The organism is Streptomyces sp. NPDC001222, from assembly GCF_042896945.1.
Lineage (GTDB): Bacteria > Actinomycetota > Actinomycetes > Streptomycetales > Streptomycetaceae > Streptomyces > Streptomyces gibsoniae.
Window position 1 is genome coordinate 55090 of the sequence record NZ_JBIAXT010000023.1, and the last position, 96317, is coordinate 151406.

The 96317-nt window shown below is 69.8% G+C and carries 98 protein-coding genes and 9 pseudogenes (1 of these 107 running past the window's edge); 50 read left to right on the forward strand and 57 right to left on the reverse strand.

What is annotated here, in order from left to right:
- From ACFY2Z_RS27205 to ACFY2Z_RS27220, 4 genes are all read left to right on the forward strand, one after another.
- Window positions 1–517: the 3' portion of an inositol monophosphatase family protein gene (locus ACFY2Z_RS27205; RefSeq protein ID WP_390746721.1), read on the forward strand. The gene continues 341 nt to the left of window position 1, outside the view; only the last 517 of its 858 coding nucleotides appear in the window; its start codon lies beyond the left edge, outside the window; the stop codon is at window positions 515–517.
- A 230-nt stretch (window positions 518–747) separates the two neighbouring features.
- The gene (locus ACFY2Z_RS27210) at window positions 748–1203 is read left to right on the forward strand and encodes a cytidine deaminase family protein (protein ID WP_390746722.1); all 456 of its coding nucleotides are present in this window, start codon (window positions 748–750) and stop codon (window positions 1201–1203) included.
- Window positions 1204–1289: 86 nt separating this feature from the next.
- On the forward strand, window positions 1290–1760 hold the full coding sequence (locus tag ACFY2Z_RS27215; protein ID WP_390746723.1) for a nuclear transport factor 2 family protein: 471 nt from the start codon (window positions 1290–1292) through the stop codon (window positions 1758–1760).
- A gap of 174 nt (window positions 1761–1934) precedes the next feature.
- Window positions 1935–2207: a hypothetical protein gene (locus ACFY2Z_RS27220; RefSeq protein ID WP_390746724.1), complete on the forward strand. Its 273-nt coding sequence runs from the start codon at window positions 1935–1937 to the stop codon at window positions 2205–2207.
- Between the two features lie 19 nt (window positions 2208–2226).
- Here the strand turns inward: ACFY2Z_RS27220 and ACFY2Z_RS27225 are convergent, their stop codons facing one another.
- From ACFY2Z_RS27225 to ACFY2Z_RS27235, 3 genes are all read right to left on the reverse strand, one after another.
- Entirely contained in the window at window positions 2227–2640 is a 414-nt protein-coding gene (locus tag ACFY2Z_RS27225; RefSeq protein ID WP_390746725.1) for a cytidine deaminase, read from the reverse strand.
- Window positions 2641–2807: 167 nt separating this feature from the next.
- On the reverse strand, window positions 2808–3242 hold the full coding sequence (locus ACFY2Z_RS27230) for a nuclear transport factor 2 family protein (protein WP_390746726.1): 435 nt from the start codon (window positions 3240–3242) through the stop codon (window positions 2808–2810).
- Window positions 3243–3381: 139 nt separating this feature from the next.
- Window positions 3382–4230, reverse strand: a complete 849-nt coding sequence (locus ACFY2Z_RS27235) for an MBL fold metallo-hydrolase (protein ID WP_390746727.1) — start codon at window positions 4228–4230, stop codon at window positions 3382–3384.
- Window positions 4231–4562: 332 nt separating this feature from the next.
- On the opposite strand from ACFY2Z_RS27235, the gene ACFY2Z_RS27240 reads away from it, so the two are divergent.
- A complete protein-coding gene (locus ACFY2Z_RS27240; protein ID WP_390746728.1) occupies window positions 4563–5423 on the forward strand; it encodes an MBL fold metallo-hydrolase in 861 nt (286 codons plus the stop codon).
- A gap of 80 nt (window positions 5424–5503) precedes the next feature.
- On the opposite strand, the gene ACFY2Z_RS27245 is transcribed toward ACFY2Z_RS27240, so the two are convergent.
- The 5 genes from ACFY2Z_RS27245 to ACFY2Z_RS27265 all read right to left on the reverse strand — a co-directional run bounded on the left by ACFY2Z_RS27245 (window position 5504) and on the right by ACFY2Z_RS27265 (window position 10325).
- Window positions 5504–6427, reverse strand: coding sequence for an RNA polymerase sigma-70 factor (locus tag ACFY2Z_RS27245; RefSeq protein WP_390746729.1), 924 nt, complete (start codon window positions 6425–6427; stop codon window positions 5504–5506).
- Between the two features lie 10 nt (window positions 6428–6437).
- Window positions 6438–6692 carry a DoxX family protein gene (locus ACFY2Z_RS27250; protein ID WP_390746730.1) on the reverse strand — a complete coding sequence of 85 codons (255 nt, stop codon included), beginning with the start codon at window positions 6690–6692 and terminating at the stop codon, window positions 6438–6440.
- A 146-nt stretch (window positions 6693–6838) separates the two neighbouring features.
- Complete coding sequence (locus ACFY2Z_RS27255; protein WP_390746731.1) at window positions 6839–7312, reverse strand: carboxymuconolactone decarboxylase family protein; 474 nt, start codon at window positions 7310–7312, stop codon at window positions 6839–6841.
- Between the two features lie 247 nt (window positions 7313–7559).
- Window positions 7560–8789 carry a glycoside hydrolase family 88 protein gene (locus ACFY2Z_RS27260; protein ID WP_390746732.1) on the reverse strand — a complete coding sequence of 410 codons (1230 nt, stop codon included), beginning with the start codon at window positions 8787–8789 and terminating at the stop codon, window positions 7560–7562.
- A 1032-nt stretch (window positions 8790–9821) separates the two neighbouring features.
- Complete coding sequence (locus ACFY2Z_RS27265) at window positions 9822–10325, reverse strand: hypothetical protein (RefSeq protein ID WP_390746733.1); 504 nt, start codon at window positions 10323–10325, stop codon at window positions 9822–9824.
- A gap of 518 nt (window positions 10326–10843) precedes the next feature.
- On the opposite strand from ACFY2Z_RS27265, the gene ACFY2Z_RS27270 reads away from it, so the two are divergent.
- On the forward strand, window positions 10844–11977 hold the full coding sequence (locus tag ACFY2Z_RS27270) for a class I SAM-dependent methyltransferase (protein ID WP_390746734.1): 1134 nt from the start codon (window positions 10844–10846) through the stop codon (window positions 11975–11977).
- 96 nt (window positions 11978–12073) lie between these two features.
- Here ACFY2Z_RS27270 and ACFY2Z_RS27275 read toward each other — a convergent pair whose 3' ends face one another.
- A complete protein-coding gene (locus ACFY2Z_RS27275) occupies window positions 12074–12766 on the reverse strand; it encodes a TetR/AcrR family transcriptional regulator (protein WP_390746735.1) in 693 nt (230 codons plus the stop codon).
- A 54-nt stretch (window positions 12767–12820) separates the two neighbouring features.
- Between ACFY2Z_RS27275 and ACFY2Z_RS27280 the strand changes: the two genes are divergently transcribed.
- Window positions 12821–13939 (forward strand): FAD-dependent oxidoreductase, encoded by a 1119-nt coding sequence (locus ACFY2Z_RS27280; protein WP_390746736.1) that lies wholly within the window; start codon window positions 12821–12823, stop codon window positions 13937–13939.
- 357 nt (window positions 13940–14296) lie between these two features.
- Here ACFY2Z_RS27280 and ACFY2Z_RS27285 read toward each other — a convergent pair whose 3' ends face one another.
- The 5 genes and pseudogenes from ACFY2Z_RS27285 to ACFY2Z_RS27305 form a co-directional block, all read right to left on the reverse strand.
- The gene (locus ACFY2Z_RS27285) at window positions 14297–14944 is read right to left on the reverse strand and encodes a tetratricopeptide repeat protein (protein WP_390746737.1); all 648 of its coding nucleotides are present in this window, start codon (window positions 14942–14944) and stop codon (window positions 14297–14299) included.
- 233 nt (window positions 14945–15177) lie between these two features.
- On the reverse strand, window positions 15178–15951 hold the full coding sequence (locus ACFY2Z_RS27290) for a class I SAM-dependent methyltransferase (protein WP_390746738.1): 774 nt from the start codon (window positions 15949–15951) through the stop codon (window positions 15178–15180).
- 91 nt (window positions 15952–16042) lie between these two features.
- Window positions 16043–16480, reverse strand: a complete 438-nt coding sequence (locus ACFY2Z_RS27295; protein ID WP_390746739.1) for a glutaredoxin domain-containing protein — start codon at window positions 16478–16480, stop codon at window positions 16043–16045.
- 449 nt (window positions 16481–16929) lie between these two features.
- Window positions 16930–17114 (reverse strand): annotated as a pseudogene (locus tag ACFY2Z_RS27300) (cytochrome ubiquinol oxidase subunit I); the annotation flags it as partial.
- A gap of 3 nt (window positions 17115–17117) precedes the next feature.
- Entirely contained in the window at window positions 17118–18131 is a 1014-nt protein-coding gene (locus ACFY2Z_RS27305) for a 2-hydroxyacid dehydrogenase (protein WP_390746740.1), read from the reverse strand.
- Between the two features lie 549 nt (window positions 18132–18680).
- Between ACFY2Z_RS27305 and ACFY2Z_RS27310 the strand changes: the two genes are divergently transcribed.
- Window positions 18681–19136: a hypothetical protein gene (locus ACFY2Z_RS27310; RefSeq protein WP_390746741.1), complete on the forward strand. Its 456-nt coding sequence runs from the start codon at window positions 18681–18683 to the stop codon at window positions 19134–19136.
- 13 nt (window positions 19137–19149) lie between these two features.
- On the opposite strand, the gene ACFY2Z_RS27315 is transcribed toward ACFY2Z_RS27310, so the two are convergent.
- Window positions 19150–19971 (reverse strand): MBL fold metallo-hydrolase, encoded by an 822-nt coding sequence (locus ACFY2Z_RS27315; RefSeq protein ID WP_390746742.1) that lies wholly within the window; start codon window positions 19969–19971, stop codon window positions 19150–19152.
- A gap of 47 nt (window positions 19972–20018) precedes the next feature.
- On the opposite strand from ACFY2Z_RS27315, the gene ACFY2Z_RS27320 reads away from it, so the two are divergent.
- Both ACFY2Z_RS27320 and ACFY2Z_RS27325 read left to right on the forward strand, forming a co-directional pair.
- Window positions 20019–20438 carry a MerR family transcriptional regulator gene (locus tag ACFY2Z_RS27320; RefSeq protein ID WP_390746743.1) on the forward strand — a complete coding sequence of 140 codons (420 nt, stop codon included), beginning with the start codon at window positions 20019–20021 and terminating at the stop codon, window positions 20436–20438.
- 147 nt (window positions 20439–20585) lie between these two features.
- Window positions 20586–20786, forward strand: coding sequence for a hypothetical protein (locus tag ACFY2Z_RS27325; RefSeq protein ID WP_390746744.1), 201 nt, complete (start codon window positions 20586–20588; stop codon window positions 20784–20786).
- 138 nt (window positions 20787–20924) lie between these two features.
- On the opposite strand, the gene ACFY2Z_RS27330 is transcribed toward ACFY2Z_RS27325, so the two are convergent.
- Window positions 20925–22394: an MFS transporter gene (locus ACFY2Z_RS27330; RefSeq protein ID WP_390746745.1), complete on the reverse strand. Its 1470-nt coding sequence runs from the start codon at window positions 22392–22394 to the stop codon at window positions 20925–20927.
- 396 nt (window positions 22395–22790) lie between these two features.
- Here ACFY2Z_RS27330 and ACFY2Z_RS27335 point away from each other — a divergent pair, with 396 nt between their 5' ends.
- Window positions 22791–23339, forward strand: a complete 549-nt coding sequence (locus ACFY2Z_RS27335) for a YciI family protein (RefSeq protein ID WP_390746746.1) — start codon at window positions 22791–22793, stop codon at window positions 23337–23339.
- 132 nt (window positions 23340–23471) lie between these two features.
- On the opposite strand, the gene ACFY2Z_RS27340 is transcribed toward ACFY2Z_RS27335, so the two are convergent.
- Entirely contained in the window at window positions 23472–23951 is a 480-nt protein-coding gene (locus ACFY2Z_RS27340) for a hypothetical protein (protein ID WP_390746747.1), read from the reverse strand.
- A 92-nt stretch (window positions 23952–24043) separates the two neighbouring features.
- Here ACFY2Z_RS27340 and ACFY2Z_RS27345 point away from each other — a divergent pair, with 92 nt between their 5' ends.
- Window positions 24044–24463, forward strand: coding sequence for a MerR family transcriptional regulator (locus ACFY2Z_RS27345; RefSeq protein WP_390746748.1), 420 nt, complete (start codon window positions 24044–24046; stop codon window positions 24461–24463).
- A 573-nt stretch (window positions 24464–25036) separates the two neighbouring features.
- Here the strand turns inward: ACFY2Z_RS27345 and msrA are convergent.
- Both msrA and ACFY2Z_RS27355 read right to left on the reverse strand, forming a co-directional pair.
- Window positions 25037–25549, reverse strand: coding sequence for a peptide-methionine (S)-S-oxide reductase MsrA (msrA, locus tag ACFY2Z_RS27350; protein ID WP_311700287.1), 513 nt, complete (start codon window positions 25547–25549; stop codon window positions 25037–25039).
- A gap of 84 nt (window positions 25550–25633) precedes the next feature.
- A complete protein-coding gene (locus tag ACFY2Z_RS27355) occupies window positions 25634–25798 on the reverse strand; it encodes a hypothetical protein (protein ID WP_390746749.1) in 165 nt (54 codons plus the stop codon).
- 222 nt (window positions 25799–26020) lie between these two features.
- Here ACFY2Z_RS27355 and ACFY2Z_RS27360 point away from each other — a divergent pair, with 222 nt between their 5' ends.
- On the forward strand, window positions 26021–26518 hold the full coding sequence (locus tag ACFY2Z_RS27360; RefSeq protein ID WP_390746750.1) for a GNAT family N-acetyltransferase: 498 nt from the start codon (window positions 26021–26023) through the stop codon (window positions 26516–26518).
- Window positions 26519–26728: 210 nt separating this feature from the next.
- Here ACFY2Z_RS27360 and ACFY2Z_RS27365 read toward each other — a convergent pair.
- The 4 genes and pseudogenes from ACFY2Z_RS27365 to ACFY2Z_RS27380 all read right to left on the reverse strand — a co-directional run.
- Window positions 26729–27070, reverse strand: a pseudogene (locus tag ACFY2Z_RS27365) (ArsR/SmtB family transcription factor); the annotation flags it as partial.
- A 197-nt stretch (window positions 27071–27267) separates the two neighbouring features.
- Entirely contained in the window at window positions 27268–27642 is a 375-nt protein-coding gene (locus ACFY2Z_RS27370; protein ID WP_311700283.1) for a hypothetical protein, read from the reverse strand.
- 582 nt (window positions 27643–28224) lie between these two features.
- Window positions 28225–29124: an LLM class flavin-dependent oxidoreductase gene (locus tag ACFY2Z_RS27375; protein ID WP_390746751.1), complete on the reverse strand. Its 900-nt coding sequence runs from the start codon at window positions 29122–29124 to the stop codon at window positions 28225–28227.
- A gap of 74 nt (window positions 29125–29198) precedes the next feature.
- On the reverse strand, window positions 29199–30152 hold the full coding sequence (locus tag ACFY2Z_RS27380) for an alpha/beta hydrolase family protein (RefSeq protein ID WP_390746752.1): 954 nt from the start codon (window positions 30150–30152) through the stop codon (window positions 29199–29201).
- 641 nt (window positions 30153–30793) lie between these two features.
- Here ACFY2Z_RS27380 and ACFY2Z_RS27385 point away from each other — a divergent pair.
- The 4 genes from ACFY2Z_RS27385 (at window position 30794) to ACFY2Z_RS27400 (ending at window position 33327) form a co-directional block, all read left to right on the forward strand.
- A complete protein-coding gene (locus ACFY2Z_RS27385; RefSeq protein ID WP_390746753.1) occupies window positions 30794–31381 on the forward strand; it encodes a TetR/AcrR family transcriptional regulator in 588 nt (195 codons plus the stop codon).
- A gap of 71 nt (window positions 31382–31452) precedes the next feature.
- Entirely contained in the window at window positions 31453–31686 is a 234-nt protein-coding gene (locus ACFY2Z_RS27390; protein WP_390746754.1) for a CGNR zinc finger domain-containing protein, read from the forward strand.
- A gap of 282 nt (window positions 31687–31968) precedes the next feature.
- The gene (locus ACFY2Z_RS27395) at window positions 31969–32514 is read left to right on the forward strand and encodes a hypothetical protein (RefSeq protein ID WP_390746755.1); all 546 of its coding nucleotides are present in this window, start codon (window positions 31969–31971) and stop codon (window positions 32512–32514) included.
- Window positions 32515–32730: 216 nt separating this feature from the next.
- Window positions 32731–33327, forward strand: coding sequence for an alpha/beta hydrolase (locus tag ACFY2Z_RS27400; RefSeq protein WP_390746756.1), 597 nt, complete (start codon window positions 32731–32733; stop codon window positions 33325–33327).
- Window positions 33328–33382: 55 nt separating this feature from the next.
- Here ACFY2Z_RS27400 and ACFY2Z_RS27405 read toward each other — a convergent pair whose 3' ends face one another.
- The 5 genes from ACFY2Z_RS27405 to ACFY2Z_RS27425 all read right to left on the reverse strand — a co-directional run bounded on the left by ACFY2Z_RS27405 (window position 33383) and on the right by ACFY2Z_RS27425 (window position 38336).
- The gene (locus tag ACFY2Z_RS27405) at window positions 33383–34591 is read right to left on the reverse strand and encodes a cytochrome P450 (RefSeq protein ID WP_390746757.1); all 1209 of its coding nucleotides are present in this window, start codon (window positions 34589–34591) and stop codon (window positions 33383–33385) included.
- A gap of 30 nt (window positions 34592–34621) precedes the next feature.
- Window positions 34622–35995, reverse strand: a complete 1374-nt coding sequence (locus ACFY2Z_RS27410) for an NAD(P)/FAD-dependent oxidoreductase (protein ID WP_390746758.1) — start codon at window positions 35993–35995, stop codon at window positions 34622–34624.
- Entirely contained in the window at window positions 35985–36194 is a 210-nt protein-coding gene (locus ACFY2Z_RS27415; protein WP_390746759.1) for a ferredoxin, read from the reverse strand. Before ACFY2Z_RS27415 ends, ACFY2Z_RS27410 begins: the two co-directional genes overlap by 11 nt.
- A gap of 246 nt (window positions 36195–36440) precedes the next feature.
- Window positions 36441–37337 (reverse strand): N-acetylmuramic acid 6-phosphate etherase, encoded by an 897-nt coding sequence (murQ, locus tag ACFY2Z_RS27420; protein WP_390746760.1) that lies wholly within the window; start codon window positions 37335–37337, stop codon window positions 36441–36443.
- Between the two features lie 51 nt (window positions 37338–37388).
- Complete coding sequence (locus tag ACFY2Z_RS27425; RefSeq protein ID WP_390746761.1) at window positions 37389–38336, reverse strand: MurR/RpiR family transcriptional regulator; 948 nt, start codon at window positions 38334–38336, stop codon at window positions 37389–37391.
- Between the two features lie 215 nt (window positions 38337–38551).
- Between ACFY2Z_RS27425 and ACFY2Z_RS27430 the strand changes: the two genes are divergently transcribed.
- From ACFY2Z_RS27430 to ACFY2Z_RS27445, 4 genes are all read left to right on the forward strand, one after another.
- Window positions 38552–39553, forward strand: a complete 1002-nt coding sequence (locus ACFY2Z_RS27430) for an N-acetylglucosamine kinase (protein ID WP_390746762.1) — start codon at window positions 38552–38554, stop codon at window positions 39551–39553.
- 8 nt (window positions 39554–39561) lie between these two features.
- Window positions 39562–41148, forward strand: coding sequence for a sodium:solute symporter (locus tag ACFY2Z_RS27435; protein WP_390746763.1), 1587 nt, complete (start codon window positions 39562–39564; stop codon window positions 41146–41148).
- Between the two features lie 87 nt (window positions 41149–41235).
- The gene (locus ACFY2Z_RS27440; RefSeq protein WP_390746764.1) at window positions 41236–42411 is read left to right on the forward strand and encodes an anhydro-N-acetylmuramic acid kinase; all 1176 of its coding nucleotides are present in this window, start codon (window positions 41236–41238) and stop codon (window positions 42409–42411) included.
- A gap of 25 nt (window positions 42412–42436) precedes the next feature.
- Window positions 42437–45304 carry an FAD-binding and (Fe-S)-binding domain-containing protein gene (locus ACFY2Z_RS27445; protein WP_390746765.1) on the forward strand — a complete coding sequence of 956 codons (2868 nt, stop codon included), beginning with the start codon at window positions 42437–42439 and terminating at the stop codon, window positions 45302–45304.
- A gap of 54 nt (window positions 45305–45358) precedes the next feature.
- On the opposite strand, the gene ACFY2Z_RS27450 is transcribed toward ACFY2Z_RS27445, so the two are convergent.
- Window positions 45359–46249, reverse strand: a complete 891-nt coding sequence (locus ACFY2Z_RS27450) for an RNA polymerase sigma-70 factor (RefSeq protein WP_390746812.1) — start codon at window positions 46247–46249, stop codon at window positions 45359–45361.
- 211 nt (window positions 46250–46460) lie between these two features.
- Here ACFY2Z_RS27450 and ACFY2Z_RS27455 point away from each other — a divergent pair, with 211 nt between their 5' ends.
- The 6 genes and pseudogenes from ACFY2Z_RS27455 (at window position 46461) to ACFY2Z_RS27480 (ending at window position 51942) form a co-directional block, all read left to right on the forward strand.
- Window positions 46461–46946 (forward strand): carboxymuconolactone decarboxylase family protein, encoded by a 486-nt coding sequence (locus ACFY2Z_RS27455; protein ID WP_390746766.1) that lies wholly within the window; start codon window positions 46461–46463, stop codon window positions 46944–46946.
- Window positions 46947–47147: 201 nt separating this feature from the next.
- A pseudogene (locus ACFY2Z_RS27460) lies at window positions 47148–47487 on the forward strand (glycoside hydrolase domain-containing protein); the annotation flags it as partial.
- Window positions 47488–47632: 145 nt separating this feature from the next.
- On the forward strand, window positions 47633–48493 hold the full coding sequence (locus ACFY2Z_RS27465; RefSeq protein ID WP_390746767.1) for an AAA family ATPase: 861 nt from the start codon (window positions 47633–47635) through the stop codon (window positions 48491–48493).
- 71 nt (window positions 48494–48564) lie between these two features.
- Window positions 48565–49860 carry a VWA domain-containing protein gene (locus ACFY2Z_RS27470; RefSeq protein ID WP_390746813.1) on the forward strand — a complete coding sequence of 432 codons (1296 nt, stop codon included), beginning with the start codon at window positions 48565–48567 and terminating at the stop codon, window positions 49858–49860.
- A gap of 253 nt (window positions 49861–50113) precedes the next feature.
- A complete protein-coding gene (locus tag ACFY2Z_RS27475) occupies window positions 50114–50929 on the forward strand; it encodes an alpha/beta hydrolase (RefSeq protein ID WP_390746768.1) in 816 nt (271 codons plus the stop codon).
- A gap of 164 nt (window positions 50930–51093) precedes the next feature.
- Window positions 51094–51942 carry an alpha/beta fold hydrolase gene (locus ACFY2Z_RS27480; protein ID WP_390746769.1) on the forward strand — a complete coding sequence of 283 codons (849 nt, stop codon included), beginning with the start codon at window positions 51094–51096 and terminating at the stop codon, window positions 51940–51942.
- Window positions 51943–52055: 113 nt separating this feature from the next.
- On the opposite strand, the gene ACFY2Z_RS27485 is transcribed toward ACFY2Z_RS27480, so the two are convergent.
- Window positions 52056–52643 (reverse strand): TetR/AcrR family transcriptional regulator, encoded by a 588-nt coding sequence (locus ACFY2Z_RS27485; protein WP_390746770.1) that lies wholly within the window; start codon window positions 52641–52643, stop codon window positions 52056–52058.
- 124 nt (window positions 52644–52767) lie between these two features.
- On the opposite strand from ACFY2Z_RS27485, the pseudogene ACFY2Z_RS27490 reads away from it, so the two are divergent.
- A pseudogene (locus ACFY2Z_RS27490) lies at window positions 52768–52899 on the forward strand (MerR family DNA-binding transcriptional regulator); the annotation flags it as partial.
- A gap of 81 nt (window positions 52900–52980) precedes the next feature.
- Here the strand turns inward: ACFY2Z_RS27490 and ACFY2Z_RS27495 are convergent.
- Window positions 52981–53178 (reverse strand): annotated as a pseudogene (locus ACFY2Z_RS27495) (MerR family transcriptional regulator); the annotation flags it as partial.
- Window positions 53179–53295: 117 nt separating this feature from the next.
- Window positions 53296–53802, reverse strand: a complete 507-nt coding sequence (locus tag ACFY2Z_RS27500; RefSeq protein WP_390746771.1) for a DUF6584 family protein — start codon at window positions 53800–53802, stop codon at window positions 53296–53298.
- A 207-nt stretch (window positions 53803–54009) separates the two neighbouring features.
- On the opposite strand from ACFY2Z_RS27500, the gene ACFY2Z_RS27505 reads away from it, so the two are divergent.
- The 5 genes from ACFY2Z_RS27505 to ACFY2Z_RS27525 all read left to right on the forward strand — a co-directional run bounded on the left by ACFY2Z_RS27505 (window position 54010) and on the right by ACFY2Z_RS27525 (window position 58394).
- The gene (locus ACFY2Z_RS27505) at window positions 54010–54324 is read left to right on the forward strand and encodes a DUF6400 family protein (protein WP_390746772.1); all 315 of its coding nucleotides are present in this window, start codon (window positions 54010–54012) and stop codon (window positions 54322–54324) included.
- A complete protein-coding gene (locus ACFY2Z_RS27510) occupies window positions 54311–54559 on the forward strand; it encodes a hypothetical protein (RefSeq protein WP_311699565.1) in 249 nt (82 codons plus the stop codon). Before ACFY2Z_RS27505 ends, ACFY2Z_RS27510 begins: the two co-directional genes overlap by 14 nt.
- Window positions 54560–54809: 250 nt before the next feature.
- A complete protein-coding gene (locus tag ACFY2Z_RS27515) occupies window positions 54810–55817 on the forward strand; it encodes an NUDIX domain-containing protein (protein WP_390746773.1) in 1008 nt (335 codons plus the stop codon).
- Between the two features lie 192 nt (window positions 55818–56009).
- A complete protein-coding gene (locus tag ACFY2Z_RS27520; protein ID WP_390746774.1) occupies window positions 56010–56807 on the forward strand; it encodes a PIG-L deacetylase family protein in 798 nt (265 codons plus the stop codon).
- Window positions 56808–56915: 108 nt separating this feature from the next.
- On the forward strand, window positions 56916–58394 hold the full coding sequence (locus ACFY2Z_RS27525) for a protein kinase (protein ID WP_390746775.1): 1479 nt from the start codon (window positions 56916–56918) through the stop codon (window positions 58392–58394).
- Window positions 58395–58463: 69 nt separating this feature from the next.
- Here the strand turns inward: ACFY2Z_RS27525 and ACFY2Z_RS27530 are convergent, their stop codons facing one another.
- A complete protein-coding gene (locus ACFY2Z_RS27530) occupies window positions 58464–58853 on the reverse strand; it encodes a VOC family protein (RefSeq protein WP_390746776.1) in 390 nt (129 codons plus the stop codon).
- Window positions 58854–58977: 124 nt separating this feature from the next.
- Here ACFY2Z_RS27530 and ACFY2Z_RS27535 point away from each other — a divergent pair, with 124 nt between their 5' ends.
- Together ACFY2Z_RS27535 and ACFY2Z_RS27540 are read left to right on the forward strand one after the other, a co-directional pair.
- Complete coding sequence (locus ACFY2Z_RS27535) at window positions 58978–59796, forward strand: TetR/AcrR family transcriptional regulator (protein WP_390746777.1); 819 nt, start codon at window positions 58978–58980, stop codon at window positions 59794–59796.
- A gap of 248 nt (window positions 59797–60044) precedes the next feature.
- Window positions 60045–60428: a hypothetical protein gene (locus ACFY2Z_RS27540; RefSeq protein ID WP_390746778.1), complete on the forward strand. Its 384-nt coding sequence runs from the start codon at window positions 60045–60047 to the stop codon at window positions 60426–60428.
- A gap of 59 nt (window positions 60429–60487) precedes the next feature.
- Here the strand turns inward: ACFY2Z_RS27540 and ACFY2Z_RS27545 are convergent, their stop codons facing one another.
- The 3 genes from ACFY2Z_RS27545 to ACFY2Z_RS27555 form a co-directional block, all read right to left on the reverse strand.
- Entirely contained in the window at window positions 60488–60877 is a 390-nt protein-coding gene (locus ACFY2Z_RS27545) for an SgcJ/EcaC family oxidoreductase (RefSeq protein WP_390746779.1), read from the reverse strand.
- A gap of 91 nt (window positions 60878–60968) precedes the next feature.
- A complete protein-coding gene (locus ACFY2Z_RS27550; RefSeq protein WP_390746814.1) occupies window positions 60969–61682 on the reverse strand; it encodes an SDR family NAD(P)-dependent oxidoreductase in 714 nt (237 codons plus the stop codon).
- A gap of 269 nt (window positions 61683–61951) precedes the next feature.
- Entirely contained in the window at window positions 61952–62875 is a 924-nt protein-coding gene (locus tag ACFY2Z_RS27555) for a LysR family transcriptional regulator (RefSeq protein ID WP_390746780.1), read from the reverse strand.
- A 165-nt stretch (window positions 62876–63040) separates the two neighbouring features.
- Here ACFY2Z_RS27555 and ACFY2Z_RS27560 point away from each other — a divergent pair, with 165 nt between their 5' ends.
- Both ACFY2Z_RS27560 and ACFY2Z_RS27565 read left to right on the forward strand, forming a co-directional pair.
- Entirely contained in the window at window positions 63041–63343 is a 303-nt protein-coding gene (locus ACFY2Z_RS27560; protein WP_390746781.1) for a muconolactone Delta-isomerase family protein, read from the forward strand.
- A 195-nt stretch (window positions 63344–63538) separates the two neighbouring features.
- Entirely contained in the window at window positions 63539–64720 is a 1182-nt protein-coding gene (locus ACFY2Z_RS27565) for a YbfB/YjiJ family MFS transporter (protein WP_390746815.1), read from the forward strand.
- Window positions 64721–64784: 64 nt separating this feature from the next.
- Here ACFY2Z_RS27565 and ACFY2Z_RS27570 read toward each other — a convergent pair whose 3' ends face one another.
- The gene (locus ACFY2Z_RS27570) at window positions 64785–65405 is read right to left on the reverse strand and encodes a TetR/AcrR family transcriptional regulator (RefSeq protein ID WP_390746782.1); all 621 of its coding nucleotides are present in this window, start codon (window positions 65403–65405) and stop codon (window positions 64785–64787) included.
- Window positions 65406–65491: 86 nt separating this feature from the next.
- The gene (locus ACFY2Z_RS27575) at window positions 65492–66583 is read right to left on the reverse strand and encodes a hypothetical protein (RefSeq protein ID WP_390746783.1); all 1092 of its coding nucleotides are present in this window, start codon (window positions 66581–66583) and stop codon (window positions 65492–65494) included.
- A 246-nt stretch (window positions 66584–66829) separates the two neighbouring features.
- Here ACFY2Z_RS27575 and wrbA point away from each other — a divergent pair, with 246 nt between their 5' ends.
- Complete coding sequence (gene wrbA, locus ACFY2Z_RS27580) at window positions 66830–67447, forward strand: NAD(P)H:quinone oxidoreductase (RefSeq protein WP_390746784.1); 618 nt, start codon at window positions 66830–66832, stop codon at window positions 67445–67447.
- Between the two features lie 7 nt (window positions 67448–67454).
- Here the strand turns inward: wrbA and ACFY2Z_RS27585 are convergent, their stop codons facing one another.
- Both ACFY2Z_RS27585 and ACFY2Z_RS27590 read right to left on the reverse strand, forming a co-directional pair.
- Entirely contained in the window at window positions 67455–67715 is a 261-nt protein-coding gene (locus ACFY2Z_RS27585; RefSeq protein ID WP_390746785.1) for an MFS transporter, read from the reverse strand.
- Window positions 67716–67899: 184 nt separating this feature from the next.
- A pseudogene (locus tag ACFY2Z_RS27590) lies at window positions 67900–68001 on the reverse strand (alpha/beta fold hydrolase); the annotation flags it as partial.
- Between the two features lie 126 nt (window positions 68002–68127).
- Here ACFY2Z_RS27590 and ACFY2Z_RS27595 point away from each other — a divergent pair.
- Entirely contained in the window at window positions 68128–68886 is a 759-nt protein-coding gene (locus ACFY2Z_RS27595) for a DUF4142 domain-containing protein (RefSeq protein WP_390746786.1), read from the forward strand.
- Window positions 68887–68986: 100 nt separating this feature from the next.
- Here ACFY2Z_RS27595 and ACFY2Z_RS27600 read toward each other — a convergent pair whose 3' ends face one another.
- Window positions 68987–69385, reverse strand: a complete 399-nt coding sequence (locus tag ACFY2Z_RS27600; protein WP_390746787.1) for a helix-turn-helix transcriptional regulator — start codon at window positions 69383–69385, stop codon at window positions 68987–68989.
- Window positions 69386–69684: 299 nt separating this feature from the next.
- Between ACFY2Z_RS27600 and ACFY2Z_RS27605 the strand changes: the two genes are divergently transcribed.
- From ACFY2Z_RS27605 to ACFY2Z_RS27620, 4 genes and pseudogenes are all read left to right on the forward strand, one after another.
- On the forward strand, window positions 69685–69960 hold the full coding sequence (locus ACFY2Z_RS27605; RefSeq protein ID WP_390746788.1) for a response regulator transcription factor: 276 nt from the start codon (window positions 69685–69687) through the stop codon (window positions 69958–69960).
- A gap of 114 nt (window positions 69961–70074) precedes the next feature.
- Window positions 70075–70986 (forward strand): GNAT family N-acetyltransferase, encoded by a 912-nt coding sequence (locus ACFY2Z_RS27610; RefSeq protein ID WP_390746789.1) that lies wholly within the window; start codon window positions 70075–70077, stop codon window positions 70984–70986.
- Window positions 70983–71325, forward strand: a pseudogene (locus tag ACFY2Z_RS27615) (class I SAM-dependent methyltransferase); the annotation flags it as partial. The gene ACFY2Z_RS27610 and the pseudogene ACFY2Z_RS27615, both read left to right, overlap by 4 nt.
- Before the next feature lie 295 nt (window positions 71326–71620).
- Window positions 71621–71863 (forward strand): hypothetical protein, encoded by a 243-nt coding sequence (locus tag ACFY2Z_RS27620; RefSeq protein ID WP_390746818.1) that lies wholly within the window; start codon window positions 71621–71623, stop codon window positions 71861–71863.
- 23 nt (window positions 71864–71886) lie between these two features.
- On the opposite strand, the gene ACFY2Z_RS27625 is transcribed toward ACFY2Z_RS27620, so the two are convergent.
- Together ACFY2Z_RS27625 and ACFY2Z_RS27630 are read right to left on the reverse strand one after the other, a co-directional pair.
- Entirely contained in the window at window positions 71887–72945 is a 1059-nt protein-coding gene (locus ACFY2Z_RS27625; protein ID WP_390746790.1) for an ABC transporter permease, read from the reverse strand.
- A gap of 255 nt (window positions 72946–73200) precedes the next feature.
- Complete coding sequence (locus ACFY2Z_RS27630) at window positions 73201–73725, reverse strand: nucleoside-triphosphatase (RefSeq protein ID WP_390746791.1); 525 nt, start codon at window positions 73723–73725, stop codon at window positions 73201–73203.
- A 109-nt stretch (window positions 73726–73834) separates the two neighbouring features.
- On the opposite strand from ACFY2Z_RS27630, the gene ACFY2Z_RS27635 reads away from it, so the two are divergent.
- Window positions 73835–74287 carry a YbhB/YbcL family Raf kinase inhibitor-like protein gene (locus ACFY2Z_RS27635; protein ID WP_390746792.1) on the forward strand — a complete coding sequence of 151 codons (453 nt, stop codon included), beginning with the start codon at window positions 73835–73837 and terminating at the stop codon, window positions 74285–74287.
- Between the two features lie 175 nt (window positions 74288–74462).
- Here ACFY2Z_RS27635 and ACFY2Z_RS27640 read toward each other — a convergent pair.
- The 4 genes and pseudogenes from ACFY2Z_RS27640 to ACFY2Z_RS27655 all read right to left on the reverse strand — a co-directional run.
- Window positions 74463–74528: pseudogene (locus tag ACFY2Z_RS27640) on the reverse strand (protein-L-isoaspartate(D-aspartate) O-methyltransferase); the annotation flags it as partial.
- A gap of 193 nt (window positions 74529–74721) precedes the next feature.
- Window positions 74722–75426: a hypothetical protein gene (locus ACFY2Z_RS27645; protein WP_390746793.1), complete on the reverse strand. Its 705-nt coding sequence runs from the start codon at window positions 75424–75426 to the stop codon at window positions 74722–74724.
- 352 nt (window positions 75427–75778) lie between these two features.
- Window positions 75779–76105 carry a nitrilase-related carbon-nitrogen hydrolase gene (locus ACFY2Z_RS27650; protein ID WP_390746794.1) on the reverse strand — a complete coding sequence of 109 codons (327 nt, stop codon included), beginning with the start codon at window positions 76103–76105 and terminating at the stop codon, window positions 75779–75781.
- Window positions 76102–76287, reverse strand: coding sequence for a hypothetical protein (locus ACFY2Z_RS27655; RefSeq protein ID WP_390746795.1), 186 nt, complete (start codon window positions 76285–76287; stop codon window positions 76102–76104). The genes ACFY2Z_RS27650 and ACFY2Z_RS27655 overlap by 4 nt, the downstream gene beginning before the upstream one ends.
- A 607-nt stretch (window positions 76288–76894) precedes the next feature.
- Between ACFY2Z_RS27655 and ACFY2Z_RS27660 the strand changes: the two genes are divergently transcribed.
- Together ACFY2Z_RS27660 and ACFY2Z_RS27665 are read left to right on the forward strand one after the other, a co-directional pair.
- On the forward strand, window positions 76895–77248 hold the full coding sequence (locus tag ACFY2Z_RS27660) for a hypothetical protein (protein ID WP_390746796.1): 354 nt from the start codon (window positions 76895–76897) through the stop codon (window positions 77246–77248).
- A 67-nt stretch (window positions 77249–77315) separates the two neighbouring features.
- A complete protein-coding gene (locus tag ACFY2Z_RS27665) occupies window positions 77316–78221 on the forward strand; it encodes an NmrA family NAD(P)-binding protein (protein ID WP_390746797.1) in 906 nt (301 codons plus the stop codon).
- A 433-nt stretch (window positions 78222–78654) separates the two neighbouring features.
- Here the strand turns inward: ACFY2Z_RS27665 and ACFY2Z_RS27670 are convergent, their stop codons facing one another.
- Window positions 78655–79095 (reverse strand): MarR family winged helix-turn-helix transcriptional regulator, encoded by a 441-nt coding sequence (locus ACFY2Z_RS27670; RefSeq protein WP_390746798.1) that lies wholly within the window; start codon window positions 79093–79095, stop codon window positions 78655–78657.
- Between the two features lie 488 nt (window positions 79096–79583).
- Between ACFY2Z_RS27670 and ACFY2Z_RS27675 the strand changes: the two genes are divergently transcribed.
- Complete coding sequence (locus ACFY2Z_RS27675; RefSeq protein WP_390746799.1) at window positions 79584–81446, forward strand: protein kinase; 1863 nt, start codon at window positions 79584–79586, stop codon at window positions 81444–81446.
- 114 nt (window positions 81447–81560) lie between these two features.
- Here ACFY2Z_RS27675 and ACFY2Z_RS27680 read toward each other — a convergent pair whose 3' ends face one another.
- Both ACFY2Z_RS27680 and ACFY2Z_RS27685 read right to left on the reverse strand, forming a co-directional pair.
- Window positions 81561–83447, reverse strand: coding sequence for a M1 family aminopeptidase (locus ACFY2Z_RS27680; RefSeq protein ID WP_390746800.1), 1887 nt, complete (start codon window positions 83445–83447; stop codon window positions 81561–81563).
- A 346-nt stretch (window positions 83448–83793) separates the two neighbouring features.
- Complete coding sequence (locus ACFY2Z_RS27685) at window positions 83794–84423, reverse strand: isochorismatase family cysteine hydrolase (protein WP_390746801.1); 630 nt, start codon at window positions 84421–84423, stop codon at window positions 83794–83796.
- Between the two features lie 171 nt (window positions 84424–84594).
- Here ACFY2Z_RS27685 and ACFY2Z_RS27690 point away from each other — a divergent pair, with 171 nt between their 5' ends.
- Window positions 84595–85185 carry a TetR/AcrR family transcriptional regulator gene (locus tag ACFY2Z_RS27690; protein ID WP_390746802.1) on the forward strand — a complete coding sequence of 197 codons (591 nt, stop codon included), beginning with the start codon at window positions 84595–84597 and terminating at the stop codon, window positions 85183–85185.
- 59 nt (window positions 85186–85244) lie between these two features.
- Here the strand turns inward: ACFY2Z_RS27690 and ACFY2Z_RS27695 are convergent.
- From ACFY2Z_RS27695 to ACFY2Z_RS27710, 4 genes and pseudogenes are all read right to left on the reverse strand, one after another.
- A pseudogene (locus ACFY2Z_RS27695) lies at window positions 85245–85414 on the reverse strand (alcohol dehydrogenase); the annotation flags it as partial.
- Between the two features lie 96 nt (window positions 85415–85510).
- Window positions 85511–86287, reverse strand: coding sequence for a polysaccharide lyase family 7 protein (locus tag ACFY2Z_RS27700; protein WP_390746803.1), 777 nt, complete (start codon window positions 86285–86287; stop codon window positions 85511–85513).
- A gap of 36 nt (window positions 86288–86323) precedes the next feature.
- Window positions 86324–86575 (reverse strand): RICIN domain-containing protein, encoded by a 252-nt coding sequence (locus ACFY2Z_RS27705; protein ID WP_390746804.1) that lies wholly within the window; start codon window positions 86573–86575, stop codon window positions 86324–86326.
- 248 nt (window positions 86576–86823) lie between these two features.
- On the reverse strand, window positions 86824–87723 hold the full coding sequence (locus ACFY2Z_RS27710) for a LysR substrate-binding domain-containing protein (protein ID WP_390746805.1): 900 nt from the start codon (window positions 87721–87723) through the stop codon (window positions 86824–86826).
- 152 nt (window positions 87724–87875) lie between these two features.
- On the opposite strand from ACFY2Z_RS27710, the gene ACFY2Z_RS27715 reads away from it, so the two are divergent.
- Together ACFY2Z_RS27715 and ACFY2Z_RS27720 are read left to right on the forward strand one after the other, a co-directional pair.
- Window positions 87876–88886, forward strand: coding sequence for an aldo/keto reductase (locus ACFY2Z_RS27715; RefSeq protein WP_390746806.1), 1011 nt, complete (start codon window positions 87876–87878; stop codon window positions 88884–88886).
- 71 nt (window positions 88887–88957) lie between these two features.
- Window positions 88958–89374: an SRPBCC family protein gene (locus ACFY2Z_RS27720; protein ID WP_390746807.1), complete on the forward strand. Its 417-nt coding sequence runs from the start codon at window positions 88958–88960 to the stop codon at window positions 89372–89374.
- 49 nt (window positions 89375–89423) lie between these two features.
- Here the strand turns inward: ACFY2Z_RS27720 and ACFY2Z_RS27725 are convergent, their stop codons facing one another.
- The 3 genes from ACFY2Z_RS27725 to ACFY2Z_RS27735 form a co-directional block, all read right to left on the reverse strand.
- Window positions 89424–91253, reverse strand: coding sequence for an AMP-binding protein (locus ACFY2Z_RS27725; protein WP_390746808.1), 1830 nt, complete (start codon window positions 91251–91253; stop codon window positions 89424–89426).
- Window positions 91250–92884, reverse strand: coding sequence for a histidine ammonia-lyase (hutH, locus tag ACFY2Z_RS27730; protein ID WP_390746809.1), 1635 nt, complete (start codon window positions 92882–92884; stop codon window positions 91250–91252). The genes ACFY2Z_RS27725 and hutH overlap by 4 nt, the downstream gene beginning before the upstream one ends.
- Before the next feature lie 11 nt (window positions 92885–92895).
- Window positions 92896–96317, reverse strand: a 3422-nt coding sequence (locus tag ACFY2Z_RS27735) for a thioester reductase domain-containing protein (RefSeq protein WP_390746810.1), incomplete at its 5' end; no start/stop codon positions are given.

The following is a 96317-nucleotide window of genomic DNA, read 5'->3' on the forward strand; positions in this document are numbered from 1 at the left end:
GGTCTCCGCTCCCGCGCTGGGCCGCCGCTGGTGGGCACTGCCGGGCCACGGTGCGTGGACCAGACCACTTCCAGCCCACCCGTCCGACTCGACCCACCTGCTGAGAATCAGCGCGGGTGGCAACGCTGCCGAGTCCGCCCTCGGGATCTGGCCGCCCCCGACCAGGCTGAACAAGGCCCACCGCGCTGTTGCCGCGGCACTGGCCGCCCGCACCGCGCGCACCACCCCGACACTGGACTGGTCCAAGGCGGATTCCACTGCACGTCTCCCCAAGAAGCCGTCCACAGGATCCGGCACCTGCCACGGCGCCCTCCTCGTGGCAAGAGGTCAGCTCGACGCCTTCCTGCTGCTAGGAGCCGGTCCGTGGGACATCGCGGCCCTGATTCCGATCGTCCAGGAGGCCGGGGGTGTCTTCAGCGACCTCTCAGGCCAGCAACGCACCGACACCGGAGCCGCACTGTTCGCCCGCCCTGGACTTCACGAACAACTGCTCGACATCGCCGCATCAGCGGGGTGACCTGAGAACTCATCGATGTTGATCGATACACGAGCAGGAGAACTCACCCCTCTCGAATAGCCGTCCTTACCACCAAGACCTCGGACCAGTCCAGCCGCCGACACCCCGCCAGCCACCACCAGGGCCGACGAGGGCTTAGCGCACGATCTGACATGGATGTTCCTCAACCCCCAGGACCCGGACGCTGAACACTCAGGGCTGGTTGTCTCCGCCTGCCGTAGCATGCGGCCGTGCAGATTCCCAGCCGAGAACTGACAGATGATGACCATGAACTGATCGAGTTCGCCCGCCAAATCGTCGACGCCAACACCGACGGCGACGATGGCGTGCACACCATGGGTGCTGCCGTCAGCGGGGCCGACGGCAAGATGTACGGCGGAATCAACGTCTACCACTTCCTCGGTGGACCCTGTGCAGAGCTCGTAGCCCTGGGCCACGCACGAGCCTCTGGTGCCCGAGAGCTCTCTACGATCGTCGCTGTGGGGAACCTCGGCCGAGGGCCGGTTGGCCCATGCGGCCGGGACCGCCAGGTGCTCTTCGACTACCACCCAAGCATCCGGGTCATCCTGCCCACTCCAGAGGGCATCAAGAGCGTCCGGATCAAGGACCTCATGCCGCTTGCTGCCGTATGGACCCCTGAGAGCGGAACACAACCGTTCGATCAGTCGATCTTCGATCAGCCCTGAGAGGCCCATCCTGGACGCGTACGAGGTACGTCGGCGGCCAGGAGCTCGGTGAGATGCGCGTCGGGCTGGCTGCACATGACCGAGAAGTGAGCAAGACCGTTGACGACAACGCTCCCCTGGTCGGGGCGAACAGCCCGTTCTTCTGCATCATCAAGGAGGGGCTGGACGGCCTGGTCGACGGAGAGGACTACTACGAACTCCTGGCCGAAGACGTGGTCTTCGAGTACGTGATCATCGTGCCGGGGTACCCCCGGCGGGTCGAGGGACGCCAGGGAATCATCAACCTGTACAGCAACTACGGCGACTACGGCGACTACGGCGACTACGTGAAGCTACACAGCGCGGACAACCTCCACGTCCACCGGGACCCCGCGACCTCGGTGGTCGTCTTGGAATACGAAGTGCACGGCTCGTCGGTCCAGACGGGAGGGCCCTACGACAACCGCTTCGTCTCCGTCGTGACCATCAAGGGCCGCAAGGTGACGCACTGGCGCGACTACCTGGACCCCATCGCCGTATTCGACGCACAAGGATGGCCGCAAGACCGCCGCTCGTAACAGCCAGCGCATCCGCCGAGGCCGCCATCACCAAGACGACCAGCTTCCTCGCCAAGGCGCTCAACGCCCGAGCCCCGTCGCACGCCCGCGTCGGCTAGCAGCAGACGCGGGCGTGCCGTGGGTGCAGGGAGCAGAAGTACGCGTGGGTCCGCTCCGCCCGGGGGCTGGGCGCACATGAGCGCTGTTATCTGCGACGCCAGCTTCCAGGCGCGAAGTAGGTACGAGTCGACGATCCGGCCGCGGATTCTCCAGCTCCAGGTGGCGTGGCCCGATGCCGCCATAGTTCGCGGTTTCCAGGCGCGTCTCGCCACGGAGGACCTCGCCGTGGCTATGGACTTCAAAAGTGCCCGCAAGGTCGCAACGGCTCATGACATCACTCATTTGCTGGCTGCCAGTGGCGTCGAAACCCGGGAGGACTTCCCCAGGTGGCTGGATCACGGTCAATGACGCCGGGCATAGAGGCAGTTCACTCGGCCTCGAGCTGGTGGTCGGCCCAGACATAGCTTGCGGACAGCAAGTCGGTGATCTGCACGGTTCGGATGCGGTCGTCTTTGCCGACGATGACCTTGAGGGCGGGGAAGTAGTCAAGAAGGACCTGCCGGCACCGGCCGCACGGGGGAACAACCCCTCGGTCGCGGTCGCCCACGGCGACGATCGTGTCCAGCTCATAGGCGCCCTGGGCGGCTGCGGCACCGATGACCACCAGCTCGGCGCAAGGCCCTCCCGTGAAGTGGTAGGCGTTCACCGCGGTGACGATCCGACCGTCCCGGGCACGGGCCGCTGCTGCCATGGTGTGGTTGTCGCCCCGGCAGCGAGTGCGCGCCATGTGCGCTGCGGCCTCGATGAGTTCGTGGTCGACGGGGTCGGTCTGCGCGGTCATGTTCCCTGCCTTCGTCCGGTATCAGGCAACATTGGCCCGCGTGACATGAGTGTGCAAGCGGATATCGGCGGTCTTTCTGTACCGCCGGATGATGCAGCGGGGGCGAAACCACGCCGCCTGGACCAGCATCCGAAAGGTGTGTCAGTCACCAGGACGACCGGCGGGGGCTACGTGCGCAGGTGGCGGCTCACATCGCCCACCAGGTGGATACGAACCCGACGTTCGACGAACCGCCAGTCCCCCTCGTGGCGTTCGAATCGATCGCTGTACCGGCCCGCGGCGATGGCCTGCAACGGGAAGTCGGGCAGGGCTTGAAAGACGGTGACGTAGGAACGCGCGGTGGCCGTGCCCGCCTTCTCGTCGACCGTGACGGCGATGTTCGTCGTGGCGTGGTGGGTGCGCGGGGTGCCGTCCTCGTAGAGGATCACGGTGTCCCGGAGCATCCGCTCCACGGCCTCGCGCCCCTCGGCGGGTGCCCCGCTTCCCACGAACACCGCGTCGGCGAACAACCCGCCCACGCCGGCGAAGTCGCCGGTGTCGACCAGCTCCGCGTAACTGGCGATCAGGCTCGTCACGGCCAGCGTATCCGTGGCTCCGTTCATGGCACGTGAGGATATGAGACCGAGCCAGGCGACGCACTGACGCCTATCGCCTTGCCTTCGGCCTGGCGGCCGGTCTGCACCGACTTGCGCGCCTTGGCGACGGTCGGCGCCTTGGCGACGGTCAGCGCCTTGGCGACGGTCAGCCCTTCGCGGACCTGGCCGAGCCCCACAGTGCGCCCTGGTTGACCCGGTCAGGATGCAGTTCCAGCATGGCGCGGTAGAGGTCGAGAGTCGTCGTGGTGCGCTCTTCGATCGCCTGGAAGTCGTGGATGTAGCGCCGCGTCTCGTCGATCGTCTTCGGGTCGTCGGGACGGTCGGGGTTCTTGTGTCCCGCGACCACCGCTTCAGGGTCCAGTGCGGCGATGGTGTCGAGCGCGTGCAGCCAGGCTCGACGCCCCTCGGCGGGCGATTCGGCGAGGTAGAGGTGCACATCGTTGTAGACGGCGTCCCCGGCTACGACCAAGCCGATCGACGGCACGTGCAGGCAGGTGGTGTCGTCGGTGTCCGTGTGTCCCAGTCCCACGACGACGAGGTCGTGCCCCTCCAGTTGCAGCCGATCTCCGGCCAGCGGCTCTGCGGCCACGAGGGTGTCCGGGATCTGGCCGGGGAAGCGCGTGTTCCAGAACGACGCGACGAACTCCGGCGCCATCTGCTTCTTCATCTGCGCCACCACAGCCGGAGTCGCGACCGCGCGCGCCCCCGGGAAGCGCTCGAGGAGCGTGCCCAGCCCGAACCAGTGGTCGCCGTGCCCGTGGGTCACGTAGATAGTGGTGAGGTTCTTGCCGCTGGCCGCGACCCAGTCGGCCAGCCGGCCGGCCTGCTCGACGGTCATGAGCGCGTCGACCAGAACCGCATCGCGCTCGCCTGTGATCAGCGTGGCCGTGATGGGCGACCACATGCGCTTGGGGAGATCCGGCGGCAGGTCCGCGATCTCGGTGGCGATCGACGGCGCCACATGGACACTCCAGCTCAGCTGCGCTCCAGGCATGAGTGCTCCTTCGGGACTGTGAGGCAGCCTCGAGATCTGTGACCGATCAACCACGCGCGTGCGCATGACCGCTGCCTGGCTTGTCTGCTTCTCCTGCCGAAGGTACGCCCGTCGGGCAACATAGTCAAATCCGAAACGCTTATGTCGCACATAAGGGAATGCCCTTAAGTTCCAGCAGCTTGGAGATGCCAGCTGGCACGATGCCTGTAGGCCGACAAAATAATCAAAAATAGAACGTGTACTTCATCAGGCACGCGCCTGGGCAACGGTCCACCGCCAGAACGTGGACAGACGAACGTGTGGACCATGTCGCCCTTCCAGGAGGCTCCACCATGACCGCAGCAGCCGCGCCCGGCTCTCTGGCGTACGAGACCTTCGTCTCGGACGGAACACCCCGAGCAGGCGACCAGCGGGTGCCGAACGGCGACCGGCTCGTCTCCTCGCCGCTGACCTCGACACTGATCTTCGGAGAGGAAGAGGCCCTACTGGTCGATCCGCCTTTCACGCGTGAGCACACCGAGAAGGTCGGCGACTGGGTGGCAGGGTCCGGCAAGCGCCTGACCCACATCTACTCCACCCACGGGCACGGCGATCACTGGTTCGGTACCGCAGAGCTCGTCGAGCGATTCCCCGGCGTCACGGTCTACGCCACCCGCGGCACCATCGAGGTCATGCACCAGCAGGCCACCGAGGGGCGCCGGACGATGTGGGATCCGAGCTTCCCCGGCCAGATCCCTGACAGCCCGGTTCTGGCCCAGCCCATTCCCGCCGAGGGCTTCCCGCTGGAAGGCGACGTCATTCGTGCCGTCGAGGTCGGACACTCGGACACCGACGAGACGTCCGTCCTGTACGTACCGTCCCTCGGCCTGGTAGTGGCCGGCGATGTCGCCTACAACGGGGTGCACCAGTACATCCTCGAAGGCGGCGACGGCGGCCTGCGGGAGTGGCTCGCGGCCGTCGATCGCGTCGCCGCGCTCGAGCCGCGCTTCGTCGTGGCAGGCCACAAGAACAAGGACCTCCCCGACGATCCCGCCGTCCTCGACCAGACCCGGCAGTACCTGCTGGAGGTCATCCGGCTGCTCAACGGAAAGCCGACCGCCCGCGAGTTCTTCGACCGGATGACAGGGCTCTACCCGGATCTGCTCAACCCGGGTCCCGTGTGGTACGGAGCGGGCGGGCTGCTGGGAGGCTGACCAGTAGGCGCAGCAGGGAAAGCCGACTTGACTGGACGAGCCACCGTTGCGCGGGGTCGTTCGGCAGCGGCGACGGCCCGTCAGTTCATCCGTCGACGGGCCTGCCTCACCTCGCGGTCGACGGCCCACACGTCGGCGACGGGCCCGAGGTGGCCGAGCTTGTCGGGATTGATCACCGCGCGGATGGTCTGGATCTGCCCGTCGAGCACCTCGAGGGCCAGGATGTGGAGCACCTTGCCGTCCCGGTCGCGGAAGATCGCGCCAGGCTGGCCGTTGACGTCGTGCGGCTCGAACGTCACGTCGATCCGGGCCATCAGGGGGCAGACGGAGGCCAGCAGGCGGGCCACGTTCTCGGCGCCGACGACGGCCTTGGCCAGTTGCGGGGTCTTGCCGCCGCCGTCCCCGGCCATCGACACGTCGGCGGCGAGCAGATCCCGCAGGCCGACGACATCGCCTTCGCGGAGGGCGTCGAGGAACCGCGTCGCCAGTTCCTGCCGCTCCTGCCGGTCCGCCTCGAACCGTGGTCGCCCGGCCTGCATGTGCCGCCGTGCCCGCACCAGCAGTTGCCGGCACGCCGCCTCCGACCGCCCCACGGCGGAGGCGACGTCGTCGAATCCGAAGCCGAACACCTCCCGCAGTACGAACACCGATCGCTCCAGCGGGCTGAGCCGCTCCAGGAGCAGCAGCGCCGCCATCGACACCGAGTCGGCCAGTTCCGCCGAGCGAGCCGGGTCCTCGTAGGGGTCGGCGAGCAGCGGTTCGGGGAACCAGGGCCCGACGTACTCCTCCCGCCTCACCCTCGCGGAGCGCAGCACATCGATCGCGATCCGCGTCACAGTGGCGGACAGAAACGCCTTGGTCGACGTGGCCCGGGTCGCCGAGCCGTCGAAGCGCAGCCATGTCTCCTGCACCGCGTCCTCGGCCTCACCCACGCTGCCCAGAATCCGGTAGGCGATGGAGAACAGCAGCGGCCTCAGTTCCTCGAACTCCTCGACCTTGCTCACGCCGAGCCCCCTAGCCGGTGAAGGACCCGGGGCCGAAGCGGCCCCATGCCACGAATGCTGCAAGTAGGAGATAGATCAGGTTCAGCGTCACATACGTGGATTCCCCGCGTCGGCCATGGGTGATCATCGCGCCGGCCGTCAGCAGGACCCAGCACACGGCGATCACCGGTACCAGAGCCGTTGCGATGTCCACCACAGCGGGCAGGATCAGGCCCGCCGCGGCCAGAAGTTCGAGGACGCCGAGGGTCTTGACGAAGCCCTCCACCCTGGACCGCGGCCAGTTTCTCCTTGCGGACGAATGTCTTGCCGATGCCGCCGGTGAGGGCTACCACGGCCAGCAGTCCGGCACCGATCCACAGTGCAAGGCTCATGAGGTCACACTCCTGTCGCCCGGCGTCTCCCCTCCACCGCTCAGTGGAACTGACCCACTTGGTAGTTGCCGGCCGGCTGCCGGGTGATGATGTTCAGCCGGTTCACCGAGTTCATGAGGGAGACCAGGATGACCAGGGCAGCGAGCTGCTCCTCGTCGTAGTGCTGGGCAGCGTTCGCCCACACCTCGTCGCCGACCCCGCCGACGGCGTCCGCAACCCGGCTTCCCTGCTCCGCCAGCTCCAGCGCGGCACGCTCGGCGTCGGTGAAGACCGTGGCCTCCCGCCACGCCGCGACCAGGTTCAGCCGCACCGAGGTCTCGCCGGCAGCGGCGGCCTCCTTGGTGTGCATGTCGATGCAGACGGCACATCCGTTGATCTGGCTCACGCGCAGCGCGACCAGCTCCTGCGTCGCGGCCGGCAGCGGCGATTCCTTGAGCGCCTTGCCCACCGACATGAAGTGCTTGAGGACCTTGCCGGCGGTCGGGGTGGCGAAGTAGTTCAGTCGCGCGTCCATGGTGTGCTCCTGTGCGGTCGTGTATTGCTACACCCCCGAGACGAGGTAGCCCGGCCGCCTGTGACATGGACGGAAGTGACCCGCGTCTCCCCGCCGTCGGCGCCCGCCGGCCGGCGAAGCACTCGCCACCCACCGGTCGGTCAGGGACTCGAGCGACTGAAGCGCCTCGACCGTGGCGGCGTCCTCCGGCACAGTGGGCGCCCCGAGTGTGAGGCCGGTCGCCGTGCCGGAGACGCAAAGTGGTCGGTCAGGGCCGCATCGACAGGTCGATGGCCCGGTCGACGTCCTGCGGTTGCAGCACGCGCAGGATGCCTTCCAGCAGGTAGTAGTCGGCGTAGGGCAGGGAGACCTCGATTCCGTCCTCGGCAGGCCGGTTGCGGGTGCAGCGGGCGACTATCGCCTCGGCGCGGGCCGACTTCCTGGTGAGGCAGGTCTCCGACAGCGCGGTGAGGATCCGCACCGCCACCTGCCGGTACTCGCGTCTGCCGGTGGCGGCGGACAGGTCGAGCAGCCCGCACGCCATGACGGCGCCCGCTGATGCGTCCTTGATGTCGTGGGGTTGTTGCGGTGCACGGTAGTCCCAGACGGGCACGTGGTCCTCGCCGAGCGTTCCCACCGCGTAGTCGGCGAGCTTGCGCGCCGTGGACAGGAACTGCTTGTCGCCGGTACGGCGGTACATGGTGGTGAATCCGTAGATCCCCCAGGCCTGCCCGCGTGACCAGCAGGAGGTGGGGCTGTAGCCCTGGACCGTGTCCGGGCCGATCGGTGCGCCGCTGTCGGGGTCGAAGTCGTAGACGTGGGGGGTCGATCCGTCCTGGCGGGGAAAGGTCCTTTGCACCGTCCTGGCATGTTCCACGGCGACGCCGAGGTATTTCTCGTCGTCTGTCTGCCGGCTCGCGAAGGCCAGCAGATCGAGGTTCATCATCGTGTCGATGATGACCCGGCCCGCGTTGTTCGGGTCGCCGAGTGCTCCCCATGCCCGGATGAAGCGTCCTCGCGGGTTGTATCGCCGGATCAGCGACTCGGCCGCCTGCACGGCACCCGCGCGCCAACTGTCCTCGCCGGTCAGCCGCCAGGCGGTGACCCACGACGGATAGAAGAGGAAACCGAGGTCGTGGGTGGTGGTGTCATGCTGACGCGGGGCAAGTCTGCGGGCCGAGTCGAGAGCCAGCGTTCGAAACACATCGTCCTTGCTGTGGAGGTATGCCATCCACAGCGTCCCCGGCCAGAACCCTCCCACCCAGTCGCCGTCCTGGGAGTAGACCCACTTCTCGAACTTCGTCGCGACGGGAAAGGCGGTGACGCGCGGTGCGACGGCACGCAACTTCTCCACCGCATAGTCGGCTGCCGCACGCAGCGTGGGTGCCGTCGAGGCCGGGTCCTGGTGACCGGACGCCTCCGCGGCCCATGCCGGTGAGGTGGCGGTTGCCGTGGCACCGGCTGCCGCGGCGAGGACAGTACGCCGGGAAACGCTCATGGAGCTCATGGGAGTCCTCCAACTAGGCAGTTCCGCAGGGGACGTTGAGCGAGTTTGGCATGGCAGACACCTCTTCGTACACCCACATGTGTGAGGTTCGTGTATGTGAACCCGCGGCGGTCGCCGCCGACCCGCACCAGGGTGCCGTCGGACGGGTTCAGCTCGTCCGGCGTCCTTGGGGGTTGGTCCGCACCCTGGCCGCGGCAGCCGATGTGGCGATCGACAACGCCCGGCTGTACGACGACGCGCATCGTCGGCGCGAGCGAGGCCCGGGGACGCCCCTGGGCCGGGCCATGGCCCACCCGGAACCGAGCTGCACCGCAAGGAACACCATCCCCGTCAACTGCCCGAACCGGCGTCCCACTTCGGTCGCGAGGCCCTCCCCGGCCTCCGCCGCAGCGTCTGCCGGGCCGGCGGAAGCACCACCAGGCTCAGAGCGACCTGCCCGCCCACCCCCTGCACGGCCCCGGTGTCGTACAGAAACCGGACCAACGACCGGAGGCTGACAGTGTCCACGGCCTGCTCACCTCCACCATGCCCACCGCTCCGGCCTCGGCGCAGGACGGGTACGCGTCACGCGTCCGACCGCCCGGGGGTCAGGGCAGACGTGGCGGGCGGCCGGACGGTGACCGATCCGGCCCGTGCGCGGCGCCCGCCACGGGGGATGGCGATGGAGACAGCCACACGGGCGCTCTGCGCGGTCGTACACGGGATTTCTCCGGATCGGTCGGCAGTCGGTCTCCGGCATCGGGCTGCCTCGGCGCGACGGCCGATGAGCCCGTCGTCAGGGACCGGAGGTCCCCCTTCCGGCCGGCGCGAGAGGGCCTGATGGCCCGCCAGGACGTCGATCCGTCCCGGATGCGCTGAGGCCGCGGTCACTGGCGGAGTTGAGGGGCGGCCGCCGCCATGGTCGACGCCGATGGCGGCGGCCGCCCGTATGAACACCTCGGGCAGGCCCGGTACGAGATCCTCGCGCCGGTCGTCTTTCGGTACCGCCCATCCGACCCGAGGGGGCCGGCGGGGCCTGGCACCTCAGGCAGCGCGGCTCGGCTTGGCACCGACGACGTTCGCCGTGGCCACCAGCGCCGCGCCGAGGCCGGTCAGCGCGCCTCCCAGGCCCGTGACCAGCGTGGTGAGATGCCAGGCCTGGTAGGCGGACAGCAGCGAGCCGCGCAGCGTCTCACCCATGAAGGCGGTCTGGCGGAGCTGGGCGAGTTTCTCGTCGTCGTTCCCGGTGGCGTGCAGTTCCTCGGTGATCTCGGAGTAGGTGCGGCCGCCGGTCGCCTTGACGACATGATCCTTGATCAGTTCGGCGTATGCGTGGGCCTGGGGGCCGGTCTCCACACTCTGCCCGGCGAAAGGGGTGAGGTGGTCCGGCAGCCCGTGGCCGGGGAACCTGATCTTCTGTGCGGCCAGTTCGCTACGGATCTCCTTCCGGCCCTTGCGGCCCTGCACAAGCATGACGGGGCCGGCGGCCATCAGGGCCGCGCCGACTGCGCCGACCAGCGCGCCGGTCCAGCGGTGCGCTCTGTCCATGAGGTGCTCCTTGTTCCTTCGTTGTGATTGCGGATACGACGGGTGGCGTGGGCGCGGGGTGTGTCGGCGTCCGAAGACCGCGCGGGCGCCCGCGGGGGAACCCGGTCGGCGTTGGCTGAGGCGCAGCCGCCAGGCATCGAAGCCCGCAGCACGTACGCCCCATCGGAGAGGCCGGGGGTGCGCAGTTCGGTCTGTGCCGGCAGGTGGCTGGGCGCCCTGCGGAGCGAGCAGCAGCATGGCGCGGCCGACCGCGTCGAAGACCATGGCACTGTGCGCGGCGTGGAAGACGGACCGGAAATCCAGTTCAAGCGCGGCCTGCTCCGTCGCACCGCCGTAGCCACGGCTCTCTCCTCCGCGTCGCCGCCCGATATGTCCCCGAGTGTGTCAGGCCTACGGCTTACGGGAGTGGCGTCAGCGGGCGTGTCCCCGCGCAAGCCGGTTGTACGAACTGCCGGTGCCACCGGAGCCCGATTCCCGACCTCGGACACGGGGCGTCCCCGTACCGGCAGCCGGTCGGGATGACGACGTGGACGGACGCCGCCGCCCGCGAGAAGTGGATCGCAAGCCTGGACGCCGTCGCCACCCTAAACTCCATCCGCGCCCTGCCCGCGGCCCAGGAGGAGCACCACTGGGCGGCAGTTCTGGGCGACTTCAAGGATGACTTCCATCCACTGGCCTGTCCCCACTGCGCGGCAAAAGTCGCAAAGTTCGCCGACAGCGCGCGGCGTCCCGTGCGGTACATCGCAAGGCGGAGCATCGCCCGCGTACCGGATGTACTCAGGCAGCGCGACAACACGACGAGTGTCGTGCCGGGCGACGCGAGCCGGTGGACCTTTCCGGTCGCAGCACACATCCACGACGCAGATCGTGTCACGATGCTCGGCATGGCTGATCGCGCACTGAGCTTCGGAGCGATGGCGCAAGCGTACGAACGGTTCCGGCCGGGGTATCCGGTGGAGCTTTTCGACATGGTACTGGCGTACGCGGATCAGCCGGTTCGGACCGCCCTCGAGATCGGCGCCGGGACGGGCAAAGCAACCCGACTGTTCGCTCGACGGGGGATCAGGGTCACTGCGACCGAGCCTGACGAGGCCATGCTCGCCGAGCTGCGCAAGCACGTACCGGCAAGCGTCAGGACAGTGCAAGCCGCGTTCGAGGACCTGGAACCGGGTGAGCGGTACGGACTGGTTTATGCGGCGGCAGCACTGCATTGGACGAAGCCGGACGAGCGGTGGTCACGTATGGCCGCGCTGCTGGAGCCGGGCGCCGCGTTCGCCTCGTGCGGCGGGCCCATCCGGCTGGCTGATCCGGCGGTGGATGAGGCCGTTCGCGCGGCACGAGCGCCGTTCTTGGAGAGCGACGAGATTCCGTCCCCGGACGGAACGCCTCCAGGACATGCCATGCAGTGGCCCGGTACGGAGCTCCAACGGTCCGAGTGGTTCACCGATGTTCAACAGTGCCTGATCGAACGGAACTTGACTATGAGCGCTCGCGACTACATCGGCCAACTCTCAACCGTCTCGGCCTATCTCATGTTGCCGAACTCCGAGCGAGAGCAGGTGTTCGGCCAGATCATGCAGGTTCTTCCTGAGACGGTCGAGATCGTCGCCGACATCACCGTCCATCTCGCACGTCGGCGCTACGGGCAGTAGTGCCTCGCCGAACTTCGACGCGGCTGAGCCGTTGTTGCCGCAGGTCATCAAGCCACACCGACCCCGACCTCCCGCGCAGTCGGCAAGAGCTGAGCGTCACGCCGGCGGCCGGGTGAGTTTGGCGGCCACGGCGTCGAGGACCCAGTCCAGGCCGGTCGTGAAGGACGCCTCGGCGTCCACGTCCGTGCCGTCGTACACGGCCTTGGTCAGCGCCGGGAAGCGGCCCGTGGCCAACATTCTCGTCACATGCGGGCCGGAGGCGCGCTGCCAGTCGCGCTTGGACAGGCCTGTGGCGCGCTCGGCCCGCAGGTTCGCGATCTCGCGCCTGATCGCGCCAGTGAGGTAGGCACTGACAGTCTCCACAGCGCGCATGACGGTGTCGATGTCGGCGAGGTCGTCGAGGGCGGCCAGCCTGGCCTCGGTCACGGCGAGGCCGTTCGGGCCCAGGGTCGGGCGGCCGCCGAGCAGGTCGGCCAGCCATTCGTGACGGAGAGCGGCCTGCCTGGTGCGGTGGGCGAGGATGCGCAGCGCCTCCCGCCAGTCCCCGGGCTGCTCCTCGGGGAGAATCTCGGCGTGGACCTCGTCCACCATGAGGTCGAACAGCTCCTGCTTGGTGGAGATGTATCCGTACAGCCGCATCGGGCCGGCGTTCAGCCGGGCGGCGACCTTGCGCAATGACACCGCCTCCAGTCCGCCCTCGTCGGCCAGCGCGATGGCGGCGGCGACGATCCGCTCCCGGTCGAGCGGCACTGGGCGATTCGGCGGCTCCGGCCGGTCCCACACAGTCATGGCCACAATCGTACTGTTGCGATGCATTGTAATGAGGAAATACAGTGTATCGACATGAGACACCGCATCGCTGTGGTCGGGAGCGGTCCTGCCGGCCTTACCTTCGCCCGCGTCCTGCACCGCCATGGCTACCCCGTCGCCCTCCTCGAACGTGATCCCGCCCCCGACGCCCGCCCCCCGGGTGGCACGCTGGACCTGCACAAAGGACTGGGCCAGCTCGCGCTGGACAAGGCGGGGCTGCTGGCGGAGTTCCGGGCGCTGTCTCGTCCCGAGGGGCAGGCCATGCGCATCCTGGACACGGCCGGGACCGTCCTGCGCGACTGGCGACCCCGTCCAGATGACCGGGCCAACCCCGAGATCGACCGCGGGCAACTCCGTGACCTGCTGCTCGGCCCTCTCGACGTCCAGTGGGGGCGGGCCGTGACGCAGGTGGTGCCGGGGACCGGGGATGGCGTACTGGTCCATTTCGCGGACGGGCGACAGGAGACGTTCGACCTCGTGGTCGGCGCGGACGGCGCCTGGTCCCGGATCCGCCCCGCAGTCTCGTCAGTGACGCCCCACTACACCGGCGTCACCGCGGTCGAGACCTCCCTGGACGACGTCGACACCCGCCACCCCGACCTCGCCCGGTTGATCGGCGACGGTTCCGTGGCTGTGTACGGCGTGAACCGAGCTCTCGTCGCCCAGCGCAACAGCGGCGGCCACGTCAAGGTGTACGCCCAGTTCCGCGCGCCGCTGGACTGGCACACGAACCTGGACCTGACCGACGTCGAGGCCATGCGATCGAGCCTGCTGGCCCAGTTCGACGGCTGGGCCGCTCCCGTCCTCGACCTCCTCCGCCACGGCACCGCTTTCGTCCACCGCCCCCTCTACGTCCTGCCCGAGTCCCACACCTGGACCCACGTCTTCGGGGTGACGCTGCTGGGCGACGCCGCCCATCTGATGCCCCCGTTGGGCGCGGGCGCGAACCTCGCGATGCTCGAAGGCGCCGAACTCGCCGAGTCCATCGCCACCGGCCCTGAAGATCTGGACGAGACCGTCCGCGCCTTCGAGGAACAGATGTGGGCACGGGCCGGCAGGTGGGCGAAGATCACGATGGCCGGTCTGGAACGCCTTGTGAGCCCGGACCCCGCCGAAGCCCTCGCCCTCTTCGACCAAGTCCAGCCATCCTGATTGCCAAGTGCGAGCGCACCAGCACCAACAGCTCGCCACGGCTTCACGGGACAGTGAGGCACCACCGTGGCCCCTTCCCGCAGAACCACCGTTGGACGAACGCTCGGACGCCTGCCCCGAACGCAGCCCTCAGCCCGCTACCGCTAGAAGCCGGTCGCGGTCCCGGCGGACCGCGACCGCACCGCAACCGCAACCGCAACCGCAACCGCAACCGCAACCGCAACCGCAACCGCGAGAAGCTCGGCTCCCGAGACGGTCGGCCGCCGAAGTTCGACAAGCTTGCCGTCCGCTACGAGGCCACCGTGCTGGTCGCAGTCCTCAACGAATGGCTGCGACCGGCACTTCCCCAGTCAGAACCTAGGCGCGGATGAGCGTGCGGGCATGCTCGATCCACCCCAGGACGGCCTTGGCACCGCAGCTCTCGGCGACCGACTGGGCCTCGTCGAGGTAATGGAGAGCCACCGACGGGTCATCGGTCTCGCCCGCGAGCTGGGCCAGCGCCACGAGCCCGGCCGCTTCCCCGGGCCTGAAGCCGATCTCCCGGCGCAGTGTCACCGATTCGGTCAAACACTCGCGGGCCTGATCGAAGTGGCCTGCGTCTTTGTCGGCGAAGCCGAGATGGCGAATCGCATAGGACATCGTCATTCGGTCGTCGACGGATTTCGCCAGCGCGTACGACCGCTCGAAGTATGGTCTGCCGGTGGCGCCGTCGCCCTTGACCACCTGGTGCCAGCACCCGACCCAGAACAACGCGTCCGCCTCACCCGACGCGTCCCCCAGACGCTCGTACAACTCGGCCGCGCGCTCGAACAGCATCAGTTCCTGGCAGTTCTCTTCACGGTCCTTCAGGAAGCGGACGTGCAGTATCTTGCCCCGCGCCATGGAAAGCGGCGCCTCGACCGCGTCCAGCACGTCATCGGACCGGTCCAGCGCGGACGTGTCCCCGCCGAACATCGCCGCTTCGAACAGGTCTCCCGCACGTTCGATCCAGTCCTGCTCTTGCATACTTCTGCCCCTCCCCGTCAGACGATGGCAGCGCAGAGGCTATCTCCGCACCCTCGGCGGAAGACGGGAAATCTTTGAACCGCGGCGCTCAAACACCCCGGTCGCCGGCGAGCTGGGACTGCTGGCGGGTCGTTGGCACGGTCATCGGGCTTCGACAAACGCGCCTGCATCTCCCACGGCACCGTCATCGTCACCTCGATCCGACTCTGGCTCCGCTCGCGAACCGTGACCGGCTACTCGTGCGAGTCGTCAGCCGACGGCGGTACCTCGACGACGAAGAACAGGAAGTTGGTTTTGGTCGAAAGGTCCTGGAAGCCGTCGGGAAACAGCTCACGGGCCGCCGGGTCGGGCTGCGGCTCGCTGATGGCGGAGAGACGGAAGCCGGCGGTGATGAAGGCATCGGTCATCGCGTGCAACGGCCTGCGCCAGAACCTCATCGGGACGGACTGCCCGTTGAACGTCCAGTCGAAGGTATAGCTGGTGGTCGCGAAGTAGTCGGGCCGAGGATCCTGGAAGGTGTAGGCCACGAAAGGGTGGTCCACCGACGCGATCAGCCGGCCGCCGGGCCTGAGCACTCGCCGCAACTCGGCCAGCGTCGGCCCCCAGTCCTCCAGGTAGTGCAGCACCAGCGACGCGACCACGTCGTCGAACGCACCGTCGGTGAACGGCATACGGTCGCTCAGGTCGGCCACATGCAGGGCCACGTCGTCACCCAGCCGCCGCCGGGCCAGCGTCAGCATCCCGGCGCTGGCGTCGATGCCGGTGACGACGGCACCGCGGTCGCGCAGTGCAGCGGACAGGGGGCCCGAACCGCAACCGGCGTCCAGGATCCGACGGCCGGCCACGTCTCCGGCGAGAGCCAGCATCGCGGGCCGCTCGTAGTACGCGTTCACGAGGCTGTTCTCGTTCTCCGCCGAGTACGCCTCGGCGAAACTGTCGTAGTCGTTCACCTGGGCCCGATCTGCAGACCGGGCAAAGGGCTCGGGCACGTCGGTTACGCGTTCCATCGTCGCAGCCTAGTAGTCACATGATCCGCCGGGCAGGCTCTGGCGATGTCGCCGGGGCCGTCCGAGCCCTTCGGACAGGGCGGCGCTCCCCTCACGCAGACGGCGAGAGCTGCTCGCGAACCCACTCAGGATCCGGATTGACGTACGGCCGCCCCGCCACGACGACAGTCGGCACGGTCTCATCGCCGTCGTTGGCCGCCCTGACCGCTGCCGCTCCGGCCGGGTCACGCCAGATGTCGACCCAATGCAACTGGCGGGCGCTGCGGCCCAGTCGGACGCGTAGCCGCAGGCAGTATGTGCAGCCGGGCCGCCAGAAGACGACCGGCCGGCCGTCGGCCGCGCTGCGGCGTTGTGCCTCCTCCGCGCCGATCGATCTCGGGAAGATCAGGGGAGAGTTGACACCCGCCAACAGCACGAACGCCAGCAGGAGGGCTGCGGCTGTGCCGGGACTCCCCTCGAAGGTCAGTACCGTCGCCATGACTGAGCCGCCGAGCACGAGCAGCATCGGCAGGATCCAAACGCGCGTCATGAGTACGCAGGCTATCGATGAGTCGAGATGCTCGCGGAACCGGGCAACGCTTCCGCTTGCCGCACACTTCCTGCGCATCGCCGCAGCCGAGCAGCGGTGAACGCCATGGCCTCCGGCGCAAGATGGGGACATTACTGGTCAGGACCTACGGCGACCGCTCGCGTCAACGCGCCGGCGGCGCCCCCAGCCGTACACGGCGGCGACGTTGAGGAGCACCCCGACGACCCCGGAGGGAAGGGAGGCGACCGCCCACGCGCCCCTCCCGTCCCCGCGACCATCGCGACGATCCCGGCCGTGGTCCAGCCGCTGAGGCAGGCCGCCGCGGCTCCCCGGTGCGAGGCCGGCCGGTCGGCTCCCGCGCGCAGGTCGGCGACCGCCGGGACGTACCAGACACCACCCGACGCGGTCACGGCCGCGACTCCCAGGGCGAGAACGGCTTGGGGCATGGCCTACCTCGCCGCCTCGAGCGCGGCGACCTCCGGATGGTGCAGGTCGAACGCCGGGGACTCACTGCGGATGCGGGGAAGCTGGGCGAAGTTGTGGCGCGGCGGCGGGCAGGAGATCGCCCACTCCAGAGAACGGCCGTACCCCACGGGTCATCAGCCCCGACCGGCTTGCCGTACTTGGCGGTCTTGATTCAGGCTGTGTCGGGGCGGACGAGCGTGTTGTCGCCGGAGCGGCCGGCGCAGTAGTCCTCGATGTTGGCCACGGTGGTCCGGACGATCTCACCGACGGCATCCCTGGTGAAGTACGCCTGATGCGAGGTGACCAGGACGTTGCTGAAGGTCATCAGCCTCGCGAGGCGATCGTCGGTCATCACGTCCAGCGATTTGTCGAGGAAGAACACCCCGGCCTCCTCCTCGTACACGTCGAGGCCGACACCGCTGAGCCGTCCCGCGCGCAGCGTCTCCACCAGGGCGTCGGTGTCGACCAGCCCGCCTCGGCTGGAGTTGATCAGGATCGCGTCGTCCTTCATCAGCGCCAGAACCTCGGCGTCGACGAGGTGGTGGGTCTCCGGCAGCAGCGGTACGTGCAGGCTGACCAGGTCCGCCTCGGCGAACAGCCGCTCGCGCGGGACGTACTGCATCCCCAGGGCGAGACAGTCGGGATTCTTGGCAACATCCCAGCCCAGCAGGCGCATCCCGAATCCGTGGGCGATCCGGGCGAACGCGGTCCCGATCTTCCCCGTTCCCACGACCCCGGCCGTCCGGCCTCGCAGATCGCGACCCATGAGACCGTCGAGCCGGAAGTCGAACTCCCGGGTGCGGTAGGCGGCGCGCACGATACGACGATTGACCGCCAGGGCGAGCGCCCAGGCGAACTCGGCGACCGAGTACGGCGAGTAGTACGAGACCCGGGCGACCGTCAGTCCGAGTTCCTCGGCCGCGATGAGGTCGATGTTGTTGTACCCGGTGGACCGCTGGGCGATCATCCGGGTGCCGCCCCCGGCCAATGAGCGCAGCACATCGGCGTCCAGGGTGTCATTGACGCTGCTGAGGACGACCTCATGGTCCACGGCGGTCGGGACGGTGTCCCGGTCCAGGAACAGTCCCAGGCAGCGCAGCTCATGACGGCCGGCGAACGCCTCGTCGAACGCCGCCCGCAGCAACGGCTCCTCGTCCACGAGGACGCCATACGCAACGATATCCACCTGTTCTCCTCCGGTCGAATAGGGGCGGACGATCACTTCTCCACCGTAGGCCGGGGTTGTCGGGATGCAGGGTGAGGAGGAGGTGGGGCGTGGCTTGAAATGAGGAGGCGGGGGCGAATGTCTCAAATGATATGCAGCCGGGAAGCGGCAACGATCGTCCTACAGCCATAAACGATCATTGATGCCAGGAAGGGGCGTCGATAGGCTGCCATGCACATCGACGTGACAAGTGGCGCGCTCTCGTCGCACCGGGGCCGACACCGGAGACATCGGACCCCGCACGGCGGCGCGAACTCCCGGGTAGATCCGCGCTGCGACATCGGCAAGCCCGTGCACCCTGAGCAGACCCGACACCGCTGCACGAATCCCGGACCCGCCAGCGTTTACGGCGACCGGCGACGGGGGCGTCCACGTTCTCACCGGCGGCCGCGCCTGCCCAAATCCGGCCCACGACGATCCGACCGAAACTCCTCGTCCTGGGGTCGGTCACCGTGATTGGGCGCGTCGATCGCGTCAGCAGCGAAACCCCGGTGAGGCATGATCGGGGCTATGAAGCACCCGCATCTGGCGAGCACCGAGGCTGCTGTCACGGCGATTCGCGAAATCGCGCAGCAGCACAACCTGGAGATGACGGTCACCGATGACATCGGCGCAGACCAGACGTCCCGCCGCACCTCAGCCGGAGTGTTCACCGTCCTGGACCCGGACGGCTCCCCGCCGCACGAAGCATTCGTCGAGTTGCGGGGATCTCCCGCCGTAACCGTCCAGGTCTTCCCGGAGGACGACGCGAAAATCACTGTCGACGGCGTGAACTTCGAGGATGTGCCCCGTGACTCTGTCCCGGCGTTCCTACGGTCTGTCTACGATGGTCTGGCCTACGTGAAGGGCAGATTCTTCCCGCCAGGCCAGTGGCTGATCGTCCCTTTGCCCGGTGATGAGACCTACAAAGAGCTGATCTGGCGCAACGCACTCACCCCCTGGCTCGCCCGCCAGGTCCGTGGCTGAGGTTCGTCCTGCATCAGGGCGTGAACACCGGCCCCAGCTCGACGTCACCCTGGTAGCGCGCCAGTTCCCATGGATCGTGGGCAGAGAAGACCTCGACCTCGTCACCATGGTGTCGGGACAGTTCGCGCAGCCGTGCCTGGGTGCCGATCCTCAGGTCGCGATGCACTTGGGAGCGTGTCTGGACCACGTCCAGCAGCGGATGGGGTTCCCTCAAGTCCCCGATTTCGCGGTGGTAGTAGTAGGCGTCCCCGCAGTGGAGAAGCCACATGTCTCGGTCCTGGACGGCGACCCCGGTGTGGCCGGCTGTGTGGCCGCCGAGAGGGATGAGTTTGATCTGCGGAGGCAGCCCCTTGGGCTGTAGCGCGGTGAAGCCGAACCACTGCTCGCCGGGCCCGGGTTCGTACGTGACCCACCGCGGTTCGTGAGCCGGGCGGTAGCGGAAACTGCTCCCCGCGGCATGCGCGGCGTCGAGTTCGGCGGCGAGCAGGTGAACCTGGGCGCCGGGGAAGTCGGGCAGGCCTCCGCTGTGGTCCACGTCCAGATGGGTCACGATGATGTGGCGCACGTCGGCAGGTTCATACCCCAGCCGCGCGATCTGCCGGATGGCCGTCTCCTCCTCGGCGAGTGCGGGCTGCGTCATCTCGACCCACTCCGCGCCGAGCGTGCCGTTCGGGTCGCGGATGTCACCGAGGCCGAGTCCGGTCTCGACCAGGACCAGGCTGTCTGCGTCCGTCTCCACCAGCAGACAGTGGTTCACCGCGGATGTCGGCTGCGGGCCGTCGTAGGTGGCCTCGATCGTCCGAAGCGACCCACAGTTCAAGTGATGAATCTTCATGACGACTAGGCTGCGACTTGAACCGCGATTCAAGTCAAGGAGCGCCTATGGACGAAACGTTGCTGGACATCGCCGAGGTCGCACAACGGACCCGACTGGCGCCCTCAGCACTTCGGTTCTACGAGAAGAAGGGCCTGATCGCTGCCGCAGGCCGCAATGGGCTGCGCCGTACGTACCACCCGGAGGTACTGGAACGTCTGGCACTGATCATCTGCGCGCGCAGCGCCGGATTCTCGATCGCCGAGATCGAGCGATTCCTCGTGGCGCGGCCGTCCGACGCGGACCTGCGCGCCCGCATGGCCACCAAGGCCCGCGGCCTCGACGAACAGATCGGCCGGCTCACGCGGCTCCGCGACAGTCTCCGCCACGCCGCCGTCTGCGACCACGAGCCGATCGTCGACTGTCCCGACTTCAAGCTGGCCGTCGGCAGTGTGGCGACGTCCTCATCGCCGTGCGACGAGCGATAACCGAGCGTGTGGGAAGAGGAGTTGGAGGTGGTGGCCGGAGCAGGTCGGTTCCTGGCGGGCGTCCGCCCCGGCTTCGTGGTGCGCTCGGTCGGCTGGTGCCTCAGCCGTACTGGTTGAAGGCCGCCTGGAGGCACTCTTCCGCGACGGATGGTCACAGTGGTCGGCTGCCGCGTCGACACCATGAAGACGAGCGGCCGGCACGTGCGTGCCCGCGAGCAGTTGGAGGATGTCCGCTTCCCGCCTGAGCGGCCCCAGCGCGTGCTTCACGTAGAAGGGCTTGACGAAGGACCGGAGTACGAGAGAGTACGCCTCAGCGTCTCCCTCGACATCGAGGCGGCGCATCTGTGACGACCAGCCCCCTCGGAGCGTTGCCACGGCACGAATCCGCTCTGCGGGGCGGAGGCTCCGTTCCACCCAGAGGTGGGTGTTGGACCAGCCCGCGTCATCGACATCAGCCTCGACGACCGCCGCGCTCTCGCCCTCAGCCTAACCCGCGTGCAGGTCTCGGTCGGTGAAGCCGCTGGTATCGGTCGGCTGCCTCAGGGAGCACTGAGCGCCTGGCCGTCCGCCGGGATGGACACCTTGCCGCCCCGACCTGTACGACGCGCTAGTCTCGCTCGCCTGCGGTCTCATCTGCTGGAGACGCCTGAGGAAGGTCCCGCACCGGTTCAGAGGGTAGCGGTTGGGAGCTCCGTGGGACTGGTCCCGGACGGCCGCTCCATTCGTCCTCGGCTTCTCTCGTGTCAACCGGCCCTCTGGTACGCGCAGGAGGCGAAGGCCGACGAGGCTCTGGAGTGTCATCGCGGCTGCGGCCGTGGCGGCGACCGCGAAGCCGCCGCGGGGCCCGAGGGCGTCGATCGCCCAGCCGGAGACTGCCGCCGCGGCGGCCGAGCCTGCCGCGCTGGCGGAGCCGAGCCACGAGAACGCCTGGGTCAGGACGGACTGGTGGACAGTCGACTCGGTGAGCACGGAGAAGAGCACCAGAAGGGGTGGGACCGTGGCACCGGTCAGCACCACGACCGGACCGAGCCCGAACGGTGAGCCGACCGTGAGCAACAGCACAGTGCCGAGCAGCAGCGCACTGGTCGCCGCCAGCAGTTGCACCGGGGGTGTGGCACGCCACCGGCGCAGCCCGTACAGCCATCCGGCCAGCAGGCCGCTGCAATTGGAGACGGCGAAGATCGGAGCCGCGGCGCTCGATGCGCCGTGCTCCACCACGAAGGCGGTCACCGACACCTGCATGGCACCGAAGAAGACCCCGATGGCGAGATTGAGGCCCATCAGTACGATGACTTCACTGCGCAGCAACGACCGGGACCGGTCCTTACGGGCGTGCGCGGCGCCGGCGAGCGTCGGCGAGGGCGCGCTGCCGCGCTGCGCCGCGAGGACCAGACCGCCGACCACCGACAAGGAGGCAGCCAGCACCGTGCCGACCACGGGATGTCCGGCCGCGGCGAGTGCGCTGACCAGCGTCGGGCCCACTAGGTAGCCGACCGCGTTGCTGACGGACTCCAGCGCGAAAGCGGTGGGCAGTTCCGCCGCTCGGCCGGTGCGCAGCAGTGCTGCCCAGCGTGCCGCGGACATCGCGCCGAGCTGAGGAACGCTGGCCCCGACGAGCGCACCGCCCAGGGTCAGGAGTGCATCAGAGGCATCCGCGGCGACCAGAGACACGAGGACGGCCATGGCGAGGGCGTGGGCGAGAAGTGCGGGCGGCAGGACCCGGGTCTGCCCGAACCGGTCCACGAGCCGGGCCAGTTGGGGTGCCACGAGCGCCTCGGTCACCGCGAATCCGCCGCCGACCAGGCCGGCTGCGGAGAAGGTGCCGGTGTGGCCTTGTACGAGCCAGACGATGCTGAGGCTGGTCATCGCGACGCCGACGCGTCCGAGCGATGCCGGCAGGAAGAATGCTGCGGCGCCCGGGGTGCGCAGCAGGGAACGGTAGTTCGCCGATGGCACGGCGAGTCCTGTTCGCTGCCCGGCGGGGCGGCCCACCTGGGTCGTCGGTGCCCGGAAGTACCGACCCGTGATCGCCGCCTGGAACCGTCCAGTGCTGGCGCGGAGAGGGGGCACGCGCCCCGCACCGACTCCAACACCGGGCAGAAATCTTGGTGTGTTGTGGGCGGCCATTCTCGTCGCTGGGGCGAATGATGTCCATCGCGATGCGGATCGGGGCCATGCGTCTCCAGGGATCCGTGCACTCCGAAGTCGTAGCGTGAGGCGCGGCATCGTACGGCGAGTGGCCGAGCGGAGTCATGGCCATCGCCCCGGGCCGATCGGCCGTCGGCCGTCGCGGCGTAGGGGACCGTGGAAACCCGCTCGACCTGGCCACCTCCTGGAAGAGACCCTGTGACCATGGAGTTCCTCTGCTACCACCGCGACCGGGTCGACTCCGTGGCGCTGCGCGACGAGTTGCTGGAAGAGCACTGGTCCTATATGGACCGGTACGCGAAGGAGATGATCGCCCGCGGCCCGACCCTCACCGACGACGGAGACACACCCACCGGCAGCGTGCACATCGTCGACCTGCCCGATCCGGCCGCCGCCCGCGCGTTCGCCTTCGACGAGCCCAACTACCAGGCCGGCGTGTACCGGGACGTCCTGCTGCATCGGTGGCACAACACGCTCGGGCGCACCATGTGGGACTTCCCCGGCGGACGGACCGGCGGCAACCGGTACCTGGTGCTCGGGCTCGGCTCGGGGCAGGCCGCCGACCTCGCGATGCCGACCGATCGGGACGAGCTGATCGCATACGGGCCGATGCTGTCTGACAACGGTGCCGCCTGGCTGGGTACGGCGGTGTTGGTCCGCGCGCCGGACGCGCAGACGGCACGCGCCGTCCTGACCAAGGACCGGTACGCCGACATCGAGGTGCACAACTGGCAGTTCGGCGGACGGCCGTGAACGACCGTGATCCCCTCACTGACGGTCCCGGCCAGGGCCCGGTTGGCAACCTCTTTCCGCGACTGCACGCCGGTGGGGAACGGGAGGCCGACACGCCCACCGCTGAGCGGCACGGGTGGGCGTGCTCGCACGTCACCGACTCGCTGTGCCGAGCGGGATTCCGCCGGCCGGGCCTGCGTCGTTGCCTACGAGGTCTGCGTCTCGGCCCCATCGCCACGGCACAAGCTGGACGACGCCGAATGCCACTTCGACGACGAAGAAGAGCCACAGAAGCCGCGACACACCGTGGGCCAGTGCGTACGCCTCCCACGTCGCGAACAGCGCACGCGCCATGCCGTCGAACAGTCCGTGCTCCGGCAGTGGCCTGACGATGCGCAGAACGGCCCAGACGACCACCACCGAGCCCAGCAGATCGGCGAACAGGATCTGCCACGGGTCGAGTTCGGGCAGAGCACCGAGCCCGAGTGCCGTGCCGCACGACGACAGCGTGTTGTGTACCAGGGCGTAGGTCCACGGAGTTGCGAATCCGGCGGTGACGGCAAGGTCGTACCAAGCACTCGCGCGTACGACGCGGAGGTAGGCGGAGTGCACGGGGGTGCGAAGACGGCTCACGATGAGGCTCCTGCTGGTCTCGTGGCAGCGATGCCCTCACGCTAAACAGTGGAGTACGCTCCAAGGTCAAGCCCGGTATCCGCTGGAGGGGCATGCGCATCGGTGAGCTTGCCGCACAGGCAGGCATGAGCAGAGACACGATCCGGTTCTACGAGAAGGTCGGCCTCATCACAGGTCGGCGTCTGCCCAACGGGTATCGCGACTTCCCGCCCGAGACAGTGGCCTGGCTCCAATACATCCGCACTGCGCAGGCACTCGGTTTCTCCCTGGCGGAGATCGCACGTAACGGCGAGACCTTGCGCGAAGCGCCGGACACCGCGGAAGCGCTGTCCACGCTCTTCGAGGAGAAGCTTCAGGTCATCGACACCCGTATCGCCGAACTGACCACCCTGCGGGCCGACCTGGCCACGCGCGTCGGCACCGGATGCCCACTGCGTGCGGCCGACCGGCCCGCCGCGGCAGCAGCCGGAAGCGACCCTGTTCCAACCGGCGTGCGGCGACCGGCCGAATAGTCGACTGAACGGGTTTTGGCCGATCACCAAGGGCATGCACGGGAATGATCGAGAGTGCCGAAACTCCCGGCGGCCCGCCAGGACGCACTCCGCAGATGAACCAATGAGCCAGATCGCCGATTGAGGTGATCTCTGAGCGGCTCCACCGAATGAACGCCCGCCCGCCGATGGTGGTCGTGGTCCGGCGGTGGCGGATGCCGGGCCATTGCCCGGTGTCACGGGGCGAGGGCTGTCTCTGCCTCCAGCGCCCGCGTGGATGCCGGGCCATTGCCCGGTGTCACGGGGCGAGGGCTGTCTCTGCCTCCAGCGCCCGCGTGGTGAAGAGGGGTGAAGAAGGTGTACGAAGCCCGCAGCTCGCACTCCGCTCCCCAGCCGCGCGGTCGCGGCGGAGGCGGGTCATCGGTGGCGCGGCGGCGGTGTGCGTCCCATGGCCGGAGGCTGGGCCACGTCAGCGGGCAGGCGTGGCGCCTCTCTGGCAGGGCGCGGTCCGCAGTCGGGACGGCCCGGGTGCAGGTGGCACGCACCCGGACGGTCCCCGGTCGGCCCACCGTGTCGCGGGCCGCCGGTGCTCGGTCAGCCCTCGGCGCGGGCGGGCAGCCGCCATCCCGGGCGCGGGAAGTGGCAGGTGTAGCCGTCGGGGTAACGCTCCAGGTAGTCCTGGTGCTCGGGCTCCGCCTCCCAGAAGGGGCCGACCGGCTCCACTTCGGTGACGACCTTGCCCGGCCACAGTCCGGAGGCGTCCACATCCGCGATGGTGTCCTCGGCGACCCTCTTCTGCTCGTCGTCCACGTAGTAGATCGCCGAGCGGTAGCTGAGACCGATGTCGTTGCCCTGGCGGTTCTTGGTGCTCGGGTCGTGGATCTGGAAGAAGAACTCCAAGATCGCGCGGTAGTCGGTCTTCTCGGGGTCGAAGACGATCTCGATGGCCTCCGCGTGGGTGCCGTGGTTACGGTACGTAGCGTTCGGCACATCACCGCCGGTGTATCCGACCCGGGTCGCCTCTACGCCCGGGAGCCGGCGGATCAGGTCCTGCATTCCCCAGAAGCATCCGCCCGCCAGCACGGCCCTCTGCGTCTGCGCTGCCATTTCGGCCCCTCCAAATATCTGTCGCCTAGCTCACTCGGGCTGCTCGGCACGCATACAGCCTGCATCCCATGGTCTCTGGCTTCATCAGCAAGGGCGGGTGCCCAGGAATTCCGTGCCCGCCCATCCCGCCCCACGAGGGTCGGGCTCGACGGTGCCGACGTCCGTGATCTGCGAGGTCAGGGGCACATCGAGGGTGCTGTCCACCAGGTACTGGCAGGCACCGTAGCCGAAGATCCACTCCCCGATCACGGCGCACCCGAGTCACCCGGTACATCGGAGCCCGGTCGCCCGTGGCCGGTTCGCTCAGAGCGGCTCGAAGCTCGGCTGCACGGGGACGATCTCTCCGGCGCGCTCGGTTGCGCTCGGTTGCGCTCCAGCAGCTGGCATGCACTGCTCCGAGGCTGGTCAGCGGTAATGTGCGCCGCCGACTCAGCCCTACGGAGAGCAGGGTCGAGCGGCTAGGGTGGTCGCATGATCAAGGTTCGAAGCGCTGAGCCTGGCGACGGGGACGTGCTCGGTGAGATCCATGCCGCGGCGTGGGAGGCGGTCTACGCGCCCTTCCTCCACCCGGAGTTCGCCGCTCAAGGGGTACGGAGCAGGCGTACGCGCTGGCACGCGAGGGTCGCGCAGGGGGAACTGACGATCCTGTTGGCCGAACACGACGACCGTCCGCTGGCGCTGTCCGCCTTCGAGCCGTCCTCCACCCGGCCGGGGCTGGCCGAGATCCACAGCTTCTACAACCACCCCGACGGCTGGGGCAGCGGCGTGGCCGCCGTGTTGATGACCGAGACACTGAGTCGCCTGCGGGCCGACGGATTCACGCGAGTCCACCTGTGGACGCTGCGCGACACCCCACAATCACGGCGCTTCTACACCAAGTGCGGCTTCACCGAGGACGGCGCCACACGGACGCACGACTTCGGCGATGGGAACCCTCTGGAGCAGGTCGGATACGAGCGAGTGTGCTGATGGCCGCAGAGGCCCGGGGCCGCGCCGGTGAACTGTCGGCGACGGCGGCGAAGATCAGCACGTCGGCAACGAGCCCGTGACACGAAGTCGGGAACCCTCATCGGAGCCGGCACGTGCGTACGCGTCGCTCTGGCTGTGGCCCGCACCGTCATCAACGGTCCTCGACACTGTGGTGGCGCCTGGAGGCTCTGCCTTCGGGTGCTGACCGGGGGCGGGAGCGGAGCCGTCGGTCTGCCGGAGTTCGGCGAGCAGTTCGTTCTGGCCCGCCAGCAGTTCGGTCAGGATACGGCGGGCCGCGCGCAGCAGTTCGGCGACATCGCCGCCGGCGAGCGCGTAGCGGACCGTGGATCCTTCCCGGATGGACACGACGATGCCGGAGCGCCTCAGCACGGCCAGTTGCTGGGAAAGGCTGGACGGCTCGATCTCGATGTCTGCCAGCAGATCACGCACGGGCACCGGACCATGCTGGAGCAGCTCCAGGACTCGGATGCGCACGGGGTGCCCGAGCATGCGGAAGAACTCCGCCTTCGCCTGATAGAGGGGGACCTGCATGAGTGCTCGCTCCCTGCCGCTTCGGGGACGGTCCAGACGTGGTGGCGCCCCGGAGGGCACCACCACGGAATGTGCTGTGCACAGCTGATCCTTCTCGCCCTCGGCCGTGTGCATGCACGACTTGGAATCATGCTGATGTGGTGACTTGAAAAAGTCTTCACATCATGGGCGCACGTCGGCCCAGGTCACAGGGAGGCCTAGACCTCAAGCTGCTCCTCGACGCGCTTGAGCTGATGGCGGGCCATCGCCAGATTCGAACGGGACTTGTCCAGAACCAGATAGAGGAACAGACCGTTGCCGTTGCGGCCGGTGACCAAGCGGATCAGGTGGTACTGGTCGCCGAGAGTGATCAACACATCCTGGATCTCACTCTTCAGGCCCAGCTGTTCCATGGTGCGCACCTTGGCGCGGATGACGTCGGTGTTCCCGGCCGCGGCGATGGTCAGATCCAGGTCCTTGCCTCCGCCCAGGGTCCCGAGGGCCATACCGCTGGTGTAGTCGACGACCGCCGCGCCCAGCGCCCCCTCGACCCCGGTCATCATCTCCTTCAGCGACACGTCCACACTCGCCATGGTTTCTCCCCTTGATCGTCCGTTGCGGCGGGACAGCGGTGACCCGCCCAGTGATCGCACCGTAGGCGCGCGTCTCGGATGCTCGGGGGGAGGTCTTCGGGAGTGACGCCCGTTGACCGAAGAGTGCCGCGTTTGGACAGTTCTACGACTACACCTGGCCCTTCATCTTTCTGAACTGGATGTGCTGCGTGGTGATTCGCGGTGATGATGCGACCCCTCGGACTGACTCCCCCGGGACCGCCGGCCCCACAACTCAGGACCGGACGGCGGTCGCGTTGCCTTCGAGCAGGAGAACCGGGCCAATGTGCCGCGGGCCGGGGACTGACCAACTGCGCCGTACGGGAGTTGTGCGGCGTCGGCCGCCGGCAGCTACGGACTGACCAGCCTGCGCGCCGCAACCACGCTCGACAATGCGGCGTCGCGGGCCGCGCCGGCCCAATCGGGCTTCACAGCCGTCGGCGAGACCACGCTCTCCGGTAGCCCCGGACTGTCGTACGTCAGCAGTCTCGCGGATCTCATCGATGTGTCCGCCGCGCCAGCCACCTGGGAGCATGTCTCGTGCCGTGGTCATCTCGCGGATGCTCAGGTCGACGGGCCGATGAGTTCGTCGGTGACCCACCGGGGGACGTCGGCCTGGTAGGGCGCCGGTAGTCCCAGGACGATGTGCTGGAAGCCGGCGTCGATCGCGTCGCCGATCGCGTTCCGGGTGTCACGGGGGCGGTCGTAGGAGACGGGCAGGTGGATCGAGCGGGTGATCGAGGCGGGGTCGCGACCGATCTCGGTGCAGTAGCGGTCGAGCAGTGCGCTGCGGCGGATGGCGTCGTCGATGTCGCCACCCGGGATGTTCCAGAGGTCGGCGTGTTCGGCGACCACGCGCAGGGTCGCGGAGGAACGTCCGCCGATGAGGATCGGCGGGTGTGGGTGCTGGACGGGTTTGGGGTTGCCGAACGCTCCGGTCAGATGATGGTAGGTGCCGTCGAAGTCGAACGGTTCGGGTTCGGTCCATATCCGTCGGATCACCGTGCAGGCCTCGGCGAGGCTCCCCACGGCGTGCGCGGTGTCATGGAAGGGCAGGCCGTGTGCCTCGTACTCACGCCGGGCCAGGGGATGGCTGGGGCGTGAGCCGACGCCGATACCGAAGTCGAGCCGGCCGCCGGAGACGATGTCGACGGTCGTGGCGATCTTGGCCAGCATCGCGGGTGGTCGGAACCGGTTACTGGTCACCATCACGCCGAGACGCAGTCGCCGGGTCCGGGCGGCCAGGGCCGAGAGCAGCGTCCAGCCCTCGTAGGTCGGTCCGCCGGGGTCCCCGCCGATCGGCATCAGGTGATCGAACAGCCACGCATGCTCGATCTCCGGGATGGTGTCCGCCTCGCGCCAGACCCGCAGGACGTCGTGGTAGTCGACCTGCGACGGGGCGGTCATGATCCCGAAACGAGGTCGAGATGTACGCAGAGGTGTGTGCGGTGATGTGTGGGGCATGGAGTCGTTGGTTCCTCTCGGGCGTTGGTAGCGCGCCGGCTGGGGTGCGCCACCGACAGAATTCGACAGCGCCTCTATGAGCTTCGCTTGGATTCGATTCGGCCCAACGGATCGGCGCTCTGCGTCAGTTCCGTGCTCGCCACCGACCAGCTTGGGTCCTGAGGGTCGAGCGCGCTGCGAAGGTAGGCCGAGGTGAGCCGCTGGATCAGGGCGACGCGTTCGGGGCTCTCGTCCGTCGTTTCGGTGACGGTGTACCCGGGGATCCCGCCGAGCGAATGTTGCGCTCCGAAGAGAGTGAGCAGGCTCTTGTCGCCCGGGCTCAAGAAGTATGGGTCGGTGAACCAGTCCGGGCCTCGAACGGACAGGTGGGACTGGTCTCGGTCCCCGGCGACCACGAGGGCGGGCGTGGTCATGCCGGCGAAGTTCGGGTTCATGAAGGGGAGGTGCTCGACCGCGAACGGAGTCAGGTCGTCACCGCCCCGGCCTGGCGCGGCAAGCAGTACACCTGCCTTGATCCGCGGATCGGACATGTCCTCTCCGGCTCCGCCGTCGGGATCGAGGACGCGCGCGCCCAGCAGCATGCTCGTCGTCTGAGCGCCCCAGGAGTGTCCGGCTGCGGCGATACGGCTTCGGTCGAGACGCCCGCTGAGGCCGGGAACGGAGGCTTCGACGAGGTCGAGCCGGTCGAGGACGCGTTTCATGTCCTCGACTCGGAAACGCCAGATCAGCGGCGTACGGAGATCGTCCGGGGGAAGGTTCAGCGTCCTGGAGTCGAGATGGGTTGGCTGAATGACCACGAAGCCGTGAGAGGCCCAGAAGTCGACCAGCGGGCTGTAGCCGTCCATTGACCAGCCGAAGCCGTGCGAGAAGACGATGATCGGCAGTTCGTTCCCTGTCGCGGGCGCCGACACCTGTACTTGCAGGTCCTCACCACGCCCCGGGGCCGACAGCGCCACCGGCTTCATCGAGACGACCGGAGTGGACGCAATCGTGGCCACATCCGTGATCACCATGGCCGATTCGCTCATAGAGAGGTCTTCCTTCCAGCTCTGCGACGTCGATCGCCACCATTAAACGGAGCGTCGTTCCGAAACGATACGGAACATGGCTCCGCTTAGCAAGCAGTTGATCCGGGGGCTCAGTGCAGGGGGTGGGTGAAGGCCGGCGCTGGGCGCTCGCGCGGTCGGCAGGAGCGGCCGCGCCGGCCAACGGCGAGCCGACGAAAGAGCAGTCCCAGCGCGGGCGCCTGCGCACCGCGGGGAATCGGAGCCCGCACCGGCGGAGACAGGGCTTGGTTTGGTGGCCCGCCCCTGTTCTGGCATCATGGGCAAACGGAACCTTACTCCGATAACGAGACGGACCCGGTGCCACGGCAGGCAAGGTTTACCCGTCGAGGAGCGGCGTCATGGGGGGTCCCCCTGCTCGAGCGAAGCCGAGAGCTTGGGGGAGCGTGCTCTGGGGGTACACCCTGTTCGAAGAGCTTGGGGGTTCCGGCCGGAAGTCCTCGTACCGGATGCACGTGGGCTTTCGGCCGGTGCGGCGGTGGGGCACAGCCCGCGCGAGCGAAGCCGAGCTTGAGGGACCGTGCCGGGCGTCGCGACGGGGCGAACGTTGCCTGTCGGGGCACTAGTTCCGATCAACAGGCTCGATAACGGAGGGAGTGGGCGCGGTGAATGACAGCGGCGAGGGCACAGGACACGTGGCCCGGCCCAAGCGGGCGGACGCACGCCGTAACAAGGAGACACTGCTCGACGCGGCCGCCGCGGTCTTCGTCACGTCGGGCGTGGAAGCGCCGGTACGCGACATCGCGGCCAAGGCCGGCGTCGGGATGGGGACGATCTACCGCCACTTCCCGACGCGGGCGGATCTCATCATCGCCGTCTACCGGCATCAGATCGAAGCGTGTGCCGAGGCCGGTCCAGCTCTGCTGGCGAGCTGCGCGACTCCGCATGCCGCTCTAGGGCGTTGGATCAATCTCTTTGTCGATTTCCTGGTGACCAAGCACGGACTTGCTGCCGTGCTGCAGTCCGACGACGCCGGCTTCGACGCGCTGCACGCCTACTTCCTCGAGCGTCTGCTGCCCGTGTGCGCCCAGTTGCTCGAAGCCGCAGCCGTCGCCGGCGAGATCCGCCCCGACGTGGATGCCTACGAGCTCATGCGCGGCGTCGGGAACCTGTGCATCGGCGCCGACCACGATCCCCGCTACGACGCACGGCGACTGGTCGAGCTCCTCATCGCTGGACTACGACGGCCGTGACGTGACCGCGGACGCGGTCCGCAGTGGGGCGAGGCTGCCGCTCCAGGCAATGACCCGGTTCCAGCCGGAGCGTGAAGACCGCCCTCAGTCGCCTGATCCCGTCACCCGAGCCTTGGCCGCTCTCGCCACGGACGCCCTCACCCTCTTGCGCGGCTCCCCCGCGACGTCCGATCGCCGCATGCGCGGCCGACGACTGCATCCTCTTCTTCCTGCACAGGCACGCGAAGCGGCAGTGGCGCTCCACCCGCTGCGGTGACCGCGCCCGTGTAGCCCGCCACCACGCCTGTAATCGCACCACCCGGTGAAAGGTCGGCCACTTCCAGGCGTGGCATCGCATTCCACCACGCCATGGGGTTCACCCAGGAGCGCGGCGACAGCGCGGTCGACGGGCTGCCCGTACACACCGGCTACGACGGTCCTCGGCAGCACCGGGTGTGTTTCCACAAGAAGCTCGCTCCCTCGTGACCGGCGTTTCCCGCATTCTTGGTGTATGCATAGGGCGACCGAATGCGTTTTCCACAGCGAGGGCCGCTTCGTAGGCAACGGGAGAGAGACGGAGCCCGACCCCAGGAGTAGGGAGCAATCGCATGGCACGTCAGCAGAGCCACACCGTGACCCGGATCGAAATCCCCACGGGAATCGCCTACGACGACTTTGTCACCGCATTCGAGAAGGCGGCACCCGCATTCGATCCGAGCCCGATCGAGCGCATCGCGGAAACCGGGGGCAGCTGGGACAGCGTTCGCGCCGTAACCGCCGTGAACGCGCCCAATGGTCTGATGCGCTACGGCCGGCTCAACGGCACCCAATTCTTCAGCGTCGCAGGGCACTCCACCAGGTCGATGGAGTATCTGACGGGCAACCATGTCATCGCCGAGACCATGTATCGTCATGACCCGAGAGTCCTGCTGTATGCGCCTCTGCGGATGCTGGTCCACAGCGACGCCGACGGTAATGCGGTGTTCACCATGCACCGGCCGAGTGACGAGTTCGCGAGCCTCGGCATTCCTGAGGTCACCAAAGTCGGGGAAGATCTGGATCGCATCGTGGTCAATCTGCTGCGGGTCTGCGGGGTCGATGCCGCCGATGCCTTCACCACGACGGGTCACGAGACGAAGCTCAACCCTTCATGACGGTTCGTTCGGTCTTCCAGGACGTTTGACACGTCGCGTGAGTTTCTTCGCAGCGAGGCGTTCTGCTGTCGGCCAAGAGTGTCGCGACTCCCGTGGCATGCGGGCGAGGATCGTCCTGTGAAGCCGACCTTCGTTCTTGTGCACAGTCCGTCCGTAGGTCCCTCGACCTGGCACCCTGTGGCTGAACACCTGACAGCCGCGGGATACCAGGTGCGGGTGCCCTCGCTGCTGCACGTGGGGTTCGGTGCTCCGCCCTTCTGGCCTCGCGTGGTGGACGCCGTCCGCGACGATCTACGGCAGGTTTCGGCAGGAAGCCCTTTGACGTTGGTGGTGCACAGCAACGCAGGCCTGTTTCTCCCCTCGATCCGCTCGGGGCTCGACCATCCGGTGACCGGCTCTGTCTTCGTCGATGCCGCGCTGCCGGCCCGGAGCGGACCGACCTCTGTCGCCTCACCCGAGTTGCTGGAGTTCCTCCGCCCGATGGCGGTGAACGGCAGGCTGCCGCGCTGGACCGACTGGTGGGACGAAACGGATGTCGCGCCCATGTTCACCGATCCCGCGGTGCGGCGGACAGTCGTCGAAGAGCAGCCCACCCTGCCGCTGTCCTACTACGAGCAGCGCATCCCGGTCCCTGACGGCTGGGACGACCATCCCTGCTCCTACCTGCTGTTCGGCCCTCCGTATGACGACCCTGCCGCCGAGGCGGACCGGCGCGGCTGGCGCGTGGCGCATCTGCCCGGCGCGCACCTCCATCAGATCGTCGATCCCGCCGGCACGGCTCGGCACCTGGTCGACCTCGCGGGCATGGCGTGATCCACTTTCCCCAGCGCCCTTCGCGGGTCCTGACGAAGCACCAGGTGCCTGGGAGTCATCGAGTCTGGAGGAGGAGGTGGCGGGGGCCGCGGAGCATGGCGTTCTCCCGGTACGGGGGTGGGTCCTGGGCCAGGGCCGCGGTGCCGAGCTGGGGGATCAGTACGCGGAGTGCGGTCTGGGCTTCGATCCGGGCGAGCGGTGCGCCGTAGCAGAGGTGTACACCACTGCCGAAGCCCAGATGCTGGTTGTCCGGACGGTCGGGGTGGAACCGATCGGGTTCGTGAAACCGCCTGGGGTCCCGGTTGCCCGAGGCCAGCGCCAGCACGACGGTGCTGCCTGCGGGCAGGGTGGTGCCTGCGACCTCCACGTCGGCGAGGGGGTAGCGCTCCCGCATATGGACCGGGGGCTCGTAGCGCAGCAGTTCCTCCACCGCGCTGGGCAGCAGGTCGGGATCGCGGCGCAGTCGGTCGAGTTGGTCGGGCAGACGCAGCAGGGTCAGGACCCCGTTGGTGATCAGGTTGACCGTGGTCTCGTGTCCGGCGATGAACAACAGGACGGCGGTTTCCGCGAGTTCCTCGTGGCTGAGCCGCGCGTCCGGGTCGGGTTCGTTGATGAACGCGGACAACAGGTCGTCGCGCGGCTGGTCCCGACGCTGTTCGGCGAGGTCCACCAGGTACCGGCCCATCTCGAGCCGCGCCTGTCGGCCCGCCCGGTCCTGCTCCGTGATGTCCGCTCCGGCCCTGACGTCGGCAGCCGCGACGAGCGCGTCGGACCATGTCTGGAACTGCGCTTCGTCCTCGCGTGGCACACCGAGCAGTCGGCAGATGACCGTGACGGGCAGCGGGTACGCGAAGTCGTCGACGAGGTCGATCTGCTCGCGGTCCTGGAGCGCCTCGAACAGTTCCTTGGTGATGTCGGCGATCTGGCCACGCAGGGCGTCGACCCGGCCGGGGCTGTGCGGCGGGCCGAACGGGCGCATGGCCAGGGTGCGCAGTCTGTGGTGTTCAGGGTCGTCGAGCCGTAGGAAGGGCGGCTTCCCCCCTTCCACGTACGGACTGCCGGCTGTGGCCGGACGGCTTCGGGGATCGGCGCTCAGCCGCGGATCGTGGAGCAGAGCGGCGACATGGTGGTACCCGCCGATCAGATAGCTGCCGTCCGCCTGCCGCACCACGGGCCCGGCTTCGCGGAGTTCCGCGTACAACGGATAGGGGTTGTGGCGGTTGGCGTAGTCGGTGATCCGTTCCAGCAGGGTGTCCGCGGTCATGGTGTGGCTCCTCGGGGCGGGTGGAGGGGGTCAGCCTCGTGGCTGCACCACGGTCAGCCGGCGGTCCGGCAGATAGCCGGTGAGCGCGACGGTGGGGCCGTGGGAGAGCCCCTTCGGATCCGGCACGTCGGAGGGAACCGGGATCTCGGCCGCCATCGGACGGTCCGCCGCGCCGGGTGGGGGCGGGAACGGGGCGGCGGTCTCGATCAGGTGCTGGTAGTAGTCGAGCGACTTCGCCATGTTGACGGTGACCGCAGCGGTGACCCGCCCCCGGTAGCCGTAGACCATGGCCAGTCGGCGCGCCTCCAGCGAGCCCTGCGCGATGACCACGTGGTCGGAGAAGGAGGGGACGCCCACTGACTTGATGTTGAGTCCGAACTGGCTCGACCAGAAGACGGGCACCGTGAGGTGGGGGCGCCTCAACGGTCCCGGATTCACCATGTTGTGGGCCGCGACCTCGGCCTGTGCGACGGCGTTGCCCCAGTGCTCCAAGGAGAGCATCTGGTATTCGAACAAGGGATGCGGGAAGCGGGAGACGTCACCGGCCGCGAAGACATCGTCGGTGACGATCCCGTACATGTTGAAGGCCCGGCACCCCGCGTCGCAGGCCAGCCCGCGCGGGCCCGCCGCAAGGCCGGAGTCCGCCAGCCACTCGATATTGCGCACCGCTCCCAGCGCGACGACGCACACGTCCGCCTCGACACTGCTGCCGTCGGACAGGTCCGCGCCGACGAACCGGCCGCTGCCGTCGCCGCGCAGGGCGGTGACCGTGACCCCGCACCGTAGATCCACCCCGTGGCCCCGGTGCATCGCGGCGGCAAGCTTCGACAGTGTTCCGCCGAGCGCCCCGACCAGAGGGCCGGGGCCCCGTTCGACGACGGTCACCTCCAGACCCCGTTCCCGGCAGGCCGACGCGATCTCCGAACCGGTGAAGCCGCCGCCGATCACCAGCACCCGACGCGGACCGGCAGCCAGCCGCTCGGCCAGCCCCCCGCTGTCGTCACGGGTGCGCAGGGTGAACACCCCGTCCAGGGCGCCTTCCTCCGCGTTGGGCCAGGGCCGGGCCCGGGTCCCGGTGGCGATGAGCAGCCGGTCGTAGGGCAACTCGTCTCCATCGGCCAGCAGTACTCGCCGACGCAGGGGATCCAGACCCGTTGCCGGTACCCCCAGTCGCCACTCGGCGTCCGGATCCCGGCGCATCGGCAGCGCGGTGGTGTCCGCCGCCACCTGGCCGAGCAACACCTGCTTGGAGAGCGGCGGTCGGTCGTAGGGCGGGTAGGCCTCGTCGCCCACCACGGTCAGTGAACCGGTGAAGCCCTCCTCGCGCAGTGTCTCGGCTGCCCTCAACCCGGCCAGCGACGCGCCGACGATGACGATCCGGCCCTTGCGCAGGTCATCGGTCACCCGCGCTCACCTCCTCGCCGACGAGGATGGCCTGCACGGGGCACGCCGCCGCGGCCTGGCGGACGCGCTCCAGCTGATCGTCCGGAACCGTCGGCGCGTACAGCAACGACTCCTCTCCGTGGAGCCGGAACACCTCCGGTGCCAGGAACACGCACTGGGCATAGCCCTGGCAGACCGCGAGGTCCACAACGATCTGCATCCCGCCACTCCCTCCGTCGTCTCACCCCCTCCTGCGTCTACAGAGTGAGGGAGGAATCGGACAATCGCCTGGCCACCACGTCGGAGGCGGGCAGGAGCAGGGCTTCGTGGGAGGGAGAAACGCGGACGTCGGTGGGCCGACGGACCGCAGCGCCGCGGGGAACGCCCAGCGTGCGGGGACCGGCGACGGGACGTCGTCCCACTCCCCCAAGAGAGTGGTCACGCCCCGTCAGCGGCAGGCGGCCGGTCAGATGTCCGCGATGGCGGCGCGGGTGTTGCCGGCGGCCCCTTCCAGGGCGCGGGCGGCCTCCTCGGCGGTGGAGTGGGTGAGGAGCATGACGATGGCGGTCTTGGCGTGGCCGCCGGCCGCCCGCAGCGCCTCGGCGGCCGAGTCGGGGTCGGCGCCGGTGGCCTGGACGACCATCCGGCGGGCACGATCGACGAGCTTGTCGTTGCTGGCGCGGACGTCGACCATGAGGTTCCCGTAGACCTTGCCCAGGCGCACCATCGACGCGGTCGAGAGCATGTTGCAGACCATCTTCTCGGCGGTGCCGCCCTTGAGCCGGGTGGAGCCGGTGAGGATCTCGGGGCCGGTGGGGACCTCGATCGGGATGTCGGCGTAGCGGCTGATGACCGCGTCGCGGTTGCAGGCGACCGACACCGTGACGGCCCCCTTGGCGGCGGCGTGCTTCAGGCCGCCGACGACATAGGGGGTGCGGCCGCTGGCGGCGAGGCCGACGACCGTGTCCTTGTCGTCCACGCCGATCTCGTCGAGGCCGGCCACCGCCCTCGCAGGCTCGTCCTCGGCCCCTTCGACCGCGACGACGAAGGCGCCCGGGCCGCCGGAGAGCAGGCCCACCACCTGATCGGGCGAGGTGCCGAAGGTGGGCGGGCACTCGACGGCGTCGAGCAGGCCGATACGGCCGCTGGTGCCGGCGCCCATGTAGATCAGCCGTCCGCCCCGCCGCAGCGACTCGGTGATCGCCTCGACGGCGGCCCCGATCTCCGGGAGGGCGTCGCGTACCGCGAGGGCGACGGTCTGGTCCTCGGCGTTCATGACGGAGAGCAGTTCCGAGACCGGCATGCGGTCCAGCTCGGCGGTCCGCTCGTTGCGGGTCTCGGTGCCCAGGGTGCTGAGGTCCACGGCGCGGTCGTCCTTTCAAGGGTGGTGCGGGGGGAGAGGCAGGGGTGGCGGTCAGTCGTCGGCCGGTGTGCGGCGCTGCGACTGCGGGCGCCTGCGGCGCTGGATGGCCCCGTAGGTCTTCTCGAGCGCCGCGGTCGTGGCGTCGTAGGAACGCTGTGCCACGCCGACGAACAGGCAGTCGATGATCGCGAGTTGCGCGATGCGGCTGACGGTCGCGCCCGAGCGGAAGGGAGTCTCCCGGGCACATGTCGTCAGCACGAGGTCCGCGCTCTGCGCGAGTGCGGAGCGCGGGACGTTGGTGAGGGCGATGGTGGTGGCGCCGCGTTCGGCGGCGGCCTGGAGGGGCTCGAGGGTGTCCTCGGTCTCCCCGGAGTGGGAGATCGCCAGGGCGACGTCGCCGGGCCCGAGCAGGGCGGCGGCGGTGAGGGCGGCGTGCCGGTCGGTCCAGATGAAGGCCATGTGGCCGATCCGGTGCAGCTTCTGGTGCAGGTCCTGGCCGACGAACGCGCTGGCACCGACGCCGAAGATGTCGATCCGCCGGGCTCCCGCCACCGCGTCCACCGCGCGGCCCAGCGCCTGGAGGTCCAGTCCGGCCCCGGAGTCCTCCAGGGCGCGTACCTCGTTGTAGATGATCTTCTTGACGATCTCGTCCAGCGTGTCGGTGGCGCTGATGTCGGTGCCCGGTGTCGGCCGTTCGCCGCCGAGGGCGTGCTCGCGGGCGGCGGCCGCGGCGAGCGCGAGGCGCAGCTGGGGGTAGTTGGCGATGCCTATGGCACGGCAGAAGCGCATCACCGTGGCCACCGAGGTGTCGGCCCGCTTGCCGAGGGCGCTGATGGACAGCCCCGAGGCCTGCGCGGGATCGGCGAGGACGGCGTCGGCGACCCGCCGTTCCGAGGGGGCCAGGGTCGGCAGGGCCGCGCGGATGCGGGCCAGGGTCGCGGCGGGGCTGGTGCCCTCCGTCGGCTGGACCGGTGTGCGGGGTGGTTCCTGGCGGGCCATGGGCCGTTCCCTCCTCGGTGGATGGGCGACACATTAATCACACCCCGATGGCACGTCAAAAATTTACGTGCCGATCTACGGGAAGTTACTTATTGACATTCGGAGGTCGGCCTTCGGATACTCGCTGGACCGCGATCCGCGCCGGTCACCGGCCCTGCGGCCGTCCCCGTGACCGCCCGACGCGCCGGATCCCTGGAGACACGAAGGCGTGCCCCATGACAGCAACTGTGGCGGTGGACCTCGGCAAAACCGGCTGCCGTGCCGTGCTGTGGTCCGGCGACAGCCCTGCCCACGACGTCCGCGAGGTGCCCGGAGCCCCCGGGCTCGCCGCGGACAACGGAGTGGCAGCGGCCCGTGCCGCGGTGCGCGCCGCGGTCCTCCCGCTGTTGGCAGGCGAGCCCTCGTACCGGCTGGCGGCTGTCTGTGTGGGCGCGGCGGGGGCGGCCGCCGCACCGGAGGCGGCCCGCGAACTGGCCACCCAGCTCCTCGACGACCTGCCCGCGGACGAGGTGGCCGTCACCAGCGACGCCGTCACCGCCCACGCGGGAGCCCTCGGAGGCCGCACCGGCGTGGTGCTCGCGATCGGCACGGGCTCCGTCGCCATCGGTATCGGGGACGACGGATCGTACGCCCGCGTCGACGGCTGGGGGCCCTGGCTCGGCGACGAGGGCAGCGGCGCCTGGATCGGCGCGGCGGGCCTGCGGGCCGCGCTGCACGCCCATGACGGACGCGGACCGGACACCGCGCTGCTGGCCGCCGCCGTCGCACGCTTCGGCGACCCCGACCGGCTGCCCTCGGCCATCGGACGGGACGGCAACCCCGCCCGCACCGCCGCGTCCTTCGCCCCGGACGTGGCCCATGCCGCCGCCGCGGGTGACGCCGCCGCCTCCGCGATCGTCCGGGACGCAGCCGCCGCGCTCGGCGATGCCGTGCTCACCGCCGCCCGACGGATCGGCGGCGGCGACGCCCTTCCCGTCACCATCACCGGCGGGCTCACCGGCCTCGGCGAACCGCTCCTCGGCCCGCTGCGGGCGGCGCTCACCGGCTCCCCGTACGCCCTGCACCTGCGGCCCCCGCTCGGGGACCCGCTGGACGGCGCGCGCCTGCTGGCGCTGGACGCCTCGGCACCGCACGAACCCCACGTCGTCCGCGTACGGCGGACGACGTCCCTTCCCCCTGTCCCCACCCCGCCGGTGACTCCGCCGGCCCTCGCTTAGGAGTGAGCGTGCGCCAACTCGACCTCGTGGTGATCGTCGTCTATCTGGTCGCCATCGCCATGATCGGACTGCGCCTGGCCGGACGGCAGAAAACGGCGAAGGACTACTTCGTCGGCGAAAGCCACATGCCGTGGTGGACCGTCTCCTTCTCCGTGGTCGCCACCGAGACCAGCGTGCTCACCGTCATCAGCGTGCCCGGCGGCGCCTACAGCGGACAGGGCTTCGGCAACGTCGAACTGGCCCTCGGCTATGTGATCGGCCGCATCGTCGTGGCCACCGTGCTGATTCCCCTGTACAAGCGCGGCGGCTTCGTCAGCGCGTACCAGTACCTGGGAAGCAGATTCGGGCTCAAACTCCAGGGGCTCGCCTCGGTGACCTTCGTCTTCACCCGGCTGCTCGCCGAGGGCGTCCGGCTGTTCGCCTCCGCGATCCCGATCAAGCTGCTGCTCGACGAGTTCGGTGTGCACTCAAGCTACCGCGTCATCATCATCGTGCTCACGGCGATCACCGTCGTCTACACCTACCTCGGCGGCATCAAGGCGGTCATCTGGACGGACGCCATCCAGATGGCTCTGTACCTGGGCGGCGCGATCCTCGCCATCGCCGTGCTGTCCGGCCACGTCGGCGCCGCCGGCTTCTCGCGCGCCCTGGACACGGGCCACTTCAAGCTCTTCGACACCGACTTCGACCTGGCGCACATCCTCACGAGCCCGTTCGCCCTGCCCACCGCGATCATCGGCGGCGCCATCTTCGCGATGGCCAGTCACGGCTCCGACCAGCTGATCGTCCAGCGCATCCTGGCCACCCGCTCGCTGCGCGACGGCCAGAAGGCCATGATCGCCTCCGGTGTCTTCGTCACCCTGCAGTTCGCCGCCTTCTCCCTCGTCGGCGCCCTGCTGTGGTCCTACAACCAGGGCAAGGACTTCAAGCAGCTGGGCCTGGCCAGTTCCGACAACCTCTACCCGAACTTCATCCTGCACGGCCTGCCCGTGGTGATCTCCGGTCTGCTGGTGGCCGGCATCCTCGGCGCCGCGATGGGCTCGCTGTCCTCGGCGCTGAACTCCATGTCGAACTCGACGGTCGCCGACATCATCCACAGCTTCTTCCGCAGCACGCCCTCCGAGGAGTCCCTGCTCAAGCTGGCCCGGGTGATGACGCTGGTGTGGGCGGTGCTGATGGCCGTCTTCGCGTGTGCGTTCAGCGCCAGCACCGGCAATGTGTATCTGACCGGTCTGACGATCGCGGGCTACACCTACGGCGCGCTGCTCGGCGCGTTCCTGCTGGGGCGGCTGGTCAAGCGGGCCAACCAGGTCGACTCCGTCGTGGCCTTCCTGGTGACGATCGGGGTGATGACCTACATCGTGCGCGACGTCAAGATCGACGTCACAGTGGCCGGGGCCACGGTGCCCACCGCGATCGCGGCCCAGTGGCTCGTGCCGATCGGCGTGGTGATCACGCTGGTGGTGGGCGGTGTGATGAGTCTGTTCCACCGCGCGCCGCAGCTGCGGCCGGTGAACGAGGTCACGCTGCCCGGCGGTGAGCCGGAGTCCCGTTCCGGCTCGGACCCCTTGACGGCGAGCGCCGGCCTGGAGTGACGACACCCGGGGGGCGGGGCCGCCCACCGTCGGCGGCCACGCCCCCGGGCCCATCCCTCAGTCCCACGATCCTCACTGGGAGAAGCCATGCGTGTGATCGGCCTGATGTCCGGCACCTCGTACGACGCCATCGAGGCGGCCGCCACCGACCTCACCCTGGATGGCGACACCCTGCACATGCGGCCGCTCGGCCACCTCTCCGTCCCCTACCCGGACGAACTGCGCGACCTGATCGCCGGCACGCTGCCACCCGCCGCGACGACCACCCAGGCCGTGTGCGCGCTGGACACCGGTATCGGGCAGGCCTTCGCCGACGCCGCCGGGCGCGCCCTGAGCGAACTGTGCGACGGCACCGCGGACCTGGTGGTGTCCCACGGCCAGACCCTGCACCACTGGGTGGAGGACGGCACCGTCCGCGGCACCCTGCAACTGGGCCGGCCCGCCTGGATCGCCGAGGCCACCGGGCTCCCGGTCGTCTCCGACCTGCGCAGCCGGGACGTGGCCGCGGGCGGGCAGGGAGCGCCGCTGGTCGCCATGACCGACTCCCTGCTCCTGCGGGGGCTTTCGGGCATCCCGGCGGCGCTGAACCTGGGCGGCATCGCGAATGTCACGGTCGTCGCGCCGGGCGCGGAGCCCCTGGCCTTCGACACCGGTCCCGCCAACGCGCTGCTGGACGCCGCCGTACGCCATTTCACCGACGGCGCCGCCACTTACGACGAGGACGGTCGCCGGGCGGGAGCCGGCCGCGTCAGCGCCGCTCTGCTCACCGCGCTCCTCGACGACCCGTACTACCGCAGGCCCGCGCCGAAGAGCACCGGGAAGGAGCACTTCCATCTGCCGTACCTGCTGCGGGCGCTGGCGGCGGTGCCCACGCCCGCCGCGGACGACGTCCTGGCCACCCTGACCAGGCTGACCGCCGTCACGGTGGCGGACGCCTGCCGCGCCCACTGGGTCACGAGCCTGGTGGTGTCCGGTGGCGGCCTGCGCAATCCGGTGCTGATGCGCATGATCGCCGACGAGCTGCCCGATGTGACGCTGTACCCCAGCGACGAGCTGGGGCTGCCGTCGGACGCGAAGGAGGCGCTGGCGTTCGCCGTGCTGGGCTTCCTCACCGTGAACGGCCTGCCCGGCGCCCTTCCCTCGGGTACGGGTGCCCGCCGCGCCGCCCTCCTGGGCAGCATCACCCCCGGTCTGTCGCCGCTGCGTCTGCCCGAGCCCGCCGCGCGCCCGCCGCGCCTGCTGCGGATCACCGCCGCCCACTGACCGCCCTCCCCCGTACCGAGGAACCATGACCAGCCCCGCTGTCACCCCCTCCGCCGCGCCGACCGCCCACGATCCGGCCTCCGCCGGCCTGGCCGAGATCCTGGCCGGGTGCGTGGACGACCCGGCGCGGGTGTCCACCGAGATGCCCCGCCGAATCGCGGTGGCCCACGACGCGTCCCCGTATCTGTTCACGCCTCAGGCGGTGGTACGTGCGGCGTCGGCGGCCGAGGTGGGTGCGCTGATGGCGGGGGCGCGCAGCGCGGGGGTGCCGCTGACGTTGCGTTCGGGCGGCACCAGCCTGGCAGGGCAGGCGGGCGGCGCCGGCATCCTCGTCGACGTCCGCAGCCACTGGCGCACCGCACAGGTCCTGGACGAGGGCCTGCGGATCCGGCTCCAGCCTGGACTGACGGTACGTCAGGCCAATGCGCGGCTCGCGCGGTACGGGCGCCGGCTGGGCCCCGACCCGGCCAGCGAGTCCGCGTGCACCATCGGCGGGCTGGTCGCCAACAACTCCAGCGGCATGAACTGCGGCACCCGCGACAACGCCTACCGCACCATGGAGTCGCTGCAGTTGGTGCTGCCGTCGGGCACCGTGGTGGACACCGCGGACCGGGACGCGGACCAGGCGCTGCGGGCACGGGAGCCCGAACTCCACGCCGGACTGCTGAGGTTGCGGGACCAGGTCCGCGACTCGGCGGCCTCCCGGGCCACCGTGGAGCGGCTGTTCGCGATGAAGAACACCATGGGCTACGGCCTCAACTCGTTCCTGGATCACACCGACCCGGTGGACATCCTCGCCCATCTGATGATCGGCAGCGAGGGAACCCTGGGCTTCGTCGGCGAGGCCGTCTTCCGTACCGTGCCGCTGCTCCCCCACACCGCCACGGGACTGCTCGTACTACCCGGCCTGGCCGAGGCGACCGACGCGCTGCCGGCGCTGCTGGCCGCCGGGGCCCGCACCGCCGAGCTGCTGGACGCCGCGTCGCTGCGGGTGGCGCAGCGCTCCCCCGACCCCGTGGACGAACTGCGCGGTCTGCGTGTGGAACGGCATGCCGCGCTGCTGGTGGAGTTCGCCGAGGACACCGCCGAGGCGCTGGACGCGACCGTGGCCGCCGCCCAGCCGGTGCTTGACGGTCTGTCCGCCGTCACCGGCACCGCACTGACCCGCGACGCACGGGTGCGGGCACGGCTGTGGCATCTGCGCAAGGGCCTGTACACCGCGGTGGCGGGGGCGCGCCGCCCGGGTACCACCGCGCTGCTGGAGGACATCGCGGTCCCCATGGAGCGACTGACCGGCACCTGCGAGGGCCTGATCGGTCTGTTCGACCGGTACGGCTACCAGGACGCGGTGATCTTCGGCCATGCCCGGGACGGCAACCTGCACTTCATGCTCACCCAGGACTTCGACACCCGTGCCGAGACCGAGCGCTACGCCCGCTTCACCGATGCCATGGTGGACCTCGTCCTGGACGTCGGCGGCACTCTGAAGGCCGAGCACGGCACCGGCCGCGCCATGGCCCCGTTCGTGCGCCGCCAGTACGGCGACGAGCTGTACGAGGTCATGGTCGAGCTGAAGCGGCTGTGCGACCCGCACGGCGTCCTGAACCCCGGGGTGCTGCTGACCGACGACCCGGCCACCCACCTGCACAGCCTCAAGAGCGTACCCGAGGTCGATCCGGCACTGGACGCGTGCGTGGAGTGCGGCTACTGCGAACCCGTCTGCCCGACCGCGGACGTCACGACGACGCCCCGTCAACGCATCGCCCTGCAACGGGAGATCGCGCTGGCCACCGTCGCCGGCGACGAGGAACGCCGCAGCGCCCTGGAGGCCGACTACGCCTACGCGGCGGTCGACAGCTGCGCGGCCGACAGCCTCTGTGTGACCGCCTGCCCGGTCACCATCGACACCGGCGCGGTCATGAAACGCCTGCGCGCCGAGCGTCACAGCCCCACAGCCCAGCGGGCCGGCGCCGCGGCCGCCCGGCACTGGAGCAGCGCGGTCACCGGCGTGCGCGCCGCGCTGAACGCCGCGCACGTCATGCCCGCGCCCGTTCTGCGTGCCGCGACGGGTGCGATCCGCAAGGCGGGAGCGGCGGAGCTGGTCCCGGCCTGGGCCGACGACATCCCGCGCGGCGGCCCCGCCCGCCCTGCACCCCGGCGGCCCGCCGAGGCGCAAGCCGTGTTCTTCGCCGCGTGCATCGGCAGCGTCTTCGCCCCCGAGGGCACCTCCGGCGGCGCGGCTGCTGCGTTCCTGCGGCTCTGCGAACGCGCGGGCGTCCCCGTGAGCGTGCCCGGCGAGCTGTCGAACCTGTGCTGCGGCACACCCTGGCAGTCCAAGGGCTACACCGCCGGGCACCGCACCATGGCCGCCCGCACGCTGCAGGCGCTGTGGGAGGCCAGCGACGGCGGGGGGCTGCCGGTGGTCTGTGACGCGTCCTCCTGCACCCACGGTCTGGAGCAACTGGCCGACGCGCTCCCGGAGTCCGACCGCGCCCGCTTCACCGCACTGCGCTTCGTCGACAGCGTCGTCTTCACGGCGGAGCACCTCCTGTCCGCCCTGCCCACGCCCCGCCGTCTGGGCAGCCTAGCCCTCCATCCCACCTGCTCCACGGTCCACCTCGGTATCGACGCCTCCTTGCGCGCCGTTGCCGCCGCCGTCAGCGCCGAGGTGACCGTGCCCGGCAGCTGGGGCTGCTGTGCCTTCGCCGGGGACCGCGGTCTGCTGCACCCGGAGGTGACCGCCTCGGCCACGGCCGCGCAGGCCGCCGAGATCACCGCGGGTGACTTCGACGCGTACGCCTCGTGCAACCGCACCTGCGAGATGGGCATGACCCGCGCCACCGGCCGTCCCTACCGGCATGTGCTCGAGCTCCTCGACGAGGCCACCGCGTGACCCGGTCCCGCACCATGGAGACGGGGGATGCGCTCGGCTTTACGGGCCCCGGGCTCAGCGGCGCAGGGCGGTCTCCTGCCGCATGTGCGACAGCTTCTCGGGATTGCGCACGGCATAGAGCCCGGTGATGAGTCCGTCGTCGATGCGCACCGCCACGACGGTGTCGACCTCTCCGTCGAGCCGGAGAACGAGCGCCGGGTAGCCATTGACCTGGGCCGGTCGCAGCGCCGCCGTGGTGGTCCTGTTCAGCCCGGCGGCCAGCAGGCGAGCCACCTTGTCGGCCCCGACGACGGGCTGCTGGACGGCCTGCTTGATCCCGCCGCCGTCGCCCAGGAAGACGACATCCGGCGCGAGGACGTCGAGCAGGCCCTGCAAGTCGCCCGTCGTGGCGGCCCGTTGGAACGCATCGAGCGCGTGTCGGGTCTCGGCCGGGGAGACGACTCCGCGCGGGCGGCGCGCCGCGACATGGGCCCGTGCCCGGTGCGCGATCTGGCGGACGGCGGCCGGGCTCTTGTCGACGGCTTCGGCGATCTCGTCGTACCCGAGGTCGAACACCTCGCGCAGCACGAACACCGCGCGTTCGAGGGGCGAGAGTGTCTCCAGCACCAGCAGCATCGCCATCGAGACGCTGTCGGCCAGTTCGACGTCCTCGGCCACGTCGGGGGCGGTCAGCAGCGGGGCCGGCAGCCAGGGACCGACGTAGGACTCCTTGCGGCGGCCGAGCGTGCGCAGCCGGCTCAGTGCCTGGCGCGTGGCGATCCGGACGAGGTACGCCCGTTGATCCCGCACCGTGCCGAGATCGACACCCGCCCAGCGCAACCAGGTCTCCTGCAGCACGTCCTCCGCATCGGCGGCCGAGCCCAGCATCTCGTAGGCGACGGTGAACAGCAGGTTGCGATGGGCGACGAACGCCTCGGTGGCGGGGTCCGTGCGTCCATCGCCCATGGGCTGCCCGGCCGTGTCCTGTGTGTGCTCGTTCTCCACCGGCTGCTCCTGCCTGTTCGCTCCCGACGACGCCACGCGCACAAGACGCCGGGCTCCACAGCTTTGTGACACCCCGACGGAGTGGCGCACGTCACGCCGCCGTCCCGTCACAGGGGGCGGGTCGCCGGCATCTCGTGTTCGTCAGTGCCACGCCACAAGTGAGGACGCCGTCATGGACGCTCGGTTCAACCTGTTCGAGAACGAGATCGCAGCCAAGTTCTCCAAGCGGTTCGCCAACGCCGGCCTGGTGATCGCCCAGTCGCCGCTGCCCGAGTCCACGCAGGAGTTGGTGTCACTGCGCGCCAGCCAGATCAACGGCTGCGGCTGGTGCGTCGACCTGCACACCAAGGAGGCCGCAGCCGCCGGTGAGACCGCGGTCCGGCTCCACCTGGTCGCCGCCTGGCGCGAATCCACCGTGTTCACCGAGGCCGAGCGGGCCGCGCTGGCGCTCGCCGAGGAGGGCACCCGGCTCGCCGACGCCCACGACGGCGTGTCCGACGAGACCTGGGCCCGGGTACGCAAGCACTACGACGACGACCAGATCGCCGCGCTGGTCTCCCTGGTCGCCATGATCAAGGCCGCCAACCGGCTCGCCGTGATCGTGCACCAGCGTGGGGGCTCCTACGAACCCGGCATGTTCGCCGCCATGGTCGACTGACCGGCGGACGAATCCGGCCCGGCCCGGGACCGTTCGGTCCAGGCCGGGCCCGCGCACGCCCGGACGCGGCTACGGCGCCCACCAACGCACGGCATGGCTGCCGCACCCGACCTCCGCGGACACCGGCACTGTCGACGGGTCCACCCAACGCGCAATGGGCGCCCTCATCTTTGACAACGTTATCCAAGAGGTGGGGAGGCCCTGACGCCCATGTCGGCCTGGAACGTGCTGTCGTCCCTCGGCATCTTCCCGGTCCAGCCCGGCCATGACGCGTGGGGCCTGTCCACACCGGTCTTCGCGCGGGTCGATCTGAGGCTGGACCGGCGCCACCACCCATGTGGCCCCCTCAGGGTGACGGCACCCGGCACCTCGGAGGGTCGCCCCTATGTCCAGTCGGCCCGTGTCGACGGCACCCCCTACGGCCCGCACCTATCTGACGACGGACGCACTGCGAAGGATGCGGTCGCTCGCCTTCACGGTCGGCACCGAGCCGTCGGACTGGGGCACGGCCGCCCAGGCAGGGCCGCCTGCGTCGCACTGACACACGGATCCGCACGGATTCCCGTCACCTTCGGGACGGCGGGAATCCGCCGCCGGATACGCATGGCCCTCCTCACACGTGACAGAACCAGTGAGCAAGCGCTTAGATAGTACTGGACCTGTCCCGTGCCGAGCTGGAGGCCCCGTTGCTCTTCGCATCCGTCGACGAAGTTTCCGCGCGCCTCGCAGAAACCGGCTATCTGGCGTCCCCCGCGGTCGCGACGACGGTGTTCCTGGCCGACCGGCTCGGCAAGCCGCTCCTGGTGGAGGGCCCCGCCGGGGTCGGCAAGACCGAACTCGCCAAGGCCGTCGCCCAGGTCGCCGAGGCACAGCTGGTCCGGCTGCAGTGCTACGAAGGCATCGACGAGTCCAGGGCGTTGTACGAGTGGAACCACGCCAAGCAACTGCTGCGCATCAGCGCGAGCCGTGACGAGACATGGGACGAGACACGCACGGACATCTTCAGCGAGGAGTTCCTGCTGCCGCGTCCGCTGCTGAGCGCCATCCGCGGGGACGACCCCAAGGTGCTGCTGATCGACGAGACCGACAAGGCGGACATCGAGGTGGAGGGGCTGCTCCTGGAGGTACTCAGCGACTTCCAGGTCACCGTCCCCGAGCTGGGGACGGTGACGGCCACCCGGCGCCCGTTCGTGGTTCTCACCTCGAACGCGAGCCGCGAGCTGTCGGAGGCGCTGCGCCGCCGCTGCCTCTTCCTGCACATCGGCTTCCCCGAAGAGGAGCTGGAGCGTCGCATCGTCCGGCTCAAGGTTCCGGGCATCGACGGACTCCTGGCCGAGTCCCTGGTGCGGGTGGTCCGGGCGTTGCGTGAGATGGATCTGCGCAAGGCCCCTTCGGTCGCCGAGACCATCGACTGGGCGCGCACCCTGCTGGCGCTCGATGCCGACACCCTTGAGGAGAGCCTCGTGCGCGAGACCCTCGGTGTGGTCCTCAAGCATCAGGAGGACGTCCTGAAGGCAGCGGCGAAGCTCGACCTGGACGCCGTGTGAGCGCCCCCGCCCCGTCAGCGGGTGTCGCCGGGCGGCTGACGGGTCTGGTCGGCGCACTGCGCTCGCACGGCATGCGGATCGGCACCGGCGAGACCGTGGACGCCGCACAGGCGGCGGAGCTCCTCGGCCTGGCGGACCGTGAGCTGCTGCGCGAAGGGCTGGCGGCCGCGCTGCTGCACAGCGAGGGACAGCGGCGGGTTTTCGATGCCGTCTTCGACGTGTACTTCCCGGCCCGCGTCGGGGTCCGGACCGGGGATGCCCCGGCGGACCGCGAGGAGCTGCGGGGCCGGCTCGCGGACGCGCTTGCCGCCGACGACCGAGTGGCCATGGCCCGGTTGGCGGTGGAGGCGGTGGACGGCTTCGGCGGGTACGGGTCGACGCCGGGGTCGGACGGCTGGTCGTCGTACCAGACACTCGACCGGCTCCGCCCGCAGACGCTGATGGCACGCGTCCGTGACAGCATCCGGGCGCAACAGGACGTGGCGGGCTTCACCGACCGACTGCTGGAGGACGAGGTCCGCCGGCGTATCGAGGCGTTCCGTCAGCAGGTCGCCGTGGAGGCGCGGCGCCGTGTCGCCGAGCGGCGCGGCCCGGACGAGATCGCGCGACGAGCGGTGGCCACCACGGCCGACCGGGTCGATTTCCTCTTCGCCGGCCGGGATCAACTCGCCGAGCTGCGCAGGGTCGTTCAGCCGCTCGCGCGCAAATTGGCCACCCGGCTGGCCGCCCGCCGCCGACGTGCCGCCCGCGGCACCATCGACCTGCGGCGCACACTGCGTGGGTCGCTGTCGACCGGTGGCGTGCCGATACGGCCCGTGCTGCGCCGGCGCCGCCCTGCCCGGCCCGAGCTGGTGCTGCTGTGCGATGTCTCGGGCTCGGTGTCGGGCTTCTCGGACTTCACGATGCTGCTGGTGCAGGCACTGCACGACCAGTTCAGCAAGGTGCGGGTGTTCGCCTTCGTCAACCAGGTCGACGAGGTGACCCGGATTCTGGCGCACGGGGCCGCCGATCCCGGCGCGCTCAGCGCCCGGATCCGCTCGGAAGCGACGCTGACGGGTTGGCACGACAGCAGCGACTACGGAACCACGTTCGGCGAGTTCACCGAGCGCTACCCCGACGCCGTGGGCTCGCGCACCACCGTTCTCGTCCTGGGCGACGCCCGCACCAACATGGGTGACCCGAATCTGCCGGCCGTACGGAACATCGGCCGGCGAGCCCGCCGTGTCTACTGGCTGAACCCCGAGCCGCGCTCCCAATGGGGCACGGGTGACTCGGCCGCACCGGACTACGCCGGTGTCGTCGAGATGTACGAGTGCCGCAACGCGCGGCAGCTCAGCGCGATCATCTCCCGGCTTCTGCCGGTCTGACCTGGCCCTGCCAGGAGCTGTCCGGCCAGGCCGCCGGTCCCCCTGCCCGACACGGTGTCCGCTGTCGGCTGCGTCAAGCGCGGCACGGAAGCCGTAGCCGATCGCCCTCTTCTCGTGTGTGCGGTGCCTCCCTGGCACCCGCACCCCGCGATGTGACGAAGCCATCCCCTCCCCTCGTTTGCCTCGGGCATCGGCCAGGCGTAGCGTACCGTCGAGAGTGAACAGAACGTTCTATCTAGCTTCTGGAGTTCTGATGACTGGCACCTCCCCGGCCCGCACCGTCGTGCTGATCCACGGGCTCTGGATGACCCCGCGCAGCTGGGAGAAATGGACCGAGCGCTACGAGGCACAGGGATACCGGGTCATCGCCCCGGCCTGGCCCGGCCTCGAAGGCGAGGTCGAGGAGATACGGCGCGACCCCTCCCGTATCGCGGGAGTGGGCCTGCGCGAGGTGATCGCCCGCTACGAGGAGGTCATCCGCCGGCTGGATCAGGCGCCCGTCATCATCGGGCACTCCTTCGGCGGAACCATCACCCAGGTCCTGCTGGACCGCGGCCTGGGCAGTGCCGGCGTCGCCATCGACTCGGCCCCCGTCAAAGGTGTCCTCCCGCTGCCGTACTCCACGCTGAAGTCGGCATGGCCGGTCCTCGGCAACCCCGCCAACAAGAACAAGGCAATCGCCCTGACGCCGGAGCAGTTCCACTACGGCTTCACCAACACGCTCAGCGAAGAGGAGTCGGCCGCCGTCTACGAGCGCTACCAGGTGCCCGGTTCGGCTCGCGTGCTCTTCCAGGGCGCGTTCGCCAACTTCAACCCCCGTGCCGCGACGAAGGTCGACTTCCGCAATCGGCGGCGCGCTCCCCTGCTGTTCATCGCCGGCGAGGCCGACCACATCGTGCCGCCGAAGGTGAACAAGGCCAACCGGCGGCTGTACCGCAAGTCCCCGGCCGTCACCGAGTACCAGGAGTTCCCCGGCCGGTCCCACTTCATCCTCGGCCAGGACGGCTGGGAAGAGGTCGCCGACTACGCGCTCGACTGGGCAGCTCACCACGGCTTCAGCCGCGCCTGACAGCCCACTCTGCCCGCGCTGAACGCCCCCGAGCCGCGTGGGGCGGACCCCCTCGTCCGACCGGTACCGCCCCATGCCCTCCCCCGCGGGCGGCGAGACCTGCCCGCTCCACTCCCGGCGGCCGCACACGCCGTCCGCCGTCCTCACGATCCAAGGAGAAACCTGTGTTCACCCACCGACCGGTCCGCCTGGCCGCCCTCGGCGCGGCCGGCCTCGCCCTCGCCGGGGGCCTCGCCACGACCGCCTCAGCGACCCCCGGCCACCACGCCCACGCCACCGCCAAGCCGACTGTCGTCCTCGTCCACGGCGCCTGGGCCGACTCCGCGGGCTGGAGCGGCGTCGTCAAGCAACTGCAGGCCGACGGCTACACCGTCACGGCACCCGCCAACCCGCTGCGCGGCCTCCAGAGCGACGCCGCCTACCTGGCCGACTACCTCAAGACGATCCACGGTCCGATCATCCTGGTCGGTCACTCCTACGGTGGCGCCGTCATCACCGACGCCGCCACCGGCAACCCGGACGTCAAGGCACTCGTCTACGTCGCCGCCTTCGCCCCGGACAAGGGCGAGAGCGCCGTGGCCATCAGTGCCAAGTTCCCCGGCAGCCACCTCAGCGACGATCCCGACGCTCCCGTCCCCACCGCGCTGAACGCCGTCCCCTTCACCCAGCCCGACGGCAGCACCGGCACCGACCTGTATCTCAAGCCCGACAAGTACCGTGACGTGTTCCTCAGCGACCGGCTCAGCAAGGCCCGTGCCGCCGAACTCGCCGCCACCCAGCGCCCGGTCACCGCACAGGCCCTCGGTGAACCGTCCGGCACCCCGGCCTGGAAGACGATTCCCTCCTGGTACCTCGTCGCCCGCGCCGACCACGCCATCCCCGCCGCCGCGGAGCGGTTCATGGCGTCGCGCGCGCACGCCCACACCACCGAGGTCAACGCTCCGCACGCCGTCCAGCTGACCGACCCGGGCGCCGTGACGCACCTCGTGGAACAGGCCGCCCACACCAAGTGATCCCGGCCCGCCCAACGGCCTCCGCCCCAGCTGACCGGGCGGAGGCCGTCCCGTCCGTGCCGGAAGAAGAGATGTGCGCGTCGGGCACACCCGGGCGGCAGGCGGTTCAGAGGTCAGCCGGCGGCCAGCAGAGCGGCGACGCCGTGGACGAAGGTGTCGTTCGCCCTCTGCGGATCGCTCAGATAGCCGGCCACCATCGCACCGTCACGCATGGCCACCATGGCATCGGCCGAGCGGGCGGGGTCGGCCGCACCCGTCTGCTCGAAAGCCTCCTGGAGCACCTGGTGGAACCAGGCCCGGTGCGTCAGCACCGCCTGATGGACGGCGCTGTCCCGCTCCGGGTACTCGGCGGCCGCGTTGATGAACGGGCATCCGCGGAAGCCTGCACCGCACAGCTCCTCCCCGATGCCGTGCGCCACGGCCTGAAGGAACACGGACGAATCGCCGATCTCCTCCTGGGCGGCGCTCATACGGTCACGGATGCCCTGGTCCGTCGCTTCGAGGTAGGCCCGGACGAGGTCGTCCTTGCCTTCGAAGTGCCGGTAGAAGGTACCGCGGGCGATCTCGGCCTCCGCCATCACACGGTCGACGCCGACCGCCCGGATGCCCTCGGTGTAGAAGAGCCGACTCGCCGTACTCAACAGCCGCTCACGCGCCTCCGACCGGCGACCCGTCCCGGACGAACCCTTCACCTTCGACATACAGCCAGTATACGGAACGTTCTATCCATAGCGCGTAGGGCGCACCGGAGGCGCAGGTCAGCGAGGACGGGCGTGCCGCGGCCGTGCTTGACCTTGTCGCTGCGGGAGGGTTTCTACTGGCACCATGCGCATCGGAGAGATCGCCGCGCTCGTCGGAATCGCCCCACGGGCCATACGGCACTACCACCACATCGGTCTCCTGCCCGAGCCTCGGCGGCAGGCCAACGGATACCGCAGCCACAGCCTCCGAGACGCGGAGGGCCCAGGGCATGGTGGGTGTTGATCCCGGTGGTCTCGATGATCACCGGCCCGATCGCTCTGTACGTCATGACCCGGCGGTTAACGGACCCTCCAGGAGCGCCGCCAGCACCCTGCGGCGCTCCTGGATCTCGTGTCCCTGCCGGGCGAGGTCGGCGGCCAACTCGCCCAGTGCCTCGGACAGTTGCCGCCCGACGTCTTCAGCGAGGACGTGCCGTACCTCTTCGAGGGAGAGTCCCAGCTCGGTCAGCCGCCGGATCCGGGCCAGCAGAACAGCGGGTGCGCTGTGCCGGACCCTGCCGGGGACGCCTGACCACGATATGCCCCTGGCATCCCGCCCGCCGACGCAGCACACGCCAAAGGCCTTTGAGACCTCACGTGTGACATTGCCAAGTCAGTCGAAGAGGGCCACGAGTCCGTTCACCCAGATCGCGAGGAACCCGAGGACCGCCACGAGGCACCCCGCCCCTGCGAGAAAATCGGCGAAGGCGGTCCCCCTGCTCTCCACCCCCCGACCCGGGGGCACCATGTCCCAGTCGACGGGACGCCCCATGGCATCGGAGCAGGCCGCCCGTACCGCTGCCAGTTGCTCTCTTGCGAAGGGTGACGGGGCCAGCGACTCAGAGCCGCGCCAGGCAATTGCCCGCATGCGCTGCGGAGCTGTGCTGTACCTCGCCTCGAAGGCGGTGGTCTCGGCCGCGTCCCGGTCCTGTTCGAGGTACATCCAGCGGCCCGCCTCCGCGGGCTCTCCGTACAGGCGGTACACCTCGCCCAGACGGCGGCGCAGCATGAGGTCGTTCGGAAAGGACGACACCAGCCCACGCAGGCGCTGACGCGCGACGGGAACCCGACCGGCGGCAAGGTCCGCGTCGACTCGGGCAAGGGTCTCTCTGAGTGGCATGAGCGCATGATCGAGTACGGCAGCGACCGACGTCGACCGGGTTTCGCCGCTCAGCGCCGACTCGCCGCACTCATGTCAGAACGTTCCGGCCCGGACGCGCACGGTTGTCGCGACTTTCGCGCCGCCCCTGCGACGACTCCCCGACTCTGCTGTGACTTCTCCCACCCACCCTTGCCTCACCCGGACGGGCTACCTACGTTCGACCATATGTCCCCCCATGACCCCACTCTTCCCAATGAACCGGACGAACCCGCCGCAGATGGTCCGCCCGCGGTGGATCGGCCCGACAGTGCGTCGCTCGGTGACTTCAGCGTCGACCTGACGTCGCACGAGGCCCTGCGTCGCACCCACGTCCTCGCCGCTCTCGGCCCCGACTGGGATCCCGTCGCTGTGCTGCGCGACGAGGACAAGGCACGCGACATGCTGTACTCCGACCTCAGCGAGGAGCAGCAGCGCCTGTACGACGATCTGGTCGCGGCCGGGGTCCTGCCCAGGAGAGGGGACGGCAGTGCTGCCTCTTGACCCTCAGGCCGACATCGGCCGCCGCGCCTGGGTGGCGTGCCCGAACTGCAACGACAGGGCCGGGTGCGCCGCGTGCGAGGAGCGGCGGACATGTACCAAGCACTGGCGCTATCTACTCTCCAACACGGGCAGCCTGCTCCACTTGCAGTGCCCGTCCTGCACCCACATCTGGACACACGAGTCCGGTTTCGGAGCCACTCGCGTGAACGATCAGGGACATCGCCGGACCCGTTGATCACGTACGGCGCGGGTCGACGTAGCCGTTGCCGGCCTGGTCGGTCCGCTGAGCGGACCAGGCACGGAGTTTCGGCCAAGATCGCCGTCGCCGCACGCCCGTACACGGCAAGGTTCGTAACCACCCGCACCCTTCACTTCGCCCCTCGGGACGCGGACTCCAGCACGTCTGAAAAACGTGCGTTCGGAAGGCGCTTCGGGTCGTTGAGCTGAACGACATCACATGCTCACGCGGCTTCCAGGGGGACTCGATGGCCTCGGCTCAAGAGGGCGGACCGGTACGTGCCGACACCGGCGCCCCTCCCGGCTCCGCCTCGGGCGTGCGGGAGCCCGACCACGCGTCGGTGCTGATCGTCAACGACGCCGGCGAATACCTGCTGCACCTGCGGGACCACCGCCCCGGCATCTGGGAGCCCGGATCCTGGTCGCTGCTCGGGGGCGGGCGTGAGCCCGGTGACCGGTCCTTGGAGGAGACAGCACGCCGGGAGCTGCAAGAGGAAGCCGGACTCGATCTACCGGTGCTGGAGCCGCTCCAGGTGGAGCACGCGAGGCGCATCGACGGCGCGATGGTGACCATCCAGATCTACGTGGCCCGCTGGAACGGCGACCCCGAGTCCCTCCACCTCACCGAGGGGGTCATGCTGCGCTGGTTCGCCCCGGAGGTCGTGCCGCGTCTCCGGATGAGCCCCTCGACTCTCGACCTGGTGCGCGACCATGCCGCCCGGCCGCCGTCCGGCCCCCGCGGTGCCGCGGCCGCCGCTCCTCATCTGCCCGGGGCCCGCCGACAGGCCCCGGCACCGGACACCGGACAGCAGGCTGTCCCCAACGTCATCGGCGTGCATCTCCACCTGGAGAACGCGCAGGGCGAGGTCCTGCTCGGCCTGCGCCATCCCGACTCCGCGTACGCCGGGAACACCTGGCATTTCCTGGCCGGGCACTGCGAGCAGGAATCGGCCGTCTCCTGTCTCGTCCGGGAGGCCCTTGAGGAAGCCGGCCTTGTCATCGCCCCCGCCGACGTGGAGTTCGTGCACGCCGTGCACCTCGTCCACACGCCAGGCGGCCGGCCTCGGATGCAGTTGGTCTTCCGGGCCCGCCGCTGGGAGGGCACGCCGGAGTTGCGCGAGCCCGACAAGTGCCTCGCCTGGCAGTGGTGGCGGCCGGACGCACTGCCCGAGCCGCTCGTCCCCTACGCCCGAGCGGCGATCGACGGAATCCGCGCGGGGCGGCTGTACACGGAGATGGGCTGGGGAGCACGGTGACCACGGATCCGGTGACCGCGCGCGCGGAGATGGTCGCCGAGTTGGAGGGGTCCGGGGCGCTGAGGAAGGGCCCGGTGCGTGACGCCCTGCTGGCGCTGCCGCGCGAAGTGCAGCCACGAGCCGCAGCCGCCACGGTGACGCGGCCCGGCCGGCACTCGCGCACCTCTGGTGCCACGAGAGAGGCTTCGCCCTGTGACCGTATCCCCTTCGTCTCCGTCATCCCCTTCACAGCTACCGAGCCTGCTCGCGGTCTTCGCGCACCCGGACGACGAGTCCCTGGTCGCCGGTGGCGTGCTCGCGCAGCACGCCACCGCGGGAGCACGCACCGCCGTTGTCACCGCGACCTGGGCCCCGGGCAGCCATCGTGCCGCGGAACTCGCCGACGCCCTGCGCATTCTGGGAGTCGGCGAGCCGCGCATGCTGGGGTACGCCGACGCCCGGGTGCCCGAGTCGGCGCCCGGTCAGGCACGGTTCTGCGACGCTCCCCTCGACGAGGCCCTCGAGCGGCTCGTGCGGCACCTGCGTGAGGTCCGCCCGGACATCGTCGTGACCCACGATGCGTACGGCGGTCTGTCCGGCCACCCGGACCACGTGCACGCCCACCGGGTGACCCTGCTCGCCGTGCAGGCCGCCGGACTTGAGCACCGGTACCTCGCGGCGGGGGAACCGTGGCAGCCCAGCGCGCTCTACCTGGCCACGCATCCGCACTCGGGCGTTGCCGAGCTGGGCGGGCTCATGACCCGGGTCGGCAAGTCCGTGCTCAGCGTGCCGGACGAGTGGGTGACCGCCACGGTCGACGTGCGTCCGTGGCTGGAGCAGAAGTGGTCCGCCATCCAGGCGCACCGAAGCGAAGTGGCTCGCGAGCGCGCGCTCCCCGGAATCCTGTCCCGTCTGTCTGCCGAGGCCCGGCGACGGATCCTCGCCACGGAGCACTACACACGGCTGGAAGTCGCGCCCACAGGCCGTGGCCTGGAGAGGCTGACAACCTGACGCGGTTCGGGGCACATGACGCGGACACGCCGTTCCACCCTCGACGCAGGCCAACGCTTGCACACACCGTAAGCTGCGTCGGGTTGCGCGATGCACGGGGAGGCGCGAGTGGGGCGGGACACGGTCCTCGGCGGCCGGTACGAGCTGATCGAGAGGCTCGGGCAGGGCGGTATGGGAACGGTCCACCGAGGGGTGGACCAGCGGCTCCGGCGTACCGTCGCGGTGAAGCTGCTCTCCCCCGCACTGGCCCACGACCCTCAGTCGCGGGCCCGCTTCCGGCGTGAGGCGCACGCGGCCGCCGCGTTGAACCACCCGGCCGTGGCCACCATCCATGACGTCGGCGAGGAGCCGGACCCGGACGGCCCACGGCCCTACCTGGTCATGGAATACGTGCAGGGCACCACCCTCGCCGAGGCCCTCCGCGACGGACCGCTGCCCGTCGCGGAGGCGATCAACGCGGCGTGCGCGGTACTGGACGCGCTGGGGCACAGCCACGAGCGCGGCATCGTGCACCGGGACATCAAGCCTTCCAACATCATGCTTGCCGGACCGGACAGCGTGAAGGTCCTCGACTTCGGTATCGCGAAGGCATTCACGGAAGCCGCCACCCGCATCACCGGCAGCGGTGCGGCCATCGGCACGCCCGCCTACCTCTCGCCCGAGCAGATCAACGGGGCGGAGGTCGACCACCGGGCGGATCTGTACGCGATGGGGTGCCTGCTGTACGAACTGCTCACCGGCCGGCCGCCGTTCCGTGGCGCCTCACCGTTCACCGTCATGCATCAGCACCTGTCCGCCGAACCCGAGCCGGTGTCGCGGCTCCGGCCGCAGATTCCGCCGGCCGTGGAGGCGGTGATCCAACGCGCCCTGCGCAAGGCCCCGGAGGAACGGTTCGCCGATGCCGGGCAGATGCGTGCGGCGCTCGCCGACGCCCTCGCACAGGCGGCCATGCCGACCGTCCAGGCCGCCGCCCCTGTCGCTGCGGCTCCCCTCTCCGACGGCCGAACCCCGCTCCGAGACCGGTTCCGAACATCACTGCGCCCCTCGACCCAGGGCGCGTTGGCCGTGCTCGGTTGTCTGTTGTCGTTGCTGTGTGCGCGTGGCGAATCGGTGGAGACCGACCACTTCGGTCACGTCGCCGTCGCCGCCGCCGTGTTGGGCATGGTGACACTTCCGTGGTCGGCACGCCTGTCGTGCGCGGTGGGCTGGGGGCCGGTGGCCGAGGCCATGGCGGTCAACTCCGAACTGCGGCGCGCCAACGACGGGTGGGACCACTCGTACGTCGCCATCGCAGCCCTGCTGGGGCTGACCGCCGTCTGCTGCCTTGTCAGCGCGGCGCGCAGCCGGGAGCGCGGTGGCGGCTCACTGGTCGCCTTCTGGTTCAGCGCCACCGCATCGGTCTGGTACTTCCTCGACGACCTGCACAAGCTGTTCGTCTTCTATCTGCTGCTCTCTCTGGTGGCCGGTGCCGCCCTGGTGTGGGAGGCCGTCGGACTCGTCCGGCGTCGGGCCGACGCCGGACGAGCCATTGCCGAGGGCCGTCCGTCGACGTGGCACCGCCTCGTAGCAGGCGCACGACCACGCTGAGCCATCCCGTCGGCGCGGAAGGCCCGACGTCCTCCGGGCACTGCCTGGCGTGCAGTGGAGCCGGTCGGCTCAGCGTCCGGCGGTCGCGTTCCAGTCGACCAGTTGCACGATGACGCCGTTGGGGTCGCGGACCTGGAAGGCGCGCTCGCCCCACTCCTCTTCGGTCAACGGCATGGTGATCGTGACACCTTCGGCGCGCAGACGCGCCAGTTCGCCTTCGAGGTCGTCGACGACGAAGGCGAGGATCAGACCCGCGGCGTGCTCCTCGCGCTGGTCCGCCGGGAGCGTCGCCAGCCCCCGCCGCAGGAAGAGGACGTTCATGCCCACGTCGTCACGCGTCAGGGACGCGAACCCGTCGGCGCTCATCTCCTCCCGGAAACCGAAGTGTTCGACGAGGAAGGCGGCCGAGCCGGGGACGTCGTCGACGTTGAGCGACACGGCGCTGGAAGTGACCTTCACGGGGACTCCTTCAGGGGTGACGCATCTCAGATGCCGGTTGCCCGTGCCCTCTCCGCACACCGTACATCTCTGTACGCTGTACAGAATACAGCGTACAGAGATTTCGTACGAGAAGATTGTCCCCGTGCCGACGGAACGAACGAGCGCGGGCGACCCGGCCCGAACCCTGCAACTGCTGTGGCGACACTCCGCCCCCGACCGCCGACGCGGTCCACGCCGCGGGCTGAGCGTGGACGCGGTGGTCGAGGCAGCCACCGCGATCGCCGACGCCGAGGGCCTGGACTCGGTGACCATGCGCCGAGTGGCCCAGGAACTCGGCGTGGTGCCCATGACGCTGTACACCTACGTCCCCGGCAAGGCCGAACTGCTCGACCTCATGCTCGACGCCGCCTATGCCCGTATGTCCCGTACGGACACCACCGGACAGGCGTGGCACCGACGCGTCACGGCCGTCGCCGAGGAGAACAAGGCCCTCTTCGAACGGCATCCTTGGGCCGCGACCGTCTCCACCGCCCGGCCTCCGCTCGGACCGGGGCTGATGGCCAAGTACGAGCACGAGTTGTCCGCACTCGACGGCCTGGGCCTCAGTGACGTCGAGATGGACGACTGCCTGACCTATCTGCTCACCTTCGTCCAGGCAAGCGCACGCGCAGCCGCCGACGCCCGCGCCGCCCAGCACGACAGCGCCATGAACGACCAGCAGTGGTGGAAGGTGAACGCCCCGCTCCTGGCCCGGGTCCTCGACGAGAACGCCTACCCCACGGCCGTCCGCGTCGGAGCGGCGGCGGGCGCCGCACAGGGAAGCGCCTACGACCCCGATCACGCGTACGCCTTCGGTCTGCAACGCGTTCTCGACGCCTTCACCGCACTCATCGACGAAGGCCGCGGCGCGGACGCGGACGCGCCGGCGCACGAACGCGACGCCGCCGCCGACGCCTCATGAGCCGACCCCGTCGCGCCCCGGCCAGACCACCGTCGCCCCATGGTGAGAGGCGTGCGCGGCGACAGCGCGCATGCCTCGCCGTAGCGCGCTCACCTCGCCATACGTCCGCCTATGTACGCCCTTCTACCCCCTGTTCGCTCCTTAGGTGCGTTTGGGGCGAATTACGGCCCAACGGGCGGTCCTACGCCGCGACGATCGTCAGCGAAGGGGCTCCATTCTTCGGAACCCCACAGGACGAAAGGACACCTATGCGAGGCAAGCAGGCGATCGGCGCGGGCGTACTGGCCCTGGCCCTGGTATCCGGACTCGGATGGGCTGCCCAGGCCACCACCGGCGAGACCGCCACCGACCAGATCACGGCGAGCAAGGCAGGGCCGGCACGGGCCGCCGCCGTGGACGGTTACCAGATCGTCCGGCTCCCCGTCGCCAATGTGCCCAACTTCCAACGGCGAACGGTCTCTTGCCCGGCGGGCAAGAGGGTCATCGGCGGCGGCGCCGAGGCTCAGGGCAACGACGCGATCCTGGTCGGCAGCTTCCCCACCGACAACGGAACGGGCTGGATCGGCCTGGGTCGGCAGAACAACTACTCCAGCGTAGGCATCACGGTGTACGCGATCTGCGCCAACGCCTGACCGACACGACAGGTGGTTCCCCGCCGGCGGTCAGTGGGGAACCACCCCCCAGTACGTACTCAGCCGTGGTCCGGCAGCGGGCCGGACACCTGGTAGTGGCTGATGTACCAGCGGTCCTGGACACGCATCACCAGCACGCCGAGGTTGAGTCTCCTCGTGGGACGGTCGACGAACATGAAGTCGACGGCCAGATAGCCGAGTACGAGGTCTTCGCCGAGGCGTCTGGTTTCGAGGATCCGGTAGTCGAGCGTCATTCCGGGGGGCTGGGAGTCGTAGTACTCCGCGACACCTGGCCGTCCGACGCTGTAGGGGTGCAGTCCCTGGAAGATCGCGTCCTCGGTGAAGACGGAGGCCACCCGTTGGGGTTCGTGCCTCTCGATGGCGTCCTTCCACTGGTCGAGCACATGGCGCAGGACGGCTTCGCGGCCCGCGTCTGTCGTGTTGTCCATCGGATTCCTCCGGTCGGGCGAGTTCGAGGTCGGGCGGGGCGGGGGCCGGGTCGCTGTGGTGCCGCCCGGCCGGTTCGGGGCTGCGCCCCGCTCAGTGGCCCGCGCTCATGCCTCCGTCGACGTGGAGGATCTCGCCGGTCACGAACGGGGCCTGCTCCAGGTAGAGCACGGCGTCGACGATGTCGCTCAACTCGCCCATCCGACCCATCGGGTGCAGGTCCGCAAGGAACTCATGGGTCTCCTCGGCATGCATGGGGGTCTTGATGGTGCCCGGCGACACCGCGTTGGTGCGGATGCCGCGGCGGGCGTACTCGACGGCGAGGGACTTGGTCGCGGACTGCAGGCCGCCCTTGGTCAGAGAGGCCAGCACCGAGGGCACCTTGGAGTCGGCGCTGTCCACCAGGCTGGTGGTGATGTTGACGATGTGACCGCCGCCCTGGGCGAGCATTCGCTCGACCGCCAGCTGAGTGATACGGAAGAAACCGTTCAGGTTCACGCTTGTCACGGCCGCATAGTCGTCGAGGGTGTAGTCGGTGAAGGGCTTGGCGACGAAGATGCCCGCGTTGTTCACCAGGGTGTCGACCCGGCCGAACCGCTCCACCGCGGCGGAGATGACACGGTCGGCGGTGGAGTGATCCGCGACGTCCCCCTGGACGGTGACGACCTCCGCGTCGTCCGAGGGTGCGATGGTGCGGGAGGTGGCGACGACCGCGTACCCGAGTGCGCGGTAGCCGTCCACCAGTCCGGCGCCGATGCCCTGTGACGCGCCGGTGATGACGGCGACCTTCTGCTGCGCAATGCTCACGGTGATCTTCACTTTCGGGATGGGAGGGCTGTTCAGGACCGGAAGGAAGCCACTAGCCGACCGGTCGACTATTCGACGATAGGCAGCCGTGCGCCCGCGAGGCAACGGTTGTCGGCCCCTGCGCTGGGACTCGATTCCTCGCGTCTGGGAGGCCATGGCTCTCAGTGCAGGTGAGGACCGTCGCAGGTGGAGGAGCACGGATTACTTCGGCACCGACGGGTCGCGTCGGTGCCGGGGAACGGCGGCTTCCGTCGGCGGGGACTCGGTCTCTACTGCCGGTACGGGTCGCCGGCGGGCAGCCAGGCGTCGGCGGCGTGTATGCCGAGGTCTGCGACGCCGTTGCACAGGGCGTCCATGGCGGCGATGACCGCCGCGCGTGCCTCGTCCTCGCGTCGGACGAGGGACCAGGTCCAGTAGACCTCGGGGGCGACGACGGGGCGTCGCACCAGGTCGGCCGGGAGCGCGCAGGTCTGCCCCTTGGGCGAGTTGATGACCGGACGGTCGCTGCGGCGGACGTGGTCGAAGAAGGCCGGGCCGGTGATGCCGCCGTCCGAGATGGGCACGGCTCGGGCTCCGGTGTCACGGGCGAGTTCTTCGGCGTAGACGTTCCAGGACGACCAGGACGTGATGTCGTCGTCGAGGAGGACCGCGGTGTCCCGGGCCTGCACGGGGCTGGTGTCGTCTCCCTTGGCAACGGCATAGAGCCGATCGGCGCCGAGGAACCGGGCGTTCAGGCGGTGCCGTGCCATGTCCTCGGCCCGTACCCAGCACACCGCGAGATCGAGGCTGCCGTCGGCCACCCGGGCTGCCTGGGTGTGCGAGGGGGCGACCCAGGCGTCGATGTGGATCTGAGCCACCGCGGAGGTACGAACGGTGAGATCTCCGGGCAACCAGTTGACGTAGCCGAGCCGGACCGGTTCGGAGCCGGACAGTCGGCCGGCGCGGCGCTGGAGGTCATCCGCCCGTTCCAGCAGGGCGCGGATGTGCGGGAGCAGTTCCGCGCCGGCCGGAGTGAGGGACACCGAGCGGCGATCGCGGTCGAAGAGGCGCACCCCGAGGTCGCGTTCGAGGGCCTTGATCTGCTGGGAGAGAGAAGGGCCCGCGATCAGAAGCCGCGCGGCGGCCCGGCCGAAGTTCAGCTCCTCGGCCACCGCGATGAAATACCTCAGTTGGCGCAGCTCCACGCCCGTCATGCTACGCGCGCTGGGAGGTGTCACCTATCAGCAAGGAGGACGGCGGTCGTGGCAACGTCCCTGGTGGCAGGGCCAGGATGGAGGCACGAAGGCGAGGACGGGGCGCCGAACGGCCCCACGACGCGGATCCAGTGACTCCGGCGTGGATCCGAGAGGAGCGAGGAGATGGCAGAGTTCCTGGTCCAGATCACCACCACCGTCCCCGAGGGCGTCGGTGAGGACGAGGTCGGGCGGCGCCGGGCCGCCGAGGCCGTCCGCGCGGCGGAACTGGCCGCTTCCGGCCATCTGTACCGGCTGTGGCGTCCGGTCGGCGAGCTGCGCAGCATCGGCATCTGGCGGGCCGCCGACGAAACCGAGCTGCACGAGAAGGTACTCGGCACACTGCCGCTCCGGTCCTGGATGACCTTCACCGTCACCGCACTGGTGCCCCACCCCAACGACCCGGGCACGGTCGGCGCGACGCAGTGACCGGCCCCTGTGCCGCAGTCATCGCCGTCACCCCTGGCTGCCGACCAAGGCCTTCATCAACCAAGATCCGCACCGCGTCAGAGGGACCTCCACATGAGTTCGCCGGCCTTGGGCCTGTCCTCCGTTCGTCCGCACCGCCCGCTGCGCTCGCCGCGCGGCCACGCGGCCCAGGCCGCCGCGGCACTGGCGGCAGGCATGGGCGTCGGCCGGTTCGTCTACACCCCGATCCTGCCGCTGATGCACGCCCAGGCAGGGCTGTCCGCGAGTGCCGGTGCGAACTTGGCCACCGCCAACTATGTCGGCTATCTGGTCGGCGCGCTGGGGGGCATTCTCCTCCCGGCGCTGGTCCGCTCCCGTCTGCTCCTTCGCGTCTCCCTGGTGGTACTGACCGCCACTCTGGCGGGGATGCCCACCGTCCACAGCACCGCCGCGTGGCTTGCGCTTCGGCTGCTCGCCGGGATCACCAGCGCCCTGATCTTCGTCATCGCGGTCAACTCCCTCCTCGGCCACCTCAGGCAACACCCCGCCCACCTGACCGGTTGGGCCTTCGGCGGCGTCGGCGCCGGGATCGCCCTGTCCGGTCTGGTCGTCCTCTTCCTGCGTGCGTTCGGCGACTGGCGCGCCGCCTGGTGGGCCTCGGCCGTGCTGTGCGCGCTCATGGCCCTCGCCTGCTGGACCTTGCGCCCGGAGGAAACTCGCGAACCCTCCGGCGGCGGGACGGGCTCGCATCCCAGGACCCGGGTACATCGCTGGTTCAGCGCTCTGTTCGTCAGCTACACGCTGGAGGGCATCGGGTACATCGTCGCCGGCACCTTCCTCGTCGCCGCGATCGGACAGGGCTCCCCGGGCTGGGTCGGCAGCGGCGCCTGGGTGCTGGCCGGACTGGCCGCCGTACCGTCCTCGGCGCTGTGGGCATGGCTCGGACATCGCTGGTCCCGCCCCGGCCTGCTGCTCACCGCGCTGGTCGTCCAGGCCGTCGGCATCGCCCTGCCCGCCGTCGTCGGCGGGGTGCCGGCCGCACTGGTCTCCGCGATCCTGTTCGGCGCGACATTCATCGGCGTCAGCACCCTCGCCCTCGCCGCGGGCGCTCATCTGCGCTTCCCGCGGTCCGTCGCGCTGCTCACCGCGGGCTACTCGGTCGGCCAGATCCTCGGCCCCCCGGCCGTCACCCCCTTGCTCCACCACGGCTACCACCAGGCTCTGATCCTGGCCTCGGCGGTGGTCCTGGCCGCCGCGGTCGCCGCCGCCGTGCTCCGCGTCGGCTTCCCCCACGCGATGCCGGTCGTGGACCAGAGCCCTGCGGCACGGTCTGCCGGGCAGGTGGGGCAGTCCGCGCCGGCGTACACCCTCCCCGTGCCGGACGAGGACGAGGCCTGAGGAGACCGGGCCGTCCCGGGCCGCCGCAGCCGCCGGGAGCAGTCGCGCGGGCGAAGATCGGGCCTCAGACGCCGGCCACGGCCTCCTGCGTCTGCCGTCCGCCGAGGAGAGCCAGGCAGTTGGGCCACAGGGGGCCGAGCCGGTCCGTGTTGTTGTACAGCTTGGCGAACATCACCTGGCCCTCCAACTGCGCGACCACGGACCGCGCGGCTTCCCGGGTGTCGGTCACGGCGACCTCCCCACGCTGCTGGGCCTCGACGACGACCGCGTCGACCATGTCCACCTGCGCATCGAAGATCTGCTGAAGTCGGGAGCGGATGGCCTCTGTCTGGTTGCTCAGCTCCAGGGAGAGGTTCCCGAACAGACAGCCCGAGACCGTACCGCAGCTCTGCTTGCCGACACGTTGCTCGGCCTCCGTCTCTTCGAGCAGCCGGCGCAGCCGTCGGAGCGGTGGCGCGTCGCCGGTCAGAACGCGCGCCCACGCGGCTCTCTGGCCGGCCCAGTGCTCGTCGACGACGGCCAGCGCCAGAGCCTCTTTGGACTCGAAGAAGTAGTAGAAGCTGCCCTTGGGAACGCCGGCCGCCTTGCAGATCTCGGCCACACCCAAGGCTGAGTAACCACGCAGCTCGATGAGTGACTGCGCGGCGCCGAGGATCTTCTCCCGCGCGTCGCTGGTCCGTCCCATGTGGGGAGTGTACGTCCCGTACAGCCGCATTACTAGACCGGTCGGCTACCCAGGGCCGCGCCGCGCACCGGACGACCACCGGGCGCTCAGTGGGAAGCGCTCGGTCTGCGGTCGACCGGGGTGACGGGTGCGACGGTCTCCATGAGGGTGCGTCGGGGGCCGGACCAGGGGGCGGGGACGACATCGAGGACGTAGGCGAAACGGTAGGCGAGATATTCGTAGTTGATGCGCCAGCCCCGGAAATGCGGCCACGCCTCCTCGGGTGTGCGTTCGACGGAGTAGCCGTTCGCTGTCGCGTGGGCCACGGCCGCGGCGAAGTCCTCGTACGTGAGGCGGATGGTCGTGTCGGGCGAGGGGTCGGGCTCGTACGGGATGCGCCAGACGTCGGCGATGTCGCGCAGGCAGCCGAAGCCGGCCCGCAGCGCGAGGCGGGCCTCCGCCTGCGGGCGGCCGGGGTTGAGGGCGAGTTGCATGGCGGCGGCGTCCATGACGGCCAGCAAGGAGACGATCCAGTTGCGGTCACAGCGAGGGGATCGGAAGCGGCTCAGGATGACATAGCTGGTGTGGCTCTCACTGACCTCGGCCGACCAGCGCTCCCAGTTGCGGAACAGCTCCGTCATACTGCCGGTGAGCCCGACCTGCCCGTAGCGGGCGAGGATTTCCGGTCCCCAGGGCGGGCTGCCGGCCCGCGCCCCCAGCATGGTCACCTCGGCCTCCCGGCGGGAGTACGCGCCGTAGAGGGTCGGCAAGTAGCCGACCTGAAGGCCGATGACGATCGGGCCGGTCGCGGCCGCACAGAAGTCGAGAACGGTCAGACCCACCCGACGTCCGCTGGCGAAGCCGAGCGTGAAAAGGGCAACTCCCGTCTCCCGCAGGGCGTCCAGGACGCCGTAACCGCTGACCGCCACCTGGAGCATCGCATAGCCCAGCCAGAGGGCGATCAGCCAGCCGATCAGATGGAACAGGATGGACACTGCCGCCACGGGGGTCAGCGCACGGTGTTTACCCTCGGGCGTACGACAACGGTCCGCCAGGAACTGAAACGGCACGTACACCATCGTGTGCAGCGTCCGCGTGAAGCTGGAGCGGGTCGGCTGCGCGATCACCAGGGTCCGGAGCACCGAGGAGAACGTCCCCAGGACGATCAGCGCCCCGACGATGCCGATCAGGACGCGCAACAGTCCTCCCTCCGAAGGCCACGGCCCACCAGGACGCAACCATACAGTGACCGTCCATGCACACTCCGCACAGGAATCCAGTTGAACGTTGCACCACCAGCCCGGATGGTTTAGCCTTCAACCATGCGCCGCAAGCGCACATCTCCTTGATTTTCTGAGATGCACAGTTCAAACGAAAGCTAGCCAGGCACCATGGGCTTTTTCCGTCGCAACACAGACAGCACTGCTGGATTGGAGACCACCCCCGTGACTTCCCCCGTCAAGCTCGCGGTCATCTACTACTCCTCGACCGGTTTCAGCGCCGAGATCGCGAAGGAGATCAGCGCGGCGGCAGAGAAGGCCGGGGCTGAGGTTCGGCTGCTGAAGGCCGCAGAGCTGGCCCCTGAGGCGGCCATCGCCTCCAACGAGGCGTGGGCCGCCCACGCCGCCGCCAGCGCCGGCGTCCCGGTGGCCACCCCCGCCGACGTCGAGTGGGCCGACGCCGTGATCTTCGGCTCTCCGACCCGCTTCGGCAACATCGCCTCGCAGCTCAAGCAGTTCATCGACACCCTGGGCGGCCTGTGGGCCCAGGGCAAGCTCGCCAACAAGGTCTACAGCGGCTTCGCCACCACCGCCACCGCCCACGGCGGCCAGGAGTCCACGCTCCTCGCGCTGTACAACTCCATCCACCACTTCGGCGGCATCATCGTCTCCCCCGGCTACACCGACCCGGTGAAGTTCGTCGACGGCAACCCCTACGGCACCTCGCACGTCGACGCCCAGGGCAACAACCCGATCGGCGACGACACCCGCAACTCCGCCCGCCACCAGGCCGAGCGCGTCATCCAGATCGCCGCGGCCCTCAAGGCCGGCCTCTCCGCCTGAGCCGTACTCAGCACCGCGTCCGCGCCGACAGGGACACTCTTCCTGTCGGCGCGGTCGTGCGTCGGTGGGGTGCTCGGCGCGGTCGGACGGTGCGCATGACGGGCTCCGCCCAGTGCAGGGAGGGCGTCCGGTCCGGAGGCCTGTCGGGCACCGCGAAGCCGTACCCGATGAGTGAGCCGACCGCGCGCAGCACGGCGGCGACGGACACGGGCGTCACCGCGCCGACCGCGTCGGCCACCGCTCCCCATACGGCGGCTCCCACCGCCATGCCCCCCCTGAAAGATCGTCAGGTAGACGGCCAGGGCCCGTGCCCGCACCCGTTCCGGCACGGTCGCCTGCATCTGCGAGTTCAGACAGCACGGAGAGTGGCCGCACAGGTGAACACACCCTAGGCGTCGGGCGATCCCGGCGACGCACCCCACGGCCGCCGTCAAGCCGAACGGCCCCGGTGTGCCACCGAAGCCCGGCAGATCGGGTGCGACGAGGTGAAAGTCATCGGACAACGCCTCCAGCTGGCGTCGCCACATCCGCCCGCCCCGCCCGGCACCGTGCACCAGGACCAGCGCCGAACGCGCTGCGCAGCCTCCCGAGATTTTTCCAGATTTTTTCAGAGCGATGATCCATCCGTGAAGTCCGTACGTACTTCCCTGCGAAGCAAGCCGCTCACGCCTGGAGGCAATATGCCCATCTCCCGGAACATGGCAGGAACCGTCTTTGTGGCGGGTGCGCTGGGTCTGACCCTCACCGCCCTCGCCTACCCCGCCATGCTCGGCGTCCAGACCACGTCGAGTTCTCCGGACCGCGTCATCGCCAACACCCGTTACGGTCCTCTGACCGAGGCGGACCGTGACTTCGTGGTCAAGGTGCGATCGGCCGGGCTGTGGGAGTACCCGCTCGGCGAGATCGCGTTGAAGAAGGGGTCAACGCCGGAGATGAGGGAGGCCGGCAAGCACCTGATCGTCGGCCACGCCGGACTCGACGCGATGTGCCGCAAGATCGCTCCTGAACTGGGCATCACCCTGCCGAACCAGGCGACCCCCCAGCAGCAGCAGTTCGTGGCGACCTCTGCGGCGGCGAACGGCAAGGAGTTCGACAACACCGCCGCGAACATCATGCGGGTCACCCACGGCCAGATCTTTCCGGCCATCGCGAAGATCCGCGCCACCACCAAGAACACCATGGTGCGCCAGCTCGCCGACCTGGCGAACGACACGGTGCTCGACCACATCACGGTGCTGGAGAGGACCGGCACGGTCAACTTCGACCAGGTCCTCTTCCAGCAGAGCACCCCGCCGAAGCTGCCCAAGGATCAGCTCACCCCGCCCGCGCCCCAGCCGGGCGCGCCGATGGTCGTTCTCACGCCCCGTCCGGACCTCAACGTGAACACGGCCGCCCCGTCGGACACCACCTCCCCGGCGCCCAGCCCGGCGGTCGGCTGATCAGCGGCAGGAGCATCCCGTCCACGGGGTCTCACGCAGACCACGTAGCGGACCGCCCCACCCCTTCGAAGGCGCGGGGCGGTCCTTGGACGTTCGGCCCTCACAGGTGCCGGAGTTCACGCCATGCCTGCGGGGGCAGCACGTAGGCGGCCTTGAAGGCGCGGCTGAAATGGGACGGGGACCTGAAACCCCAGCGGTGGGCAAGATCGGCGATGGTCTCGGTCGTCGGCGGTATGCGCGAGAGTTCGCGACGGCAGGCGTCGAGCCGTTGCGTGCGCACCCACTCACCGAATCCGACGCCGCTTCGAGCCGGTACGGAGTACAGATGGCGCACCGAGATGTGGTGGGCGGCGGCCACGCGGGCCGGGGTGAGGTCCCGCTCGGCGAGATGCGTCCGCATGTATTCGAGGATGCGTACGCCGAGCGTCTCGTGCAGGGTCCCCACGGCCAGCGAGGGCTTGTCCGACTCCGCCGCGATCGCGGCGCGGATGAGCTCCATGCTCGGCGCGGCGAGCAGGGGGCGGCGGTCCCGTCGAGGAGGTCGCGGGTTTCGGCCAGACGGGCCAGATACCCCGTCGCCACTCCCGAAACAGCGCCCTCCGCGCCCGGGGTGCGGGCGACGGCCTGGCCCAGCACCTCGTCGGGCAGGGCGATGACACGCACCGCGACTCGGAAGAAGTGCATGTCCACGCCGTGGTCGAACAGCAGGGTGTAGGGCCGTCGGGTGTCGTAGAACTGCGCCATCACCAGGGGAGCGCCCGGAACGCGTTGCTCAACGCGTGTCACACCTTTCGCTCATTGGGCAGTGCCCCATGGGCGGCCAAGGCGGAGCGGGAGCTACGTGCCGCGGGGGCCCTCGCAGGCCCGCCGGCCGGCGGACGGGAACTCCTGACAGCGCACCAACTGCGCGTCGCCCAGCTCGCGGCGGACGGTCTGACGAACAAGGAGATCGGACAGCTGCTGAAACTGTCGCCTCGCACGGTCTCCGATCATCTGTACCGGATCTACCCCAAGCTCGGTATCACTTCCCGAGCGGCGCTGGCCCGAGCCCTGAAGGCGGGTGAACACGCGTGATACGGGGGCGGATCCGCCGGGCTCGCCGAGCGTCTGCGGACCGCGCCCGATCCGGCCCCCGATGCCCGCGGAATCCGCTGGCTCGCATCCATGACCACGTGATTGTGTGATCGGATGACGGAATTCAGCGTCCTTGGTGACAGCACGGAATGGCAGAAGGACTTCGAGCGGCGGCGTCTCGCCTCGTACGCCGCCGGACTCGGTCCCGCCGCGGCGGAGCGCATGCTTGAGGCTCAGCGTGAGAGAGCTGGCGACGTGACCGTCGCCGAGATCAGGGACGCGGGGACCCGGGTGGGACATGTCGCCGTGGCCGTGGCCGACGACAACGGCACGCTCGCGGGGCGCATCAACGACCTGAGCGTCGACGCGTCCCACGCCGGCCGGGGGCACGAGCAGGCGGCCCGCGACTGGGCCGAGGCCTGGTGTGCGGAGCGTGGCGCACTGCGGTTGGACGTGGGGCTCACCGAGCCTGCGGGCGAGCTGTTCGACAGGTACGCCGTCCGGGGCCAGAGGAGGGTGCGTCTCATCAGCTCCCCGCCACAACCGCTCGGCGGGGTCACCGCACGGCCGATGACCGAGGCTGAGTACCCCGGGTGGCTCGCCGCCGAGAAGACCGCCTACGTCGCAGACATCGTCCGGTCCGGAGCCCTCAGCCGCGAGGAGGCCGTACGCAAGTCGGACCGCGACTTCACGGACCTGATTCCCGAGGGACTGGCGACGCCCGACCACACGTTCCTGGTGCTCGAGGCGGCGGGCGAGAAGATCGGCACCGGCTGGTTGAAGCACGGTTTCCTGCCGGGCGTCACCTACGGCTACTCGCTGCACGTCCGGGAGCAGTACCGCGGCAAGGGGTACGGGCGGGCCGCCATGGCGGTCGGCGAGCAGGCCACCCTCGCGGGCGGCGACTCGGCGCTGATGTTCACCGTGTGGGGCGGCAACGAGGTGGCGATGAACCTCTACACGAGCACCGGATACCGGGTCCTGGAGGAATACCGTTCCATCACCCTTGCCCCCTCCGCGGCCTGACGCGGTTCACGGCGCGGCGGTACCGCTGCCCAAGGGCCGCGACGGTGCCGGCGGGTGCACGCATCCTGGAACTGGGTTGTGGTGTGGGGCGGGTGACCCCCACCCCTCCTGGAAGGGGGGTTCACGGTGACTGCGGTGGACGAGTCCCCGGAGATGCTGGAGCGCGTCCGCGGGGCGCACGGTGTGCGGTCCGATCGAGGACCTCGACCTGGGTGAGACGTTCGACGCGGGGATGCCGGCGTCGTTCCTGGCGCACACCGGAAACGTCGAGGTCCGGGAGGCCTTTTTCGCGCCTGTCGGCGACATGTCGCTCCGGGCGGCTGTGTGCTGATCCAGCGGGGGCGCCTGGTGGTCGAGATGCGCGCCCGTCTCTCGCCCACCAGGCACGATGTTGATCACGCTGCGAGATACTTCACGGAGAGCTTCTCCTCCCTCGACGAACTGATGGCCGCGATCCTCAGGCAGATCCAGGAGGAAGAGGCCGGAAGGTGCCAGGAGTCCCTCGACGCCGGCGGCAACCGCCGTGACAGGGCACGTGGCATGCTCGAAGCCCTGACCCAAGGCGTGACCGACGACGCCCGAAGGGGTCGTGTCAAGCTGATCGAATCCCTCTCGGCAGGCCCGCTGGCGGCAAGTGAACGCCGACGCGGAATGCGCCACTTGGCAGGTCTGGTGGAATCGCTGCTCCTTGCGGGATGGCACAACCCCGAAAATCAAAACCACAGCCATGTCGATGGCCGTGGCCGGGGGCGTGAACCAAATTCTCCTCAACTGGGTCCACGGCGTCATCCAGAGCTCACGCGAGGACGTCGTCCAGCAATCACGCTACTTTTTCGAAGCAATTGCCGAATTCGGAGCCGGCACGCCACGAACCTGATCTCGGCAAGCCGCTGGAGCGCATCAGGGCGCCGCATGGGACGGAGCCGGACGACCACCGGCATCGCGGTGCCGCCAGACGAAGAAGACGGTGCCGGAGAGAACCGCCCAGCCGGCCAGCACCAGGAAGGGGAAAGCGTGCTGGTGGCCGGCGAAGTAGACGGCGGTGTGCTGGGCGTTCACCGAGGCCCCGGGCGGCAGCCAACGGCCGATGACACCTAGGGGCGACGGCAGCAGCGGCCAGGAGACGGCACCGCCCGAGGACGGGTTGCCGAGTACGACCATCAGTCCCCATGTCGGCAGTATGGCCCAGCGCCCGAACAGCGTGTTGAACATCGTGAAGACCGTGCCGGACACGAACATCGTCAGCGTCAGGATCGACCAGGACTCGACGAACGGCAGCTTCAGGGAGCCCAACAGCCAGTCCACCACCGCGGCGATCGTGAATCCGCCGAGCACGGCGTAGGCGAGGATGAAGGCGATACGTTCCCATGGCGCGAGCGCACGCGCATGCACGTTCAATTGGATGGCGCCGACAAAGCCGATGATCACGGCCGCGATGGAGATGTAGAAGATCGCCAGTCCCCGCGGATCGCCTCTCTGCAGCGGTTTGATGTCGCGAACGGTGACCGGCACCCCGGCAGCCTTGCCGACCTCCGCAGCCGTCGCCGTCAGCACCTGGGCCACGGAAGCCCCGGAGGCGCCGGAGACATCCAAGGTGACGGCGTCCCCATGGGAAGGGACGTGGAGCACGGCGAACACCGACTGGTCGTCCATGGCCTCCGTCGCCGCTCGGTAGCTGTCGTAGGCGCGCACCTTCAGCGAGGTGGACAGTCCCTTCTCCATCTCGGCGATGAAACGTCGGCCCTGCTCCTGGTCCCAGGCGCCGACGGCCGCGATGGGAACGGTGTGCGGGGTCGGGTTGGCCATCGCATAGGTGTAGGAACCGGCGAACAGCCCTGCCACGGATGCCACGATCAGCACCAGCACGGTAGCCGGAAGGTAGGGGGACTCCCGAAAGGCGGCCCAGCGGTCCGCCGGGGTGGGCGGCCGGCCATGCACACCATGCGGCAAATCAGGCATGGCGGATAGATTAGATCATTCACCCAACTCCCCCTCCTGTTCCACCGAGTGGCGGGAGGCCGGGGGCGGGCGCCGAACCTGGTGGTGAAGCCAATGCCGGCCGCGTACTTGGTAGGCAGGCACTGACCCCTTGGTGGTCGGCGCCGCCGGTCGCGCCGACCGGGCGAGTTCACATCCTGTCGCCCCGACTCTGCTTTCAGCAGGTCGGAGGCCGGTCTCTCATCCGTGACGGCGATGCCTTCCATGCGTCCGGGCCTACAGCAGCCGGGCCGCGAGTTCCTCCGGCAGGACGTCTCGGTTTGCCGGGGTGAGCTGGACGACCTCGATGTCGGGACGTCGCTTGAGGGCGTCGGTGAACGGATCGCGGTGCGTGTGGACCGTGGCGACGACGTCGACCGCTGCCACGAACAGCGCGTCGACCGCGTGCCGGAACGCCGTGCACGCCAATTCCATCCGCCCCAGCTCGTCGATGAGCACCAGCCGCGCTGTTGCCCCACCGGTTGCTGCCGACCGAAGCGAGGGCAGTGCCAGTCGCTCCATGACGCCCGGGTCGACACCGTATTTCCCAACCCGTGGCGGACCGGGCAGGTCGACATGGGCGAGCACTTCCCGCCGGCCTGCCAGGGTCTCCAGGGCGAATCCGACGCGGGCGCCGGACTGCCGGATCTCCACCGTGGTGAAGCCGGTGGCCGCGTGGGTGGGCAGCAACGCGGCCAGCCGACGCAGGGCGGTCGTCTTGCCCGCGCCAGGGCGGCCCTCGAGCAGGATCCTTGTCGGCACACTGCCATCTTCACCCCGCTCCCGGAGGCGACCCGGGTGGGCTCGGCCGAACGGGGGTTTTGGGGTGCGGAGCGGTGCCGGTGCCGCCGCTGCGGGTATGGCGGCGCGCATGAGCGGAATTGAACTCAGCAGCGCCGCGTTCGACGACAAAACGGTGATCCCCCGTCGGTACAGCGGGGAGGGTGAGAACATCTCACCGCCCCTGACCTGGTCGGGGGTACCCCACGAGGCCACGGAGCTGGTGCTCCTGTGCGAGGACCCGGACGCGCCGGGGACGACCTTCCTGCACTGGCTGGTGACCGGCATCGATCCGGGGACCACGGGGGCGGCGGAGGGCCAGAAGCCCCATGGGGGCCTACCGTGGCCCAACGGCTTCGGCCGCGTGGGCTGGGGAGGGCCGATGCCTCCACCGGGGCACGGGCCGCACCGTTACTTCTTCCGCCTGTACGCCCTGTCCGAGCCGCTGCCGCTGCACGACCACCCGGGCGTCGAGGACGTGCACCGTGCCCTGAAGGGCAGGGAGCTGGCCTCCGGCACCCTGATCGGGACCTATCAGCGCTGAGCGCGTCACCGCTGGTCGTAGCCATGGGCGCCACACAGCCGGACGAACCGCGCCGCGGTGACCGTCCTGCCGTGCACCAGGCTGTGGGCCCGCCGCTCGTCAGCTCGACGCGCCCCTGCCCGCCCTGCCCGATCGACTGGACGAGCCTGCCACCGGTGCGGAGCTGATCCACGAGCGGCTCAAGCACTCGCGGGAAGGCCGCGCAGACGATGACGACGTCGTACGGGGTACGGGTCGGCATCCAGAGGATCCCGTCGTCGGCTACTGCCTCGGCATTGCCGACGCCCTGCCCGCGGCCGACCGCAGCAAACGCCCTCCGGGTGACTGGGCAGCGGCTTGTGTCGACTCGCGCATCGGATGCCGAACATGACTGTGGTGCCGCCCCGGCGGGGCGGCGCCACAGGAGAGCCGATCAGGGCTCCAGGAAGGGCTTCCTACTTCGTCGTGCCCCAGAGCTGGCTGTCCGGCACATGGGACGGGTTGCCCATCAGCCTGGCGACCCGGATCTGCGCGGGCACCGCGGTCCGGTGACCGTCGCGCTTGTGGCCGCCGTGCTGGAACCAGCTGTTGGTGAAGGTCATCGCGTAGGGGTGGGCAATGTTCGTGGTCGAGCCGTTGACCAGCGGGAAGTGTGCCTGGGAGGCAGTCGAGGGCGAGTCCGCGGTGTCGATGATCCAGACAGTCCTGGCCGACACACCGCACTTCTGCAGGGTGAGACCCTCGTTCTGGTACGCGGTGTGGGCCAGGCCCGCGCACAGGCCGGTGCGCTCGCCGTGCGGCGCGTACTCGACTTCCACCGCGCGCAGATCGCCGTAGTGCCGGTTCACCTCGGCGGACACAAGGCCGTCCTTGTAGTAGTCGGACACCTTGCCCGAGCGGTGGCCGACGATGTCCCCGGCCGCGTCGGACGTGCTGACGGGGTTCATCGCCGTGGGCTGGCCGACGCTCGCCACCCCGCGGTACACGGTCTCGACCAGGTTGGGCTGCTCGGACGTGCCGAACTTGACGCTGTAGATCTTGATGCAGCTGTCGCCACACTCCGGGGTGGCCGCATTCGCCGAGAATGCTCCCGCCGCACCAAGGCCACCGACCATGGTCGCCACTGCCGCCGCGGCCAGCACCCTGTTCCTGATGGACATGGATTCTTCTCTCACTCGGATCGTATTGGTGGAACCCTGCGCACAGTCGAGCCTCACTGGGTCTGGGCAGGGTGGTCGTGATGGGTCGCCCGGCTGGACCGGGCCGCCGCGGGTGTGCCGTGCTCGTGGAGGTCGGCCCGCCGTGCGGTTGATCTGCAGGTGCAGCAGTTGCAGGCGGCTGCAGTGACCGCGCGCGTCCGTCAGGCGCTTGCGCCGGTCGGTCAGTTCGAAATACTGGTCGATGACCTCGCCTTCACCAGCGGTGAACGGTTCGCCGATGATGCGGCCTTCGGGGTCGACGACGGCGGTGAAGAAGCCGCCGGAAAACGCGCCGGTGGGGCCGCCGGTGTCCTCAGCGATCTGTGCCTGCTGGTCGGCGTCGAGTCAGGCCGCGGCATTGACTACGAAGAAGGGCGAATTCAGAGCGTGCCGAGGGGTGTTGACCCCGTCTGCTCGGCGAACGGCGGGCCGCCGAAGGCCCCGGGCACATGGCGGCGTGGATCTGCTCGCCGTCCGCGTCAAACCGCAGCCGCGTGTTGTAAATGGTGCCGCCGTCACGCTCGTTGACGCCGATCGAAACCACCATGGGAGCTTCCCGGGCGGCTTCGGCGACCGCGTCGGTCGCGGCGGACGGTGCAGCCACCGCCTCCTTGAGCAGGCGCACGCGTTCCTTGGTCATGGTGCAGGGGGCGGCACGAAGGAAAACCAGGAGTAGTGGGGAACGACGGTCTCAGGAAGGACCGCGAACTCGACATCCTGCTCGCCCAGTTCCAGGACCTTCCGCACAACCTTCTCGACCGTGCCCGCACGTCTGTAGAGCACGGGACTGATCTGAACCGCGGCGGCTTTCACGACAGTCATGACAGGACTCCGTTCCGACATGGGCACTGCGCAGGTCTGTGGTGTTGGGGATCCGGAATATCAGCGCAACAGGGACTGACCCCCGGGGTCGTGCAGGTGACGGACCCCGGATATCGGGCGACCTTCCCCTCCGCGAACCACCGACCGCAGACTGCCGACGGCCCCGGAGATGGATGTGAGCATATGCTCGTATCTATCGAGAGGCAAGAGCGACGGCGCAGGTGCGGGTGCAGGTCGGCTTCGGCGCCGGAGCCGCCCCTCATCGGTCATGAGGGTTTCGATCCCGCGGACCCCGGGACGTGTGCAATATCGTGGGCGTTTCCGGGGGTCGTAACCGTCCGGCTGCACTGATGCCCGCCTGACCGGCGGGCACACCGAAGCAGGGCGCCCTGACTGCCTGATGACGGCCGTCGTCAGCGGCCGTGCCGCCGCGGGCACCTCGGCCATGTGTTGCCGCCGGGCTTTGGTGGCGCCATCGGGCGTGTCCTCACGCTTGCCACCTCCAAGATGTGAGCATATGCTCACATATGTCGGCTGGGCTGTCCGTAGCGGGCTGAACCCACCCCCACCATCCGGCCTGCGGCAGCATGTTCGAAGGAGGCATGACATGGCGAACACGGAAAGCGGCGACTCCGATCGTCAGGGGCTCAGCTACTACCCGTGGTGGCTGGACAACCTGGCCGACGACGCCACACTGGAAGGCGGGGCGATGAACGGCACCGCGCGTGGTGCGGATGCGGTGCGTGCCATCGTGGTCAAGGCCCGCGAACTGTACGAGTTCCAGGACTTCAGCTTCACCGGTGACTTCGGTGACAACGACTTCCTGGAGATCTACTCCGCTTCGGTCCAGGGTGAGCCTCTGACGGTTGTCGTGACGGTCACCCGCAACGCTGCCGGGCAGGCCCAGGACCTCGGTTGCTCCACCGGCCGCGCAACTCGCTGCTGCTCTTCTCCCGGCTGATGCACGAGAAGTTCGCGGGTGACCCCCTTGCCGAGCACTTCCTCGCCGACGAGTCCTAGGCCAACTGATGACCGCCAGCAATCTTGTTCTCATTCCCGGCGCCGGCGGCGTGGGCCGCACGGTCTTCGAGCATCTGTGTGCCCAGGACGTACCGGTGCGTTTCATGGTCCGCCGCGAGGACGAGCGCGCGGCCGAGTTGCGGGCGCTCGGCGCGGAGGTGGTCCTCGGTGATCTGACCCGGCCCGAGAGGGTCGCGGCCGCGCTGGAGGGCGTGTCGCGGATGTACTTCGCGATGCGTGTGTCGCCGGATCACCTGCTGGCAGCCACGGTGGTGGCCTCCGTCGCCCGGGAGCACGGGCAGCTGGATGCCCTGGTCGACCTGTCGCAGATGACAGTGTCTCAGATGACTGCCGTCAGCACCTCGGAGTCCCACCAGCAGCGTCTGCACTGGCTGGCGGAGCAGGTCTTCGACTGGTCGGGACTGCCGGTGGTGCATGTCCGGCCGACGTCGTTCCTGGACAATCCGCTCTTCACGTCGCTGGCGGCGCGGACGATTCGGGAGAACGGCACGATCGCGCTGCCGTTCGGCGCCGGACGCACCTCGCCGGTCACCGTCGACGACGTCGCCCGGGTCGTGGCCACCGTGCTGCGCGATCCGGCTCCACACATCGGGAAGGTCTACGAACTCACCGGGCCGCGCTCGGTCGACATGAACGAGATGGCCGCGGAGTTTTCCCGGGCGCTGGGCCGACCGGTGTCCTACGTGGATGTGCCGCTGGACCGGTGGGAGGCCGAAGTGCTCGCGAAGGTGGGCCTGCCACCGCACATCGAGCGTCACATCGCCGTCATGGGACGGCTCCACGAGGAGAACCGCTACGACCGCACGGCCGACGGCGTCGAGCGCGTCACCGGCGTCCCTCCGCAGTCGATCGAGGAGTTCGTGGCCGCTCGCAAGGACTTCTACCTGGGCTGAGCCGCTCCGCCGCGGCCGGAGTTCGCCGCAGGACGACTGGTCCTCTCGCCGGTGTCCACGGCGAGGGGGCCGCCCTCGCCACGGGGGCCGGTACGAAACCAACCGGATCCCGGGCACGTCCGACGGCATCCCATCTACGGAAGAGAACCCCATGCTCCCCGCCGACACCTTCTGTCGCCGCGACCGGCTGCGCCGTATCCGCCCCGCCGGCACCGTTGCCGTGCCAGGGCCGGCCGCCACGACGCGATCGTGCGCCGCGAGAACGTCTCCCGCCACGCCGGGGCCGGCTTCGGCCGGCGATCACAGTCCAGGTGATCACCGCCTGAAGGACAAGTGGAGCTGACGCAGGGAGTTGCCCCGGACCGGTCTCGCCCGGCCCATGCCACCACATGGGCCGGGCCGCCTCTGCAGGGGCCTCGGTGGCGCACCAGGCCTATTCAGCCCAGGGCTCGAAGCCGGTCCGAAGGATGGCCTCCAGGGACACGCGCAGCTCGGATGCGTCACCGGCACCGAAGCGCTCCTCGAACCGGTCTTGCACCTCTTGCCACAGGGGCAGCGCCGCCTTCAGTCGGGAAATCCCGTCCGGCGTGATCGTGACGATCCGGGCACGACGGTCGGCTGCCGATGTCTCGACGGTCACCAGGCCCTCCCGCGCGAGCGGCTTCAGGTTGGAGGCCATCGTCGTACGGTCCATGGCGATCATGTCCGCGAGGCTGGTGATCTTCATTTCTCCCGCAGCGCCGAGCTTCTGCAGGATGCTGAACTGCGTTGCACGGAGACCGGCGGGCGCCAGAGCCTTGTCGTACGTCGCGCCGAGGTACCGGGCCGCCTTGCGTAGTGCCAGGTTGTTGCACAGGTCGTCGCGGTCCGTCACCGTAGCGGTCATCGTCTCCTCCAGAGTTTCCCCGTCCAGGATACGAGCATCTACTCACTTACGTGAAGGGGCCCCGCACCCGGGGCCAGGATGCAGGTCCTGTCCTACGCGAACGGCCGCCCCTGCACGTCGGAGACTTTGCGGCCCCCACCCATGCAGCCTCGCGCCGACTCGACGGCCGCCCGGATTGTATGCGGCAGCGACGGCGGGTGCGTGCATACCGCATCGGCTCGCGCAGGTTGGCGCTGGAGATGCCCGGCGACAGCGGGAGTCCGTTCCGGTCCGTGATCAGATGGGGCCCCGATCCGGCTCCGGTGTTCGGCCTCGCAATCCGCTCGACTCGGGGTGAGTTACCGCATCACCGTTCGAATAACCCCGAGTTCGCGCGATTGCTCACGAGTCTGTTGAAACCGAAAGCCTCGCAAGCGCTTGCTGACGTCATGATGTGAACCCTGCGTGGGGAGACGCAGCAGACCTTGGGGGGTCATATGGAGGCTTTGCGTGCGCTGGGGGTGGGGGATCCCGAACGGGTCGGGCCCTACCGTGTGGTGGGCCGGCTGGGGGCCGGCGGAATGGGGCGGGTCTATCTGGCCCGGTCCAAGGGCGGCCGGGCGGTCGCCGTGAAGGTCGTACGGCCCGAGCTCGCCGAGGACCGCGAGTTCCGGCAACGGTTCGCTCGGGAGGTCGCCGCCGCCCGCCGGGTCAACGGAGTGTTCACAGCGGGGGTGGTGGACGCGGACCCGGCCGCGGACCCGCCATGGCTGGCCACCGCGTATGTGCCGGGGATCTCGCTGGACACCGCCGTCGCCCGGCACGGGGCCTGGCAGGCGGGCCCGGTGACGACGCTCGCGGCGGGGCTCGCCGAGGCGCTGGAGGCGATCCACGCGGCGGGGCTCGTGCACCGTGATCTGAAGCCGTCGAACGTGCTGCTCGCCGCCGACGGTCCCCGGGTCATCGACTTCGGCATCTCGACGGCCACCGAGGCGAGCGCGATCACCCGTACCGGGGTTGTGATCGGAACACCCGGGTTCATGTCGCCGGAGCAGCTCACCGGTGAACCCGTCGGACCGGCGAGCGACGTGTTCGCGCTGGGCGCGGTCCTCGCGTTCACCGCGTCGGGCTCCGGCCCCTTCGGCACCGGCTCGGCCCAGGGCCTGATGTACCGCATCGTCCACGGCGAACCCGACCTGGACGCCGTGCCCGAGGCGATGCGCGGTCTGGTCGCGCGCTGCCTGGCCAAGCGCCCGGAGGACCGGCCGACCGTCGACGCGCTCCTCGCGGAACTCACCGACGCGGCCGGCGCGGCCCGTACGACGCTGCTGTTCACCAGCGCGTCCTGGCTCCCCCCGACGGTGGCCTCGACAGTACGGGAGGCCTGGGACGGGGCGTCGGGCGAGGTGGCGACGGTGCCGGAGACGCCCCCGGCCGGGGGTAAGGCCATCGCGCCCGAGACGCCGGTGGCCGGGGGCGGTGGACATCCGTCGGCCGATACGCCGTCACCTCCCGGATCCGCGAGCCCTTCCACTCCGGCCCACGAGGCGCCCACCGTGGCGGGGCCGGTTCCGGCGACCCCGCCGCCGGCCTACACGCCGACCGCCTTGGTGTCGGACCCGGTGAGGAGCGGCGCCGGAGCGGACACTCCTCCGCCCGGAACTCCGCCCCCAGGCGCACTGCCCACGCCGATACCGGGGAAGTTCGGCGGCCCGCACGGGAGTTCCTCGCGCGCACGTCGTGTGGCCGTGATCGGCTCCGTTCTCGCCGCGGTGCTGGCGATCGGGCTGGTGGCGTGGCGGGCGGACGCCCTGTTCGGCGGTGGCGGGTCCGGCTCGGACTCGGGGAACTCGATCTTGGATCCGTCGCCGCACGTCTCACCGGGCGATGACACCCCGTCCACGCCGGACGACACCCCGTCCACGCCCGAGAACAGCCCATCTACGCCCGACAACAGCCCGTCCGCGCCCGAGAACAGCCCAGCTTCGCCCGAGAACAGCCCGTCCACGCCCGACCCGAACGTCACAGGCCTGACGGGCCAATGGAACGGCAGCTACGTGTGCAACCAGGGCATCACAGGCCTGGTGCTCACCATCGAGGACCACGACGACGGCACAGCGGACGCCGTGTTCGCGTTCTATCCGGCGCCCTCCAACCCCCAGGTGCCCCGCGGCTCGTTCGCGATGGCGGGTACCGTCCAGAACGGTGTGCTGACGCTGCGGGCGACGCATTGGATCAACCAGCCGCCGGGCTATCTGGCGGTCGACCTCCAGGGCACCTACGACACGTCCACTCCGAACCACCTGGACGGCCGGATCTACGGCCCGAACTGCACGACGTTCTCGGCGGACCGTTCCTGAGCCGCCGCTCCGACGGCAGGAGCTGAGCCGGGCCGCCGCCGGAAGCGGACGGCGACCCGGGGTTCGCCGCGGACGGCTCCGCAAGGAGCCCGCCGCGGCGAACCGATGCCGTACTCAGCCTTCGATGCGGTGCTGGGTCCAGAACGAGGTCAGGTCCGTGGTCGTGGCTGCCTGGGCGGCTGCCTTGAACTCGGCCGTGGTCGAGACGCCGTACCAGTGAGCCGCCGCATAGCTCCTCAGCAGCTGCGTCATGGCGCTGTCGCCGAGGACGCGCCGCAGGTCGTGCAGGGCGCACTTGCCGTAGCCGTAGACGACGGTGGAGTACCGGGAGGAGTGGGCGTCCCAGTAGGCCATCGAGTTGGTGATCTTCTCCGCCGACGAGGCCCAGGACACATTGTTCCAGCAGTTGGTGCCGGTCTTGTTCTGTGCCAGGTCGGTGGCGTAGTCGGTGAACGCCTCGTCGAGCCACGGGCTGTTGTACTCGTCGTCGCCGACGATGCCGTACCACCACTGGTGACCGATCTCATGGGTGAGCGCCGTGGTGCTGACCAGGTCGAGGACGAACCCGGGGTACTCCATGCCGCCGAACCAGAAGTTGTTGTCGATCACGGCGTCCAACTCGCCGTAGGGGTAGGCACCGAACCGCGACGCATGGGTGTCGACAGCGCTCTTGGCGGTGCTGAGCATCGACTGGGCGTCGGACGAACTGATGCCTGAGACGGAGTAGACGTTGACGGGTGTGCCGGCGGGCGAGGTGCCGGAGATCTTGCTGAAGGGGCCTGCCGCCCAGGCGAAGTCGCGGACCTTGGAGGCGGTGGCGGTGGTGATCGTGCGTCCGCTGGAGCCGGGAGTGTCGACCGAGGAGCCGGTGGCCGGTACGAGCAGGGTGGTCGGGTGGTCGAGGGTCACCTTGAAGTCGGCGGCCAGGGAGTAGAACGACTCGCCGTTGTTGGTGTACGGGTCCAGGTGCCAGCCCGCCCCGTCCTTGACCGCGAGCACCGGCAGGGCGTTGCCGATGAAGTTGAAGGCCCCGTCGTGGCCGAACCGGTCGGCGCCGCTGGGCACGGTGATGCCCAGGTCGAAGCCGATCGTGGCGCTCTGGCCCTGGGCGAGGGGCGTCGGGAGGTCGATCTTGAGGGCGGTGCAGGCGACGGACAGGGCGCCCGCGGTGCCGCCGGTGACATTGCCGACGGTGATGGGCAGGGCGGAGCAGGTGCCGTGGTAGTTGTCCCACAGCCTCAGATACACCTCGCTGAGCGCAGTGGCGGACGCGTTGGTGAAGGTGGCGCTCTCATGGCCCGTCCAGACCGTGCCGGAGCTGTTGCTGCTGAGGCTCACGGTGTACGAGGGTGCGGCCGGGGTGCGGGTGGAGTCCGCGGGTGGGGCCGTGCCGCCGGAGGTGTCGAGGCTGACGTCGTCGACGACGAAGCTCGTCTGGAGGCTGGAGTCCTCGGTGCCGGTGAAGGCGACGGACACGGTCTGCCCCGCGAACGCCGACACGTCGAACGACTTCTGCACGTACCCGGTGTTCCTGTCGAGGTTCGAGTACGTCGCGAGGGTCGTGCTGCCGATCTTCGCCGTCAGCTTGTCGTACGCGGTGGACGAGGTCGTCTCGGCCGTGTCGACGTGCAACCAGAAGCTGAGGGTGGCGGTGCTGCATCCGGACGGGATGGTCACGCTCTGCGTGAGGCTGTCGGTGTGGGTGCTGCCCACACCGTCCAGCCAGGCGAAAGAGGTGCCGCCATGGGCCGTCTGACCTGCCCGGTCGGTGATGACTCCGGTCTTCGACTGGGTCCAGGACGAAGTCCCGCTCTCGAACCCGCCGTTGGTGATCACCTGGGACGGGGTGCAGGCGGCGGCCGCGGGGGCCGTGGACGCAGTGGCCGCCGCGGGGGCCGTGGACGCAGTGGCCGCCGCGGGGGCCACGGGAAGCAGGACGGCGGCCATCGCGGCGACGGCGAGTGCGCTCGTCGCGAGGGCCTTGTGGGGGGTGGGTCTCACATGAAACTCCTTTGCGCCGGCCGGGGTTCCGGCTCGCTCGGTGACCGCCCGTCGGCTTGGGTGCGCCGATGGGCGGCCGGGGCTGCGTATCGCTCGCGCGATCGCTGAGTGAGCTTCCTGCCGCCTCCTCGTGGGGCCGGGGCGACGGCTACCGGCAGCGTGGCAGATTTGACCGGAGCATGCCATTGGGCAAACCACCGGGAAACGTGGCCATTTCCACGACGGTCTGCGCGATCGACTCTACGTCCTCGCCCGTGAAGTCCAGCTCGTCACCGGCTCCCGGCTCCCGGCTCCCGGCTCCCGGCTCCCGGTTCCCACGGCGAGCGTCACACCCCACCTCCCACGGTTATGCCACACCTCCCCGGAAGGCGGCGACGAGGTCCGCCGTGGTCACGATGGCATGGGCGAAGGTCGGGCCGTTCAACTCATGTGCTGCGTGCATCATCTCGGGCTGGAAGGCCGCCGTGGCGTCGCGGACCAGTGTCACGTGATAGCCGAGCTCCATGGCGAATCGAGCGGTGGACTCGATGCAGGTGTTCGCCAGGAGGCCGATCATCACCACATGGGAGATGCCGTGCTGCTTGAGCTGGAGGTCCAGGTCGGTGTTGGCGAACCCGCTCTGCGCCCAGTGCTCATGGGCGACCACCTCGCCCGGCTGAGGCTGGAAGTCGGGGTGGAACTCCCCACCCCAGGTGCCTCGGGCGAAGCTGTGCCGCTCCATGATGCTGCGCTGGGTCGGGTTGGGGTGGTCCCACGTCTCGTAGTCCCCCGGCTCCCAGCGGCGGTGCGGGACGAACACCACACGGGCGCCGACCTCGCGGGCGGAGCCGACCACGGAGCGCAGATTGTCGAGCAGACGGACCTCCTGGGCCACGGGCTCCACCCGCGGCCAGATCTTGCCGCCCTCGGAGAGAAAGTCGTTGTAGGGGTCGACCAGCAGGACCGCCGTACGGCGGAGGTCGTAGGTCTCGGACATGATTCTCCTCAGATCTGGATGACTGACAACATCCTGATCTGAGGATTGCGCTCGTCATCCTGAAAGTCAAAGACGCCCGGCTCACATTGCTCGTTTCGCGCAATGTGTATGATGAGCATCATCCAGATCCAGCGATCCGGTACAGGAGCCACTCCCGGAGGGAAGAGCGACATGGGGCACTCGCAGACGGAGAAGGCGGCGTCCCGCGAGCGAGTGCTCCGCATGGCGGCCCGCAGAGTCCGCGCCGAGGGCGTCACCCGCCCCGGCGTCGCGGAGCTCATGAAGGAGGCGGGTCTGACCCACGGCGGCTTCTACAGGCACTTCGCCTCTCGTGACGATCTGATCGGCCAGGCCGTCGCTCTGGCCCTGGCCGAAGGGTCGGCGAAGATGCGGCGGGCCGCCCGGAAGAACGCGCGGGAGCCCCGCCGCGGACTCGTCGACTCCTATCTGAGCAAGCAGCACCGCGACGCTCCGGCCACCGGATGCGCCCTCGTCACCCTCGGCGCCGCCGCGGGGCGCGGCGACCAGCGGTTCAAGGAGGCCTATGAGAAGCAGGTCCGCACCTATCTGGACCTGATCGCCGGCCCGGACGGCACCTTTGAGGAGGCCCGGGCCGAGGCCATGCTCATCCTGAGCGCGCTGGTCGGCGCCCTGCTCATGTCCCGGGCCGTGGCCGACCCCGCCCTCTCCGACGAGCTGCTCAGCCATGTCGCAGGTGAACTCGAACGGTACGTATCGCCGGACTCCGCTCCCCCCGCCTGACTCCGGCCGAGCCCCGCACCCCCTGCACCCTCGGGTCGTACGCGACCTGCACGTGGGTATCAGGAGGTGAGGACCATACGGAAATGGGCGGCGCCGGACAGCATCTTGCGGAACGCCTCGTCGGCCTCGTCCAGCGGTACGGTCTCGTTCAGCGCCCTGCCCCGTACAGGGCGCTGAACGCCATGGTGTCCTCGACGTCCTGTGCGGTGCCGGAGGCATGGCCGCCCACTCCGTGACTCGGGTGGGGCCTACGAGGCGCCGGGACCGGCAGCAGGGTCCGCCGCGCCAGGTGAGCGGACCCTGCTGCCGGTGCATGCGTGGCGGATCAGCTGTGGGAGACGGTCAGCCCGTAGAACGCGACCCGGGCCCCGTTGGTGGTGCTGTCCGACGACGACTGGTTGTAGGAGCCCGCCTTGAAATACTGCTTGTACGGCTTGAAGGACGAGGGGATGGAGTAGTGGGTGGTGCTGCCGTTGACGGTCAGGTCGATGGTGTTGCCCCCGGACACACCGATGGTGTAGCTCCAGGTCTTCCCGATCGACACATGTCCCACCGTGTGCAGGGTCTGGCCGCCGGACGGTGAGTTCTCGGTGCCGAGGACGATGTCACCGCCCGCGTGGTAGTACAGCTCCAGCAGCGGCTTGGTGGACGATCCCCCGGTGCCGAGGTGGATCTGCCCCACGCACACGTTGGACGTCACGGACACCACGCGCAGGGTCGCGTTCAGGCGGTGGGTGCCGCTGAGCGACCAGTTCGCGGCGCTGCCGTCGCGGTTCATCTCCCGGAGTTCGGAGCGGGCGTAGTTGGAGTTGGGCGTGGTGACGCCTTTCTCGGGCGCCCAGAAGGTCATGGCCCCGTCGCGGGTGTCGGTGTAGAAGTACGAGTCCTGGTAGCCGTTGGGCCCCTGGAGCCGGGACGACGGGATCGTGGTCGGGGACCCGGGGGAGCCGACCGGCTCCTGGAGCTGCCATATCGACAGGTCGAAGTTGCCGCCGGGTGCGACCTTCGGGTTCGCGGCGTTCGCGCTGCCGGTGCCGAGGGCGGCAAGTGTGCCCACGACAGTCGCGACGGTCACGGTCGCGAGGAGCCTGCTATGCGTCATGTGGGGGCCTCCGGTGGGGAGAGGGCGGAGTGGGGGTTACCGCGTGGTGCGCTGGAAGGTCTGGGCGCCGGACCCGTCGCAGCCGCGTCGGGTCAGCTGGATGCCGTTGTCGGGGGTGGCCGCGGCGCTGAGGCACTGGCCGCTGTGGCGGGCGACGAAGTGGTAGCGACCGGCGCTCTCCTGGACGGGCTGCCACTGCTGGTCCAGCCCGGCCAGGAGTATGAACAGCCTCAGCACTTCACGGGCGTCGGCGGAGTGTCTCACGACGCTGAAGCGGGGCTCGGTCATGGCGATTTCCAGCCTTTCGCGGGCGATGACGGTGAGGGGAGCCGCGAGAGTCGAGTTCAACAGGCTGAACAATGAATGCATTCTTGGATCGCTGGTGACCTGAGAACCTAAAGGTCTGAACCAGGCACGTCAAGAGGTGAAGCAAGGGCGGCGCCCCACGCGCGAGGGACGCTCACTTCCTGGAACTGGCCATCGGACCGCTCACGGGCGGGTGTTCAGCATCCTGACCCCGCCCGGCGTGCGCGGACTCAGTCCGTCGCGCCGCCGCCCAGCACCAGCGAGCGGAAGGCCGCCACCACCGAGCGCAGATCGATGCGGTGCCAGGCGGCGAAGAGCCGTACGCAGGCGTGGTGCCAGGGCAGTTCACGTACGGCGACGCCCTCGGTGGCGCCCCGCAGCATGCTCTTCTGGATCAGGGCCAGGCCCAGACCCGAGGCGACGAGGCCGAGTGCGGTCAGCGGCTCGGCCGCTTCGAAGCGGACATCAGGGGCGAAGCCCGATGCCGTACAGGAGGCGATGAAGGCATCCCGCCAGGCGGGATCCTCGGAGTTCTCCACCGCGACCCACGGCAGCCCGTCCAGATCGGCGGGAGCGAGCTCCTTGCGGCCGGCCAGCGGGTGGTCCGCGGGCAGCACGAGCAGCAGCGGGTCGTCCAGCAGCGGCGCGGAGATGAGGTCCGGGTCGTCCTCTGCGGGAGGCTCGTGGACCAGGGCGATGTCGAGACTGCGCTGCCGCAGCCCTTCGAACTGCTCGGCGGGGGTCAGGCTGTACAGCGCGACATGGATGCCGGGGTTTCGCTGGTTCAGTACCCGCAGGGCATTGGGCAGGATGCCGGTGTGCATGGCGTGGGCGGCGTACCCGATGCACAGTCCGCCCTCCTCGCCGCGGCCCAGGCGGCGGCCCAGGTTCTCCAGCCGGTCCGCGTGCCGCAGCAGCGCCTTCGCCTCGGTGAGGAACACGCGGCCGTCCGCCGTGAGCCGGAGGCGCTGCTGGCTGCGCTCGAAGAGGGCGAGGCCCAGCTTCTGCTCCAGCTGAGCGATCTGCCGGCTGAGCGGAGACTGGGAGATGTGCAGGGCCTCCGCCGCTCGGCCGACGTGTTCCGCTTCGGCCACGGCGACGAAGTAGCGGAGCTGGCGCAGATCGAGCATGTGAGACCTCGGGAGACTGAACTCAGTCCAAGTGTGTCTTGGACAGTCTGATGTCTCGATCCTAGCGTGGAGTACGCACAGCCGGCGGCCCGCCGAAACGCGTTCAGCGCGGCACCGGCGCACCGCCACCCGATCACTGCGAGGACATCTCCATGAGCATCACCACCCTCCTTCCCGGACGACTCGGCTTCGGCACCGCCCCGCTGGGCAACATGTTCCGGGCCATCCCGGACGACGAGGCCGCGGCCACCGTGGAGGCGGCCTGGCAGCACGGCATCCGCTACTTCGACACCGCGCCGTTCTACGGCGCGGGCCTGTCGGAGATCCGGCTCGGCGAGGCCCTGTCCGGCCACCCCCGTGACGCCTACGTACTGAGCACCAAGGTCGGCCGCATCATCCTCGACGAGGTCGAGGACCCCGCGGCCCGCGACCTGGGCGAGAAGGGCGGCCTCTTCGAACACGGGCGCCCCAACAAGATCGTCAACGACTACTCGGCCGACGCCACGCTGCGCTCCGTCGAGGACAGCCTCAAGCGGCTCAGGACCGACCGGCTCGACATCGTGTGGGTGCACGATGTGGCCCAGGACTTCCACGGCGACCAGTGGCTGGCCGAGTACGAGTCGGCCCGCACCGGAGCCTTCCGCGTTCTGGACCGGCTGCGGGACGAAGGCGTGATCAAGGCCTGGGGGCTGGGCGTCAACCGGGTCGAGCCGCTGGAGCTGACCCTGGACCTGGAGGAACCCCGCCCCGACGCCTTCCTGCTCGCCGGCCGCTACACCCTGCTGGACCACGGCCGGGCACTGCAGCGCCTGCTGCCCGCCGCGGCCGCGCAGAACGTCGACATCGTCGTCGGCGGCCCGTACAGCTCCGGCGTTCTCGCCGGCGGCACCCACTTCGAGTACCAGAAGGCGCCCGCCGACATCGTCGCGAAGGTGGAGCGGATCAAGGCGCTCGCGCAGCAGCACGGGATCGGCATCAAGGCGGCCGCTCTGCAGTTCTCCCTGGCCCACCCCGCCACGGTGGCGGCCATCCCCGGCGCCACCCGGCCGAGCCGCATCGCCGAGGACGTCGCCGCACTCGACGAGACCGTCCCGGCCGCTTTCTGGACCGCGCTTCGCGAGGAGAAGCTGATCTCTCCCGACGCCCCGGTGCCCACCGTCTGAGCCCTGGCCCCGCACTCCCCCGCTTCGACCCCGCCGGCCGACCCCCGCCGGCGCACTCCCTGGAGAAACCCATGGCCACGACCACCGTATCCCTGGAGATCCCCGTCACCGCCGACCGTGTCTGGCAGCTGATCGGCGGATTCGGCGCGCTGCCCGACTGGCTGCCGTTCATCCCCGGCAGCGAGCTGCGCGAGGGCGGCCGCGTACGCAGACTGAAGAACGAGGACGGCGGCGTCATCGTCGAACGGCTGGAGGCCTTCGACAACAAGGCCCGCACCTACAGTTACTCGATCGTCGAGGCTCCCTTCCCCATCACCGGCTACCTGTCCACCCTGAGCGTGCACGAGGTGCCCGGCGGGCAGAGCGCGCGCGTGGAGTGGACAGGGACGTTCACCCCCGTCGGAGTGACCGACGAGGAGGCCGTCAGCCTCTTCCACGGCATCTACACCGACGGACTGGCCGCGCTGCGGCAGACGCTCGTCGGCTGAGCTCCTGTGCCGGTGCCCCGGCAGGCAACGTCGGCCCGTCGCGCCGACGTCAGCTGCCGGGGCACCGGCGTGCGCTGATCACGAGTGCGGGGTCCGGGTCGTCGGCGTAGAGCAGATCGACGACCTCCTTGCGCCGATCGGTCACCACACGGTGGTTGAGATACCCCTTGTCGGTGATCTCGCCGTCGTCGATGCTCGGCGGCTCGGCCACCAGCGCAAGCCGTTCGACGCGCGACGCGGCCCCGGCGCCCGCGTTGAGCCTGGTCAGGACCCCGGCGAGGTGTCGGCGCAGTCCGTCGTGGCCGAGCAGTTCGGAGGCCTGGGTGGCCCGTGTGCCGAGCAGTTCGTTGGCCGGGGCCAGCGCCGGCCAGCCGATCGCCGCGATGTGCGACCGGTCGCCGCCGACCAGCACGACGTCGGCGAGCACCCCGGCGGCCGACAGCAGCGCGCTCCGCAGGCGGCCCACGACCACCCAGGTGCCGCTGGCGAGCTTGAAGTCCTCGGCGATCCGGCCGTCGAAGGCGAGCCCGAGACGGGGGTCGCCTCCCGGGTCGAGCAGCCGTACCGCGTCGCCGCTGCGGTAGAAGCCCTCCTCGTCGAGAGCGCCGGGGACGTCCATGCCGAGGTATCCGGGGGTGACCGAGGCGCTGCGCACCCGGATCTCGGTGCGGTCACCGACCGGGGCGAGCTTCAGCTCGACGCCCGGCAGCGGGATGCCGATCCCCTCGCGCACGCCTCCGTAGGTGGATGTCGCCGCGGGCCCCGTCTCGGTCGCGCCCCAGGACGACACGACCTCGATGTCGCGCCCGGTCGCCGAGCGGGCGACGGCACGCAGCCGCTTCCGTAGCGCGTCCGGCAGGTCGGCGCCCGCGTAGAGGAGGATCCTCGCGCGTGCCAGAATCTGCCGGGCGAGCTCGGGATCGCTCTCCAGCCGCTGGACGAGCAGGCCGTAACCGGCCGGTACGTTGACGACGACGGTGGGCGGCAGCCGGCGCAGCGCGTCCACGGTGCGCTCGAACGCGTCGGGCAACGGTGCCCCGTCGTCGATGTACAGACTGCCGCCGTTGCACAGCGCCAGGTGCAGGTTGTGGTTGCCGCCGAAGGTGTGGCTCCATGGCAACCAGTCGGTGAGCACGGGCGGTTCGTCTTCCAGGAAGGGCCAGATCTGCCGGAGCATCTGCTGATTGGCGCAGAGCATCCGGTGGGTGTTGAGCACTCCCTTGGGGGCGCCGGTCGAGCCTGATGTGAAGAGGATCTTCGCCACCACGTCCGGTGTCAGGGACTCGTAGGTCCGCCGCACGGCGCCGGTGACGACGGTGCGCCGTAGCGTGTCCATCGTCGTGTCCCCCGTACGGGGCCGCCGTGAGACCACCGTCTCCGGGGACGTGCCGGCGACGGCTGCCGCCGCGTCCAGGGCGGCCCGGAAGCGGTCGCCGTCGTCGGCGTACACGAGTCCCGGCCGGACCAGAGCGGCGATGGCACGCACGCGTGCGTGGTCGGTGCTGCGTAAGGAGTAGGCGATGCTGACCGGGACGACGGGGACGCCGGTGAGATAGCCGGCGAGAGTGAGCAGCAGATGGTCGAGGGAGTTGCCGGACAGCAGGAGCACCGGACGCTGCCGGCCGCACCCGCGGTCCAGGTACGCCTGGCCCAGCGCGGCCGCGGCCTCCGCCGCGGCCCCGTACGTCAGCGTCCGCCAGCCGTCCCCGTCCCGCTCGGCCGCCAGCGTCCGCTCCGGGCACTCGGCGGCCCAGTGGCGCAGCATGTGCGCGAGCGTCGGCGGATGCTCCGGCAGTTCCTGGCCTACGCGCAGCACACGGGTGCCGTCCGCGCGCTCCTCGCAGGTCACCTCGGCGAGGGCCGACACGTCCGTGCTCACCGGATCGTCTCGCCGGACACGGTGTCCTGCGTCTCGAGTTCAACCACGCCGCGCAGATCGCCGGAGCGGATCAGCGTGACCACGCGCTCGATGTCGGCGTCCAGCGGCCGGTCACGATCCAGGAACGCGCAGACACCGCGGACCGCGTCGTAGGCCGCGCGGGTGGGAGGGCTGAGGTGTTCGAGGCCGCGCAGGTCCGCCGCCTGGCACAGGGCGATCAGATGGATGGCCGCGATGCGCTGGACGAGTTCCACCACCGAACGGGCGTCGCGGGCCGCGATCGTACCCATGCTCACCTTGTCCTGGTTGTGCGCCTCGGTGGAGCGGGAGAACGACGCTGCCGGCATGGTCCACTTCAGCGCCTCGGCGGCCAGCGACGAGGCTGTGATCTGCATGCCCTTGAAGCCGTGGAACAGTCCGGCTTCGAAGTCGTCGGGTCCCAGCATAGGGATCAGGTTCGGAGTCAGGCCGTTGTTGAACTTCTCGTCGACGACCAGCTCCAGCTGACGGTCCAGCAGGTCGCCGACGCTGGCGACCGCCGTCTTGACGGCGTCCATCGCCTGTGCCACATGACCGCCGTAGAAGTTGCCGCCGTTGCGCACCGCGCCGTCGGTCACGTCGAACAGGGGATTGTCGTTGGCGGAGTTGACCTCGACGGCCAGCCACCGGTAGGCCCAGTCGGCGGTGTCGCGCAGAACGCCGGTGACGTGTGGGGCGCAGCGTATCGAGTAGTGGTCCTGGATGGGGCGTTCCAGTTCGGCGAAGTCGGCGTCGGGCCGGCGGATGCCCGAGTCGGCGGCGATGTCGCCGGTGAGGATCGCCCGGATGGTCGCGGCGCTGTCCACCATGCCGTCGTGCGGCTTCGCCTCGAAGAGGAACGGGGCGAAGTGCGACGCGTTGCCGAGCAGCACCTGACTGGTCAGCGCGGTGCACAGGTCGGCGGCGAAGGTCAGTTCCCGGGCGTCGTGCAGGGCCAGGACGGCGAAGCCGGACATGAACGAGGTGCCGTTGACCAGGGCCAGTCCCTCCTTGGCCTCCAGGGTCAGCGGGGTCAGGCCGCAGTCTTCGAGGGCGCGGTCGGCGGGCTTGTCCGTCCCGCGGTGGGTCACCGTGCCGCGTCCGGTGAGCGCGGCGGCGAGGTAACTCAGGGGCACCAGGTCGCCGCTGGCGCCGACCGAGCCGCGCTCCGGGATCTGCGGCAGGATGTCCGCGTTGAGCAGGTCGATCAATGCGGAGACCAGCTCGGGCCGTACGCCGGAGACGCCGCGGGCGAGGCAGTTGGCGCGGATCGTCATGGTGGCCCGGACGACGTCGGCGTCGGCCGGCGGGCCGACTCCCGTGGAGAGGAAGCGGATCAGGTTGTCCTGCAGACTGTCGACCTTGCGCTTCGATATCTGCCGGGCGCTGCTGTCCCCGAATCCGGAGGTGACACCGTAGATCGGGACGCCGGAGTCGATCAGGGAGTGCTTCATCGCGTTGGACTCGGCGATCCGCCGGGCCACGTCCGCGGCCAGGGTGACGACACGCGTCCCGGGGTGGCGGGCGACGGTGACGATGTCCTCGACGGAGAGCCGGTGCCCGTCCAGGGGCACCTCACGAAGGCCGGCCCGCCGGTGGGTGGGTGTGAGCATGTCGGTCCTTCCTACTGCGGGAAATAGCCCGTTCGAGTGAAGAATTGGTCGTACGTGCGGAACAGCTCCCGGGTTGGTTCCGGGCACTTGATGCCGGTGTCCGCCAGCGCCACGTCGGTGGAGGAACTGTCCATCGCCAGATACACGTCGGTGGCGCCGGCACCGGAGACCGCTTCGAACGACTCCAGCAGCGGCAGCAGCGCGTTGTCGCGGTCGGCGGTGACCCGGTCGCGCCAGTCGGCGGGGTCCATCTCGGTCAGCTCGTGGCCGAACGACCGTAGGTGCGCCGCGATGTCGGCGAAGCTCACCGATGTCCGTCCGGACATGTGGAAGGTACGGCCCACCGCGTCCCGGCAGCGGGTGAGCGCGAGCACGGCGGCACTGACGTAGTCCACCGGCACGAGCTGAAAGCTGCCGCCCAGGCCCGCCGGGACGGCGCGGGCCTGCAGCATCCCCTTGACGCTGAGCCATACGAAGTCCCGGGTCTGGCAGGCTCCGCGCTCCTGGTCGCCGGAGACCAGGTCGACCCGGTGGACCGTGACCGGCAGGCCACGCTCACGGGCCAGACCGACGAGTTGCTCGGCCACCCACTTGCTCTGTGTGTAGCCGGTCCGCAACGCCTCGGGCGGCCCGGTTGGGTCGTCGGGGCGCAGCGGCACACCGGGGATGACCGGCCGGGCGAAGACGCCGGTGGTCGAGATGTGGTGCATCGGGACGCTGCGGTGGCGGGCGGCCAGCCGCAGCAGTTCGGCGGTGCCGTCGACGTTGCCGGCCTTCAACGCGGCATACGGCTGGAGCCAGTTGACCTGTGCTCCCGCGTGGACGACCAGGTCGACCGAGCGGGCCAGGGCGTCGAACGCGTCGGCGGTCAGGCCGAGTCGGGGCCGGGCGAGGTCACCGACGACCACGTCCAGGCGGCCCATGTCGATGTCGTCCTCCAACCCGTACCACCGCATGTTCTCCGTCAGGCGGCGCAGGGCGTCGTCACGGTCGGCGCCCCGGACCAGGCAGCGCACCACCGCGTGCGAGGTGCGCATCAGGTCGCGCAGCAGGAACGCGCCGATGAAGCCGGTCGCGCCGGTCAGGAGGACCTCGCCGGGGTCGGCCGCGACCTCGACGGTCGTCGCGGCGGGCCGGATGTCGTCGGCGAGGCTGACGTCGGCGGCGAGGTCGCCACTGTCGGAGTCGTCGTCGGCCGGTGTGTCGGAGAAGAGGTCGCGCAGCAGCCGGTCCGCGACGGACCGAGGGGTCGGATGGTCGAAGACCAGGGTGGGCGGCAGCCGCAGTCCGGACACGGCGTCGAGCTGGTTGCGCAGTTCGACGGAGCTGAGCGAGTCGAAGCCCAACTCGGTGAAGGGCGTGTCCGCGTCCACGTCGGCCGCGTCGCTCAGACCCAGGAGGTCGGCGACCCGGGCCCGGACGAGGTCGAGGATCCGGGCGCGGCGGTCGACGCCGGGCAGCTCGGCCAGTTCGTCGGCGAGCCCCACCGGGTCGACGGAGGCGGCCGGACGCCGGGCGCCTCGGCGGGCCAGCCCGCGCAGCAGGGGCGGGACCGGTGACTGCCGCCGTACCGTGTCCAGGTCGATCGGGCAGCCGACGAGAAGCGGAACGCCGACGGCGACGGCGGCGTCGAGCATCGCCATGCCGCGCTCGGCGGAGATCGCACCGAAGCCCTCCCGGGCGACCCGGCGCAGATCCACCCCGGCGGACATGCCCCCGTCGTCCAGCTCCCACGGCCCCCAGGCCACCGAGACGGCGGGCAGCCCCTCGGCGGCGCGCTGCTGGGCCAGAGCGTCGAGGGCGGTGTTGGCGGCGGCGTAGTTGGCCTGCCCCGGGCCGCCGATGACGCCCGCGACGGACGAGAAGAGGACGAACGCGGCGAGCTCGCGCTCTCGGGTCAGCTCGTGCAGATACCGGGCGGCGTCGGCCTTGGGGCGCAGCACCGCGTCGAGGCGTCGCGGGGTGAGCGTGGTGAACGCGCCGTCGTCGAGCACGCCCGCGGCGTGCACCACCGCGCGCAGCGGCCGGTCGGCGGGGATGCCGTCCAGCAGTGCGGCGAGGGCCGCGCGGTCGCCGACATCGCAGGCTTCCACGGTGGCGTGGGCGCCCATCCGGGCCAGGTCCTCGACGAGGCGTGCCGCGCCCTCGGCGCGGGAGCCGCTGCGGCTGGTCAGCACGAGGTGCCGCAGCTGGTGGTGGGCGGCCAGATGCCGGGCCACGGCGGCGCCGAGCGCGCCGGTGCCGCCGGTGATCAGTACGGTGCCGTCGGTGGGCCATCCCCGGGTTCCCGTGGGCGCCTGGAGCGGGGCGAGCCTCGGCACGAGGATCCGGTCACCGCGCAGCAGCAGTTGGGGGGCGCCGGAGGCGGCGACGGCGGCCAGCAGCTCTGGGCGGACGTCGGCATCGGAATCCGTCTCGGCATCCACGAGCACGAACCGGCCCGGGTGCTCGGACTGGGCCGAGCGCAGCAGGCCCCAGACGGTCGCCGTGTCCGAAGGGGTCTCCCCGTCCAGCGCGACCGCGCCCCGGGTCAGCACGACCAACGGCGTGTCGGAGGGCCCCTCGGCGAGGGTGCGTTGGGCGACGTCGAGAACGTGGTGCAGTTGGTCAGCCGAGCTGACGCGCTCGACGGGCGGGACGGGTGCGTCGCCGGCGGGCAGGACCATCGGTGTCCAGTCGACCCGGTACAGGTCGTCGGTGCGCAACGCCGGGGGCGGGGTGCCGTAGGTGATCTCGTCCGCGGCGGCGATCACTCGCCCGGACGGGTCGGTGAGCAGTAGCTCGGGGCCGCCGTGCGGGGCGGACGCCAGGCGTACCGCACGGGCCCCTGCGGCGTAGACACGCACTCCCCGCCAGTCGAGCACGGGCCGGTCGCCGACCGCGGCGGACAGCAGCTCGGGGTGGAGGATGTAGCGGTCGGACTCGTCGCCGCCCACGGTGAGTTCGGTGGTCCCCGCAGCGATGTCCGGGGGTGGTACGGCGGGTGCAGGGCTGAGGCGGCCGTGGGCGTACCGCGTCCAGGCGCCTTCGTTTCCGGGGCGCGCGTGGATCCGTAGGTCGCGACGGCCGTCGGTGCCGGGCGCGTCGACCGTGACCTGCAGTTCGACGCCGCCGCGCGGTGGCGGAGTGAGGGTGGCGTCGACGGCGAGGGTGTCCACGGTGGTGCAGTCGACCTCGTCGGCGGCGCGCAGGGCCGCCTCCACCCAGACCGTCGTGGGGACGCGGGCCCCGGTCAGCCGGCCGGTGAGCGTGACCCGGCCGGTGTCCGGATCCTCGACGACCGAGGTGAGCAGCGGGTGTCCGGTCGCCGGGCGGTCGATGGACTGCCGGGCGGACTGCCAGTAGTGCTGGTGGTCGAAGGCGTAGGTGGGCAGGTCGATCCGGCGTGCTCCGGTGCCGGCGAAGAAACCGGCCCAGTCCACCGGCACACCCG

Bases quoted from the DNA above. Each gene is read 5' to 3' on its own strand.
- ACFY2Z_RS27220 (WP_390746724.1), top strand. From the start codon at position 1,935: ATGAGCGCTGTTATCTGCGACGCCAGCTTCCAGGCGCGAAGTAGGTAC.
- ACFY2Z_RS27225 (WP_390746725.1), bottom strand. From the start codon at position 2,640: ATGACCGCGCAGACCGACCCCGTCGACCACGAACTCATCGAGGCCGCA.
- ACFY2Z_RS27230 (WP_390746726.1), bottom strand. From the start codon at position 3,242: ATGAACGGAGCCACGGATACGCTGGCCGTGACGAGCCTGATCGCCAGT.
- ACFY2Z_RS27235 (WP_390746727.1), bottom strand. From the start codon at position 4,230: ATGCCTGGAGCGCAGCTGAGCTGGAGTGTCCATGTGGCGCCGTCGATC.
- ACFY2Z_RS27240 (WP_390746728.1), top strand. From the start codon at position 4,563: ATGACCGCAGCAGCCGCGCCCGGCTCTCTGGCGTACGAGACCTTCGTC.
- ACFY2Z_RS27255 (WP_390746731.1), bottom strand. From the start codon at position 7,312: ATGGACGCGCGACTGAACTACTTCGCCACCCCGACCGCCGGCAAGGTC.
- ACFY2Z_RS27260 (WP_390746732.1), bottom strand. From the start codon at position 8,789: ATGAGCGTTTCCCGGCGTACTGTCCTCGCCGCGGCAGCCGGTGCCACG.
- ACFY2Z_RS27265 (WP_390746733.1), bottom strand. From the start codon at position 10,325: ATGGACAGAGCGCACCGCTGGACCGGCGCGCTGGTCGGCGCAGTCGGC.
- ACFY2Z_RS27270 (WP_390746734.1), top strand. From the start codon at position 10,844: ATGACGACGTGGACGGACGCCGCCGCCCGCGAGAAGTGGATCGCAAGC.
- ACFY2Z_RS27275 (WP_390746735.1), bottom strand. From the start codon at position 12,766: ATGACTGTGTGGGACCGGCCGGAGCCGCCGAATCGCCCAGTGCCGCTC.
- ACFY2Z_RS27280 (WP_390746736.1), top strand. From the start codon at position 12,821: ATGAGACACCGCATCGCTGTGGTCGGGAGCGGTCCTGCCGGCCTTACC.
- ACFY2Z_RS27285 (WP_390746737.1), bottom strand. From the start codon at position 14,944: ATGCAAGAGCAGGACTGGATCGAACGTGCGGGAGACCTGTTCGAAGCG.
- ACFY2Z_RS27290 (WP_390746738.1), bottom strand. From the start codon at position 15,951: ATGGAACGCGTAACCGACGTGCCCGAGCCCTTTGCCCGGTCTGCAGAT.
- ACFY2Z_RS27295 (WP_390746739.1), bottom strand. From the start codon at position 16,480: ATGACGCGCGTTTGGATCCTGCCGATGCTGCTCGTGCTCGGCGGCTCA.
- ACFY2Z_RS27310 (WP_390746741.1), top strand. From the start codon at position 18,681: ATGAAGCACCCGCATCTGGCGAGCACCGAGGCTGCTGTCACGGCGATT.
- ACFY2Z_RS27315 (WP_390746742.1), bottom strand. From the start codon at position 19,971: ATGAAGATTCATCACTTGAACTGTGGGTCGCTTCGGACGATCGAGGCC.
- ACFY2Z_RS27320 (WP_390746743.1), top strand. From the start codon at position 20,019: ATGGACGAAACGTTGCTGGACATCGCCGAGGTCGCACAACGGACCCGA.
- ACFY2Z_RS27325 (WP_390746744.1), top strand. From the start codon at position 20,586: ATGGTCACAGTGGTCGGCTGCCGCGTCGACACCATGAAGACGAGCGGC.
- ACFY2Z_RS27335 (WP_390746746.1), top strand. From the start codon at position 22,791: ATGGAGTTCCTCTGCTACCACCGCGACCGGGTCGACTCCGTGGCGCTG.
- ACFY2Z_RS27345 (WP_390746748.1), top strand. From the start codon at position 24,044: ATGCGCATCGGTGAGCTTGCCGCACAGGCAGGCATGAGCAGAGACACG.
- msrA (WP_311700287.1), bottom strand. From the start codon at position 25,549: ATGGCAGCGCAGACGCAGAGGGCCGTGCTGGCGGGCGGATGCTTCTGG.
- ACFY2Z_RS27360 (WP_390746750.1), top strand. From the start codon at position 26,021: ATGATCAAGGTTCGAAGCGCTGAGCCTGGCGACGGGGACGTGCTCGGT.
- ACFY2Z_RS27370 (WP_311700283.1), bottom strand. From the start codon at position 27,642: ATGGCGAGTGTGGACGTGTCGCTGAAGGAGATGATGACCGGGGTCGAG.
- ACFY2Z_RS27375 (WP_390746751.1), bottom strand. From the start codon at position 29,124: ATGCCCCACACATCACCGCACACACCTCTGCGTACATCTCGACCTCGT.
- ACFY2Z_RS27380 (WP_390746752.1), bottom strand. From the start codon at position 30,152: ATGAGCGAATCGGCCATGGTGATCACGGATGTGGCCACGATTGCGTCC.
- ACFY2Z_RS27395 (WP_390746755.1), top strand. From the start codon at position 31,969: ATGGCACGTCAGCAGAGCCACACCGTGACCCGGATCGAAATCCCCACG.
- ACFY2Z_RS27405 (WP_390746757.1), bottom strand. From the start codon at position 34,591: ATGACCGCGGACACCCTGCTGGAACGGATCACCGACTACGCCAACCGC.
- ACFY2Z_RS27415 (WP_390746759.1), bottom strand. From the start codon at position 36,194: ATGCAGATCGTTGTGGACCTCGCGGTCTGCCAGGGCTATGCCCAGTGC.
- ACFY2Z_RS27425 (WP_390746761.1), bottom strand. From the start codon at position 38,336: ATGGCCCGCCAGGAACCACCCCGCACACCGGTCCAGCCGACGGAGGGC.
- ACFY2Z_RS27430 (WP_390746762.1), top strand. From the start codon at position 38,552: ATGACAGCAACTGTGGCGGTGGACCTCGGCAAAACCGGCTGCCGTGCC.
- ACFY2Z_RS27440 (WP_390746764.1), top strand. From the start codon at position 41,236: ATGCGTGTGATCGGCCTGATGTCCGGCACCTCGTACGACGCCATCGAG.
- ACFY2Z_RS27445 (WP_390746765.1), top strand. From the start codon at position 42,437: ATGACCAGCCCCGCTGTCACCCCCTCCGCCGCGCCGACCGCCCACGAT.
- ACFY2Z_RS27450 (WP_390746812.1), bottom strand. From the start codon at position 46,249: ATGGGCGATGGACGCACGGACCCCGCCACCGAGGCGTTCGTCGCCCAT.
- ACFY2Z_RS27455 (WP_390746766.1), top strand. From the start codon at position 46,461: ATGGACGCTCGGTTCAACCTGTTCGAGAACGAGATCGCAGCCAAGTTC.
- ACFY2Z_RS27470 (WP_390746813.1), top strand. From the start codon at position 48,565: ATGCGGATCGGCACCGGCGAGACCGTGGACGCCGCACAGGCGGCGGAG.
- ACFY2Z_RS27475 (WP_390746768.1), top strand. From the start codon at position 50,114: ATGACTGGCACCTCCCCGGCCCGCACCGTCGTGCTGATCCACGGGCTC.
- ACFY2Z_RS27485 (WP_390746770.1), bottom strand. From the start codon at position 52,643: ATGTCGAAGGTGAAGGGTTCGTCCGGGACGGGTCGCCGGTCGGAGGCG.
- ACFY2Z_RS27500 (WP_390746771.1), bottom strand. From the start codon at position 53,802: ATGCCACTCAGAGAGACCCTTGCCCGAGTCGACGCGGACCTTGCCGCC.
- ACFY2Z_RS27505 (WP_390746772.1), top strand. From the start codon at position 54,010: ATGTCCCCCCATGACCCCACTCTTCCCAATGAACCGGACGAACCCGCC.
- ACFY2Z_RS27515 (WP_390746773.1), top strand. From the start codon at position 54,810: ATGGCCTCGGCTCAAGAGGGCGGACCGGTACGTGCCGACACCGGCGCC.
- ACFY2Z_RS27540 (WP_390746778.1), top strand. From the start codon at position 60,045: ATGCGAGGCAAGCAGGCGATCGGCGCGGGCGTACTGGCCCTGGCCCTG.
- ACFY2Z_RS27545 (WP_390746779.1), bottom strand. From the start codon at position 60,877: ATGGACAACACGACAGACGCGGGCCGCGAAGCCGTCCTGCGCCATGTG.
- ACFY2Z_RS27555 (WP_390746780.1), bottom strand. From the start codon at position 62,875: ATGACGGGCGTGGAGCTGCGCCAACTGAGGTATTTCATCGCGGTGGCC.
- ACFY2Z_RS27560 (WP_390746781.1), top strand. From the start codon at position 63,041: ATGGCAGAGTTCCTGGTCCAGATCACCACCACCGTCCCCGAGGGCGTC.
- ACFY2Z_RS27565 (WP_390746815.1), top strand. From the start codon at position 63,539: ATGGGCGTCGGCCGGTTCGTCTACACCCCGATCCTGCCGCTGATGCAC.
- ACFY2Z_RS27570 (WP_390746782.1), bottom strand. From the start codon at position 65,405: ATGGGACGGACCAGCGACGCGCGGGAGAAGATCCTCGGCGCCGCGCAG.
- ACFY2Z_RS27585 (WP_390746785.1), bottom strand. From the start codon at position 67,715: ATGGCGGTGGGAGCCGCCGTATGGGGAGCGGTGGCCGACGCGGTCGGC.
- ACFY2Z_RS27595 (WP_390746786.1), top strand. From the start codon at position 68,128: ATGCCCATCTCCCGGAACATGGCAGGAACCGTCTTTGTGGCGGGTGCG.
- ACFY2Z_RS27600 (WP_390746787.1), bottom strand. From the start codon at position 69,385: ATGGAGCTCATCCGCGCCGCGATCGCGGCGGAGTCGGACAAGCCCTCG.
- ACFY2Z_RS27610 (WP_390746789.1), top strand. From the start codon at position 70,075: ATGACGGAATTCAGCGTCCTTGGTGACAGCACGGAATGGCAGAAGGAC.
- ACFY2Z_RS27625 (WP_390746790.1), bottom strand. From the start codon at position 72,945: ATGCCTGATTTGCCGCATGGTGTGCATGGCCGGCCGCCCACCCCGGCG.
- ACFY2Z_RS27635 (WP_390746792.1), top strand. From the start codon at position 73,835: ATGAGCGGAATTGAACTCAGCAGCGCCGCGTTCGACGACAAAACGGTG.
- ACFY2Z_RS27645 (WP_390746793.1), bottom strand. From the start codon at position 75,426: ATGTCCATCAGGAACAGGGTGCTGGCCGCGGCGGCAGTGGCGACCATG.
- ACFY2Z_RS27650 (WP_390746794.1), bottom strand. From the start codon at position 76,105: ATGACCAAGGAACGCGTGCGCCTGCTCAAGGAGGCGGTGGCTGCACCG.
- ACFY2Z_RS27655 (WP_390746795.1), bottom strand. From the start codon at position 76,287: ATGACTGTCGTGAAAGCCGCCGCGGTTCAGATCAGTCCCGTGCTCTAC.
- ACFY2Z_RS27660 (WP_390746796.1), top strand. From the start codon at position 76,895: ATGGCGAACACGGAAAGCGGCGACTCCGATCGTCAGGGGCTCAGCTAC.
- ACFY2Z_RS27665 (WP_390746797.1), top strand. From the start codon at position 77,316: ATGACCGCCAGCAATCTTGTTCTCATTCCCGGCGCCGGCGGCGTGGGC.
- ACFY2Z_RS27675 (WP_390746799.1), top strand. From the start codon at position 79,584: ATGGAGGCTTTGCGTGCGCTGGGGGTGGGGGATCCCGAACGGGTCGGG.
- ACFY2Z_RS27685 (WP_390746801.1), bottom strand. From the start codon at position 84,423: ATGTCCGAGACCTACGACCTCCGCCGTACGGCGGTCCTGCTGGTCGAC.
- ACFY2Z_RS27690 (WP_390746802.1), top strand. From the start codon at position 84,595: ATGGGGCACTCGCAGACGGAGAAGGCGGCGTCCCGCGAGCGAGTGCTC.
- ACFY2Z_RS27700 (WP_390746803.1), bottom strand. From the start codon at position 86,287: ATGACGCATAGCAGGCTCCTCGCGACCGTGACCGTCGCGACTGTCGTG.
- ACFY2Z_RS27705 (WP_390746804.1), bottom strand. From the start codon at position 86,575: ATGACCGAGCCCCGCTTCAGCGTCGTGAGACACTCCGCCGACGCCCGT.
- ACFY2Z_RS27710 (WP_390746805.1), bottom strand. From the start codon at position 87,723: ATGCTCGATCTGCGCCAGCTCCGCTACTTCGTCGCCGTGGCCGAAGCG.
- ACFY2Z_RS27715 (WP_390746806.1), top strand. From the start codon at position 87,876: ATGAGCATCACCACCCTCCTTCCCGGACGACTCGGCTTCGGCACCGCC.
- ACFY2Z_RS27720 (WP_390746807.1), top strand. From the start codon at position 88,958: ATGGCCACGACCACCGTATCCCTGGAGATCCCCGTCACCGCCGACCGT.
- hutH (WP_390746809.1), bottom strand. From the start codon at position 92,884: ATGCTCACACCCACCCACCGGCGGGCCGGCCTTCGTGAGGTGCCCCTG.